The sequence below is a fragment of the Sphingomonas flavalba genome (assembly GCF_004796535.1).
GTDB lineage: Bacteria > Pseudomonadota > Alphaproteobacteria > Sphingomonadales > Sphingomonadaceae > Sphingomonas_L > Sphingomonas_L flavalba.
On the sequence record NZ_SPHY01000008.1, the window covers coordinates 57,672 to 163,429 of the forward strand.

The 105,758-nt window shown below is 69.6% G+C and carries 98 protein-coding genes, 2 tRNA genes and 1 riboswitch (1 of these 101 only partly in view); of the genes, 49 read left to right on the forward strand and 51 right to left on the reverse strand.

Translation table 11 applies throughout. The features are described from left to right. Together E4A53_RS09145 and ykgO are read right to left on the reverse strand one after the other, a co-directional pair. Positions 1–459 carry the 5' portion of an HAD family hydrolase gene (locus tag E4A53_RS09145; RefSeq protein WP_206366287.1) on the reverse strand. The gene continues 159 nt to the left of window position 1, outside the view, so only the first 459 of its 618 coding nucleotides appear in the window; the start codon lies at positions 457–459; the stop codon falls past the left edge of the window. A gap of 2 nt (positions 460–461) precedes the next feature. Continuing rightward, positions 462–587: a type B 50S ribosomal protein L36 gene (ykgO, locus tag E4A53_RS09150; protein WP_003046794.1), complete on the reverse strand. Its 126-nt coding sequence runs from the start codon at positions 585–587 to the stop codon at positions 462–464. Positions 588–747: 160 nt separating this feature from the next. On the opposite strand from ykgO, the gene E4A53_RS09155 reads away from it, so the two are divergent. Genes E4A53_RS09155 through gpmA form a run of 3 tightly spaced genes read left to right on the forward strand, consistent with a single transcriptional unit; the run spans position 748 to position 3,181 of the window. Continuing rightward, positions 748–1,341, forward strand: a complete 594-nt coding sequence (locus E4A53_RS09155) for a DUF4136 domain-containing protein (protein WP_136162800.1) — start codon at positions 748–750, stop codon at positions 1,339–1,341. Further along, positions 1,338–2,456, forward strand: a complete 1,119-nt coding sequence (locus E4A53_RS09160) for a M14 family metallopeptidase (protein ID WP_136162801.1) — start codon at positions 1,338–1,340, stop codon at positions 2,454–2,456. Before E4A53_RS09155 ends, E4A53_RS09160 begins: the two co-directional genes overlap by 4 nt. A 35-nt stretch (positions 2,457–2,491) precedes the next feature. Further along, positions 2,492–3,181 (forward strand): 2,3-diphosphoglycerate-dependent phosphoglycerate mutase, encoded by a 690-nt coding sequence (gene gpmA, locus E4A53_RS09165; protein ID WP_136162802.1) that lies wholly within the window; start codon positions 2,492–2,494, stop codon positions 3,179–3,181. On the opposite strand, the gene E4A53_RS09170 is transcribed toward gpmA, so the two are convergent. Next, positions 3,165–3,755 carry a diguanylate cyclase gene (locus E4A53_RS09170; RefSeq protein WP_136162803.1) on the reverse strand — a complete coding sequence of 197 codons (591 nt, stop codon included), beginning with the start codon at positions 3,753–3,755 and terminating at the stop codon, positions 3,165–3,167. The genes gpmA and E4A53_RS09170 overlap by 17 nt on opposite strands. Positions 3,756–3,949: 194 nt before the next feature. Here E4A53_RS09170 and purE point away from each other — a divergent pair, with 194 nt between their 5' ends. After that, complete coding sequence (gene purE, locus E4A53_RS09175; RefSeq protein ID WP_136162804.1) at positions 3,950–4,438, forward strand: 5-(carboxyamino)imidazole ribonucleotide mutase; 489 nt, start codon at positions 3,950–3,952, stop codon at positions 4,436–4,438. Further along, complete coding sequence (locus E4A53_RS09180; protein ID WP_136162805.1) at positions 4,435–5,505, forward strand: 5-(carboxyamino)imidazole ribonucleotide synthase; 1,071 nt, start codon at positions 4,435–4,437, stop codon at positions 5,503–5,505. The genes purE and E4A53_RS09180 overlap by 4 nt, the downstream gene beginning before the upstream one ends. A gap of 64 nt (positions 5,506–5,569) precedes the next feature. Here E4A53_RS09180 and E4A53_RS09185 read toward each other — a convergent pair whose 3' ends face one another. After that, complete coding sequence (locus E4A53_RS09185; protein WP_136162806.1) at positions 5,570–5,875, reverse strand: hypothetical protein; 306 nt, start codon at positions 5,873–5,875, stop codon at positions 5,570–5,572. Between the two features lie 23 nt (positions 5,876–5,898). Then, a complete protein-coding gene (locus tag E4A53_RS09190) occupies positions 5,899–8,718 on the reverse strand; it encodes a M16 family metallopeptidase (protein ID WP_136162807.1) in 2,820 nt (939 codons plus the stop codon). Between the two features lie 190 nt (positions 8,719–8,908). Here E4A53_RS09190 and E4A53_RS09195 point away from each other — a divergent pair, with 190 nt between their 5' ends. The 3 genes from E4A53_RS09195 to clpB are packed head-to-tail and all read left to right on the forward strand — an operon-like array spanning position 8,909 to position 13,863. Further along, complete coding sequence (locus tag E4A53_RS09195; RefSeq protein WP_136162808.1) at positions 8,909–10,573, forward strand: M28 family metallopeptidase; 1,665 nt, start codon at positions 8,909–8,911, stop codon at positions 10,571–10,573. A gap of 47 nt (positions 10,574–10,620) precedes the next feature. Beyond that, on the forward strand, positions 10,621–11,229 hold the full coding sequence (locus E4A53_RS09200) for a TetR/AcrR family transcriptional regulator (protein WP_136162809.1): 609 nt from the start codon (positions 10,621–10,623) through the stop codon (positions 11,227–11,229). 54 nt (positions 11,230–11,283) lie between these two features. Further along, positions 11,284–13,863, forward strand: coding sequence for an ATP-dependent chaperone ClpB (gene clpB, locus E4A53_RS09205; RefSeq protein WP_136162810.1), 2,580 nt, complete (start codon positions 11,284–11,286; stop codon positions 13,861–13,863). Here the strand turns inward: clpB and E4A53_RS09210 are convergent. After that, entirely contained in the window at positions 13,850–14,407 is a 558-nt protein-coding gene (locus E4A53_RS09210; RefSeq protein WP_168694344.1) for a thiamine phosphate synthase, read from the reverse strand. The two genes, clpB and E4A53_RS09210, sit on opposite strands and share 14 nt — an antisense overlap. 21 nt (positions 14,408–14,428) lie before the next feature. On the opposite strand from E4A53_RS09210, the gene E4A53_RS09215 reads away from it, so the two are divergent. From E4A53_RS09215 to E4A53_RS09235, 5 genes are all read left to right on the forward strand, one after another. Next, positions 14,429–15,094 carry a YggS family pyridoxal phosphate-dependent enzyme gene (locus E4A53_RS09215; protein ID WP_136162811.1) on the forward strand — a complete coding sequence of 222 codons (666 nt, stop codon included), beginning with the start codon at positions 14,429–14,431 and terminating at the stop codon, positions 15,092–15,094. After that, entirely contained in the window at positions 15,094–15,765 is a 672-nt protein-coding gene (locus E4A53_RS09220; RefSeq protein WP_136162812.1) for an HAD family hydrolase, read from the forward strand. The genes E4A53_RS09215 and E4A53_RS09220 overlap by 1 nt, the downstream gene beginning before the upstream one ends. A 203-nt stretch (positions 15,766–15,968) precedes the next feature. Then, positions 15,969–16,502, forward strand: coding sequence for a translation initiation factor IF-3 (gene infC, locus E4A53_RS09225; RefSeq protein ID WP_136162813.1), 534 nt, complete (start codon positions 15,969–15,971; stop codon positions 16,500–16,502). A gap of 331 nt (positions 16,503–16,833) precedes the next feature. Further along, on the forward strand, positions 16,834–19,590 hold the full coding sequence (locus tag E4A53_RS09230; RefSeq protein ID WP_136162814.1) for a TonB-dependent receptor: 2,757 nt from the start codon (positions 16,834–16,836) through the stop codon (positions 19,588–19,590). A gap of 91 nt (positions 19,591–19,681) precedes the next feature. Continuing rightward, positions 19,682–21,484 carry a cation:proton antiporter gene (locus E4A53_RS09235; protein ID WP_239018224.1) on the forward strand — a complete coding sequence of 601 codons (1,803 nt, stop codon included), beginning with the start codon at positions 19,682–19,684 and terminating at the stop codon, positions 21,482–21,484. 9 nt (positions 21,485–21,493) lie between these two features. Here the strand turns inward: E4A53_RS09235 and E4A53_RS09240 are convergent, their stop codons facing one another. Then, positions 21,494–24,253 (reverse strand): [protein-PII] uridylyltransferase, encoded by a 2,760-nt coding sequence (locus E4A53_RS09240; protein WP_136162815.1) that lies wholly within the window; start codon positions 24,251–24,253, stop codon positions 21,494–21,496. A gap of 53 nt (positions 24,254–24,306) precedes the next feature. Here E4A53_RS09240 and cutA point away from each other — a divergent pair, with 53 nt between their 5' ends. Then, the gene (cutA, locus tag E4A53_RS09245) at positions 24,307–24,621 is read left to right on the forward strand and encodes a divalent-cation tolerance protein CutA (protein ID WP_239018237.1); all 315 of its coding nucleotides are present in this window, start codon (positions 24,307–24,309) and stop codon (positions 24,619–24,621) included. On the opposite strand, the gene mutS is transcribed toward cutA, so the two are convergent. Beyond that, on the reverse strand, positions 24,612–27,182 hold the full coding sequence (gene mutS, locus E4A53_RS09250) for a DNA mismatch repair protein MutS (RefSeq protein WP_136162886.1): 2,571 nt from the start codon (positions 27,180–27,182) through the stop codon (positions 24,612–24,614). The two genes, cutA and mutS, sit on opposite strands and share 10 nt — an antisense overlap. Before the next feature lie 284 nt (positions 27,183–27,466). Between mutS and E4A53_RS09255 the strand changes: the two genes are divergently transcribed. Beyond that, a complete protein-coding gene (locus E4A53_RS09255; RefSeq protein ID WP_136162817.1) occupies positions 27,467–29,728 on the forward strand; it encodes an NADP-dependent malic enzyme in 2,262 nt (753 codons plus the stop codon). A gap of 12 nt (positions 29,729–29,740) precedes the next feature. On the opposite strand, the gene E4A53_RS09260 is transcribed toward E4A53_RS09255, so the two are convergent. The 5 genes from E4A53_RS09260 to E4A53_RS09280 all read right to left on the reverse strand — a co-directional run bounded on the left by E4A53_RS09260 (position 29,741) and on the right by E4A53_RS09280 (position 34,213). After that, positions 29,741–31,030, reverse strand: a complete 1,290-nt coding sequence (locus tag E4A53_RS09260; RefSeq protein ID WP_136162818.1) for a methyltransferase family protein — start codon at positions 31,028–31,030, stop codon at positions 29,741–29,743. Between the two features lie 42 nt (positions 31,031–31,072). Then, the gene (locus E4A53_RS09265; protein ID WP_136162819.1) at positions 31,073–32,428 is read right to left on the reverse strand and encodes a sensor histidine kinase; all 1,356 of its coding nucleotides are present in this window, start codon (positions 32,426–32,428) and stop codon (positions 31,073–31,075) included. Beyond that, complete coding sequence (locus tag E4A53_RS09270) at positions 32,425–33,144, reverse strand: response regulator (protein ID WP_136162820.1); 720 nt, start codon at positions 33,142–33,144, stop codon at positions 32,425–32,427. The genes E4A53_RS09265 and E4A53_RS09270 overlap by 4 nt, the downstream gene beginning before the upstream one ends. Positions 33,145–33,550: 406 nt before the next feature. Continuing rightward, positions 33,551–33,624: transfer RNA gene (locus E4A53_RS09275), tRNA-Gly, on the reverse strand. Positions 33,625–33,715: 91 nt separating this feature from the next. Next, positions 33,716–34,213 carry a RidA family protein gene (locus E4A53_RS09280; protein WP_136162821.1) on the reverse strand — a complete coding sequence of 166 codons (498 nt, stop codon included), beginning with the start codon at positions 34,211–34,213 and terminating at the stop codon, positions 33,716–33,718. Positions 34,214–34,551: 338 nt separating this feature from the next. Between E4A53_RS09280 and E4A53_RS09285 the strand changes: the two genes are divergently transcribed. After that, a complete protein-coding gene (locus E4A53_RS09285) occupies positions 34,552–35,499 on the forward strand; it encodes a glucokinase (RefSeq protein ID WP_136162822.1) in 948 nt (315 codons plus the stop codon). Then, positions 35,496–36,551 (forward strand): YeiH family protein, encoded by a 1,056-nt coding sequence (locus E4A53_RS09290; RefSeq protein WP_206366288.1) that lies wholly within the window; start codon positions 35,496–35,498, stop codon positions 36,549–36,551. Before E4A53_RS09285 ends, E4A53_RS09290 begins: the two co-directional genes overlap by 4 nt. A gap of 147 nt (positions 36,552–36,698) precedes the next feature. Here the strand turns inward: E4A53_RS09290 and E4A53_RS09295 are convergent, their stop codons facing one another. From E4A53_RS09295 to E4A53_RS09310, 4 genes are read right to left on the reverse strand one after another with little or no spacing between them, the layout of a single operon-like run. After that, positions 36,699–37,910, reverse strand: a complete 1,212-nt coding sequence (locus E4A53_RS09295; protein ID WP_136162823.1) for an ABC transporter permease — start codon at positions 37,908–37,910, stop codon at positions 36,699–36,701. Continuing rightward, the gene (locus tag E4A53_RS09300; protein ID WP_136162824.1) at positions 37,910–38,626 is read right to left on the reverse strand and encodes an ABC transporter ATP-binding protein; all 717 of its coding nucleotides are present in this window, start codon (positions 38,624–38,626) and stop codon (positions 37,910–37,912) included. Before E4A53_RS09300 ends, E4A53_RS09295 begins: the two co-directional genes overlap by 1 nt. After that, entirely contained in the window at positions 38,619–39,965 is a 1,347-nt protein-coding gene (locus tag E4A53_RS09305; RefSeq protein ID WP_239018225.1) for an efflux RND transporter periplasmic adaptor subunit, read from the reverse strand. Before E4A53_RS09305 ends, E4A53_RS09300 begins: the two co-directional genes overlap by 8 nt. Beyond that, positions 39,962–41,353: an efflux transporter outer membrane subunit gene (locus E4A53_RS09310; RefSeq protein ID WP_136162825.1), complete on the reverse strand. Its 1,392-nt coding sequence runs from the start codon at positions 41,351–41,353 to the stop codon at positions 39,962–39,964. The genes E4A53_RS09305 and E4A53_RS09310 overlap by 4 nt, the downstream gene beginning before the upstream one ends. A 227-nt stretch (positions 41,354–41,580) precedes the next feature. On the opposite strand from E4A53_RS09310, the gene E4A53_RS09315 reads away from it, so the two are divergent. From E4A53_RS09315 to E4A53_RS09325, 3 genes are read left to right on the forward strand one after another with little or no spacing between them, the layout of a single operon-like run. Next, positions 41,581–42,981 (forward strand): cytochrome ubiquinol oxidase subunit I, encoded by a 1,401-nt coding sequence (locus tag E4A53_RS09315; RefSeq protein WP_136162826.1) that lies wholly within the window; start codon positions 41,581–41,583, stop codon positions 42,979–42,981. Then, a complete protein-coding gene (gene cydB / locus E4A53_RS09320) occupies positions 42,981–43,976 on the forward strand; it encodes a cytochrome d ubiquinol oxidase subunit II (RefSeq protein ID WP_136162827.1) in 996 nt (331 codons plus the stop codon). The genes E4A53_RS09315 and cydB overlap by 1 nt, the downstream gene beginning before the upstream one ends. Further along, positions 43,976–44,101 (forward strand): DUF2474 family protein, encoded by a 126-nt coding sequence (locus E4A53_RS09325; protein ID WP_136162828.1) that lies wholly within the window; start codon positions 43,976–43,978, stop codon positions 44,099–44,101. Before cydB ends, E4A53_RS09325 begins: the two co-directional genes overlap by 1 nt. Positions 44,102–44,165: 64 nt before the next feature. Here E4A53_RS09325 and E4A53_RS09330 read toward each other — a convergent pair whose 3' ends face one another. The 8 genes from E4A53_RS09330 to E4A53_RS09365 form a co-directional block, all read right to left on the reverse strand. Next, on the reverse strand, positions 44,166–44,429 hold the full coding sequence (locus E4A53_RS09330; RefSeq protein ID WP_136162829.1) for a hypothetical protein: 264 nt from the start codon (positions 44,427–44,429) through the stop codon (positions 44,166–44,168). 256 nt (positions 44,430–44,685) lie between these two features. After that, complete coding sequence (locus E4A53_RS09335; RefSeq protein ID WP_136162830.1) at positions 44,686–46,743, reverse strand: acetyl-CoA carboxylase biotin carboxylase subunit; 2,058 nt, start codon at positions 46,741–46,743, stop codon at positions 44,686–44,688. Positions 46,744–46,745: 2 nt separating this feature from the next. Beyond that, positions 46,746–47,744: a biotin synthase BioB gene (gene bioB, locus E4A53_RS09340; RefSeq protein WP_136162831.1), complete on the reverse strand. Its 999-nt coding sequence runs from the start codon at positions 47,742–47,744 to the stop codon at positions 46,746–46,748. Further along, entirely contained in the window at positions 47,741–49,888 is a 2,148-nt protein-coding gene (gene scpA / locus E4A53_RS09345; protein WP_136162832.1) for a methylmalonyl-CoA mutase, read from the reverse strand. Before scpA ends, bioB begins: the two co-directional genes overlap by 4 nt. Before the next feature lies 1 nt (position 49,889). Continuing rightward, positions 49,890–50,678 (reverse strand): enoyl-CoA hydratase-related protein, encoded by a 789-nt coding sequence (locus E4A53_RS09350; RefSeq protein ID WP_136162833.1) that lies wholly within the window; start codon positions 50,676–50,678, stop codon positions 49,890–49,892. 73 nt (positions 50,679–50,751) lie between these two features. Further along, a complete protein-coding gene (gene mce / locus E4A53_RS09355) occupies positions 50,752–51,165 on the reverse strand; it encodes a methylmalonyl-CoA epimerase (protein ID WP_136162834.1) in 414 nt (137 codons plus the stop codon). A 102-nt stretch (positions 51,166–51,267) separates the two neighbouring features. Further along, a complete protein-coding gene (locus E4A53_RS09360) occupies positions 51,268–51,537 on the reverse strand; it encodes a GIY-YIG nuclease family protein (protein ID WP_239018226.1) in 270 nt (89 codons plus the stop codon). 302 nt (positions 51,538–51,839) lie between these two features. Continuing rightward, complete coding sequence (locus tag E4A53_RS09365) at positions 51,840–53,372, reverse strand: acyl-CoA carboxylase subunit beta (RefSeq protein ID WP_136162836.1); 1,533 nt, start codon at positions 53,370–53,372, stop codon at positions 51,840–51,842. Between the two features lie 99 nt (positions 53,373–53,471). Here E4A53_RS09365 and E4A53_RS09370 point away from each other — a divergent pair, with 99 nt between their 5' ends. The 5 genes from E4A53_RS09370 (at position 53,472) to E4A53_RS09390 (ending at position 59,523) form a co-directional block, all read left to right on the forward strand. Next, entirely contained in the window at positions 53,472–54,887 is a 1,416-nt protein-coding gene (locus E4A53_RS09370) for a helix-turn-helix domain-containing protein (RefSeq protein ID WP_239018227.1), read from the forward strand. A 71-nt stretch (positions 54,888–54,958) separates the two neighbouring features. After that, positions 54,959–56,899, forward strand: a complete 1,941-nt coding sequence (gene acs / locus E4A53_RS09375) for an acetate--CoA ligase (RefSeq protein ID WP_136162837.1) — start codon at positions 54,959–54,961, stop codon at positions 56,897–56,899. Positions 56,900–56,901: 2 nt separating this feature from the next. Beyond that, positions 56,902–57,993 (forward strand): AI-2E family transporter, encoded by a 1,092-nt coding sequence (locus E4A53_RS09380; RefSeq protein ID WP_136162838.1) that lies wholly within the window; start codon positions 56,902–56,904, stop codon positions 57,991–57,993. Between the two features lie 79 nt (positions 57,994–58,072). Continuing rightward, positions 58,073–58,873: a PEPxxWA-CTERM sorting domain-containing protein gene (locus E4A53_RS14900; protein WP_239018228.1), complete on the forward strand. Its 801-nt coding sequence runs from the start codon at positions 58,073–58,075 to the stop codon at positions 58,871–58,873. Between the two features lie 98 nt (positions 58,874–58,971). Then, positions 58,972–59,523 (forward strand): hypothetical protein, encoded by a 552-nt coding sequence (locus E4A53_RS09390; protein ID WP_136162890.1) that lies wholly within the window; start codon positions 58,972–58,974, stop codon positions 59,521–59,523. A 77-nt stretch (positions 59,524–59,600) separates the two neighbouring features. On the opposite strand, the gene E4A53_RS09395 is transcribed toward E4A53_RS09390, so the two are convergent. The 4 genes from E4A53_RS09395 to mnmA form a co-directional block, all read right to left on the reverse strand. Next, complete coding sequence (locus E4A53_RS09395; protein ID WP_136162839.1) at positions 59,601–60,359, reverse strand: NUDIX hydrolase; 759 nt, start codon at positions 60,357–60,359, stop codon at positions 59,601–59,603. A gap of 44 nt (positions 60,360–60,403) precedes the next feature. Beyond that, positions 60,404–62,020, reverse strand: coding sequence for a phytoene desaturase family protein (locus tag E4A53_RS09400; RefSeq protein ID WP_420822618.1), 1,617 nt, complete (start codon positions 62,018–62,020; stop codon positions 60,404–60,406). A 96-nt stretch (positions 62,021–62,116) separates the two neighbouring features. Then, positions 62,117–62,192: transfer RNA gene (locus E4A53_RS09405), tRNA-Ala, on the reverse strand. Positions 62,193–62,271: 79 nt separating this feature from the next. After that, the gene (gene mnmA / locus E4A53_RS09410) at positions 62,272–63,378 is read right to left on the reverse strand and encodes a tRNA 2-thiouridine(34) synthase MnmA (RefSeq protein WP_136162841.1); all 1,107 of its coding nucleotides are present in this window, start codon (positions 63,376–63,378) and stop codon (positions 62,272–62,274) included. A gap of 245 nt (positions 63,379–63,623) precedes the next feature. Here mnmA and E4A53_RS09415 point away from each other — a divergent pair, with 245 nt between their 5' ends. The 3 genes from E4A53_RS09415 (at position 63,624) to E4A53_RS09425 (ending at position 64,717) form a co-directional block, all read left to right on the forward strand. After that, positions 63,624–63,887, forward strand: coding sequence for a hypothetical protein (locus E4A53_RS09415; RefSeq protein WP_136162842.1), 264 nt, complete (start codon positions 63,624–63,626; stop codon positions 63,885–63,887). Between the two features lie 106 nt (positions 63,888–63,993). Continuing rightward, positions 63,994–64,293, forward strand: coding sequence for a CtrA inhibitor SciP (gene sciP / locus E4A53_RS09420; protein WP_136162891.1), 300 nt, complete (start codon positions 63,994–63,996; stop codon positions 64,291–64,293). A 166-nt stretch (positions 64,294–64,459) separates the two neighbouring features. Next, on the forward strand, positions 64,460–64,717 hold the full coding sequence (locus tag E4A53_RS09425) for a GlsB/YeaQ/YmgE family stress response membrane protein (protein ID WP_136162843.1): 258 nt from the start codon (positions 64,460–64,462) through the stop codon (positions 64,715–64,717). Positions 64,718–64,774: 57 nt separating this feature from the next. Here the strand turns inward: E4A53_RS09425 and E4A53_RS09430 are convergent, their stop codons facing one another. After that, complete coding sequence (locus E4A53_RS09430) at positions 64,775–65,485, reverse strand: SIMPL domain-containing protein (RefSeq protein ID WP_136162844.1); 711 nt, start codon at positions 65,483–65,485, stop codon at positions 64,775–64,777. Between the two features lie 76 nt (positions 65,486–65,561). Continuing rightward, the gene (locus tag E4A53_RS09435) at positions 65,562–65,816 is read right to left on the reverse strand and encodes a GlsB/YeaQ/YmgE family stress response membrane protein (RefSeq protein ID WP_136162845.1); all 255 of its coding nucleotides are present in this window, start codon (positions 65,814–65,816) and stop codon (positions 65,562–65,564) included. A 265-nt stretch (positions 65,817–66,081) separates the two neighbouring features. On the opposite strand from E4A53_RS09435, the gene E4A53_RS09440 reads away from it, so the two are divergent. The 3 genes from E4A53_RS09440 to E4A53_RS09450 all read left to right on the forward strand — a co-directional run bounded on the left by E4A53_RS09440 (position 66,082) and on the right by E4A53_RS09450 (position 71,701). Continuing rightward, on the forward strand, positions 66,082–67,257 hold the full coding sequence (locus tag E4A53_RS09440) for an efflux RND transporter periplasmic adaptor subunit (protein WP_136162846.1): 1,176 nt from the start codon (positions 66,082–66,084) through the stop codon (positions 67,255–67,257). A gap of 12 nt (positions 67,258–67,269) precedes the next feature. Next, positions 67,270–70,353 (forward strand): efflux RND transporter permease subunit, encoded by a 3,084-nt coding sequence (locus E4A53_RS09445; RefSeq protein ID WP_136162847.1) that lies wholly within the window; start codon positions 67,270–67,272, stop codon positions 70,351–70,353. A 79-nt stretch (positions 70,354–70,432) separates the two neighbouring features. Further along, positions 70,433–71,701, forward strand: a complete 1,269-nt coding sequence (locus tag E4A53_RS09450; RefSeq protein ID WP_136162848.1) for a DUF445 domain-containing protein — start codon at positions 70,433–70,435, stop codon at positions 71,699–71,701. 67 nt (positions 71,702–71,768) lie between these two features. Here E4A53_RS09450 and murA read toward each other — a convergent pair whose 3' ends face one another. Together murA and clpS are read right to left on the reverse strand one after the other, a co-directional pair. Beyond that, a complete protein-coding gene (gene murA, locus E4A53_RS09455) occupies positions 71,769–73,052 on the reverse strand; it encodes a UDP-N-acetylglucosamine 1-carboxyvinyltransferase (RefSeq protein ID WP_136162849.1) in 1,284 nt (427 codons plus the stop codon). A 163-nt stretch (positions 73,053–73,215) separates the two neighbouring features. Beyond that, positions 73,216–73,572, reverse strand: a complete 357-nt coding sequence (gene clpS / locus E4A53_RS09460; protein WP_420822619.1) for an ATP-dependent Clp protease adapter ClpS — start codon at positions 73,570–73,572, stop codon at positions 73,216–73,218. Between the two features lie 164 nt (positions 73,573–73,736). Here clpS and uvrA point away from each other — a divergent pair, with 164 nt between their 5' ends. Together uvrA and E4A53_RS09470 are read left to right on the forward strand one after the other, a co-directional pair. Next, positions 73,737–76,706 (forward strand): excinuclease ABC subunit UvrA, encoded by a 2,970-nt coding sequence (uvrA, locus tag E4A53_RS09465; protein ID WP_136162850.1) that lies wholly within the window; start codon positions 73,737–73,739, stop codon positions 76,704–76,706. Positions 76,707–76,942: 236 nt separating this feature from the next. Further along, on the forward strand, positions 76,943–77,338 hold the full coding sequence (locus E4A53_RS09470; RefSeq protein WP_239018229.1) for a hypothetical protein: 396 nt from the start codon (positions 76,943–76,945) through the stop codon (positions 77,336–77,338). Between the two features lie 137 nt (positions 77,339–77,475). On the opposite strand, the gene thiC is transcribed toward E4A53_RS09470, so the two are convergent. The 8 genes from thiC to E4A53_RS09510 all read right to left on the reverse strand — a co-directional run bounded on the left by thiC (position 77,476) and on the right by E4A53_RS09510 (position 86,427). Next, positions 77,476–79,335: a phosphomethylpyrimidine synthase ThiC gene (gene thiC / locus E4A53_RS09475; RefSeq protein ID WP_136162852.1), complete on the reverse strand. Its 1,860-nt coding sequence runs from the start codon at positions 79,333–79,335 to the stop codon at positions 77,476–77,478. A 40-nt stretch (positions 79,336–79,375) separates the two neighbouring features. Continuing rightward, positions 79,376–79,484: riboswitch (TPP riboswitch) on the reverse strand. A gap of 35 nt (positions 79,485–79,519) precedes the next feature. Continuing rightward, a complete protein-coding gene (locus E4A53_RS09480) occupies positions 79,520–80,368 on the reverse strand; it encodes a MipA/OmpV family protein (protein WP_136162893.1) in 849 nt (282 codons plus the stop codon). 300 nt (positions 80,369–80,668) lie between these two features. Further along, positions 80,669–81,577, reverse strand: coding sequence for a ParB/RepB/Spo0J family partition protein (locus tag E4A53_RS09485; RefSeq protein ID WP_136162853.1), 909 nt, complete (start codon positions 81,575–81,577; stop codon positions 80,669–80,671). Further along, the gene (locus tag E4A53_RS09490; RefSeq protein ID WP_136162854.1) at positions 81,574–82,359 is read right to left on the reverse strand and encodes a ParA family protein; all 786 of its coding nucleotides are present in this window, start codon (positions 82,357–82,359) and stop codon (positions 81,574–81,576) included. The genes E4A53_RS09485 and E4A53_RS09490 overlap by 4 nt, the downstream gene beginning before the upstream one ends. Further along, positions 82,356–82,988 carry a 16S rRNA (guanine(527)-N(7))-methyltransferase RsmG gene (gene rsmG / locus E4A53_RS09495; RefSeq protein ID WP_136162855.1) on the reverse strand — a complete coding sequence of 211 codons (633 nt, stop codon included), beginning with the start codon at positions 82,986–82,988 and terminating at the stop codon, positions 82,356–82,358. Before rsmG ends, E4A53_RS09490 begins: the two co-directional genes overlap by 4 nt. Then, on the reverse strand, positions 82,985–84,817 hold the full coding sequence (mnmG, locus tag E4A53_RS09500; RefSeq protein WP_136162856.1) for a tRNA uridine-5-carboxymethylaminomethyl(34) synthesis enzyme MnmG: 1,833 nt from the start codon (positions 84,815–84,817) through the stop codon (positions 82,985–82,987). Before mnmG ends, rsmG begins: the two co-directional genes overlap by 4 nt. A 58-nt stretch (positions 84,818–84,875) precedes the next feature. Beyond that, positions 84,876–86,177, reverse strand: a complete 1,302-nt coding sequence (mnmE, locus tag E4A53_RS09505; RefSeq protein WP_239018230.1) for a tRNA uridine-5-carboxymethylaminomethyl(34) synthesis GTPase MnmE — start codon at positions 86,175–86,177, stop codon at positions 84,876–84,878. Positions 86,178–86,187: 10 nt separating this feature from the next. Continuing rightward, a complete protein-coding gene (locus E4A53_RS09510; RefSeq protein WP_136162858.1) occupies positions 86,188–86,427 on the reverse strand; it encodes a DUF6489 family protein in 240 nt (79 codons plus the stop codon). A 53-nt stretch (positions 86,428–86,480) separates the two neighbouring features. Here E4A53_RS09510 and E4A53_RS09515 point away from each other — a divergent pair, with 53 nt between their 5' ends. Next, positions 86,481–86,969: a methylated-DNA--[protein]-cysteine S-methyltransferase gene (locus E4A53_RS09515; RefSeq protein ID WP_136162859.1), complete on the forward strand. Its 489-nt coding sequence runs from the start codon at positions 86,481–86,483 to the stop codon at positions 86,967–86,969. Continuing rightward, positions 86,966–87,664, forward strand: a complete 699-nt coding sequence (locus E4A53_RS09520; RefSeq protein ID WP_136162860.1) for a dienelactone hydrolase family protein — start codon at positions 86,966–86,968, stop codon at positions 87,662–87,664. Before E4A53_RS09515 ends, E4A53_RS09520 begins: the two co-directional genes overlap by 4 nt. A gap of 106 nt (positions 87,665–87,770) precedes the next feature. Here the strand turns inward: E4A53_RS09520 and E4A53_RS09525 are convergent, their stop codons facing one another. The 5 genes from E4A53_RS09525 to hemE form a co-directional block, all read right to left on the reverse strand. After that, on the reverse strand, positions 87,771–88,445 hold the full coding sequence (locus tag E4A53_RS09525) for a TerC family protein (RefSeq protein ID WP_136162861.1): 675 nt from the start codon (positions 88,443–88,445) through the stop codon (positions 87,771–87,773). Positions 88,446–88,469: 24 nt separating this feature from the next. After that, positions 88,470–89,726: a transcription termination factor Rho gene (rho, locus tag E4A53_RS09530; RefSeq protein ID WP_136162862.1), complete on the reverse strand. Its 1,257-nt coding sequence runs from the start codon at positions 89,724–89,726 to the stop codon at positions 88,470–88,472. A 151-nt stretch (positions 89,727–89,877) separates the two neighbouring features. Next, the gene (locus E4A53_RS09535) at positions 89,878–90,234 is read right to left on the reverse strand and encodes a hypothetical protein (protein WP_136162863.1); all 357 of its coding nucleotides are present in this window, start codon (positions 90,232–90,234) and stop codon (positions 89,878–89,880) included. Beyond that, positions 90,234–90,692, reverse strand: coding sequence for a CopD family protein (locus tag E4A53_RS09540; protein WP_239018231.1), 459 nt, complete (start codon positions 90,690–90,692; stop codon positions 90,234–90,236). Before E4A53_RS09540 ends, E4A53_RS09535 begins: the two co-directional genes overlap by 1 nt. Then, on the reverse strand, positions 90,689–91,741 hold the full coding sequence (gene hemE / locus E4A53_RS09545) for a uroporphyrinogen decarboxylase (protein ID WP_136162895.1): 1,053 nt from the start codon (positions 91,739–91,741) through the stop codon (positions 90,689–90,691). Before hemE ends, E4A53_RS09540 begins: the two co-directional genes overlap by 4 nt. A gap of 296 nt (positions 91,742–92,037) precedes the next feature. Here hemE and E4A53_RS09550 point away from each other — a divergent pair, with 296 nt between their 5' ends. The 11 genes from E4A53_RS09550 (at position 92,038) to E4A53_RS09600 (ending at position 99,121) form a co-directional block, all read left to right on the forward strand. Then, on the forward strand, positions 92,038–92,844 hold the full coding sequence (locus E4A53_RS09550; RefSeq protein WP_136162896.1) for a pyruvate, water dikinase regulatory protein: 807 nt from the start codon (positions 92,038–92,040) through the stop codon (positions 92,842–92,844). 41 nt (positions 92,845–92,885) lie between these two features. Further along, a complete protein-coding gene (locus E4A53_RS09555) occupies positions 92,886–93,434 on the forward strand; it encodes a Maf family protein (RefSeq protein WP_239018238.1) in 549 nt (182 codons plus the stop codon). Next, on the forward strand, positions 93,431–94,273 hold the full coding sequence (gene aroE, locus E4A53_RS09560; protein ID WP_136162865.1) for a shikimate dehydrogenase: 843 nt from the start codon (positions 93,431–93,433) through the stop codon (positions 94,271–94,273). The genes E4A53_RS09555 and aroE overlap by 4 nt, the downstream gene beginning before the upstream one ends. Next, positions 94,270–94,944 (forward strand): dephospho-CoA kinase, encoded by a 675-nt coding sequence (coaE, locus tag E4A53_RS09565; protein WP_136162866.1) that lies wholly within the window; start codon positions 94,270–94,272, stop codon positions 94,942–94,944. The genes aroE and coaE overlap by 4 nt, the downstream gene beginning before the upstream one ends. Next, a complete protein-coding gene (gene dnaQ, locus E4A53_RS09570) occupies positions 94,872–95,597 on the forward strand; it encodes a DNA polymerase III subunit epsilon (RefSeq protein WP_136162867.1) in 726 nt (241 codons plus the stop codon). The genes coaE and dnaQ overlap by 73 nt, the downstream gene beginning before the upstream one ends. Before the next feature lie 51 nt (positions 95,598–95,648). Then, on the forward strand, positions 95,649–96,224 hold the full coding sequence (gene hpf, locus E4A53_RS09575; protein WP_136162868.1) for a ribosome hibernation-promoting factor, HPF/YfiA family: 576 nt from the start codon (positions 95,649–95,651) through the stop codon (positions 96,222–96,224). A gap of 70 nt (positions 96,225–96,294) precedes the next feature. Further along, on the forward strand, positions 96,295–96,741 hold the full coding sequence (locus tag E4A53_RS09580; protein ID WP_136162869.1) for a PTS sugar transporter subunit IIA: 447 nt from the start codon (positions 96,295–96,297) through the stop codon (positions 96,739–96,741). Positions 96,742–96,752: 11 nt separating this feature from the next. Then, positions 96,753–97,226, forward strand: coding sequence for a PaaI family thioesterase (locus tag E4A53_RS09585; protein ID WP_136162870.1), 474 nt, complete (start codon positions 96,753–96,755; stop codon positions 97,224–97,226). Continuing rightward, on the forward strand, positions 97,223–97,567 hold the full coding sequence (locus tag E4A53_RS09590; protein ID WP_239018232.1) for a DUF1491 family protein: 345 nt from the start codon (positions 97,223–97,225) through the stop codon (positions 97,565–97,567). The genes E4A53_RS09585 and E4A53_RS09590 overlap by 4 nt, the downstream gene beginning before the upstream one ends. Positions 97,568–97,771: 204 nt before the next feature. Beyond that, positions 97,772–98,401: a cell wall hydrolase gene (locus tag E4A53_RS09595; protein ID WP_239018233.1), complete on the forward strand. Its 630-nt coding sequence runs from the start codon at positions 97,772–97,774 to the stop codon at positions 98,399–98,401. A 222-nt stretch (positions 98,402–98,623) separates the two neighbouring features. Beyond that, positions 98,624–99,121 (forward strand): MmcB family DNA repair protein, encoded by a 498-nt coding sequence (locus tag E4A53_RS09600; RefSeq protein WP_239018234.1) that lies wholly within the window; start codon positions 98,624–98,626, stop codon positions 99,119–99,121. Between the two features lie 7 nt (positions 99,122–99,128). Here the strand turns inward: E4A53_RS09600 and E4A53_RS09605 are convergent, their stop codons facing one another. After that, positions 99,129–99,719 carry an ankyrin repeat domain-containing protein gene (locus E4A53_RS09605; RefSeq protein ID WP_239018235.1) on the reverse strand — a complete coding sequence of 197 codons (591 nt, stop codon included), beginning with the start codon at positions 99,717–99,719 and terminating at the stop codon, positions 99,129–99,131. A 99-nt stretch (positions 99,720–99,818) separates the two neighbouring features. Between E4A53_RS09605 and E4A53_RS09610 the strand changes: the two genes are divergently transcribed. From E4A53_RS09610 to E4A53_RS09620, 3 genes are read left to right on the forward strand one after another with little or no spacing between them, the layout of a single operon-like run. After that, the gene (locus tag E4A53_RS09610; protein ID WP_206366289.1) at positions 99,819–100,433 is read left to right on the forward strand and encodes an SCO family protein; all 615 of its coding nucleotides are present in this window, start codon (positions 99,819–99,821) and stop codon (positions 100,431–100,433) included. Further along, positions 100,430–100,867 (forward strand): YcgN family cysteine cluster protein, encoded by a 438-nt coding sequence (locus E4A53_RS09615; protein WP_136162873.1) that lies wholly within the window; start codon positions 100,430–100,432, stop codon positions 100,865–100,867. Before E4A53_RS09610 ends, E4A53_RS09615 begins: the two co-directional genes overlap by 4 nt. Next, on the forward strand, positions 100,854–101,552 hold the full coding sequence (locus E4A53_RS09620) for a M48 family metallopeptidase (RefSeq protein WP_136162874.1): 699 nt from the start codon (positions 100,854–100,856) through the stop codon (positions 101,550–101,552). The genes E4A53_RS09615 and E4A53_RS09620 overlap by 14 nt, the downstream gene beginning before the upstream one ends. Before the next feature lie 115 nt (positions 101,553–101,667). On the opposite strand, the gene E4A53_RS09625 is transcribed toward E4A53_RS09620, so the two are convergent. The 4 genes from E4A53_RS09625 to E4A53_RS14640 all read right to left on the reverse strand — a co-directional run. Beyond that, positions 101,668–103,779, reverse strand: a complete 2,112-nt coding sequence (locus tag E4A53_RS09625) for a transglycosylase domain-containing protein (protein ID WP_136162875.1) — start codon at positions 103,777–103,779, stop codon at positions 101,668–101,670. 72 nt (positions 103,780–103,851) lie between these two features. Further along, on the reverse strand, positions 103,852–104,700 hold the full coding sequence (locus E4A53_RS09630) for a type II secretion system minor pseudopilin (RefSeq protein ID WP_136162876.1): 849 nt from the start codon (positions 104,698–104,700) through the stop codon (positions 103,852–103,854). Further along, on the reverse strand, positions 104,697–105,248 hold the full coding sequence (locus E4A53_RS09635) for a type II secretion system protein GspJ (protein ID WP_136162877.1): 552 nt from the start codon (positions 105,246–105,248) through the stop codon (positions 104,697–104,699). The genes E4A53_RS09630 and E4A53_RS09635 overlap by 4 nt, the downstream gene beginning before the upstream one ends. Continuing rightward, positions 105,245–105,758: type 1 periplasmic-binding domain-containing protein (locus E4A53_RS14640; RefSeq protein WP_476712824.1), on the reverse strand; the 514-nt coding region annotated here is incomplete at its 5' end. The genes E4A53_RS14640 and E4A53_RS09635, both read right to left, overlap by 4 nt.

The following is a 105,758-nucleotide window of genomic DNA, read 5'->3' on the forward strand; positions in this document are numbered from 1 at the left end:
GCGATAGATCGCCGGATCGGGCTTCACCAGCTTCTCGTCGCCGGAAACGACTATGCCGCGGAACCGGTCGAACAGCGCCGCCTCGCGCTGGCGAAACGGTATCCAGAATTCGCCGGAGAAATTGGTGATCGCGAACAGAGGCACGCGGCGCGCATCCAGTTCCTCGACCAGCGCGATCATCCCGGGCACGGGCGGCCCGAGGCTGTCGTTGAAGCGCGGGCCCCATAGCGCGATCAGCGCGGCATGTTCGGGAAAGCGCGCGGTCAGCTCCGCCCGCGTTTCGGCGAACGGGCGGCCGGCGTCGTGCTGGAAATGCCATTCCGGGGTGACGACGTCGCGCAGAAACGCGGCGAGCGCCCGATCGTCGGCGATCAGGCGCTCGTAGAGAAACCGTGGGTCCCAGGTGAACAGGACGTTGCCGACATCGAGGATGACGGCCAGGCTGCCCTGCCCGGACAAATTCAGCCCTGGCGGGCCTTGAACCGCCGGTTGGTCTTGTTGATGACGTAGGTGCGCCCGCGCCGGCGAATGACGCGGTTGTCGCGGTGCCGGTCCTTCAAGGACTTGAGCGAGTTGCGGATCTTCATTTTCGGCTCGAATCTGGCTGGAAATTTGAGCGGCCCGCCTATCGGTCGGGGCACGCCAAGTCAAGGTCGCGCCGCCGGGCGGACAAACGAATCCTTGCGCCCTGTTCCGGCTACGATACGTTGCGCTCAGTGTACCACCGTATCGTAGTCGGAGTTCGCCATGCGCTCGTTCCGCTCGCTCCTTCCGCTTTTCCCGCTCCTGGCGCTCGGCGCCTGCGCGACCGGGCCTTCCCCGGTCGAAGCCACCCGCTTCCACCTGAACCAGGCGCTCGAACGCGGTAGCGCGATGGTCGAGCCGGTCGCCGGCGGCGACGCCAACAGCCTTGAGTTCCGCACCTATGCGGGCGCGGTGCAGCGCGAATTGCAGCGGGTCGGCTATGTCCCGGCCGAACGGCTGGGCACCAGCCTGTTCGTCGCCGTCCTCTCCATAGAGCGCGACAGCCGCGAAGGCCCGCCGCGCCGCTCGCCAGTGTCGATCGGCCTGGGCGGCGGCACCGGCGGCTATCGGGGCGGCGTTGGCGGCGGGATCAGCTTCGGCCTCGGCAAGAAAGGCGGCGGCGTCATCGTCGGCACCCGCCTGTCGGTGCAGCTGAAGCGCCGGGCCGACCAGACCGTGGTCTGGGAAGGCCGCGCCGAGACCGATGCACAGGAAGGCTCGGCGGGCGCCCAGCCGGCGACCACCGCGGCGCGTCTGGCCGAGGCACTGTTCAGGGACTTTCCGGGAGAGTCGGGGCGCACTATCAGGGTGAAATGACTCTCAGCATCACCAGCCGCTTCGACAGCGGCAATATTCGCGTCCTCACCCTTACCGACAGCGGCGCCGACCTGGAAATCGTCACCGACCATCAGTCCGATTTCTACCAGTGGTTCCATTTCCGCGTCGCCGGGGCGGCAGGGCGGCCGATCACACTGCGCATCGTCAACTGCGCCGGTTCCGCCTATCCGCTCGGCTGGCCCGGCTATCGGGCGCGGGTCAGCGAGGATCGAGAGACTTGGACGCTCGCCGAAACAACCTATGCCGACGATGTCCTGACCATCCGCCACACCCCCGCCGGCAACGCGCTGTGGATCGCCTATTTCGCACCCTATTCGATGGAGCGCCATTACGATCTGGTCGCACGGATGGCGGCGCTGCCCGGCGTCCGTCAGCGCGAGCTGGCCCGCACCCTCGACGGCCGGCCGCTCGATTGCCTGACGCTGGGCGACGGGCCGAAACCGGTCTGGCTCTATGCCCGCCAACACCCCGGCGAATCGATGGCGGAATGGTGGATGGAAGGCGCGCTGGAAAAGCTGACCGACCCGGCCGACGCCACCGCGCGATTGTTGCGTGAGAAGGCGACGTTTCACATCGTCCCCAACATGAACCCGGACGGCAGTGCCCGCGGCCATCTGCGCACCAACGCCGCCGGGGTGAACCTGAACCGCGAATGGCACGCGCCGACGGCGGAGTGCAGCCCGGAAGTGCTGGCGGTCCGCAACGCGATGGACGAAACCGGCGTCGCCTTCGCGATCGACGTGCATGGCGACGAGGCGATCGCCGCCAATTTCGTCGCCGGTTTCGAGGGGATACCGTCGTTCGACCCGACCAAGGCCGCGCTCTACGCCCGGTTCCGCGAGACGCTAGCCGCCCGCACCCCCGATTTCCAGCTGGAGAAGGGCTATGTCGTCGCGGCCGCCGGCCAGGCCAATCTGTCGATGTCGACCAACCAGCTCGCCGAGCGCTTCGGCGCGGTGTCGATGACGCTGGAAATGCCGTTCAAGGACCATGACGACAATGCGGATCCGGTCCATGGCTGGTCGCCGGCGCGCTGCAAGACGCTGGCCCATGCCTGCCTCGACAATCTCGCGGCGATGATCGACGCGCTCTGACTGTTTTCAACAACGACGAAGGATCTCGACCGTTCATGCCCACCCTCGTGCTCATCCGCCACGGTCAGTCCGCCTGGAATTTGGAGAATCGCTTCACCGGCTGGTGGGACGTCGACCTGACCGACCAGGGCGTGGCGGAAGCGCGCGCGGCCGGCGAGCTGCTGGCGGCGCGCGGGCTGGATTTCGACCAGTGCTTCACCAGCGTCCAGACCCGGGCGATCAAGACGCTGAACCTGGCGCTGGAGGCGATGGGCCGGCTGTGGCTGCCGGTGGAGAAGGACTGGCGGCTGAACGAACGGCACTATGGCGGGCTGACCGGCCTCGACAAGGCGGAGACGGCGGCGAAGCACGGTGACGAGCAGGTCAGGATCTGGCGGCGCAGCTTCGACGTGCCGCCGCCGCCGATGGAAGCGGGCGGCCGGTGGGATCTGAGCAGCGACCGTCGCTATGCGGGCGTCGCGGTGCCGGCGACCGAAAGCCTGAAGGACACGATCGCGCGGGTGCTGCCCTATTGGGACAGCCGCGTCGCGCCGGCGCTGAAGGCCGGGCAGCGGGTGCTGATCTCCGCCCACGGCAATTCGCTGCGCGCGCTGGTCAAGCATCTGTCGGCGATTCCGGACGCGGAGATCACCGGCCTCGAAATCCCCACCGGCCAGCCGATCGTCTACGAGCTGGACGACGCGCTCACCGCCGTCGACCGCTATTATCTCAACGAGAGAGCCTGACCTCGCGACGGCTGCCGTACATGTCGCAATCGGCGCGGGCGAGGGCCGACGTCGCCTCGTCATGGTCCTCCGGCAGGATCGGCGCCATGCCGATCGACACCGCGACGGCGATCGAATCGAGCGGGTTTCCGGCGATCGCGGCGCAAAGCGCCAGCGCCTTCTCGCGCGCCGCTTCCGCGTCCACCCGCTCCAGCAGCACGCCGAACTCGTCGCCGCCGATCCGCGCGACCATGTCGGTGGCGCGGACGCGCTCGCGCAGGATCCGCGCGACATGGACGAGAACCCGGTCGCCGGTCGAATGGCCGTAGGTGTCGTTGATCGCCTTCAGCCCGTCGACATCGATGAACAGCACCGCCGCGCTGTGGCCGTAGCGGGATACCTGCCGCGCCACCCGCTGCAATTCGCGCAGGAAGCAGCGGCGGTTGGCGAGCGGAGTCAGCGTGTCGGTGTCGGCGATCTGCTCAAGCTCGGCGACTCGCTCGACCAGCTGGGCGACCGCCATGCGCAAGGTGGTGTTCTCCGCCTCCAGCGCTTCGGCGTCCGTGGTCCGGTTGTCATTCACGCTGCGCGCCATGCCTGATGCTCCCTGGACCCCCCTTTCGTGGCGAGGCTTATAAGCGGCCGCCGGGGATTTCTATAGTATAAGAGCGACATTGTTGCGCCGGCACCGCGCCAAACCGGGACTCGCCATTGCCAGCGCGGCGGAGCGACAGTAAAACGCGCCGCTTCGCCGCCCGGCGTGCCGCCGGGCCGCTAAGAGGGGCAGCAATGGCAGACGCGGCGCCGGTGGTCGGCATCATCATGGGCAGCCGATCCGACTGGGAAACCATGCGGCACGCCGCCGACATCCTGGCCGCGCTCGGCATTCCGCACGAAACCCGGGTGGTATCCGCCCACCGCACCCCCGACCGCCTCTACGCTTACGCGAAGGGCGCGGCCGGGCGCGGGCTGCAAGCGATCATCGCCGGTGCCGGCGGCGCCGCCCATCTGCCCGGCATGGCGGCGGCGATGACGCGGCTGCCGGTGCTTGGCGTGCCGGTCGAATCGAAGGCGCTGAGCGGCCTCGACAGCCTGTTGTCGATCGTCCAGATGCCCGGCGGCGTGCCGGTTGCGACATTCGCCATCGGCCGGCCCGGCGCGATCAACGCCGCGCTGTTCGCCGCCGCGCTGCTCGCCAATGCCGACCCGGCGCTCGCCGGCCGGCTGGACGCATGGCGCGCGCGCCAGACGGCTGATGTCGCGGAGTCGCCCGAATGAGCCCGATCCCACCGGGTGCGACGATCGGCATATTGGGGGGCGGGCAACTGGGGCGGATGCTGGCGATGGCGGCGGCCGACCTCGGCTATCGCAGCCACATCTACGCACCGGAGGCCAGCGGCCCGGCCGGCGACGTGTCGGCGCGCTGGACCCAGGGTGCCTGGGACGACGAAGACGCGCTCGTCGCCTTCGCCCGCACGGTCGATGTCGTCACCTACGAATTCGAGAACGTGCCGGTCGGCGCGGTGACCGCGATTGCGCCGCACTGCCCGGTCAGGCCCGGCGCGCAGGCGCTGGAGGTGGCGCAGGACCGGCTGGCGGAAAAGCGGTTCGCCCGCGACCATGACGCACTGACCGCGCCGTTCGCGCCGGTCGACAGCCGCGCCGCGCTGGACGAGGCGCTCGTCGCGATCGGCGCACCGGCGATCCTCAAGACCCGCCGCTTCGGCTATGACGGCAAGGGGCAGGCGCGGCTCGCCAGCGCCGGCGACGCCGCGGCGGCGTGGCAGGCGATCGGCAACCGCCCGGCGATCCTCGAAGGCTTCGTCCGCTTCGACCAGGAATTCTCGGTGCTGGTCGCGCGCGGCACCGACGGCGCAACTTGCTCGTGGGACGTACCGCAGAACCGGCACGAAGCCGGGATACTGGCGCAGTCGACGGTGCCGGCCGACGGCCACATAGCCGAACAGGCGGAGGCGGCGATCGCCATCGCCACCCGCCTTGCCGCGGCGCTCGACTATGTTGGGGTGCTGGCGGTCGAGTTCTTCGCCGGGCCGGACGGGCCGGTGTTCAACGAAATGGCGCCGCGCGTCCACAACAGCGGCCACTGGACGATCGAGGGCGCGATCACCTCGCAGTTCGAGAACCACATCCGCGCGGTCTGCGGCCTGCCGCTCGGCAGCACCGCCCTCGCCGCCCGCCGGGTGGAGATGCGCAACCTGCTCGGCGACGAGGCGGCCGACTGGCCAGCGCTGCTCGCCGATCCGGCGCTCCACCTCCACCTCTACGGCAAGGGCGCGGCCCGCCCCGGCCGCAAGATGGGCCACACCACCCGGCTGTTCTTCTGAAAAGCTGAAGAAGCGTTCGGTCCGGGAGGCGGCGCCTGGCTTTGAAGGCGCCGCCGAACCCGGCCTACGCCTTGCGGGTTCCGCTCATCGGCGACGTGCCGAACGCGCCGGCGGTGACGCCGCCGGTCAGCGTATCGCCGTCGATCGTCGCCGTGCATTCCAGCGTCATCGGCAGCGGCACCTTCATGTCCATCTTCCAGGTCAGGGTGTTGCCCTCATATGTGCCGTCGAGCACCGCCAGCGCACCGAGCGCGCCGGCATTGTCGCCGGTCCAGGTGCCGTCCGGCGCAGTCTTGACCGTCAGCACCGACTTCTGGTCGCCAAGCGGCGATTTCGTAACGCAATCCCATTCGCCATCCAGTCCGGCCATGCCTGTAACTCCCTTGGTGCTTGCTACTTTGCCGCCAACACCTCGACGGGCAGGCCGAGGCTGTCAAGCTGCGGCCTGACCGTCTTGGCGTCACCGACGACCAGCCAGACGAAATGCCGCGGATCGATCGCCGCCCGGATCGCCTTGTCCATCGCCGCCGCGTCGAGCGCGCGGTAGCGCCCGGCCAGCGTCGAATAATAATCGTCCGGGCGCTTGAACAACGCATTATACTGCATGCCCGCCAGCACCGCCGCGCCGGTTTCGAAGCTGCTCGGCAACTGGCGGACCAGCCCTTCGATGGTGCGGTCGCGCTCGGTCGTGGTCACCCCCTTGTCGGTCAGGAAGGCGGCGATGTTCTGGCGCAGCGCGGCGATCGCCGGCCCGGTCTTGTCCGCCTGCACCGGCGCCGACACCCGGTAGGGCACCGGCCCGGCCAGCCGGTCGAACCGGCCGGACACGCCGTAGGACCAGCCCTTCGTCTCGCGCAGGTCCATGTTGAGCCGCGACAGAAAATTGTCGCCCAGCACCGCGCTCGCCGCCTGCACAGCGACGATGTCGTCGCTGCCGGTCAGCGCGGTTACCTCACCGCCGACGATATAGGATTGCGGCGAATCAGGCCGATCGATCAGCACGATGCGCTCGCGTGGCGCCGGCACCGGCACCGCGAAATTCTTGGTGCCGGGCGCCCCTTCGCCGTGCCAGTCGGCGAATTGCGCGTCGAGCGCCGCGCGCACCTCGTCGAGCGGCCGGTCGCTGACCACGAACAGCGTCGCCTTGTCCGGGCGGATCCAGGCGCGGTGGAACCCGACCAACTCGGCGCGGGTCAGCGTTTTGACCGCCGCCGGGTCGCCGCTGCCGCCCGGCTTGCCATAGGGATGGTCGGCGCCGAACAGCAACGGCGGCAGCGCGCGCGCCGCCAGCCCGGCCGGGCTGGTCATCTCAGCCGCGATCGCAGCCAGTTGCTGGTCGCGCAGCCGGTCCACCTCGGCCGGGCGGAAGGCGGGGTTGCGGACGACGTCGGCGAACAGCGCGACCGCCGGCGCCAGGTTGGCCGACAGCGTGCTGAGGGTGACGGCGGTGTTGTCCAGCGACGCGCCGGTGTCGATGCTGGCGCCCAGCCGCTCCTGCGCCTCGGCGATCGCGATCGAATCACGGCTGGTCGTGCCTTCCTCCATCAGCGCCAGCGCCAGCGTCTGGGTCCCGCGCCGGCCGGCCGGGTCGGCGGCGGCGCCGGCGTCGAAGCTCAGCACCATGCGGGTCACCGGCACCGCGTCGCGCTGGGCATAGACGATCGGGATGCCGTTGGAGAGTCGGGCGCGGCTGACCGTCGGAAAGGTGAAGTCGGTCACCGGCGCCACCGGCGGCAAGGTCGATCGGTCGACGGCGGTGGCGGCGGTGGCGGGGCCGCCGACACCGTCCGGCCCGCGATAGAAGCGCGGCCCCGGCCCGGTGGCCGCGCCCGCCTCCTGATAGGCGTCGCGCGGGCCGGGGACGACGCTCAGCGCATAGACCGGCCGGTTCAGCCAGCGGCCGAGCGCGGCGCGCACCTGTTCGGGTGTCGCTGCGGCATAGGCGGCCAGATCGCGCTGATACTGGTCGGCCGTGCCGGAATAGAGCAGCCCCTCGGCCAGCGTCGCGCCCTTGCCGGAAAAGCCGCCGACATTTTCCAGCCCGGCGACGCTGCCGGCGACCGCGCGCATCGCGGTGCGCTGCACCTCGTCGGCGCTCGGCCCGTTGGCGACCAGATCGGCGATCAGCGCGTCGAGCCGCCGGCCGACCAGCGCCGGGTCGACCCCGGGCTTGACGTCGGCCTGGACGGTAAACCAGCCCATCTGCGCGAATTGCTCAACATAAGCGCTGACCGCGACCGCCAGCTTCTCCTCGCGGACCAGCGCGTTGTCGAGCCGCGAGCTGGCCAGCCCGCCCAGCACCGTCGCGCCGATACCAAGCGGCACCGCGTCGGGGTCGTTCAGCCCCGGCACCGTCCATACCCGGTACAGCCGGGTGTTGGCGACGCGGTCCTTCATCGTCTCGGCGACCGGCTTCGGCAGGGTCGGCACCGTCACCGCGATCGGCCCCTGCTGCGGCCCACGTGGGATGTCGCCGAAATATTTCTCGACCAGCGGCCGCGCCGTCGCGGCGTCGATATCGCCGGCGAGCACCAGTATCGCGTTGTTCGGCCCGTAATGCTGACGGAACCAGCCCTTCACATCGTCGAGGCTGGCGGCGTCCAGGTCCGCCATCGATCCGATCGTCGAATGGCCATAGGGGTGGCCGGCCGGCACGGTGCCGGCGATCTTGGCATATTCGACCAGCCCGAACGGCTGGTTGTCGCCCTGCCGCTTCTCGTTCTGGACGACGCCGCGCTGGGCGTCGAGCTTCTCCTGGCTGACCGCGCCGAGCAGGTGGCCCATTCGGTCGGATTCCATGAACAGCGCCAGATCGAGCGCGCCGGTCGGCACCGTCTCGACGTAATTGGTGCGATCGAACCAGGTCGATCCGTTGGTCGGGGTCGATCCGGCTGCGACCAACGGCTCGTCGAAATTCGGCACATTCTCCGACCCGCCGAACATCAGATGCTCGAACAGATGGGCGAAGCCGGTGCGCCCGCTCGGCTCGTGCTTCGACCCGACGTCGTAATAGACGGTGACGCCGACGATCGGCGCCTTGCGATCGGTATGGACCAGCACCCGCAACCCGTTGGCCAGGGTGAACTGCTCGTGCGGAATGGCGACATCGCCGATCAGCGCGGCCAGCGGCGCCGGCCTGTCGGCCTGGGTAAAGGCCGGGGTTGCGGCGGTGCCGAGCGTCAGCGCGGCCAGCAGCAGGGTGAAACGGCGCATTCGGACAACCTCTCGAACGATCAAGCCGCTACTCTTAGCCAAGGCACCGGGCGGCGCAATCGAGTGGCGGTAGCCGGCCCGCTTTTACCCCGCGCCGGCGATGGATCGACGAACCCGCTTGCCGCGCGCTATCGTCGTCGCCAATGTCGAGGCTTCCCGCCCGACGGGCGGAAAAAGAGGATATATATTCATGGGATACAGCCGTTCGCTGGCCGCCGGCCTGCTGGCCTGCGCTGCCGTCGCTGCTACCGCGCAGACCCCGCCGCCAGCCGCGGCGCCGTTCTCCGCGGAAGGGGTGCGCGCCCATGTCGCCTTCCTGTCCGACGACCTGCTGGAGGGGCGCGACCTCGGCAGCGCCGGGCACGAGATCGCCGCGCGCTACGTCGCCACCCGGTTCGAGGCGATGGGCCTGAAGCCGGCGGGCGACAACGGCGACTGGTATCAGCGCATCACCTTTCAGCGCAGCGTCCCCGGCGCCACCCCCGGCACGGTCACGATCACCGGGCCGGCCGGCGAAAGGCAGTGGACGCACGCGACCGACGTGCTGGTCAGCGTCGACGTGCCCGACCCCAACTACGCCATTTCGGCGCCGCTGGTGTTCGTCGGCTACGGCATCGAGGACAAGGTCGCCGGGATCGACGATTATCGCGGCCTCGACGTGAAGGGGAAGATCGTCGTCACCCTGTCCGGCTACCCCAAGGGCATGCCGAGCGAGATCGGCGCCCATCTGTCCGCCAGCAAGACCGAAGCCGCCGCCCGCCATGGCGCGATCGGCTGGCTCAGCATCGCGACCCTGCAGGCGGCGAAGACCCGGCCCTGGGCGCAGCGCGTCCGCTTCGCCAGCAACCCGAGCGTCACCTGGGTCGGCCCGGACGGCAAGCCGTTCGACAGCAGCTACGGCATGAAGGGCGGCGCCCTGCTCAACGCGCCGGTGGCCGAAGCGGTGTTCGCCGGCGCCCCGAAAAGCCTGAAGGCCGTATTGGCCGAGGCCGACAAGGCCGGCGGCCGGCCGAAAGGTTTCGCACTGAAAACCAGCGCGCGGGTCACCCAGAGCGCGACGGTGACACGGGTCACCAGTCCCAATGTCGCGGCAGTCCTGCCGGGGTCCGATCCGGCACTCGCCGGGCAGTATGTCGTGCTGTCGGCGCATCTCGATCATATCGGCGTCTCCCCGGCCAAACCGGGCGACACGGCGGAAACCGACAGGATCAACAACGGCGCGCTCGACAACGCCGCCGGCATCGCGACGATGCTGGAAGTCGCCCGCGCCGCCGCCGAAGCGCAGGACGAGCCCCGCCGCTCGATCCTGTTCCTCGCCTCGACCGGCGAGGAGAAGGGGCTGCTCGGCGCCGACTATTTCGCCCGCCACCCGACGGTGCCGGCGGCGAGCATCGTCGGCAATGTCGACCTCGACATGCCGCTGCTGCTCTATCCGTTCACCGACGTCGTCGCCTTCGGTGCCGATCATTCGACGCTGGGGCCGCTCGTCGCCGGGGCGGTCGCGCCGATGGGCCTCGCCCTCGCCCCCGATCCGATGCCGGAGGAGAGCATCTTCGTGCGCTCCGACCACTATATGTTCGTCAAGCAGGGGGTGCCGGCGGTGTTCCTCGCCACCGGCTTCGCCAATGGCGGCGGCGAGCAATGGCGCAAGTTCCTGTCCGGCAACTACCACAATCGCGGCGACGACATGCAGCAGCCGATCGACTGGGAAGCCGGCGCCCGCTTCGCCGAGGCCAATTACCGAATCACCCGCGCGATGGCCGATGCCGACACGGTGCCGCTCTGGTACCAGGGCGATTATTTCGGCGCGGTGTTCGCGCCGGGCCAGCCCAAGGCGCCGCCGGCGGCCAAGTAGGCGGGCGGTCCTTGCCGGTGTAGTCTGAACAATGTATAGATGAAGCGATGGACGGAGAGGACAAAGCCGTTGGGGATCGGGATGCCGATGCGCTGGCGCGGGACCGCTACCACCATGGTGACCTGCACGCGGCGCTGATCCGCGCGACCGAGGAGATCATCGCCGAGCGCGGGGTCGAGGGTTTTTCCCTGCGCGAGGCAGCGCGCCGCGCCGGCGTGTCGGCGGCGGCGCCGGCCCATCACTTCGGCGACGCGCGCGGCCTGCTTACCGCGGTCGCCGTCCATGCCTTCAACGCCCTTGCCGATGTCACGCGGGCGGCGACGGCCGGAATCGCCGACCCGGTCGAGAAGCGGTTGGCGATGGGCCAGGCCTATATCCGCTACGCCCTGACCCAGCGCGCCCGCTTCGACCTGATGTTCCGCAAGAATCTGCTCGACCGCGACGACCCGGCGCTGAAGGAGGCGGGCGAACGCTGCTTCGCCGTCGTCGTCGAGGCGATCGGCGGCGACCCCGAGACCGATCCGCGGACGGAAGCGCGGGTCATAGCCTGCTGGGCGCTGGCGCATGGCCTCGCCCGGCTGAAGCTCGACGGCGCACTGATCGAGAATGGCGACCCGGATTTCGTGCCGATGGTCCTTAAAACCCTTTCAGTCTAATCTTGTGTTGCGTTTAGGCAACACCATATCGCTGGCCTGTCGAAGGGGAGTTGCATGAACCTCGAGAAATTCACCGACCGCGCCAAGGGTTTTCTCCAGTCGGCGCAGACCGTCGCGATCCGCATGAACCATCAGCGGATCAGCCCCGAGCATCTGCTGAAGGCGTTGCTTGAGGACAAGGAGGGCATGGCCTCCGGCCTGATCCGCGCCGCTGGCGGCGTGCCAGACACCGCGCTGCGCGACACCGATGCCGCGCTGGCCAAGGTGCCGGCGGTGTCCGGCGGCGGCGCGCAACAGACGCCAGGGCTGGACAATGACGCGGTCCGCGTTCTCGACCAGGCCGAACAGGTCGCCGACAAGGCGGGCGATTCCTACGTCACCGTCGAACGCCTGCTGCTCGCGCTGGTGTTGGCGACGACGACCGCCGCCGGCAAGGCGCTGGCGGCGGCGGGGGTCAAGGCGGACGGGCTGAACGCCGCGATCAACAGCCTGCGCGGCGGCCGCACCGCCGACACCCAGTCGGCCGAGGACCGTTACGACGCCCTGAAGAAATTCGCCCGCGACCTGACCGAGGCGGCGCGCGACGGCAAGCTCGACCCGGTTATTGGCCGCGACGAGGAAATCCGCCGTACCGTCCAGATCCTGGCGCGGCGGACCAAGAACAACCCGGTGCTGATCGGCGAGCCCGGCGTCGGCAAGACCGCGATCGCCGAGGGGCTGGCGCTGCGCATCGTCAACGGCGACGTGCCCGACACGCTGAAGGACCGGCGGCTGATGGCGCTCGACATGGGCGCGCTGATCGCCGGCGCCAAATATCGCGGCGAGTTCGAGGAACGGCTGAAAGGCGTGCTCGACGAGGTCAAGGCCGCCGAGGGCGAAGTCATCCTGTTCATCGACGAGATGCACACGCTGATCGGCGCCGGCAAGTCGGAAGGGGCGATGGATGCGTCCAACCTGCTGAAGCCAGCGCTGGCGCGCGGCGAGCTGCACTGCATCGGCGCAACGACGCTCGACGAATACCGAAAGCATGTCGAAAAGGACGCCGCTCTCCAGCGCCGCTTTCAGCCGGTGTTCGTCGGCGAACCGACGGTGGAGGATACGATTTCCATCCTGCGCGGGCTGAAGGAAAAATACGAGCTTCACCACGGCGTCCGCATCACCGACGGCGCGATCGTCGCCGCGGCGACGCTGTCCAACCGCTACATCACCGACCGCTTCCTGCCCGACAAGGCGATCGACCTGATGGACGAGGCCGCGTCGCGGCTGCGCATGGAAGTGGAATCGAAGCCGGAGGAGATCGAGGGGCTCGACCGCCGGATCATCCAGCTGAAGATCGAGCGCGAGGCGCTGAAGAAGGAAAGCGACGCCGCCTCGAAGGACCGGCTGGCGAAGCTGGAGCAGGAACTGGCCGGGCTGGAGGAACAGTCGGCCGCGCTCACCACCCGCTGGCAGGCGGAAAAGGAGAAGATCGCTGGCGAGGCCAAGATCAAGGAACAGCTCGACGGCGCCCGCCAACAGCTTGAGCAGGCCCAGCGTTCCGGCGACCTCGCCAGGGCGGGGGAGCTATCCTACGGCGTCATCCCGGCGCTGGAAAAGCAGATCGCCGACGCCGCTCAGGCGACCGCTGGCGCGATGCTGCGCGAGGAAGTAACCGGCGACGACATCGCCTCGGTCGTCAGCCGCTGGACCGGCATTCCGGTCGACCGGATGCTGGAGGGCGAGCGCGAGAAGCTGCTGCAGATGGAACAGCAGATCGGCAGGCGGGTGATCGGGCAGGAAGATGCGGTCAAGGCGGTCTCCGCCGCCGTCCGCCGCGCCCGCGCCGGCCTGCAGGACCCGAACCGGCCGCTCGGCAGCTTCCTGTTTTTGGGCCCGACCGGCGTCGGCAAGACCGAGCTGACCAAGGCGCTCGCCGAATTCCTGTTCGACGACCCGAACGCGATGGTCCGCATCGACATGAGCGAGTTCATGGAGAAGCACAGCGTCGCCCGGCTGATCGGTGCCCCGCCCGGCTATGTCGGTTACGAGGAAGGCGGCGTGCTGACCGAGGCGGTCCGCCGCCGTCCTTATCAGGTCATCCTGTTCGACGAGGTGGAGAAAGCGCACGGCGATGTGTTCAACATCCTGCTCCAGGTGCTCGACGACGGGCGGCTGACCGACGGGCAGGGCCGCACCGTCGACTTCGCCAACACGCTGATCATCCTGACCTCCAACCTTGGCAGCCAGGTGCTGGCGGCGATGCCGGACGATCAGCCGCTAAGCGAGGTGGAACCGCAGGTGATGGACATCGTCCGCGCCCATTTCCGCCCGGAATTCCTGAACCGGCTGGACGAGATCATCCTGTTCCACCGGCTAGCGCAGGCGCATATGGGGCCGATCGTCGACATTCAGGTGGCGCGCGTCCAGAAACTTCTGGCCGACCGCAAGGTGACGCTGGCGCTGACCGACGGCGCCCGCGCCTGGCTCGGCCGCGTCGGCTACGATCCGGTCTACGGCGCCCGGCCGCTGAAGCGGGCGGTGCAGAAATATCTGCAGGACCCGCTCGCCGACCTGATCCTGAAGGGCGAGGTCAAGGACGGGGCAACCGTCCATGTCGACGAAGGCGACGGCAAGCTGCTGCTCAGCGCCGGCTGACGCCCGCGGCATCCGCCGCCGCCCAGGCGTCGATCGCCGCCCAGCCATGGATGCCGAGCGGCGCTAGCGCCCGCGCGCGGCGGGCGTCCATGCCGCCCAGCGCGACGACCGGCACCGGCAGGTCGCGGATCATCAGGCCCAGCCGCGCCGGGCCGAGCGCTCGCGCACCGGGATGCGACCGGGTCGGGTGGACCGGTGAGGCGAACAGCAGCACCGCGCCGGCGCGGATCGCGGCGATCGCCTCGCGCCGGCTGTGGGCGGGGGCGGTGTGCGGCCGCCCGGCCTTGCCGCCGCCATGGACCAGCCCGCGCCAGCCCGGCGGCACCGCCCCGCCGGCGACCAGCACCAGGCCCCGGCGCCGGGCAATTGCCGCCAGCCGGGCGAACAACGCCCGCCGTTCCGCCGCCGGCGTACGGTAATGGCGGAACACGATGCCGGCGCCGCGCGGCAGCCGGGCGATCGCCGTCCACAGCCGGTCGCCCAGCCGTTCGTCGGTCATCAGCCACAGGCGGGGCAGGGCGGCGGCGGGCTGGCGGGGACGCATCCGCCTTCCTATAGCACCGCCATGACCGCAGACGACCCCGCCGCCAGGCTTGCCGAAACCCACGCGCGCATCGCCCGCGCCGCCGCCACCGCCAACCGCCCCACCGACACGGTGACGCTGGTCGCCGTGTCGAAAACCCATGCCGCCGCCGCGATCCGCCCGCTGATCGCCGCCGGCCAGCGCGTATTCGGCGAGAACCGGGTGCAGGAAGCGCGGGCGAAATGGCCGGAACTGCGCGAAGAGACGCCGGACATCGCTCTCCATCTCGTCGGCCAGTTGCAATCTAACAAGGCGGAGGACGCGGTCGCGCTGTTCGACGCGATCCATTCGCTCGACCGCCCGTCGCTGGTGACCGCGCTGGCGAAGGCGATGGACCGCGCCGGCCGCCGGCCGCCCCTGTTCGTCCAGGTCAATATAGGCGCTGAGGATCAGAAGGGCGGCTGCGCTATAGCCGAGCTGCCCGCCTTGCTCGCCAGCGCGAAAGCGGCGGCGCTGCCGGTCGTCGGGCTGATGTGCGTGCCGCCGCTGAAGCTTGAGCCGGCCCCGTATTTCGCGCTGCTCGCCAAGCTGGCGCGCGACAATGGCCTGGCCGGGCTCAGCATGGGCATGTCCAGCGACTATGAGACGGCGGTGACGCTGGGTGCCACCCACGTCCGCGTCGGCACCGCCCTGTTCGGCGCGCGCTGATGGCCGCTGCCGGACTGATCCTCGATTTCGACGGGGTGCTGGTCGAAAGCGAATATGAGGGCAACCGCCATCTCGCCGAACTGCTGACGGCGCTCGGCCATCCGACCGGCGTCGATCAGGCGATGACCCGCTTCATGGGGCTGAGCGGCACCGCCTTCCATGCCGCGATCGAGACATGGATCGGCGGGCCGATCCCGCCGCGCTTCCACGCGCTGCGCGATGCGGAGGATGCGCGGGTGCTGGCACGAGGCGTGCCGCCGGTCGCTGGCGCCGCTGCGTTCGTGCGCGGCCTGCCGCCCGGTCTGCCGCGCGCGATCGCGTCGTCGAGCTCCACGGCATGGATTACCGCCCATCTCGCTCATGTCGGGCTGGCCGACGCGTTCGACCCGGCGCTGATCTTCAGCGGGCGCGAACATGTCGCGCGCGGCAAGCCGGCCCCCGACATCTACCTGCTGGCGGCGCGGGCACTGGGCGTGCCAATCGCGCGGACGGTGATCGTCGAGGATTCGCCGGTCGGCGTCACCGGCGCCGCCGCTTCCGGGGGGATCGTCGTCGGTCTCACCGCCGGCCGGCATTGCGGGCCGGGGCATGCCGATCTGCTGCGCGGACTCGGCGCCCGGCATGTCGCGGCCGATTTCGCCGCCGTCGCGCGGATCGTCGCGGATGCCTAGCCTCGCGCAGCCCCGTCCCGCTCCCGCGCGAGCAGCAGCCCGAAACGCAGGCGCTCCAGTCCCAGCTCACCGGGAATGGCTCGGCGAGCGTGTAGAATTGCCGCACCTTGCGACAAAGATGTCGCGCCGCCTTCCCATTCGGCGCCGGAGGCATTAGATTGCGCGCCGCTCACCACTAGGGAGATCAGGTTATACGTCCTCCAATGACGCGGCGCCCCCTGGCGCCGATGCCGGCCAACGGGCCGCGCTTCAACGAATTCATCACCGTGCCCAAGGTACGCGTGATCGACGAGAATGGCGAAAATCTGGGCGTGATGTTCACGCGCGAGGCGATCGAGCAGGCAGCCGAAGTCGGGCTTGACCTGGTGGAAGTGTCGCCCAACGCCGACCCGCCCGTCGCCAAGTTCCTCGATGTCGGCAAATTCAAGTACGAGGCGCAGAAAAAGGCGAACCTCGCCCGCAAGTCGCAGAAGACGCAGGAGATCAAGGAGATCAAGATGCGTCCGAACATCGACGATCACGATTACGACACCAAGATGAAGAAGATCATCGAGTTCATCACCGACGGCGACAAGGTGAAGGTGACGCTGCGCTTTCGCGGCCGCGAACTGAGCCACGGCCAGCTCGGCATGCAACTGCTCCAGCGCGTTCAGGGCGACACCGACGAAATCGCCAAGGTCGAGGCCCACCCGCGCATGGAAGGGCGCCAGATGCTGATGGTGCTGGCACCGCGATAGGGCGGGCCGCCAGCCGTCCAATTCCGGGTTGACAGCGGCGACGCACACCGGCCCTTTTCATATCCTGCCGCCGTGGTGCGTTGAAATGCGTAGGGAAAACCGGTTCCCGCTGGCCGCGCCGACAGTCACGGATGAAACTGCGCAAGCATAGGTTGTTGATCGTGTCGAAACCGCGATCCGTGGATGCCGTAGCGTCAATCCGCTTTACTGTGGCAATAACAGCGCACTTTCGCGCAAACCCCGGATTCCCGCCGTTTGGCGGATGTTTCTTTGGCAACAGCGCGCTATTCTGAAGGCACAGACACGAATGTGCGGTTGGATGGAGAGTGCTATGCCCAAATCTGGTTGGATGCTCACGGTCGCCTGCGCAGCACTCGCCGCGCCGGCCCTCGCGCAACAGCCCGCGCCGGAGCCGGATAGCGGTGCCGACATCATCGTCACCGCTCAGGGCCGCGCCCAGCAGCTTCAGGACGTGCCCGTAGCGATCTCCGCGGTCTCCGCCGAAACGCTGCAGAACAGCGGCGCCAACGATATCCGCCAGTTGAACCAGGTGGCGCCGTCGCTGCTGGTGTCGTCGACGGGCAGCGAGGCCAACGGCTCCGCCCGCATCCGCGGCATCGGCACGGTCGGCGACAATCCCGGCCTTGAAAGCTCGGTCGCGGTGTTCATCGACGGCGTCTACCGCTCCCGCTCCGGCATCGGCCTGAATGAGTTGGGTGAGATCGAGCGGGTCGAGGTGCTGCGCGGGCCGCAGGGCACGCTCGGCGGCCGCAACGCATCGGCGGGCATGCTCAGCATCGTCAGCAAGAAGCCCAGCTTCTCGTTCGGCGCCACCGCCGAGGCGACCTACGGCAATTACGACTATTACCGCCTGGGCGGCAGCGTTACCGGCCCGCTCGGCGAAACGATCGCCGCGCGGCTGGACGGCGTCTACGTGAAGCGCGACGGTTTCTACAAGGATGTCGTCAACGACACCCGGGTCAACAACCGCGACCGCTACTTCCTGCGCGGCCAGTTGCTGTTCGAACCGTCCAGCGACATCAGCTTCCGGCTGATCGGCGACTATTCGAAGCGCGACGAGGCCTGTTGCGCCGCCGCCTTCGTCCGTTCGGCGGAACAGCCGTCGGTCGGCGGGCTGCTTGACCCGGCGCAGAACAACATCATTCGCGTGATGCATGATCTCGGCCAGAACATGGCCGCCTTCACCGCCAATCCCTACGACCGCAACATCTACGTGTCGCAGGGTCGCAGCTACGCCGGCAAGACGCAGGACTGGGGCGTGTCGGGCGAGTTGAACTGGGATTTCGGCGGCGCCCGGCTGGTGTCGATCACCGGCTATCGCAACTACGCGTCCGACCAGGGGTCCGATACCGACTACAGCCAGGTCGACATTCTGTACCGCGATCCGGGCAAGGACGCGTATAATCGCGAGTTCAAGACATTCAGCCAGGAATTGCGACTGCAGGGTTCGGCGTTCAACGACCGGCTCGACTGGCTGGTCGGCGGCTATTATGCCAACGAGACGCTCGACCTGACCGAAAATATGAAGTTTGGCCGCGACTATGGGCGCTTCGCCACCTGCCGCGTCGTTACCGGCAGCCCGCTCGCCGCCTTCTACGATCCGACGGCGACCGGCTGCATCAGCGCCACCGGCCGCGGCTTCCTGGTCTCGGCCCTGCCCGGCGCGCTCGGCCCGGTGGCCGGGCCAGCGGTGCTGGCCGGCTTCGACCGGCTCGACGCGGTGCGCGAAGTCGGCGGGAACAACGACCTTTATCGGCAGAAGAGCAACAACTTCGCCATCTTCACCCACAACATCATCCACCTGTCCGACCGCATCGATCTGACCCTCGGCGCGCGCTGGACGACGGAAAAGAAGCGGTTCAACGCCACCTTCAACAACAACAACACCTTTTGCCCGGCGCAGCAGGCGGCGATGGGGCCGTTCCTCGCCAACGCCGCGCTGGCGCCGATCGCCGGCGCGCTGATCGCGCTGACCTGCCAGGGCAATTCGAGCAGCGAGATCAACGGCGTTACCGTCAACGACAAGCGCAGCGAGGACCAGTTGACCGGCACCGCGATCCTGTCGTGGAAGGTAACCGACAACGCCCTCGTCTACGCAAGCTATGCGCGCGGCTACAAGGCGGGCGGTTTCAACCTCGATCGCTCGGCGATGAAGGATCCGCTGCTGCCGTTCGGCGGCGCCGCCGGGGCCCAGGCGCTGGTCGGCAACCTCCAGTTCGATGCGGAAAAGGTCAACGCCTACGAAATCGGCGGAAAATTCTCGTTCGGCCGGTTCACCTTCAACCTCGCCGCCTTCCGCCAGCAATTCTCGAACTTCCAGCTGAACACGTTCAACGGCTCGGTGTTCATCGTCCAGAACGTCAACGGCTGCGGTGCCGACCTGGCCGGCGGCGACCGCGACCAGAACAAATTCAGTAATGCACCCAATTATATCGCGCCGACGGCGACCGACCGCAGCCCTGCCAATACCACCGGCGCCTGCGCGGCCGGCGATGTCGGCTACGGCGTCGTCTCGCAGGGCGTCGAGCTGGAAGCGGTGATGAGCCCGTCGCCCTATCTGCAGGTCGCGGCCGGCCTGACCTATGCCGACACCCACTACCGCAACAACCTGGTCGGCAACGGCAGCGGTGCGCCGCTGGATCAGGCGCTGCGAATGCTGCCGGGCGAGCGGCTGTCGAACGCGCCGGCGGTGGTCGCCACCGGCTCCTTCACCTGGACCCCGCCGATCGGCAATTCCGGCCTGTCGGGCCTGGTCTATTTCGACACCCGCATGACCAGCGACTACAATACCGGGTCGGACCTGTTCCCGCAAAAGGGGCAGGACGGCTACGCGCTGGTCAACGGCCGCATCGGCATCCGCGGCCCGAACGAGGGCTGGGCGATCGAGGTCTGGGGCCAGAACCTGTTCAACAAGAACTATGCCCAGGTGGCGTTCAACGCGCCGTTCCAGGAAGGCGCGACAGGCGCGCCTTATACCGATCCGGGCTATCCGGGCGGGCGGCAGATATTCTCTGCCTTCCTGGCGGAACCGCGCACCTATGGCGTTACCGTCCGCGGCAAATTCTGACCGGATGCACACAGCGCCGGCCCGCTTCGTGATCGCGAAGTGGGCCGGTTTCGTTTGTGCCCGGCCGCCTGCCTTGCCATAGCGCCGGGCCATGCTGTTCGAGTCCCTGATCGTGAAGATCGCGCTGATCGGCGTGCTCGGCATCGGCGCGCAATGGCTGGCGTGGCGGATCGGCAAGCCGGCGATCGGGCTGATGCTGATCGCCGGCTTCCTGGCCGGGCCGGTCAGCGCGCTCGTCGTGCCGGGCGGTATCATCAACCCCAACCGCGATTTCGGCCTCCTGATGGGGCCGATCATCAAGCTGGCGGTCGCCGTGATTCTGTTCGAAGGCGGGCTGAGCCTCAATTTCCGCGATTTGCGGCTGGCCGGCGGCCCGGTGCTGCGCCTGACCATCCTCGGCGTGCCGATCGGCTGGGCGCTGGGCACGGCGGCGGCCTATTACGGCGCCGGGCTGTCGCTGCCGGTCTCGGCGCTGTTCGGCGGGATCATGGTGGTCACCGGGCCGACGGTGATCGGGCCGCTGCTCCGCACGCTGCGGGTGCCGGCGCGGGTCCGCAACACGCTGAAATGGGAAGGGATCGTCAACGACCCGATCGGCGCGCTGCTCGCCGTCGCGATCTACGCCTATGTTACCTATCAGGGGCCGGACGTTGGCATCCTGCCGATCACCGCGGACGTCGCGGCGGCCAGCCTCGTCGCCGGCTTCACCGGCGCGGGGCTTGGCTTCGGGCTGACCTGGCTGTTCCGCCACGGGCTGATCCCGGAATATCTGAAGGTGCCGGTGGTGCTGGTCACCGTCATCGCCGGCTTCGTCGCGATGGACGTGATGAAGCACGAGACCGGGCTGATCACCGTCACCATCATGGGCGTCGTCATCGCCAACCAGCCGCTGCTCTCCGGCCACGCCCTGCGCCGGTTCAAGGAGGATCTGGCGGTCCTGCTCGTCTCCGGCGTGTTCATCCTGATGCCGGCGACGCTGGACTGGGGCGTGGTCAGCGCGTTCAAGGCGCGCTTCCTGGTGTTCCTCATCCTGCTGCTGTTCGTCGTCCGGCCGCTGACCGTGCTGATCAGCCTGCTCGGTTCGTCGATGCCGTGGCGAGAGCGGCTGTTCATCGCCTGGATCGCGCCGCGCGGCGTCGTCGCGGTGGCGATCACCGGCCTGTTCGCGATCCGGATGACCGAATTCGGCGTGCCGGATGCCAACGCGCTGATACCGCTCAGCTTCGGCGTCGTTGTCGCGACGATCATCGCCCACGGCTTTTCCGCCAAATGGGTGGCGCAGCGGCTGGGCATCTGGTCGTCGGAGCGCGACGGGGTGATGATCGTCGGCGCCAATGACTGGACGATAGAACTCGGCGCGACGCTGCAGGCCGCCGGCATCCCGGTGACCATCGCCGATCCCAGCAAATTCGCGCTGCGCGCCGCCCGCAAGCGCGACCTCGCCGTCTATCGCGGCGACATTCTGGACGAGGTGACGCAGGATCATCTCGACCTCGGCCAGTATCAGCTATTGATCGCCGCAACCGACAACGACGCCTACAATGCACTGATCTCGGCCGATCTCGGCCCGGAACTGGGGCCGGACAAGATCGTCCGCGTCGCCCCCAACCCGGACGCGGCGATCAAGGGCCGGGGCCGGGCGCTGCTCGAAAGCGGCGCGCCGATCGACGAACTGCTCAACCGCCAGGCCGCCGGCTGGGGCTTCACCCGCACCAAGCTGACCGAGAAATTCGGCTACGCCGCCTATCGCAAGAATCTGGCTGGCGGCGGCGAGCCGGTGCTGCTGCTGAAGGACGAGCAGCGCCTGCTGCCCTTCGCCTCGAACACCGGGGTAACGGCGGAGGCCGGTGACACCGTCATTGCCTATCTCGCCCCGGCATCTGCATCGACATAGCCCCCCGGGTCAGGCGGCCGCCTCGCGCGGCTGCGGCGCGGCGCCGGCCGCCGCCTCGACCAGCCGCTTCTCCAGCGCCTTCAGCCGCGCCGGCGCGGTGATCTTGTCGCCGATCAGGTCGGTCAGGTAGAATGTATCGACCGCGCGCTCGCCATAGGTGGCGACATGGGCGGAATGGATCGTCGCCTTCGACTGGAACAGCGCGTGGGCGAGGCCGTTGAGCAGCGCCGGCCGGTCGGCGGCGTTGACCTCGACCACGGTGTAGCGGTTCGACGCCTTGTTATCGATGAACACACTCGGCTCGATGCGGAACGCCTCGGCGCGGGTGCGGGCAAGCGGCTTGGCCGCCAGCCGGTCGGCCAGCCGGTGGCGGTTGGCCAGCGCGTCCTCGATGCCGGCGCGCAGCCGCTCCAGCCGGTCGGTATCGTCGAACGGCCGGCCAAGCGGATCCTGGACCAGGAAATTGTCGAGCGCCATGCCGTCGCGGGTGGTGTGGATGCGCGCATCGATGACGCTGCCGCCGGCCAGATGGATCGCCCCGGCGATCCGGTAGAACAGCCCGGGATGGTCGCTGGCGTATACGGTGACCAGCGTCGCCCCGCGCTCCGGGTAGACCTGGGCCGAAATCGACAGTGGCCGCTCGCCCGCCTCGGCGATGTGGTGGGCGTTGCGGGCGAGCACGTCGATCGGTTCGGCGATCCAGTAGCTTTCGGGCAGCCGCTCGACCAGTTCGGCGAAGGCCGCCGCGTCCCAGCCGAGCAGCGCCTGCAGGTCGGCCTGTTTGGCGGCCACCCGTTCCTTGCGCCCGGTCTGCTTGTGGCCGAGGCGCAGCACCTCCTCCGCCGCTTCGTACAGGTCGGTCAGCAACTGGCGCTTCCAGCCGTTCCACACGCCGGGGCCGACGGCACGGATGTCAACGACGGTCAGCACCAGCAGCAGGCGAAGCCGTTCCGGGCTCTTCACCACCTCGGCGAAGTCGAGGATCGTCTTGAAATCGGCGAGGTCGCGCTTGAACGCCGTCGCCGACATCAGCAGGTGGTGGCGGACCAGCCAGGCGACCATCTCGGTTTCCGCCGCGGTCAGGCCGAAGCGCGGGCACAGCCGCATCGCCACCTCGGCACCCAGCACGCTGTGGTCGCCGCCCCGGCCCTTGGCGATGTCGTGGAGCAGCACCGCGACATACAGCGCGCGGCGCGACACCAACTGGCGCATGATCGCCTGCGAATGCGGGTGGTCGGCGCTCAACCGGCCATGCTCGATCTGCGACAGCAGGCCGATCGCCCGGATCGAATGCTCGTCGACGGTGTAGTGGTGATACATGTCGAACTGCATCTGCGCGATGACGCGGCCGAAATCGGGCACGAAGCGGCCGAACACCCCGGCCTCGTTCATCCAGCGCAATACCGTTTCAGGGTCGCGCGGAGAGGTCAGCACGTCGAGGAACAGCACGTTGGCACGCGGGTCGCGACGGACGGCGCCGTCGATCAGCCCGGCATCGCGGCCGGCGGCGCGCATCGCCAGCGGGTGGATTTCCAGCCCGTGCTTGTCGGCCAGCGCGAACATCTCGATCAGGCGGACCGGGTCGGCGGCGAAGAAATCGTCGGCCGGCAGCGCCAGCCGGCCGCGGTCGAGCTTGAAGCCTTTCAACCGGCTCGGCCGCCGGCTGATCGACGGCAAGCCGAACCGCCGGCCCCGCGCCGCGAAACTGTCGTCGAGATGGGCGAGGAACAGCCCGGTCAGGTCACCGACCTTCTTCGCCTCCAGGAAATAATGGCGCATGAAGCGCTCGACCGGGGTCGCGCCAGGGCGGTTGGCATAGCGCATCCGCTCGGCGATCTCGCGCTGAACGTCGAAGGTCAGACGCTCCTCGGCCCGTCCGGTGATCAGGTGCAGGTGGCAGCGCACCGCCCACAGGAAATTCTCGGCGGTCTGGAACTGGCGCAGTTCGGTTTGGGTCAGCAGCCCCTTGTCGACCAGCTCGGCGACAGTGCGGACGCGGTAGACATATTTGCCGATCCAGAACAGCGTATGCAGGTCGCGCAGCCCGCCCTTGCCCTCCTTGATGTTCGGCTCGACGACATAGCGGCTGTCGCCCAGCCGCTTGTGGCGCGCGTTGCGCTCGGCCAGCTTCTCGGTGATGAAGGCGCGGGCGGTGCCCGCCGTCACCTCCTGGTCGAAACGGGCGGACGCCTCGTCGTACAGCGCCTCGTCGCCCCACACATACCGCCCTTCGAGCAGGGCGGTGCGGATCGTCAGGTCACTATTGGCCATCCGCACCATCTCATCCAGCGAACGGCTGGAATGGCCGACCTTCAGTCCCAGGTCCCACAGCGTGTAGAGCATCGCCTCGATGACCTGCTCGGTCCATCCGGTCTGCTTCCACGGCGTCAGGAAGGCGATGTCGACGTCGGAAAACGGCGCCATCTCGCCCCGGCCATAGCCGCCGACCGCGACCAGCGTCAGCCGCTCGGCAGCGGTCGGGTTGTTGATCGGATAAAGCCGGCCGGTGGTGAAATCATAGATCAGGCGCAGCAACTGGTCGATCAGGAAGGCCTGGCCCGCCGCCGCCTCGCTGCCGCGCGACGGGTGCTCGGCCAGCCGGCCGGCGATTTCGGCCCGTCCGGCGTCGAGCGCACCGCGCAGGACCGCCACCGCCTGCGCGCGCAGCCGCGCCGTGTTGTCGCCGTCGAGCGCGGCCAGCGCATCGGCTACCGCCCGACGGTCGACGATCGCGCGGCGATTGGGCAGGGTGTCGATGCGGGCGGCCATGCCGCCGATGTAAGCGGCCGGGCGGGAGATAGGAAGCAATGGATGCACAGGTGATGATCTGGTCGACTGCGGCCAACCCGGCGGAAGCGGACGCAATCGCGCGGGCGCTGGTCGCGGAACGGCTCGCCGCCTGCGTCCACACCCACCCGGTCGCCAGCACCTATCGCTGGCAGGGCGCGGTCGAAACCGCGGCGGAGGTTGCGTTGGTCGCCAAGACCACGGCGGCGCTGGCGGACGCAGTGGCCGCCCGCATCGCCGCGCTGCACAGCTATGCCGTCCCGGAAATCCTCGTCACGCCTATCACCGGCGGTTCGCCCGCCTATCGCGCCTGGCTGGCCGAATCGGTCGCCGATCCCGCTCAGGGCTGATCGGCGGCCAGCGCCTTCAGCCGATAGAGCGCGTCCAGCGCCTCGCGCGGGGTCAGCGCGTCCGGGTCGATCGCCGCCAGCGCCTCGGCCAGCGGGTCGGCCGCCGGCTCCGGCGGCGGCGCGGCGGCGAACAGCGGCAGGTCGTCCAGCCCGGCGGCGATCCCGCCGGTCGCCTCGCGCCCCGCCTCCAGCTTCTTCAGCACCGCGCCGGCGCGGGCCAGCACCGCCGGGGGCAGGCCGGCCAGCCGGGCAACGGCCAGGCCATAGCTGCGGTCGGCCGGCCCCTCGCCCAGCTCGTGCAGCAGCACCAGCTCGCCCTTCCACTCGCGCGCGCGAACATGGTGCAGCGACAGCGCGTCGAGCCGGTCGGCCAGCCGGGTCAGCTCGTGATAATGGGTGGCGAACAGGCAGCGGCAGCAGTTGTCCTCATGCACCGCCTCCACCACCGCCCAGGCGATCGCCAGCCCGTCATAGGTGCTGGTCCCGCGCCCGACCTCGTCGAGGATGACAAAGCTGCGCGGCGTCGCCTGCGCCAGAATCGCTGCGGTCTCGACCATCTCGACCATGAAGGTCGACCGCCCGCGCGCCAGGTTGTCCGACGCGCCGACCCGGCTGAACAGCCGGTCGATCAGCCCCAGCCGCGCGCGCGTCGCCGGGACGAAGCTGCCCGCCTGCGCCAGCACCGCGATCAGCGCGTTCTGGCGCAGGAAGGTCGATTTGCCGCCCATGTTCGGCCCGGTCACCAGCCATAGCCGGGCCTGTTCGGTCAGCGTGCAGTCATTGGCGACGAAGCGTTCGCCGGCCCTGCTTACCGCCGCCTCGACCACCGGGTGGCGGCCGCCGGCGATGTCCAGGCAAGGCGCGTCGACGAGCAGCGGCCGGCACCAGTTTTGGGTCACCGCCAGCTCGGCCAGCGCGCTTGCCACGTCGAGCCGGGCGAGCGCATCGGCAGTGGCGGCGATCGCGTCGCGCCGGACAACCGCCAGCGCGATCAACTCCTCCAGATGCGCCGCCTCGGCCGCCAGCGCATGCGCCCCGGCCTGGCCGACGCGCAGCGCCTGTTCGTGCAGGTCGGGCGCGTTGAAACGGACGACACCGGCCAGGGTCTGGCGGTGGGTGAAGCCCGAATCCGCCCGCATCAGCGGCTCGGCATGGCGGGCCGGCACCTCGACATGGTAGCCGAGCACCGCATTATGGCGGATCTTCAGCGCGGCAATGCCGGTCTCGCCGCGGTAGCGCGCCTCCAGCTCGGCGATCGCGCGCCGCCCCTCGCCGCCCTGCCCGCGCAGCGCGTCGAGCGCGGCATCATACCCCTCGGCGATATACCCGCCCTGCGCCGCGTCGAGCGGCGGGCTGGGCACCAGCGCCCGCGCCAGCCGGTCGACCAGCGCGCCATGCCCGTCAAAGGCGGGGAGCAGCGCCTTCAACAGCGGCGGCATGGCGTCATCATGCGCCAGCCGCTCGCGCATCAGCCGCGCCTCGCCCAGCCCGTCGCGCAACTGCGCCAGGTCGCGCGGTCCGCCCCGCCCGGCGACCAGCCGGCCGAGCGCCCGGCCGATGTCGGGCAGCGCCCGCAGCGCGGCGCGCATGCCGTCGCGGGCGCCGCCGTCGCGCACATAATGGTCGACCAGGTCGAGCCGCTCGTCGATCGCCTGCCGGTCCATCAGCGGCGCGCCGATATCGGCGGCGAGCAGCCGCGCCCCCGCCCCGGTTACCGTGCGGTCGATGCAGTCGAGCAGGCTGCCCGCCCGCCCGCCGCCGCTCGCCCGCGTCAGCTCCAGGCTCTCGCGGGTCGCGGCGTCGATCGTCATATGCGCCGCCATGCCGCGCGAAACCGGGCGCTGGAGGAAGGGCAGCGCGCCCTTGCCGGCATGGTCGAGATAGGCGACCAGCCCGCCCGCCGCCGCCAGTTCGGCCCGACCGAACTGGCCCAGCCCGTCCAGCGTCGCCACGCCGAACAGCGCCTTCAGCCGCGCGGCGCCGCCGGCGCTGTCGAAATCGGGCTTCGGCCGCGCGACCGCGCCGGGCAGCGCGAAGCCCTCCGGCACGATGACTTCCGCCGCGCCGTAGCGGGCCAGCTCCGCGTCCAGCGCTGCCCGGTCGATCGCGGCGATCTCGAACCGGCCGGTGGAGATGTCGGCGGCGGCCAGCCCCAGCATGCCGCCCGCTTCGCCCAGCGCGACCAGCCAGTTGGCGGCGCGCGCGTCGAGCAACGCCTCCTCGGTCAGCGTGCCGGCGGTGACGAAGCGGACGATCGCCCGCGCCACCAGCGCCTTGCCGCCGCGCGCCTTGGCGGCGGCCGGGCTTTCCGTCTGCTCGGCAATGGCGACGCGGTGGCCGGCGCGGATCAGCCGGGCAAGATAGGCTTCGGCGGCGTGGACCGGCACGCCGCACATCGGCACCGGCCGCCCGTCATGCTCGCCGCGCGCGGTCAGCGCGATGTCGAGCGTTGCCGCCGCCGCCTTCGCGTCGTCGAAGAACAGCTCGAAGAAATCGCCCATCCGGTAGAACAGCAGGCAGTCGCCGGCCTCGGCCTTCAGCGCCAGATACTGCGCCATCATCGGAGTCGGGGCGGTCGGCTTGGCGGCGGGCATTGCCGGGGGCATAGCCCCCCGCCGCCCGCCCGTCATCCCTCGGCCGCATGTTTTCCGTATCATCCGCTTGCGGCGACACCCGCCCGCCGCCTAGAGTTTGCCCGCCTTAGGCGGCACCAGCCCGCTCCCCCACCCGGCCTCCCAACGGCAGTATCATGTGGGAGGCCGGGTGGGGGAGCGGGCTGGTGCCGATTCCGCTTGAAGCGGACAAACTCTAGACCGATGGCATAGACAGCAGGAGAGGGGAGCGCATGACCGAAGGGGCCAATGTCGAGTTTTCGGAACGCGAAGCGCTGCTGTTCCATTCGGAGGGGCGGCCGGGCAAGATCAAGATCGTCGCGACCAAGCCGATGGCGACCCAGCGCGACCTGAGCCTTGCCTATTCGCCCGGCGTCGCGGTGCCGGTGCGCGCGATCGCCGCGGACCCGGCAACCGCCTATGACTATACCGCCAAAGGCAATCTGGTCGCGGTGGTCAGCAACGGCACCGCCATCCTCGGCCTCGGCAATCTCGGCGCGCTCGCCTCCAAGCCGGTGATGGAAGGCAAGGCGGTGCTGTTCAAGCGCTTCGCCGACGTCGACGCGATCGACATCGAGCTGGCGACCGAGGATGTCGGCCGGCTGATCGACGCGATCGAGCTGATGGAGCCAAGCTTCGGCGGCATCAACCTCGAGGACATCAAGGCGCCCGAATGCTTCATCATCGAGCAGACCCTGCGCGAGCGGATGAACATCCCGGTGTTCCACGACGATCAGCACGGCACCGCGATCATCGCCGCCGCCGGCATGATCAACGCGCTGCGCATCACCGGCCGGGCGATGAAGGACGTGCGGGTCGTCGTCAACGGCGCCGGCGCCGCCGCCGTCGCCTGCACCGAGCTGGTCAAGGCGATGGGCGTGCCGTCCGGCAACGTCACGATGTGCGATTCGAAGGGGGTGATCTGGCAAGGCCGGACCGACGGCATGAACCAGTGGAAATCCGCCCATGCCGTCGAAACCGATGCGCGCAGCCTCGCCGACGCGATGCAGGGCGCCGACGTGTTCCTCGGCCTGTCCGTCGCCGGCGCGGTGACGGCGGACATGGTGCGCGCGATGGCGGACAAGCCGATCATCTTCGCGATGGCCAATCCGGACCCGGAGATCAGCCCCGACGAGGTCCACCGCATCCGCCAGGACGCGATCGTCGCGACCGGCCGGTCGGACTATCCGAACCAGGTCAACAATGTCCTCGGCTTCCCGTTCATCTTCCGCGGCGCGCTCGACGTGCGGGCGACGACGATCAACGACGAGATGAAGATCGCCGCCGCCCACGCCCTTGCCGACCTCGCCCGTCAGCAGGTGCCGGAGGAAGTGGCGCTCGCCTATGGCCGCGCCCACAGTTTCGGCCCGGACTATATCATCCCGGCGCCGTTCGACCCGCGGCTAATGGAGGTGGTGCCCGCCGCCGTCGCCCGCGCGGCGATGGATTCCGGCGTCGCCACCCGGCCGATTCTCGACATGCCGGCCTATCGCCAGGCACTGAAGGCGCGGCTGTCGCCGACCACCTCGGTGCTGTCGCTCGCCTATGAAGGCGCCCGCGCCCGGCCGAAGCGTGTGCTGTTCGCGGAAGGCGAGGAGGAAGTGGTGCTGCGCGCCGCGATCCAGTTCGCCGACGGCGGCTACGGCGTGCCGGTCCTCGTCGGCCGCGACGACGTCCACGACCGGCTTCGCGCCCTCGGCATCGACGATCCGGGCCGGTTCGAGGTCCATAACAGCGTCAACTCGCCGCTGGTCCCGGCGATGGTCGACCGGCTGTACGAGCGGCTCCAGCGGCGCGGCTATCTGCGTCGCGAATGCCAGCGCATGGTCAACCGCGATCGCGACATCTTCGGCGCGCTGATGCTGCAGATGGGCGAAGCGGACGCGATGGTGACCGGCGTCACCCGCACCTACGCCCAGTCGATGCGAGAGGTGAAGCGGGTGCTCGACCCGGCCGAGGGCAAGGTGCCGTTCGGCCTGCACATCATGGTCGGCCGCGCCCATACCGTGTTCATCGCCGACACCACGGTCAACGAGCGGCCGACCGCCGAACAGCTCGCGGACATCGCCGAGCGCACCGCCGCCGTCGCCCGCCGTCTCGGGCAGGAGCCGCGCGTCGCCTTCCTCAGCTATTCCAGCTTCGGCAATCCGCCGGGCAAGTGGCTGGACAACATGCGCGACGCCGTCGCCCTGCTCGACCAGCGCCGGGTCAGCTTCGAATATGAAGGCGAAATGGCGCCCGACGTCGCGCTCAATCCGGAGGTGATGAAAAGCTACCCGTTCAGCCGCTTGTCCGGCCCGGCCAACGTGCTGGTCATGCCCGGCCTGCAATCGGCCAACCTGTCGGCGAAGCTGCTGCGCGAGCTGGGCGGCGATTCGGTGATCGGACCGATGCTGATCGGCATGGAACGCCCGGTGCAGATCGCGCCGATGGGCGCCAGCGCGTCGGACCTGATCACCCTGGGCGTCCTCGCCGCCGCCGGCATCGCGCGGTAGAGTTTGTCCGCTTCAGGCGGAATCGGCACCTACCCGCTCCCCACCCGGTCGCCCGCCGATCCACCGGATCAGGCGCGGCACCGGCGCATTGCGCTCCATCCACGCCGAATAGGCGCGATAGGCCGGGTCGGCGCCCAGATGCGCCTCCTCGGTCCTGGCCCGCCACCAGTAGACCCCGGCGACGACGGCGAGCAGCGCGGTGTTGCGGGCCGCGTCGACCAGGCTGCCGGTCGTCGCCAGGAACGGCAGGGTCGACAGCCACCAGAAGAGATTCTTCGACAGATAGGCCGGGTGGCGGCTCCAGCGGTACGGCCCATGGGTCAATATGCCGCGATGGGTCAGGTTGGAGAAACGCAGCCCGAACGCCACCGTCGCCCAGGCGTAGACGGCGGTCAGCAGCACCAGCACCGCGCCCAGGACGGCTGCTGGCAGCGGGTGGCCGGCCAGCCAGTCGGCCCAGTCGCCGGTGCCGCTGTGGTAGTCGAGCGGCCCGCCATTCGCCATCAGCACGAACGGCGGATAGCAGATCAGCGCCGCCACCCAGCCGGCCATCGTCGGCTCGGCCGAGCGGATATGCGCGTCGAGCGGCCGCAGCGTCAGCACATAGCCGACGGTCGCGACCTGCACGTCGATGACGAACATCGCGGTGATCAGGTAGCGCGCCAGCGCCACCGGGTCGGCGAACGCGTCGCGCCACGGCGTCCGCACCACCTCGCCGAACCCGCCCGGCACGATCGACAGCATGAACGCCAGGAAAAAGCCCTTGACCGCCCATTGGCGCAGATGCGCCCGGATCGCCGGCCCGTCGCGCCCCGCGCCGATCAGCCAGGCGCCGAACGCATAGGTGCCGTCGCGCGGCTCGACCAGACGCCGGTCGAGCCATAGCAGGTAGGGGACGGAGAACAGGACAAGGAACGGCACCGCCGCGCCCAGTACCCGCATCGCAAAGGCATAGTTGCCGTCCCAGTACCAGCGCGCGACCATGTAGACGACGGCAATGCCGCCCCATGTCGCCCACAGCCCGGCCAGCTTGACCAGGCTGATGTCGATCGCCTCCCGCCACGGCCGGGGCGGCGCGTCCCAGGCGATGCCGGTCGACGCGCGGCGGTGGACCTTGTCGACAGCCAGCGACCAGACGACCATCGGCGCGCCGCAGCACAGCAGCGCGACCAGCGCCGAATAGGGTCCGTCCATGCCGAACAGGCGCGCGACCGCGATCCAGGCGGCGAGGCCCGCCAGCCCGGCGATGCCGACCGCGCCGCTGACGGCGGACGGCGGACAGGGATCGCCCGCGCGGCTCATCGCTCCGCCGATAGAGCGGATAGGTAAGCAAGCGGTGAAGGGTCAGCCGGCGGCCGGCAGCCACAATGTCGCGCGCAGCCCGCCTTCCGGCCGGTTGGCCAGACTCAGCCGACCGCCATGGCCGGTGGCGATCGCCCGCGCCAGCGCCAGGCCCAGCCCGGCACCGCCGGTGTCGCGGCTGCGCGATCCTTCCGCGCGGGTGAACGGCTCGAACATCCGCTCGATGTCGTCCGGCGGGATGCCGGGGCCGTCGTCGTCAATCTCGACGATCGCGCCGCCGCTTTCGGCCCGCACCCGCACCCGCACCCCGCCGCCATATTTGATTCCGTTCTCGATCAGGTTGCGCACCGCGCGGCGGATCAGTGTCGGCCGCATCGGCACGGTCAGCCGGTCGCTGTCCTCCGCCGTCACCGGCGCGCCCAGGTCGAGGAAATCGTCGACGACACTGTCGACCAGCGCCGGCAGGTCGACCAGCGCCGGCGGCTCGCTCGGCCGACCGAGCCGCGCCAGCGACAATATGTCGTCCAGCGTCCGGTTCATCTCGTCGATCGTCGCCGCCATCCGGTCGCGCTCGGCCTCGTCGTCGACCAACTCGGTGCGGACGCGCAGCGAGGCGAGCGGAGTGCGCAGGTCATGGCCGATCGCACCGAGCATCCGGTCCTTCTCGTCCAGCATCGCCGCCAGCCGCTCGCGCATCAGGTTGAACGCATGGACAAGCTGGCGGATGTCGGCGGGCCCGCGCTCCCTCACCGGCGGCGCGGGCGCGGCGCTGGTGAAACTGTCGGCGGCAATACGCAGGTCGCGCAGCGGCCGCGACAGTCGCCAGACGAACCACAGGACCGGGAGCAGGATGAAGCCGTAAAGCAGGATGGTCTGGAACAGCAGCCACAGCACCACGCGATAATCGTGCGGCGGGAATTGCGAGACGGCGGTAACCCAGCGCCCTTCGGCCAGTTCGGCCGACAGGATCAGCGCGTTGCGGCGCGGCCCCTCCACCCGGCGCAGCGTCGCCGTCGCGGGATCGCGGATATAGCGATATTCGCGGCCCATCGCCTCGGCCGCCTGCATCCGCTCGACGCCAAGGCCAAGCTCGGTCAGCGTCTGGCCGGCGCGGGCGACGACGTCGGGGCGCTTGGGCATCGCCGGCAGGATCGGGCTTCGCGCGGTCACCACGACCATCGGTTCGAACCCCGGCGGCCGCGGCGCCTCGGCGCGGGCGACCAGCTCGGCCAGCCGGGCGATGGCGACGGCGGTGGTCTGCTGGGTGCGCTGGCGCTCGCTGGCGCGCAGTTGCAATCCGAAATTGACCGCCTGGGCGACGAGCAGCGCCGCCGCCAGCAGCAGCGCCATCTGCCGGGCCAGGCTGCGCGGCCACAGCCGCTGAGCCAGCCGCCTCAAAGCCGGGTCACGTCGGCGGCCAGCGTATAGCCGCCGCCCCATACGGTCTTGATCAGCGCCGGGGCCTTCGGGTCCTCCTCGATCTTGCGGCGCAGCCGGCTGATATGGTTGTCGATCGCCCGGTCGAACGCATTGGCCTCGCGCCCCTGCGCCAGGTCGAGAAGCTGGTCGCGGCTCAGCACCTGGCGCGGGTGGGTGGCAAAGGCGAGCATCAGGTTGAACTCGCCGGTCGACAGCGGCACCGTCACCCCGTCGCGGTCGACCAGCGCGCGCTCACCGGCCTTCAGCACCCAGCCGGCAAAGACATAGCTCTGGGTCTCCGGCGCCTGCTGGCGCACGCCGCCGCGCGCCGCCCGGCGCAGGATCACCTTGATCCGCGCGACCAGCTCGCGCGGGGAAAACGGCTTCACGACATAATCGTCGGCGCCCATCTCCAGCCCGACGATACGGTCGGTCTCCTCCGCCATCGCGGTCAGCAGCACCACCGGCAGGTCGCTGGTCTCGCGGATATGGCGGCACAGGCTGAGGCCGTCCTCGCCGGGCATCATGATGTCGAGGATGACGAGGTCGATCGCATAACCGGCCAGCCGGTCGCGCGCCGCCGCCGCATCGGCCGCCTGGGTCACACGAAAGCCGTTGCGCGCCAGATAGGCGGCGAGCGGCTCGCGGATCGAGCGCTCGTCGTCGACCAGCAGCAGGTGGGGCCTTTCGTCCATCGCCTTTCCTTACCCGCCCCGAAGCGAAAACGCGACGGCGGCCGAATACGACGAGGGCTCCGCCCCCGGGGTGGAGGGGCGAAGCCCTGATCGGGTCCATGTCGTGTCCGCTGCCGGGGCGGGGTGGATCCCGGCGGCGGGGCGCCGGCGGCCGCGACACAGGGGGAAGTCGCGAACCGCCGGCTGTGGAAGGCTCGGCAGGGGTCAACCACCGGGCTTCCGACACCGCGACCCGAGCCTGCTCACGCTCTGCCGCGGTGAAACGCTACGTCCGGGTCGGGGCGGAGAGGGGAGGCTCCGTCGAGACCCGCTGTCTCGATGGCACCGTTATCGCCCTGCCCTGTCGCGCGAGTATGTCGGCACGGCAGAAAATTGTCGCAATTTGTCGCAAAGCGGACGGCGGGGCTGGAGCGGGTAGCGGGGATCGAACCCGCATCACAAGCTTGGAAGGCTAGTGCTCTACCATTGAGCTATACCCGCATGCCCGCGCCCGCGCGAAGGCGCACGCCCCATGCCATCCCGGCGGCGGTCGCGTCAACGCCGCGCGAACGCCGACGGCAGCGGCCCCGCTTCAGCGCACGCGCGCGGCGGTCGCCTCGATTTCGACCAGATACTCCGGCCCGGCGAGGGCGGCGACCTGCACGGTCGACCGGGCAACGCTGTTCGGATTGTCGGCGGAGCCGAAGAACTGGCGGAAACCCTCGTTCATCCCGTCGAAGTCCATCCGCCCGCCCAGCTTCGGATCGCCGACCAGATAGACGGTCAGCCGAACGATGTCGGCCATCTCATACCCGCGCGCGGCAAGCACCGCCTTGATCCGGTTCAGCACGCTGATCGTCTGGGTCCTGGTGTCGCCGAAACGGGCCGCGCCGCTGGCGGCCGGGTCGGCCGGCGTCGCCACCTGGCCGCTCAGGTAGAGCATCTCCGCCTGCGCCGGCACGGTGACCGCGTCGAGGATCAGGCTGGGCGCCGGCTTGGCATGGCGTTCGATCGCCTGAGCCTGGGCGCCGCCGGCTGCTAGGCTTGCCGTGGTCGCCGCGAGCAGGGCGGTAAGCAGATATCGGGGCATGGCCTTCTCCTCCGGGTGGGCGGGGCGCCTGTTTGCGCCGGCGCCCGTTGCGATGCTGTCGGTCGGATCGATAACGGAACGAAACGGTGTGGAACGACCTGGCGCGCCCCGGCGGACCGGGACCCTCGCGATCGGCCACCACGCTACCGGGCCGCCCGGCCGTCGTCAACGCGACGACGGTTGCCCCGCCGCGGCGCGGTGGCTAGAGTCCGTTCGCTTTAGGCGGCACCAGCCCGCTCCCTCGCCCGGCCTCCCACAAGATACTGCCGTTGGGAGGCCGGGCGAGGGAGCGGGCTGGTGCCGATTCCACTTGAAGCAGACAGACTCTAGGCAACCGCATGGATATCGTCGCCGTCGACATCGGGGGCACCAATGCCCGCTTCGCGCGCGCCGTGCTCATCGCCGGCGCAGCGCCGGTGCTCGACCCGCCGTTTCGCTACGACACCGCCGCCTATCCCGACCTTGCCGCCGCATGGTCCGCCTTCCTGCGCGATTCGGGGATGGCGCCGCCGCAGGGGGCGGCGCTCGCGCTCGCCGGGCCGGTCGGCGGCGACACCATCGCGCTGACCAACGGCAACTGGCGGATGCGGCGGGACGCGCTGGCCGGCGCACTCGGTGTCGACCGCCTCGTCCTGCTCAACGATTTCGGGGCGATGGCCCATGCCGTGCCGTGGATCGACGCCGCGCACAGCCGCCACCTTGCCGGGCCGAACGATGCGGCCGTCGGGGTGACGACGGTCATCGGCCCCGGCACCGGTCTCGGCGTCGCGATCAGCCTGCGCCGGGGCGGCACCCACCAGGTGATCGAGACGGAGGGCGGCCACATCGCCTTCGCCCCGCTCGACGCGGTCGAACAGCGGATCGCCGACGCGCTCGCCGAGCGCCACGGCCGTGTCTCGGTCGAACGGCTGGTCTCCGGCCCCGGCCTGGTCGCGATCCACGAGGCGCTGGGCGGCGCCCCGGCCGAGGCGCCAGCGCTCTGGGCCGCGGCGATCGACGGCGGCGATCCGCTCGCCGCCACCGCGCTCGACCGGCTGGTGCTGGCGTTCGGCGCGGTCGCCGGCGACCTCGCGCTGGCGCAGGGCGCCGATGCGGTGCTGATCGTCGGCACCCTCGCCAACCGCATCGCCGATCGGCTGGCCAGCCCGGCCTTCCTCGACCGCTTCGCCGCCAAGGGCCGGCACGAGGGCCTGATGCGGCGCATCGCCATCCGGCTGTGCACCCACCCCGAACCCGGCCTGCTCGGCGCCGCCGCCGCGTGGCAGGCCGCCCACCCGCTGCCTTGACCCGCCCGCCGCGCCCTCTGCCCGCCGCCGCCGACCTTTACGGCGACCTGCTCGATGTCGAGCCGCCGAGCCGGCCACAACGCCTCTCCGCCTATCTGCCGGGGCTGGCGATCACCGGCGTCGCGGCGCTGGCGGCGGCCTGGCTGTCGGAACATTACCACGCGCCGCTGATGCTGATGGGCCTGCTGATCGGCCTCGCGTTCAACTTCGTCAACGGCGACAGCCGGCTGCACCCCGGCCTCGGCTTCGCCTCGCGCACCCTGCTGCGCTGGGGGATCGTGCTGGTCGGCGCGCAGGTGACGCTGTGGCAGATCGGCGCGCTCGGCTGGGCCGGATTCGCGGCGATCGCGGCGATGGTCGCGCTGGTCACCGCCGCCGGCGCGCTCGCCGCCCGGCTGCTCGGCCTAGGCGCCGCCTTCGGCACGCTCGCCGGCGGCGCGGTCGGCATCTGCGGCGCATCGGCGGCGCTGGCGCTGGCGACGGTGCTCGGCGAAAAACGGATCAACCAGGCACAGCTGACGCTGGTGCTGGTCGCTGTCTCGGCGGCAAGCGCGCTCGCCATGTCGCTCTATCCGGCGCTGGCCGGGCTGGTCGGCCTCGACAACCATGCCGCCGGCTTCCTGATCGGCGCCTCGATCCACGATGTCGCCCAGGCGCTCGGCGCCGGCTATTCGATCTCCGACAGCGCCGGCCAGACCGCCGCGATCGTCAAGCTGACCCGCGTCGCCATGCTCGCCCCGGTACTGGTCGTGGTGGCGATGCTGTTCCGGGGGGAAGGCGGGCGGGTGTCGGCGGGCATCGCCATGCCGTGGTTCGTCGTCGGCTTCCTGCTGCTCGCCGTCATCAACTCGTTCGTCGCGCTGCCCGCCGCCACCGCCGGCCTGGCGCGGAAGGGCACGGCGGCGCTGTTGCTGATGGCGGTCGTCGCCACCGGCATCCGCTCGCCGATGCAACTGCTTCTCGCCCAGGGCTGGCGCGGTTCCGCCCCGGTCATCGCCGCGACGCTGGTGTCGCTGGCACTGGCGATGACGGTGGCGCTGACTTTGTTGTAAAGAGGCGGCGCCAGCCCGCGCTCCCACCCGGCCTCCCATCGACGATACACTGAGTGGGAGGCCAGGTGGGAGCGCGGGCGGAAGCGCTCAAGGTTCCGGCGATGCGCAGCATCGTTGGAATGGCGCTGGAGGGTGGCGCCGCCTCACCTATTCGTGCCGCAGCGCCTCGATCGGGTTCAGCGCCGCCGCCCGCCGCGCCGGGAAATAGCCGAACACCACGCCGATCAGCGCCGAAAAGACGAAGGCGACGATATTGATCGCCGGGTCGAAGACGAACGGCACGCCCAGCACTGGCGCCAGCGATATCGTCGCGACGAAGGCGATGATGATGCCGATCACCCCGCCCAGGCAGGCCAGCGCCACCGCCTCGACCAGGAACTGCAACAGCACTTCGTGGCCCAGCGCGCCGATCGCCAGGCGGATGCCGATCTCGCGGGTCCGCTCGGTCACCGACACCAGCATGATGTTCATGATGCCGATGCCGCCGACGATCAGGCTGACCGCCGCCACCGCGCCGAGCAGCCCGGTCAGCACCTTGGTCGATCCGGACACCGCGTCGGAAATCTGCTTGGTGTCGAGCACGTTGAAATTGGCGGGGGTGCCCGGCGTCAGGTGCCGCCGCTCGCGCAGCAGCGATTCGAGCGATGCCTGCACGCTGGCGGTGTCGTAGCCGTCGTCGACCGCGACCATGATCGCGCGGATGTCGCGGTTGCCGGTGAAGCGGCGCTGCACCGTCTTGATCGGCATCACCACGACATCGTCCTGGTCGTTGCCGAAGCCGCCCTGTCCCCGCGTCGCCAGCACGCCGATCACCTCGCAGCTGATGTCCTTGACGCGGAAACGCTGGCCGATCGGGTCGACGCCCTGGAATAGGTTGGCGACGATGGTGTTGCCGATGACGCACACCGCCTTGCCGGCGCTTTCCTCCGCCGCGCTGAACAGCCGGCCGGAGGCCAGCGTCCAGTTCTGGGCGACGAAATAGTCGTTGGTCGTGCCGTTGATGCTGGTCGACCAGTTCTGGGCGTTGCGAACGGCGACGGCCGTGGCCTGCGCCTGCCCGGCAACCGCCTTCACCCCGCCGATCTGGTCGCGGATCGCGTCGAGGTCGGCCATCACGAACGGCGGCGGCGCCTCGCCGGAGCCGCCGCCCCGGCCGAAGCCCTGGCCCGGCCGCACCATCAGGATGTTGGAGCCGAGCGAGGATATCTGCTCCTTCACCGCCGCGGTCGCGCCGTTGCCCAGCGTCACCATCGTCACCACCGCCGCCACGCCGATGACGATGCCGAGGATGGTCAGGAACGACCGCAGCAGGTGGCGGCGGATCTCACGCAGCGCCAGGATCAGCGTGGTGCCCAGCATCAGGCGGGCACCCCGCTGCCGGCGACATGGCGCTGATCGATCCGCTCGACCAGCCCGTCCTTGAAATGGACGATGGTGTGGGCGAAATCGGCCATCTCCGGCTCATGGGTGACCATGATGACGGTGATCCCGCGCTTGACGTTCAGTTCGGTCAGCAATTCCATGATCTCGATCGATCTTTCGCTGTCCAGGTTGCCGGTCGGTTCGTCCGCCAGCAGCACGTCGGGGCTGGTGACGATCGCGCGGGCGATCGCGACGCGCTGCTGCTGCCCGCCGGACAGCTCCGCCGGGCTGTGCCCGGCCCACGGTGCCAGCCCGACCTGGTCGAGCGCGGCCATCGCGATCGCGTGGCGCGCCTGCTTGTCCTCGCCGCGGTAGAGCAGCGGCAGCTCGACATTCTCCAGAGCCGAGGTCCGCGCCAGCAGGTTGAACCCCTGGAACACGAAGCCGAGATAGCGGCGGCGCAGCAGCGCGCGCTGGTCGCGATCGAGGCTTTCGACGCGGACGTCGCGAAACCAGAACCGCCCGCTGGTCGGCACGTCGAGGCAGCCGAGGATGTTCATCGTCGTCGACTTGCCGGAACCGGACGCGCCCATCACCGCGACGAAATCGCCGCGCTCGACGGTCAGGTCGACGCCCTTCAGCGCCTGGAACGCGGTCGGCCCGCTGCCGAAAGTCTTGGTGATCCGGTCCAGGCGGATGATCGGCTCAGCCATCCGCGCGCGCCCGCTGGCCGACGATCACCTTGCTGCCCGGCTTCAGCCCACCGCCGGTCACTTCGGTGCGGCTGCCGTCGGTCGCGCCGACCACCACCTCCACCGCCTGCGGCTTGCCGTCGGCGCCGACGACATAGAGCGCCCGGCGGCTGCCGGCGCCGATCGTCACCTCGCGGCTGTTGCCGCCGCCGCGCCGCATCCGCGGGCCGGGGGTGATCGACTTGACCAGGCTGCTCTGCCCGCCCTGCTGCCCGCGCCCCGCCTGCTCGGGCGAGAAGCGCAGCGCCGCGTTCGGCACCAGCAGCACATTCTCGCGCTTCTGCACCGCGATGTCGGCGGTCGCGGTCATCCCCGGGCGCAGCGCCTCGTCCGGGTTGGCGACACTCAATATCGCGTTGTAGGCGACGACGGAGGACGCCGACGCGGCGGTGCTGCTCGCGCTGGAGGAGGACGACACCGTCGCCGAATTATTGGCGCCGACGTCGACGCGGGTGATCCGCGCCGGGAAGCTGCGGCCCGGATAGGCGTCGACGGTGAAGCTCGCCTCCTGCCCGGCCTTCACCTGGCCGACATCGGCCTCGTCGATCGCCACCTGCAGCTTCATCGACGTCAGGTCCTGCGCGATGACGAACAGCGTCGGGGTGTTGAACGACGACGCGACCGTCTGCCCCGGCTCGATCTGGCGGGCGAGCACGACGCCCGACACCGGCGAGACGATCGTCGCGCGGCGCCGCTGGGTGGTGTCGGAACTGACCTGGGCGCGCGCCGACACGACATTGGCCTCGGCGGCGCGCAGATTGGCCAACGCGCGCTGCACCGTCGCCTGCTGGGTCGCCATCTCGGTCTTGGCCGGCACCCGCCCGCCCGACAGGCGGGACACTTCCTCAAGCCGGGCAAGCTGCGCCTTCGCCTCGGCCACGCTCGCCTGGTTCTGGGCGACGGTCGCCTGCGCGGCGCTGAGCGCCGCCTGCGACCGGACGATCGCGTCGTTGAACGTCGCCGGGTCGATCTCGGCCAGCCGCTGGCCGGCGGTCACGCGGGCGTTGACGTCGACATAGACCTTGATGACCTGGCCGGAAAGCTGGGCGCCGACGTCGACCTGGTTCTGCGGCTGCAGCTTGCCGGTCGCCGATACGGTCACCGCCAGCGTGCCCTTGCGCGCCTCCTGCGTCGCATATTCCGTCTTGGTCTCGCCGCCGAACCGCCAGACGAGCAGCAGCACCAGCAGCAGGATGCCGCCGCCGGCGATCCATTTCAGCCAGCGTTTCCAAGGTGCCGGCTCCGGCGTGCCGAGAAACTCGTCGAGGTTGGTCTGGGGTTCGGCTGCGGATGCCATCATGATCCCTCATTGGACAGGTCGGTCGGCTGCCATCCGCCGCCGAGCGCCAGGTAAAGCTGAACCAGCGCGTTCGCCGCGTCGGCCTTCGCCTGATTGTAACCGTCACGGGCGCCGAGCAGCGAACGCTCGGCATCGAGCAGCGTCTGGAAATCGGTCAGCCCGGCCCGGTACTGGCTACGCGCCAGCAGCGCGGCGTTGGTCGACGCGTCGAGCGAGATCGCGATCTGCGCCGCCCGCTCGCGCGCCGCCCGCAACGCGACCAGCCCGTTCTCGACATCCTCCAGCGCGGTCAGCACCGTCGCCTTGTAGGCGGCGAAGGCGCCGTCGGCCGCCTCCTCCTGCGCCCGCGCCGCCGCCTGCCGGCGGCCGCCGTCGAACAGGATCTGCGACAGGCTGGTGAACAGCCCGCCGGTGACCACGTCACCCAGCCCGCCGAAGCGCAGCGCCGACGTGCCGACATTGCCGCTGATGCCGAGGCCGGGGAGCAGCGCCGCCCGCGCCACGCCGATCCGCGCGGTCGCGGCGGCCAGGGCGCGTTCGGCGCCGCGCACGTCCGGGCGCTGGCGCAGCGTATCGGCGGGGATGCCGGCGGCAACCGCCTCCGGCCCCTCGGGTATCGCGCCGGGCGGCGTCAGCCGGTCGGTCACCGCGCCGGGCGCCTGCCCGGTCAGCACCGCCAGCCGGTTGGCGGCGGCGGCAAGGCTCTGCTCCAGCCCGGGGATCGACGCGGCGGTCGACGCCCGCTGCTGACGCGCCTGCTCCTGGTCGAGCGAGGAGACCAGCCCCGCCTGCACCCGGAAGCCGGCGATCTCCAGATTGTCGTCCTGGGTGACCAGCGTGTCGCGGGCGATGGCGAGGCTCGCCTGCGCCTGCCGCGCCAGCACATAATTGCGCGCCACCTCGCCGGCGATCGCGGTCCGCACCGCCGCAAGGTCGTAGGCGCTGGCTTCGCTGTCCGCCCGCGCCGCCTCGACCGATCGCCGCACGCCGCCGAACAGGTCGACCTGCCACGCCGCATCGGCGCCCAGCGACAGGCGGTTGCTGTTCGGCCCGCTATTGTCGAAATTGCGCCCCGCCCCGGCCGAGGCGTCGAGCGACGGCAGCAGGCCGGCGCGGGTCTGGACCAGCGCCTCGCGCGCCTGCCGCAGCCGCGCCTCGCCCTGCGCGATGTCCAGGTTGCCGGCCAGCGCCTGGTCGACCAGCCCGGTCAGGACGGGGTCGCCGAACACCGCCCACCATTGCGTCAGGTCGGCGGGCGCGCCGGCCGGTGCCGGTGCCTGATAGGCATCGGGCACGCCCAGCGCCGCCGGCTGTGGTCGCGCATAATCCGGCCCGGCCGCGCAACCGGCCAGCAGCACCGGAAGCAGCAGCCAGCACGGTTTCGGCATCGATCGTTTTGGCAAGGGCATCGGGCCTCGTGACGTGAAAGCGGCTTCTGCCGGGCGGCGGCTGCACGCAGCATGAACGCCTGCGTTATGATCCGGTTGCGCGGCGCGGCGCGGTGCATGCCGAGATTGCAACCGCCCGCCACTGGAGTCCGCCGCCCGATCGGCCTATGAAGACGGGCCAAGTCGATCGCCCTCGAACCACCCGGCCGTGCCGGAGGAGCGCAGGAATGACAGACGCGGACATGGCCCTGCTGCTGGCGCGCGCGCAATTCGCGTTCACCGTCAGCTTTCACTTCATCTTCCCCAGCTTCACCATCGGCCTGGCGAGCTATCTCGCGGTGCTGGAGGGGCTGTGGCTGAAAACCGGCAAGGGCGTCTACGCCAACCTCTACCGCTACTGGGTGAAGATCTTCTCGATCGTCTTCGCGATGGGCGTCGTCTCCGGCATCGTCATGTCCTACCAGTTCGGCACCAACTGGTCGGTGTTCTCGGACAAGGCGGGGGCGGTGATCGGCCCGCTAATGGCCTATGAGGTGCTGACCGCCTTCTTCCTGGAGGCGGGGTTTCTCGGCGTCATGCTGTTCGGCATCAACAAGGTCGGCAAGGGCCTGCACTTCACCGCCACCTGCATGGTGGCGATCGGCACCTTCTTCTCCGCCTTCTGGATCCTGTCGGCGAATAGCTGGATGCAGACGCCGACCGGCTACGCGGTCAATGCCGCCGGCCAGTTCGTGCCCGGCGGAAGCTGGGCGGCGATCGTCTTCAACCCCAGCTTCCCCTACCGCCTCGCCCACACCGTCATCGCATCCTACCTGACGACGGCGCTGGCGGTCGGCGCGGTCGGCGCCTGGCACCTGCTCAAGGATCGCACCAACCCCGGCGCCCGCAAAATGTTCTCGATGGCGATGTGGATGGCGGCGCTGGTCACCCCGGTGCAGATCTTCGCCGGCGACCTGCACGGCCTCAACACGCTGGAGCATCAGCCGCAGAAGGTGATGGCGATGGAGGGCCATTACCAAAGCCACCCGCATGGCGCGCCGCTGATCCTGTTCGGCATTCCCGACAGCGCCGAACAGCGCGTCGATTACGCCGTCTCGGTGCCGAAACTGTCGTCGCTGATCCTGAAGCACGATCCCGATGCGCCGCTCGCCGGGCTGGATACGGTGCCGCCGGACGAGCAGCCGCCGGTCGGCATCGTGTTCTGGTCATTCCGGATCATGGTCGGCCTCGGCATGCTGATGCTGGCGCTCGGGCTGTTCAGCCTCGTCGCCCGCGCCCGGCGCGGCCTCTACGACTGGCCGCTGCTCCACCGCTTCGCGCTGCTGATGGGTCCCAGCGGCTTCGTCGCGGTCATCGCCGGCTGGGTGACGACGGAGGTCGGGCGCCAGCCCTACACCGTCTATGGCCTGCTGCGTACCGCCGACTCGGTGGCGCCGCTCGGCGCCCCGGCGGTCGCCGCCTCGCTCGCCGCCTTCGTCGTCGTCTATTTCGCGGTGTTCGGCTTCGGCATCTGGTACATATTGAAGCTGATGGCCAGGCCGCCGCATCCGGGCGAGCCAGTGCCCGGCCACGCGCCGATCCGTTCCGCCGGCATCACCCCGGCGCAGGCGCTGGAAGGAGGCCGCTGATGGACCTGACCGTCATCTGGGCGTTCGTCATCGCCTTTGCCGTCGGCTTCTACGTCATCGCCGACGGCTTCGACCTCGGCATCGGCCTGCTGTTCCCGCGCTTCCCGGTCGGGCCGGAACGCGACGCGGCGATGAACGCGATCGCGCCGGTGTGGGACGGCAACGAAACCTGGCTGGTGCTCGGCGGCGGCGGCCTGATGGCGGCGTTCCCGCTCGCCTACGCCATCGTCCTGCCCGCGCTCTACGCGCCGATCGTCGCGATGCTGCTCGGTCTGATCTTCCGGGGCGTCGCCTTCGAATTCCGCTGGCGCGACCCGGCTCACCGCCGGGCGTGGGATTTCGGCTTCACCGCCGGCTCATTCGTCGCCGCCTTCGCGCAAGGGGTGACGCTCGGCGCGCTGCTCCAGGGCATCGCCGTCGCCGACCGCGCCTATGCCGGCGGCTGGTGGGACTGGCTGACCCCGTTCAGCCTGCTGACCGGCGCCAGCCTGTGCGTCGGCTACGCGCTGCTCGGCGCCGGCTGGCTGATCGCCAAGACCGAAGGGGAAACGCGCGCCATCGCCCGCCGTGCCGGCCGGCCGCTGCTCGCCCTGTTCCTCCTCGCCCTCGCCACGGTCAGCCTGGCGACGCCGTTCCTGGAGGGGCAATACTGGCAGCGCTGGTTCGTCTCGCCGGGCCTGTTCGTCACTGTCCCGATGCCGCTTCTCGTCGCCGCCCTCGCCGCGCTGCTCTGGCGCAGCCTCGGCCACGATAATGATGCCCACCCGTTCTTCTACGCGCTCGGCCTGTTCGGGCTGACCCTTGTCGGCCTCGGCATCTCGATCTGGCCGGACGTCATCCCCGGCCGGGTGACAATCTGGGAAGCGGCGGCGCCGCACAGCAGCCAGAGCTTCATGTTGATAGGCGCGATCATCACCGTGCCGCTGATCCTCGCCTACACCGGCTGGTCCTACTGGGTGTTTCGCGGCAAGGTCGGCGGCGAGGGCTATCATTGATGCTGGAGCAGACCGGCAACCCCGGCCCGTGGTGGAAACGCCTGCTGTGGCTGGCGGCACTGTGGTTGGCCGGCGTCGCCGCGGTCGGCGCGCTCGCCTGGCTGCTGCGCCTGTGGATTACGTGAAACAAAGCCGCGCCGGTCCGCTTCCACCCCGAAGCGGACCGGCGCGGTACCGTCGGCGCGCCCGTCAGTAGCAGACGCGCACCCGATGGCGGTGGCGCCATTCCCAGCGGCAATGCGGCCGGTAATAGGCGCCGCGATGGCGATAGTATTTCCGCTTCTTGTGCCATTTGCGCGGGCGGTCGTAACGCGGCCGGTATCGGTCGCGATAGCCGTCGTAATACCCGTTGTAATGGTTGCTGTAATAGCCACGGGGGCGGGCCTCGGCGGGTGCCGAAATGGCAAGCGACGCGACGACACCGGCCGCGGCCAGCGCGGCGAGCAGTTTCATGACATCCTCCTGTCGACTCTGACTGCGAGGATGATGCTAACCCGCCGAAGCTGAACCGCCTCTGTGCCCGCCGTTCATCTGTGGTCAGGCAAAAACCGCCCCCGTCATTGCGAGCCGCGCGGCGGCGCGGCGTTCCTCGTAGGCGGCGCCCGCCCACGTCCCCAACCCGGCCTCCCATTTCAGGATACGATCGTTGGGTGGCCGGGTGCGGGCGTGGCCAGGCGCCGGACCTGATCCAGCAAAGCTGGATCCGACCCTACGCCATCTCCAGGATCACCGCGTCCACCGCCAGGCTGTCGCCGGGGGCGGCGTTGACCGCCTTCACCACCCCGGCCTTCCCGGCGCGCAGGATGTTCTCCATCTTCATCGCCTCGACCACCGCCAGCGGCTGCCCGGCCTCGACCGAATCGCCGGCCTCGACGTGCAGCGCGATCAGCAGGCCCGGCATCGGGCACAGCAGGAACTTCGACAGGTCGGGCGGGATCTTCTCGATCATGTGGCGGGCGAGCGGCGCGACATGGCCGGGCAGCACCCGCGCGCCGTGGCTGGCGCCGCGCGTCGTCAGCCGCCAGCCGCCACGCGTCGGGGCGATCCGCACCGCCAGCGGCACACCGTCGATCTCCGCCTCGACGATGCGGTCGCCCGGCGTATATTCCATCGCCAGCGCCAGCGGGGCGCCGTCAACGGTGATCGCGTCGCCGGCGATTTCAACCGTCCGGGTCACGCCGCCGATCGTCACCGCCCAGCTGCCCGGCGGCGGCAGGCGGCGGCCGAGCTGGCCGTCGATCCGCCGCGCCCGGTCGGCCTCGGCGGTGGCGACGAAGGCGGCGATCGCGGACAGCCGGCCCAGCAACGCGGCGTCGGCCGGCGCCCCGGCGAAGCCGTCGGGATATTCCTCGGCGATGAAACCGGTGGTCAGTTGCCCGGCGCGGAAGCGCGGATGCTGCATCAGCGCCGACAGGAAATCGATATTATGCCCCGGCCCGTCGATCTCGAAGCGGTCGAGCGCGGCGACCTGAAGGTCGGCCGCCTCATCGCGGGTCGCGCCGTGGGTAATCAGCTTGGCGATCATCGGGTCGTACCAGATCGACACTTCGCCGCCCTCGGCGACGCCGTCGTCGACCCGCACATACCCCCCGCTGCCGCCGTCGTCGTTTCCGGTCTCACCCCCATCCCCGTCCGTGTCGAGCGAAGGCGAGACACCCGCCTGCGACACCACCGGCGGCACATAGCGCACCAGCCGGCCGGTTGACGGCAGGAAACCACGATACGGGTCCTCGGCATAGACCCGGCTTTCGATCGCCCAGCCGTCGATGCCGACATCGTCCTGGGTGAAGCCCAGCTTTTCGCCCGCCGCGACCCGGATCATCTGCTCGACCAGGTCGAGGCCGGTGATCGCCTCGGTCACCGGGTGCTCGACCTGCAGCCGGGTGTTCATCTCCAGGAAGTAGAAGCTCTCGCCGGTCGGGTCGGCGCCGGACACGATCAGCTCGACGGTGCCGGCGCTGTAATAGCCGACCGCCCTGGCCAGCGCGACGCACTGCTCGCCCATCGCCTGGCGCATCTTCGGGGTGACGAACGGCGACGGCGCTTCCTCGACCACTTTCTGGTGCCGGCGCTGGATCGAACATTCGCGCTCGTTCAGATAGACGATATTGCCGTGCTGGTCGCCGAGGATCTGGATCTCGATATGGCGCGGGCTCTCGATGAATTTCTCGATGAACACCCGGTCGTCGCCAAAGCTGGCCAGCCCCTCGCGCTTGGTCGCCTCGAAGCCCTCGCGCACGTCCTGCTCGGACCAGGCGAGCCGCATGCCCTTGCCGCCGCCGCCGGCCGACGCTTTCATCATCACCGGATAGCCGATCTCGCCGGCGATGCGGACCGCCGCCTCGGTATCGGCGATATCGCCCAGATAGCCGGGGACGACGTTGACCCCCGCCGCCTTGGCCAGTTTCTTCGACTCGATCTTGTCGCCCATCGCCGCGATCGCGTTCGGCGGCGGCCCGATGAAGGCGATGCCTGCCGCGGCGAGCGCCTCGGCAAAGCTGGTCCGTTCCGACAGGAAGCCGTAGCCGGGGTGGACGGCATCCGCGCCCGTCGCCTTGCACGCGGCGATGATCGCATCGGCGAGCAGATAACTCTCCGCTGCCGCCGGCGGGCCCAGCCGGACGCTCTCGTCGGCCAGCAACACGTGCGGGCTGCGCGCATCGGCATCGGAATAGACCGCGACGGTCGCGATCCCCATCCGCTTCGCGGTGCGGATCACCCGGCAGGCGATCTCACCCCGGTTTGCAATCAGGACTTTCTTGAACATTCTCACTCCGCCGCCTCGCACACTCGCGCCGGCTCCTCGCCGGCCAGCGGCGCCAGCCCCAGCTTCTCGAACAGCGCGGCGTCGGCGCTGTCGCCGCGGTTGCCGGTGGTCAGCAGCTTGTCGCCGGTGAAGATGCTGTTCGCCCCCGCCATGAAGCACAAAGCCTGCACCGCCTCGGACATGCTCTCGCGCCCGGCGGACAGCCGCACCATGCTTTTCGGCATGGTGATCCGCGCCGCCGCCACGGTGCGGACGAACTCGATGTCATCGATCCGGGCGAGCGGTGTGTCGGCCAGCATGTCGCCCAGCACCGTGCCCTTGACCGGCACCAGCGCGTTCACCGGCACACTTTCCGGATGGCGCGGCAGCGTCGCCAGCGCGTGGACGAAGCCGACCCGGTCGGCCCGCGTCTCGCCCATGCCGACGATGCCGCCGCAGCACACGTTGATCCCCGCCGCGCGCACCTGCTCCAGCGTGTCGAGCCGGTCCTGAAAGGTCCGCGTGGTGATGACGTTGCCGTAATTCTCCGGCGAGGTGTCGATATTGTGGTTGTAATAATCCAGCCCGGCGTCAGCCAGCCGCCGCGCCTGATCGCCGCTCAGCATGCCCAGCGTCATGCAGGTTTCCATGCCCATGCCCCGCACGCCCTCGACCATCCGGACGATCGCATCCATGTCGCGGTCCTTGGGGTTGCGCCACGCCGCGCCCATGCAGAAGCGCTGCGATCCTGCCGCCTTGGCCTCGGCGGCGCTGGCCAGCACCGCGTCGACGTCCATCAGCTTTTCCGCCTTCAGCCCGGTTTCGGCATGCGCGGATTGCGAGCAATAGCCGCAATCCTCCGGGCAGCCACCAGTCTTGATCGACAGCAAGGTGCACAGCTGCACCTCCCCCGGCGCATGCCATTCGCGGTGCACCGCCTGCGCCCGCCACATCAGCTCGCCGAACGGCAAAACGAACAGCGCGGCGACCTCGTCGCGGCTCCAGTCGGTACGAACGGTCATTCGGTGGATTCTCCCTGCCCTTCCGGCGGCATGTTGTGGCCGAGCAGGCGCAGCACATCCTCCGCGCTCTCGATCACATTCGTGCCTGGCCCATATATACCCGCGACGCCGGCGTTGCGCAGGAATTCATAGTCCTGCGGGGGGATGACGCCGCCCGCCACCACGCGGATGTCCGGACGCCCGGCCTCGCGCAGCAGGCGGATCAGTTCGGGGATCAGCGTCTTGTGCCCGGCGGCCAGGCTGGACGCGCCGACGACGTCGACATCGCGCTCCAGCGCCAGCACCAGCGTCTCCTTCGGCGTCTGGAACAGCGGCCCGCTGACAATGTCGAACCCCATGTCGGCATAGGCGGATGCAATGACGTTGGCGCCGCGGTCGTGCCCGTCCTGGCCCATCTTGGCGATCAGCATCCTGGGCTTGCGCCCGTGCCGCCGTTCGAACGCGTCGATCGCGTCGACAATGCGCGCCCAGCGCCCGTCGCCCTGATAGGCGCCGCCATAGACGCCCTTGACCGGGGTCGGCACGGTCGCGTGGCGGCCGAATACATCTTCCATCGCCTGCGAAATCTCGCCCAGCGTCGCCCGCACCCGCGCCGCCGCCACCGCCAGCGCCAGCAGGTTGCCGTCGCCCGCCGCCCCGGCGCGCAGCGCGTCGAGCGCCGCCGCGCACGCCGCCGCGTCGCGCATCGCCCGCACCTGTTCGATCCGGGCGATCTGGCCGGCGCGCACCGCGACATTGTCGACGTCGAGGATGTCGATGGTATCCTCGTCGGCCAGCCGGTACTTGTTGACGCCGACGATCACCGCCTCGCCCCGGTCGACGCGGGCCTGGCTGGCGGCGGCGGCCTCCTCGATCATCGCCTTGGGCCAGCCGGCGGCGACCGCCCTGGCCATGCCGCCTTCCGCCTCGACCCGTTCGATGATCGCCCAAGCCTCGTCATACAGGGCCTGGGTCAGCGCCTCGACGTAATAGGAGCCGCCGAGCGGATCGACGACCCTGGTGATGCCGGTTTCCTCCTGCAGCACGATCTGGGTGTTGCGGGCGATGCGGGCGGAAAAATCGGTCGGCAGCGCGATCGCCTCGTCGAGCGCGTTGGTGTGGAGCGACTGGGTGCCGCCCAGCGCCGCCGCCATCGCCTCCACCGTGGTGCGGATGACGTTGTTGTACGGGTCCTGCTCGGTCAGCGACACGCCCGATGTCTGGCAATGGGTGCGCAGCATCTTCGATCGCTCGCTCTGCGCGCCTAGGTCGGTCATCACCCGGTGCCACAGCTTGCGCGCGGCGCGCAGCTTGGCCACCTCCATGAAGAAATTCATGCCGATCGCGAAGAAGAAGGACAGCCGGCCGGCAAACGCGTCGATGTCCAGCCCGGACGTCATCGCCGCCTGCGCATATTCGCGCCCGTCGGCAATGGTGAAGGCCAGCTCCTGCACCTGCGTCGCCCCGGCTTCCTGCATATGGTAGCCGGAAATCGATATGCTGTTGAATTTCGGCATGTTCGCGGACGTGTAGGCAATGATGTCGGATATGATCCGCATCGACGGCCCCGGCGGGTAGATATAGGTGTTGCGGACCATGAACTCCTTCAGGATGTCGTTCTGGATGGTCCCGTCCAGCCGGTCCTGCGCAACCCCCTGCTCCTCGCCGGCGACAATGAAGAAGGCGAGGATCGGGATCACCGCGCCGTTCATCGTCATCGATACCGACATCTCGCCAAGCGGAATGCCGTCGAACAGGATCTTCATGTCCTCGACGCTGTCGATGGCGACGCCGGCCTTGCCGACATCGCCGACAACGCGGGGATGGTCGCTGTCGTAGCCGCGGTGGGTCGCCAGGTCGAAGGCGACGGACAGCCCCTTCTGCCCGGCCGCCAGGTTGCGGCGGTAGAAGGCGTTGGATTCCTCGGCGGTCGAGAAACCGGCGTATTGGCGGATCGTCCACGGCCGCCCGGCGTACATCGACGCGCGCACCCCGCGGGTGAACGGCGCGAAGCCGGGCAGGCCGGGGTCGATACCGGCGATGTCCTCGGCGGTGTAGAGCGGCTTGACCGCAATCCCCTCCGGCGTCTGCCAGGTCAGGGCGCGGCCCTTGACCTCCTTGTCGGCCAGCGCGCGCCAGTCGGCCACCGTCGGCTTGCCGCTCATCTCACTGCCCCTTGAACGCCGCCGGACGCCGGCCGAGGAAGGCGGTGATCCCCTCGACCGCGTCGGCGCTCGTCCCGGCGATGCGCTGGCTGTCGGCCTCGCCGGCCAGCGCGCTCGCATAATCGCCCTCCAGCGCCGCCGCCAGCCCGCGCCGCATCAGCCCCAGCGCCAGCGTCGGCCCCGCCGCCAGCCGCGCCGCCAGCGTCAGCGCCTCCTGCGCCAGCGCCGCGTCGTCGACCGCCTTGTAGATCAGGCCCCAGCTTTCCGCCTGCTCCGCGCCGATCCGCTCGCCGAGCAGCATCATCTGCGCCGCCCGCGCCTTGCCGACCAGCCGGGCGAGCATCCACGACGCGCCGCCGTCCGGCACCAGCCCGACGTTGACGAAGGCCTGCAGGAAATAGGCGGAACGCGCGGCGATCGCGAAATCGGCGGCCAGCGCCAGGCTGCAGCCGATGCCGGCGGCCGGGCCGTTGACCGCCGTCACCACCGGCACCCCCAGCCGCGCGATCTTCAGCAGCGCGGGGTTATAGCTGCGGGTCAGCGCGCGATAGGCGCCCTCGCCGCCGCTGATCGACTGGCTGCCCTCGCGCCCGGTCAGGTCGGCGCCGGAGCAAAAGGCCCGCCCTTCGCCGGTGATCAGCACTGCCCGCGCCCCGTCCAGCCGGTCGAGCGCGTCGCCGATCTCGTCGAACATCGCCGGCGGCGCCGCGTTCAGCCGGTCGGGCCGGTTCAGGGTGATGACCAGCGTGTCGCCCTCGCGGCGGGTCACGATCGTTTCGAAACTCGACATTCGCTTTCCTGCCTTTTCCCGTTCGTCATGCCGGGCCTGACCCGGCATCGCGCGCACTCGCGTGCCTGTCGGCTCAATGCGCCGGCGTCTCCATGATCTCGGTCAGCACCCCGCCCATGTCCTTCGGGTGGACGAAGAACACCGGCGTGCCGTGCGCGCCGATCCGCGGCGCCCCCAGCACCCGCGCGCCCTTGTCCTCGAACCACGCTTTCGCCGCCTGAATGTCGGGCACCTCGAAGCAGACATGATGCTGCCCGCCGAGCGGGTTCTTCTCCAGGAATTTCGCGATCGGCGAATCGGCGCCCAGCGGCTCGATCAGCTCGATCTGGCTGTTCGGCGTGTCGATGAAACACACCTTCACCCCCTGCGCCGGCAGGTCGAACGCCTCGCGCACCACCTCCGCCCCCATCACGGCGCGATAGCGCGCGACACTCTCCACGATCGACGGCGTCGCCACTCCGACATGGTTCAGACGGCCCAGTTTCACCACAATCCTCCCGTCACCGCCACGACCCCGCCTTTCCCGTCATTGCGAGACGCCGCAGGCGACGAAGCAATCCATCCTCAAGCATCCGACACCTCACCAGCCTTAACCGTGGACGATATCCTCATACAAATCTTTCCACCCCGGATTGAGCGCCGCGATCAACGCCAGCTTGCGCGCTCGCGACCCGCCCTTGATCTGCTTCTCGCGCCGGATCGCCGATTCCATGTCCGGCGCCATGTCGTACCAGACCAGCATCTTGCATCCGTACCGCCGGGTGAACCCGCCAGTCACGCCTTCCCGGTGCTGCCAGGCACGCTGCGGCAGGTTCGACGTCACGCCGGTATACAGCACTCCGCCCGGCCGGTTCGCCATGATATACACCGCCGGCCACCGCTCCCGCCCGCCCATCACGCCCCCTATTCCCCCGCGCCCCATCCTTGCGAGGCGTCGCGGGCGACGGAGCATCCGTGCCGGTCGCCCCCCCGCCAGATTGCTTCGCTACGCTCGCAATGACGGAAAAGGGCTGCCGCGGACGCTCAACCGTCACGCGCCTCCATCCCTCAACTCCCGTCATTGCGAGCGTAGCGAAGCAATCCAGAGCGCCGGCGGACATGGGCCGCCCCGCTTGCCCTCGACTCCTCGCAACATCTGCCCGGCACCCGCCGCCCCACCCCTCACAGCGGAATATTGTCGTGCTTCTTCCACGGATTCTCCAGCGCCTTGTTGCGCAGTTTCCGCAGGCCGAGCGCGATGCGGCGGCGGGTCGAATGCGGCATGATCACCTCGTCGATGAAGCCTTTCGACGCGGCGACGAACGGGTTGGCGAAGCGCGCCTCATACTCGTGGGTCCGCTCGGCGATCTTGTCGGCATCGCCGATGTCCTGGCGAAAGATGATCTCGACCGCGCCCTTGGCGCCCATCACCGCGATCTCGGCGGTCGGCCAGGCATAGTTCAGGTCGCCGCGCAGGTGCTTCGACGCCATGACGTCGTAGGCGCCGCCATAGGCCTTGCGGGTGATGACGGTGATCTTCGGCACCGTCGCCTCGGCATAGGCGAACAGCAGCTTGGCGCCGTTCTTGATGATGCCGTTATGCTCCTGGGCGACGCCGGGCAGGAATCCGGGCACGTCGACGAAGGTGACGATCGGGATGTTGAACGCGTCGCAGAAGCGGACGAAGCGCCCCGCCTTCTTCGACGCGGCGATGTCGAGGCAGCCGGCGAGCACCATCGGCTGATTGGCGACGATGCCGACGCTGCGCCCCTCGATCCGGCCGAATCCGGTCAGGATATTGGCGGCGTGGGCGGGCTGGACCTCGAAGAAATCGCCTTCGTCGACGACCTTGCGGATCAGCTCGCCCATGTCATAGGGCTGGTTGGCGCTGGCCGGGATCAGCGTGTCCAGGCTGTCTTCGATCCGGTCCCAGGCGTCCGCAGTCGGCCGCTCCGGCACCGCCTCGCGGTTGGACGCGGGCAGGAAGCCGACGAAGGCGCGGGTGGCGAGCAGCGCCTCGATGTCGTTCTCGAACGCGACGTCGGCGACCCCCGACCGGGTGGTGTGGGTGACGGCGCCGCCTAGCTCCTCTTGCGTCACGACTTCGTTGGTAACCGTCTTGACCACGTCCGGCCCGGTGACGAACATGTAGGAACTGTCCTTCACCATGAAGATGAAGTCGGTCATCGCCGGCGAATAGACCGCGCCGCCGGCGCACGGCCCCATGATCACGCTGATCTGCGGCACCACGCCGGATGCCAGCACGTTCCTCTGGAACACCTCGGCATAGCCGCCGAGCGAGGCCACGCCTTCCTGGATGCGGGCACCGCCCGAATCGTTCAGGCCGATGACCGGGGCGCCGACCTTCATCGCCATGTCCATGATCTTGCAGATCTTCTGCGCGTGCCGCTCGCTCAGCGAGCCGCCGAACACGGTGAAATCCTGCGAGAACACATAGACCAGCCGGCCGTCGATCGTGCCCGATCCGGTGACGACGCCGTCGCCGGGGACGACCTGCGCCGGCATGCCGAAATCGACGCAGTTATGCTCGACATACATGTCGAGCTCCTCGAAGCTGCCTTCGTCGAGCAGCACCTGCACCCGTTCGCGCGCCGTCAGCTTGCCCTTGGCGTGCTGGGCGTCGATGCGTTTCTGCCCGCCGCCGAGCAGCGCCTGCGCACGGCGTTCGGCCAACTGGTCGATAATCGTCTGCATGGCTTCTCCACCCTTCGCCAGCGTGCCTCTTTCCAGCGAAAGCACGGCGTTGCAAATGTGAACTTGCAAAGTTGCGAAGGGTCGATTTGCAAACTATCCTTGCCGGGTTTCGACAGTGAGTTCACCCTGATAACCAAGCAGAGACTCTTCGCCGGCGAACGCCTCCGCGCCATCCGCCGCCGCGCCGGCCTCGGCCAGGCTGCGATGGCCGCCCGCCTCGGCATCTCGGTCAGCTATCTGAGCCAGATCGAGAATGACGATCGCCCGCTGACCTCCGCCGTCCTCGCCGCCCTCGCCCGCCATCATCCGTTCGACCTCGCCGCGATCGAGGCGGACCAGCCGACCCGCCGCTTCGCCGCCGCCCGCGCCGCGCTTGATGATCCGGTGTTCGCCGGCTCCGCCCTCGCTCCCGACGCGCTCGCCCGCATCGTCGAGCAGCAGCCCGCCTTCGCCGACCGCTTCATCGCCCTCCACGCCGCCTACCGCCGCGCCGAGGAACGGCTGCAGATGGTCGACGAGGGGCTGGAGAGCGGCGGCGGCCGCCTGCCGTGGGAAGAGGTGCGCGACTGGTTTCACGAAGCCGGCAACTATGTCGACCTGCTCGACCGGGGCGCCGAGGCACTGGCCGCCCGCCTCGGCGACGGCGACCACGCGCTGCGCGACGCGCTCGCCGAACGCGGCATCGCGGTCGCCGCGACCGACGATCCGGCAACGCTGCGCCGGCTCGACCGCGCCGGCGGCCGTCTCGCCGTCTCCGCCGCGCTGCCGGCGGAGAGCCGCCGCTTCATGCTCGCCCATCAACTGGCGGCGATCGCCTTTGCCGAGCCGATCGCGGCAATCGCCGAAAGCGCGGCGCTGCGCTCGGCAGAGGCCCGGCGGCTGCTCGCCGTCGGCCTCGCCAACTATGCCGCCGGCGCGCTGCTGATGCCCTATGAACGGTTCCGCGCCGCCGCCCGCGCCTTCCGCCACGACATCGACCGGCTGCGCCAGCGTTTCGCGGTCAGCTTCGAACAGGCATGCCACCGCCTGTCGACCCTCCAGCGCCCCGGCGCGCGCGGGGTGCCGATGTTCTTCTGCCGGGTCGACATGGCCGGCAACATCACCAAGCGGCACAGCGCCACCCGCCTGCAGTTCGCCCGTTTCGGCGGCGCCTGCCCGCTCTGGGCGGTGCACGAGGCGGTCGCCATCCCAGACCGGATCATGACCCAGCTTGTCGAAACGCCGGACGGGGTGCGCTACGTCTCAATGGCCAAAGGGCTGGTCAAGGCATCGGGCAGCTTCGCCCGCGCCCCGCGCCGCTACGCCGTCGCGCTGGGCTGCGAGGCGGCGCATGCCCGCGATTTCGTCTATGCCGACGCGATCGATGTCGACGGGCCGGGCGCCGCGACGCCGATCGGCATCTCCTGCCGCCTCTGCCCGCGCCCCGACTGCGACCAGCGCGCCTTCCCGCCCGCCGACCGCGCGATCGCGGTCGATCCGGACATCCGGCGGATCGTGCCCTACCGGCTCGGCTGAAATCCCGGATCGGGCTTGCGTTTCCCTATCGCCGCCGCGCAATATCCGCGGCGATCCGATCGGGGGAAGGCATGACTGAGCAGGAAAGTTACCCAGTTCCGGCCGAGTGGGCGGCGAAGGCGCGGGTCGACGCGGCCGGCTACGCCTCGCTTTACGGGCGCGCGTTGGGCGATCCGGGGCGCTTCTGGCTCGAGCAGGCGAAGCGACTCGACTGGATCAAGCGGCCGGAGATCGCTGGCGACTGGAGCTTCAACGAAGACGATTTCCGCATCGCCTGGTTCCCGGACGGGCGGCTGAACGTCGCCGCCAACTGCGTCGACCGCCATCTGAAGACCCGCGGCGACCAGACCGCGATCATCTGGGAGCCGGACGACCCCGCCGAGGCGCCGCGCCGTTTCACCTACGCCGAGCTGCACGCCGAGATGTGCTGCTTCGCCAACGTGCTGAAGGCCGCCGGCGTCGTTAAGGGCGACCGGGTGACGATCTACATGCCGATGATCCCGGAAGCGGCATTCGCGATGCTCGCCTGCGCGCGGATCGGGGCGATCCATTCGGTAGTGTTCGGCGGCTTCTCGCCGGAGGCGCTGGCCGGCCGCATCCGCGATTGCGACAGCAGCATCGTCATCACCGCCGACGAAGGGCGGCGCGGCGGGCGGCCCGTGCCATTGAAAGCGAATGTCGACGCCGCCGCCGGCCACGCCCCGTCGCTGAAGACGGTGATCGTCGTCAAGGCGACCGGCGCGAAGGTGGCGATGCAGGACGGCCGCGACCATTGGTACGAGGACCTGGCAAGCCGCGTCGGAACCGATTGCCCGGTGGAGCCGATGGGCGCGGAAGACCCGCTGTTCGTGCTCTACACCTCCGGCTCGACCGGCAAGCCGAAGGGGGTTCTGCACACCTCCGGCGGCTATCTGCTATGGTCCGCGCTGACTCACGAACTGACCTTCGACTATCGCGCGCCCAGCATCTACTGGTGCGCCGCCGACATCGGCTGGGTCACCGGCCACAGCTATATCCTTTACGGTCCGCTCGCCAACGGCGCGACGACGCTGATGTACGAAGGCGTCCCCAACTGGCCGACGCCGAGCCGGATCTGGGAAGTGGTCGACCGGCACCAAGTCGAAATCCTCTACACCGCCCCCACCGCGCTGCGCGCGCTGATGCGGGAAGGCGATGGGCCGGTTAAGCGGACCAGCCGCGCCTCGCTGAAGCTGCTCGGCTCGGTCGGCGAGCCGATCAACCCTGAAGCGTGGCGCTGGTACCACCATGTCGTCGGCGAGGATCGCTGCCCGATTATCGACACCTGGTGGCAGACGGAAACCGGCGGCACGCTGATCGCGCCGCTGCCCGGCGCCACCGCCCTGAAACCGGGGTCCGCCACCCTGCCGCTGCCCGGCGTCGACCCGCAGATCGTCGACGCGCACGGCAACCTGCTGACCGGGGAAGCGGAGGGCAACCTCGTCATCGCCCGCTCCTGGCCCGGCCAGATGCGGACGGTGTGGGGCGACCACGACCGGTTCTTCCAGACCTATTTCAGCACCTACAAGGGCAAGTATTTCAGCGGCGACGGCTGCCGCCGCGATGCCGACGGCTATTACTGGATCACCGGCCGGGTCGACGACGTCATCAACGTCTCCGGCCACCGCATGGGCACCGCTGAGGTCGAAAGCGCGCTGGTTCTGCACCCAAAGGTGGCGGAGGCGGCGGTCGTCGGCTTCCCGCACGACATCAAGGGCCAAGGCATCTACGCCTATGTGACCCTGAACGCCAACGAGGAGCCGTCCGACGCGCTGCGCAAGGAGCTGGTCGCCTGGGTCCGCACCGAGATCGGGCCGATCGCCAGCCCCGACGCGATCCAGTTCGCCCCGGCGCTGCCCAAGACGCGCAGCGGCAAGATCATGCGCCGCATCCTGCGCAAGATCGCGGAAGGCGACACGTCGAACCTGGGCGACGTGTCGACGCTTGCCGATCCGGCGGTGGTCGAGCACCTCGTCACCAACCGCGCCGCCTAGCGATGGCGGGCGGCGCGGGCGAAGTCCGGCGCCAGCGCATCGCCCGGCTCGCCCTTGCCGGGGCCCTCCTCCTGCTCGGCCTGTGGGTCGCCCGCGCTTTCCTGCCGGCGCTGCTCTGGGCGCTGGTCATCGCCATCGCGATCGACCCGCTCTATGCGCGAGCGGAGGCGCGCTGGCCGCGCTGGCGCCGCCATGCCCTGCCGGCGCTCGCCACCGTCGCGCTGGCGCTGGCCGTGCTGCTGCCGCTCGCCTTCGGCCTGCTCCGCGCCGCGCATGAGGCGCACGAGCTGGCGACATGGCTGGCCGCCGCCCGCGCCAATGGCATCGCGCCGCCCGACTGGCTGGCCCAGTTGCCGTTCGGCCGCCACGCCGCCGCCGACTGGTGGGCCGCGAACCTCGCCACGCCGGAGGCCGCGCAGCGCCAGTTCGGCCATCTGAGCGATAGCGTGATGATCGAGCGAAGCCGGCTGCTCGGCACCCGCATCCTCCACCACGCGACCATCTTCGCCTTCACGCTCGTCGCGCTATTCTTCATGCTGCGCGACAAGGCGGCGATCGCGGAACAGGCCAGGCTGGCCGGCGACCGCATCTTCGGCCCTTCGGGCGAGCGGGTCGGCCTGCAGATCATCCGCTCGGTCCGCGGCACGATCGACGGACTGGTGCTGGTCGGCATCGGCGAAGGCGTGGTGATGGCGGTCGGGTATGTCGTCGCCGGGGTGCCGCACCCGATCCTGCTCGGCGCGCTGACCGCGGTCGCCGCGATGATCCCGTTCGGCGCCGCGCTGCTGATCGGGGCGGCGGCGGTGCTGCTGCTGATGCAGGGGGCGATGGGCGCAGCGATCGCGATCATGCTGCTCGGCCTGGTCGTCGTCGCCATCGCCGACCACGCCGTCCGCCCACTCCTGATCGGCGGCGCGACGCGGCTGCCCTTTCTCTGGGTGCTGATCGGCATATTGGGCGGGGTCGAGGCGTTCGGCCTGATCGGCCTGTTCATCGGCCCGGCGGTGATGGCGGCGCTGATCATGCTGTGGCGCGAACTGGTCGGCGCCGCCCAGCCGCAACCGTCCCCCGCCGGAACAGGCGATCAGCCGTAACCGGGCTGTAACCGACGCGTCACGCCGCTTACTTTCGCGGCGGATAGCCGACCCTTCCAGTCAACGAGGGGTTAAGCATATGATGAAGCCACTGCTCGCCGCGGGCGCCGCCCTGCTGGCACTCGCGCCCGCCCATGCCGGGACGCTGATCCTCGCCGGCGATGCGACGATCGCCTTCCGCATCAACACCGGTGTTACCACCGGTGCGGCCAGCCTGGCCGGCAACGTCACCTTCGCCAAGACCATCCTGGGCGCCGGCAAGACCGTAGCCGTGCTCGGCGACAGCGAGAACTACAATGGCCCGGGGCAGTTGACCGCCGCCTATAACAGCTTCGCCGGCGTCACCGCGACCAGCTTCTACGGTGCGGTCACCGACGCCCGGCTGGAGAATGTCGACCTGCTGTTCGCCTTCTTCCCATCCCGCGCGTTCAGCATGGCGGAGACCGAAGCGCTCACCGCCTTCCTCGATCGCGGCGGCACGCTGTTCCTTGCCGGCGAATCCGCGCACGATCCGTTCGGCAACCCGCTTGGCTTGGCCTCGAACACTCGCATCAACGATCTGCTCGCCGGGCTGGGATCGACGATGCGGCTCGACCAGGTCTCGCTTGACATCAGCGACCAGTTCGCCGTCGGCAACGAGGTCGTCGCCCATCCGCTGACTGCCGGCGTCGCCAGCTTCGGCTACGGCCTGACCACCACCGTCAACGGCGGTGCCGCCTTGTTCCTGACCAACGACCTCAAGCCGTTCGTCGCGGTCGAGACGATCGGCACCGCCGCAGTGCCCGAACCGGCAACCTGGGCGATGCTGATCGCTGGGTTCGGCCTGGTCGGCGGCGCCGTCCGCGCGCGGCGGCGACGCCTGGAGTCCTTTGCCGCCTGATCGGGCAAGGCAAAGCTGTCGCGCCGACAACATCAGGTTAAGGCGTGGGAAACCGTTTGCGGCCCATCATCGTTGCACCAACATCGGGAGGCAGGATGATGGGCAGGCAAACGCAGCACGCAACCGGGGCGATGGCTCTCGCGGAGATGCGCGAATTCGCCGGGTTCAGCGCTGGCGCACAGCGCTATATCCGCCGCTCGCTCGACATCGGCCTGAAGCGGGCCGACGCGGCGAAGCTGTGGTCGCGCGACCCGATCGAATCAGCCAGCATTGGCGCGCAGGCTCGGCTCTATGTCCGGCTCGACGAACTGCGCGGGCTGGTCCCCGACGACAGCGGCATCGCGGCGATCGAGCCGTTCATCGCGCCGCTGATCTCGCTGTCCGCTTTCGACCTGGGGCAGGGGCGGCTCGACAGCTTCGCCGCCTACCGCTTCCTCTACGAACGGCTGGTCGGCGCCGGTGCGCGGCCGTGGCTGCCCGGCGCCTTCTGCGCGGCGGCGGCGTTGCCCCACCTCCACCCGGACCGGCGGCGCGCGCTGCTCCAGTCGATCAGCGAGGCGGCGGCGACCGCCCCTGGCTGGTCCAGCCGCTCGCCCGGCTTCTTTCCCGCCTGGGTCGACAAGGTCGAGGCGGACGCGCTGCCCAACTGAGCGCACCGGGGCATTTTATTTTCCGCATTTTCCGAGCCGTCGGGTGATTCCGCCAGGCTTGAAAATGCCCTGGCCGCCTACATCCGCATCGCCGTCGCCACCGGCTCGCGCGCGACCGGGTAGCCGCGTCCTTCGGGGATGCGCAGATAGCGTTCGCCGTCGACCTCCTCGATCCACGGCGTGATCGTGCTGATCGGGTGGCGGCCGGCATCGGCGACGGCGTCGGCGAAGCTGGCGAACTGGGCCAGCCGCTCCAGGTTGCGGCGGGTGGGGAAGATCACCTTGTCCTCGCCCCGGTCGCAGGCGGCGAGCACGGCGGTGGCGCTGCCCCAGAACAGCCGGACATTTTCCGTCGCGTCGACCCGCGCCGCCGGGCCGCCGGCCGGCGCCCGCGCCAGATAGAAGCGGGTGTCGAAGATCCGCGCATGCGGCAGCTTCGGGCACCAGCGCGCGAACGGCACCAGCGTGTCGGTCTTCAGCCGCAACCCGGCGGCGGCGAGCAATGGGCCGAACGGCTGCCCGGCATGCAGCCCGGCGCGCAACGCGGCGAGGGCGGCGGTGTCCGGCGCCGGGTCCAGCCCGATGGCGAGGCCGCTTTCCTCGATCGTCTCGCGGATTGCGGCGACGCGGGCGGCCGCGTCCTCCGCCGCCAGCCCCCCGCCGATGGCGGCGGCGAGCGCATGGTCGCCAGGATCGACCCGGCCGCCGGGAAAGACCAGCGCCCCGGCGGCGAACGCCATCTCGCCGGACCGCTGGACGACCAGCAGCTCCGGCGGCGCGGCGATGCGGTCGCGCAGCAGGATCAGGGTCGCGGCGGGAATGGGGGAACTATCCATTGCGCCGATATGCGCCTTGCGCGGTGGCGATCCAAGGGCGGCGGCTATTCCCGCGGCCAGCGGCGGAACAGGCGGCCGGCGAGCCCCCGGTCGCCAAGGATGGCGTGGGCGGCGTTGTGGCCGGGGGCGCCGGTGACGCCGCCGCCGGGGTGGGTGCCGGCGCCGCACATGTAGAGCCCGGCGATCGGTCCGCGATAGGCGCCATAGCCCAGGATCGGCCGCGCCGCCCACAACTGGTCCAGACTCATATGGCCGTGGAAGATATCGCCGCCGATCAGCCCGAACTTGCGCTCCAGGTCGAGCGGCGAATGGATCTGGCGGGCAATGACCGACACCTTGAAATTCGGCGCATGCTCGGTGACCGTCGCGATGACATGGTCGGCCGCCGCCTCGCGCGCGTCGTCCCAACTCCGCCCGTCGGGCAGTTCCGGCGCGAATTGCTGGCAGAACAGGCTGGCGACATGGGCGCCGGGCGGCGCCAGGCTGTCGTCGACGGTCGACGGGATCGTCATCTCGACGATCGGCCGGCGCGACCAGCCGGCGCGCTTCGCATCGTCGAACGCCGCATCCATATAGTCGAGGGTCGGGGCGATGATGATCCCGGCGCGGTGGTGTTCGGCGCATTCGCGGCCGGGCAGCACGGTGAAGTCGGGCAGTTCGGACAGCGCGACGTTCATCCGGAAGGTGCCGGAGCCGGTACGGTAGCCGGCGATGCGGCGGCGGAATTCCGGCGTCAGATCCGCCGGGTCGACGAGTCGGCGGTAGAGCAACGCCGGGCCAACATTGGCGGCGACGATCGGCGCGGCGACCTCGACACCGCCGGCCAGCGCGACGCCGGCGACCTTGCCGCCGTCGACCAGCAACCTTTCCACCTGGGTTTCCAGGCTGATCTCAACCCCCTGGCCCCGGCAGGCTGCGGCCATCGCCTGGGTGATCGCGCCCATGCCGCCGATCGTGTGGCCCCAGGCGCCCTTGTGGCCGTTGACCTCTCCAAACACGTGATGGAGCAGGACATAGGCCGAGCCGGGGGTCGAGGCGCCGGCGAAATTGCCGACCACCGCGTCGAAGCCGAAGGCGGCCTTGACCGCGTCGCTTTCGAACCAGCCGTCGAGGAAATCGCGCGCGCTCTGCACGAACAGGGCGAGCAGGTCGCGCTGGGCGGCGAGCGGCAGGGTGGCGAGCCGCCTACCCTGCGCCGCGGCGGCGACCAGCGCTCGGAGCCCGCCGCCGGCGTTGGGCGGCACGGTCAGCGCCATCGCGCGCAGCAGTTCGGCGATCCGTTCCAGCGCGTCGGAATAGGCGGGGAAAGCGGCGGCGTCGCGGGCGGAGAAGCGAGTGAATTCCGCCTGGGTGCGGGCCATGCCGCCGCCCAGCTTCAGATAACCGTCGCCGCGCGGGAAGAAATTGGCGATCGGCCGCTCGACGACGCGAAAGCCGTGGTCGGCCAGCTTCATGTCGGCGATCACCTTCGGCCGCAGCAGGCTGACCGTGTAGCTGGCGGTCGAGTTGCGGAAGCCGGGGTGGAATTCCTCGGTCACCGCCGCGCCGCCGACTACCGCGCGCCTTTCCAGCACCCGGACCTTCAGGCCGGCGCGGGCGAGGTAGAAGGCGCAGACCAGCCCGTTATGGCCGCCGCCGACGATCAGCGCGTCATAGCGCATGGGCAAGGCCCCCTTGCCGCCATTTCTACAGCAAAGCGGGCGGGCGGCAATCGGCCCCGGCGGAACGGATGGCGGTGGGGAGTGCTGTGCCTGGCTTGGTGGAGCCGAAGGGAATCGAACCCTTGACCTCGTCATTGCGAACGACGCGCTCTCCCAACTGAGCTACGGCCCCTCGCCAGTGCGCGGGGCGGCGCCCGCGAGGCGCCCCTGTAGCGGCAGGCCCGGCGCGATGCAACAACCTGTTTTGCCGGTCAGGCCGCTTCGCGCAACGCGGATTCGGTTTCGGCGATCCAGCCGCCGCCGAGCACCCGATCGCCGGCGTAGAGCACCGCCGCCTGCCCCGGCGCGACGCCATATTCCGGCGCGGCGAAACGCAGCCGGTCGCCGTCGAGCCGCGCCGCCACCGGCTTCGCCATCGACCGCACCTTGGCAAACAGCGGCCCGGCGTGGTCGCCGCCGATCCAGCTCAGGTCGGTCAGCCGCGCCGAGTCGACCGCCAACGCCCGGCGCGGGCCGACGACGACGCGGCGGGTCGCGGCGTCGAGGCGGATCACGTAGAGCGGTTCGGCCTGCCCGCCGATCTCGATGCCGCGCCGCTGGCCGACGGTGTAATGGATCAGCCCGCGATGGCGGCCGAGCACCCGGCCGGCGAGGTCGACGATCTCGCCCGCCGTCTCCGCCTCCGGCCGGACCTTGCGGACGACGCCGGCATAATCGCCGTCGGGGACGAAGCAGATGTCCTGGCTGTCCGGCTTGGCGGCGACGCCGAGGCCAAGCTCGGCGGCGAGCGCGCGCACCGCCGGCTTCGGCATGCCGCCGAGCGGGAAGCGCAGGAAATCGAGCTGCTCCGCCGTTGTCGCGAACAGGAAATAGCTCTGGTCGCGGGCCGGATCGGCGGCGCGGTGCAGTTCGGGCCCGGCCGGGCCGACGACGCGGCGGACATAATGGCCGGTCGCCAGGCAATCGGCGCCAAGCTCGCGCGCCAGGCCGAGCAGGTCGGTGAACTTCACCCCCATGTTGCACTGGACGCAGGGAATGGGGGTGCGGCCGGCGAGATATTCGTCGGCGAACGCCTCGATCACCGATTCCCGGAACCGGCTTTCATGGTCGAACACGTAATGGGCGATGCCGAGCCGGTCGCAGACCTGGCGCGCGTCGCGGATGTCCTGCCCGGCGCAGCAGGCGCCCTTGCGCCCGGTCGCCGCGCCATGGTCGTAAAGCTGCAGCGTCACGCCGATCGCCTCCGCCCCGGAACGCGCGGCGAGCGCCGCGACCACCGACGAATCGACGCCGCCGGACATCGCGACGACGATGCGGCGGGCGGCAAGCGGCTGGGGTAGCTGGAAATCGGCGGACATACCAAACGGGCCTGACGTGTTTCTGGTGGCGTGGCAGCCTCATAGCGCCGTTCGGCGGCGCGCGGAACCGTGTTGCCGGACCGCGCTGGCCTTAATCCTTTCGCCACATTTTTGCGGCGAGCGGACGGAAGGCGGCGACGACCTGCCGCCGAGTCACCGAAAAGGCACAGCCGGCTTTACGCCCTCTTCAGCCTTCGTCCCTAGAACAAGGGGCCGGGGCGACGGTTGAAGGACAGCGACACGGCATGGATCTGGGTTTCGCACGACTGGATCGACAAGGCGCGGTGCCACGGCCCGCGCGCGATCTGCCGGTGCTGCTCGCCGGCCTCGCCAGCCGTCAGATGACCAGTCCGACCGCCCTGGCCCAGGCCGCGCTGGCCGCGCCGGTGCGCGTTTCGGATCCGACGCTGGACGGCATGGTCGCCCTGTTCGGGCGTGGTGTTCAACGGGTTTCAGGCAGCTTCAACCCCGCGGTCGCGACGCTGCTAACCCGAACTACACCAACATGACCGGGGTTTTTACCTTGCCGTTTCAGCGTTCCTAAAACGGCGGAGGCATATGAGCGTCGGCGCAGTGAAGATCGGGGTGCGTACTGCCCCGCGTACAGAGGTAAGAATGATCGAGAACCAGAAAATCCGTCCCGCCCAGGTTATCGGCCCGCTCGGCGAGCCGCTGACGTTGGAGACGCTGCCGCCGGCCGACACCACCCGCTGGGTGGTGCGACGCAAGGCGGAAGTCGTCGCGGCGGTGAACGGCGGCCTGCTCTCGGTCGACGAGGTGTGCGACCGCTACAACCTGACGGTCGAGGAATTCGCCGGCTGGCAGCGCGCGGTCGACCGGTCCGGCATGCCGGGCCTGCGCGTCACCCGCATCCAGCACTACAAGTCGCTGTACGAGCGCCAGCAGAAATACTGAGCCGGCCCGGCAACCGGCGGCAGGAACCCGCGCCTGCCCCGGGCCCCGGCGGCGCCCCATGGGACGCCGCCGAAACAATCTGGCCTTTTAGCCGGAACAAGATCATCCTCTCACGCGTCTTTGCGGACACCATCCTGGCGGATGGGGCAAAAGCAGGAGGGATGCTATGGGTATCATCATCTGGTTGGTTGTCGGTGGCGTCATCGGGTGGTTGGCCAGCCTGGTCATGCGGACCGACGCCCAGCAGGGCGTTCTGCTCAACATCGTCGTCGGCATCATCGGCGCGTTCATCGGCGGGCTGATCTTTTCGGGGGGTTCGATCAACAACGCCCCGCTGACCGTCTATTCTTTCCTGGTATCCCTGGTCGGCGCGATCATCCTGCTGGCCATCGTCAACCTGATCCGGCGCGGCAGCGTCCGCTGACGCTGACCGTTGCGGCCGGCGCCCTCGCCAGGGCGCCGGCCGCAGCCTTGTTCACCGTCATTGCAGCTCGAAGCGGACGCTGAGCGTGATGCCGACCTGCTGCTCGCCGGCGACGAGCTTGCTCTGCGGCGCGGCGGCCATATCGAAGTTGCGCGCCATCATCACCGGCCGGGGCTGGGCGACACCGCCGCTTTCGCTGATCGAGACGATGCGCTTGACCTGCAGCCCCGCCGCCTTGGCATAAAGCTCGGCTCGGGCGCGGGCGATCTTCACCGCCGCCAGCCGCGCCTCGTCCAGCGCCTCTTCCGGCTTGTCCAGCGTCAGTTCCGGCCCCGAGATTTCGTTCGCGCCCTCCTTGACCAGCGCGTCGAGGATCGGGCCGGCCCGGTCGATTTCGCGAAAGCGGATCCTGACCTGGTTCGACGCCTGGTAGCCGGTCAGCACCGGTGGCGTGTTCTGTTCGTAGCGATATTGCGGGCTGAGCGCGATCCGCGCCGTCTGCATGTCGCGGTCGGCGATGCCGGCGCGTTTCAGCGCCGCGACGACCCGGTCGACCCGCGCCGCATTGTCGCGCATCGCCGTCGCCGCATCGGCGGCGGTGGTGGTGACGCCGGCGGTGATCAACGCGACATCGGGCACCCGCGTCGTCTCCCCCGTCGCCTCGATGTCGAGCAGCGTGCCGGTGACGGGCGTGACCGGCACCGCCGTCTGCGCGGCCAGCGGGGCGGCAGCGGCGGCCAGCGCCAGCGGAACGAGAGCGGTCTTCATGCGAATAATCCTCCACACGCAACGGGATGGCGATGCTTTCAGCACGCCCGGCCTGCATCGCCGATGAACGGCCGGCTCAGCGGGTGCGCGACCACATGACCAGGCGGTAGAGGATCAGCAGCAGCGCCGCGCCGAGCGCCGCCGCCACGTGGATCGTCCCCCCGCCCGCACCGATCGCGGCGGCGCGGCAGACGAAACCGCCAAGCAGCGCGCCGGCGATGCCGAGCAGGATGGTGACGACGAAGCCGCCGGGGTCGCGCCCGGGCATGGCCAGCTTGCCGACGACCCCGATGACGAGGCCGATCGCGATCCAGACCGGCACATGTTCCATGCCGCCTCCCTTGTCTGACTGTATCGCCGCTGCAACGACACGGGAAAAACGTCTGCCCATATGGCAAGGAAATCAAGCGTCATGCGGCGGATCGACACCATTCCCGCTTGGGTACGGCGCCGGTTTCGGTTATAAACGCCGCCCGCGTCCGGCGGCGGCGCATCCCCGACCAGAAACAACAGCCTTTCAAAACGTGCCTTGAGCCGGGTGACTTATTGATATAATACAGTCCCGCGCCAGTCGTTCAAGGCGGAAAGTGAGAGACATGAATTACGAGGGTGGCTTTTCCCACGACGCCGACGTGATCGCGCAGGATTCGCCGCCCCGGCGCTGGACCCGCAGGCGGATCGCCATCGTAGCGGCCATCGCCGTCGTGCTCATCGCCGCGCTGGCCTTCTACCTGCGCGGCAAGAGCGCGACGCCGGCGGCAAGCGGCGGCGCGCAGCAGCAGCAGCCGACGGTCACCGTGTTCGTCCCCGGCCGCCAGTCGGTCGACCATGAGATCAGCGCGACCGGCTCGCTCGCCGCGCAGGTCGACATGCCGGTCGCCGTCGTCGGCGAAGGCGGCATGGTGACGCGGGTGCTGGTCCAGCCCGGCCAATGGGTCGGCGCCGGCGCGGTGCTGGCGACGATCGAACGTTCGGTGCAGACCCAGCAGATCGCCCAGCAGCAGGCGGCGCTGAACGTCGCGCGCGCCGACGCCCGCATCGCCCAGGCCAACCTCGATCGCGCGGTGCAGCTGGTCGATCGCGGCTTCATCTCCAAGGCGCAGGTCGAACAGTTGCAGGCGACCCGCGACGCCGCCAACGCCCGCGTCGGCCTGGCCCAGGCGCAGTTGGGCGAGATGCGGGCGCGCACCGGGCGGCTCGACATCCGCGCCCCCGCCGCCGGGCTGGTCCTGACCCGCACGGTCGAGCCGGGCCAGGTGGTCGGCGCCGGCACCGGCACGCTGTTCCGCATGGCCAGGGGCGGCGAGCTGGAACTGCGCGCGCAGTTGAGCGAGGACGACATGACCCGGCTGAAGGTCGGCGCCTCCGCCACCGTCATCCCGGTCGGTTCCGACAAGAGCTTCGCCGGCCGCATCTGGCAGCTGTCGCCGGTGATCAACCCCGATACGCGCCAGGGCATCGCCCGCATCGCCCTGCCCTACGACCCGGCACTGCGCCCCGGCGGCTTTGCCCAGGCGTCGATCCTCGCCGGCACCGATTCGGTGCCGCTGGTCCCCGATTCGGCGGTGCAGAGCGACGACAAGGGCAGCTTCGTCTACATCGTCGGCAAGGACAATGTCGCGACGCGCCGCGCGATCACCGTCGGCCAGGTGACCGACCGCGGCGTGTCGGTCACCAGCGGGCTGGACGGCAGCGAGCAAGTCGTCATGTCGGCCGGCGGCTTTCTCAGCCCGGGGCAGAAGGTGCGCCCGGTCCCCCGCAAGGCCGGCTGAGGACGTCCCGGCATGAACTTCCGCAACATCTCCGCCTGGTCGATCCGCAACCCGGTTCCGCCGCTGGTCATCTTCATCGCGCTGACCCTGGCGGGGATCGTCGCGTTCATGCGGATGGACGTGCAGAACGATCCGGACATCGACTTCCCCGGCGCGATGGTCATCATCACCCAGCCGGGCGCCGCGCCGACCGAGCTGGAAACCCAGGTCACCCAGCGGGTCGAGGCGGCGGTGCGGACGATCGAGGGGATCGACGAGATCAACTCGACCGTCACCGAAGGCCAGTCGCAGACCTTTATCCAGTTCGCGATCGGCACCCCGATCGACCGCGCCGTCACCGACGTGCGCGACAAGCTGTCGCAGATCCGCAGCAACCTGCCCGACGGCATCCTGGAACCGCAGGTCATCCGCCTGTCCACATCCGGCAACACGCTGGCCTATTACGCCGCCGAAGCCGACGACATGACGCTGGAGGAGCTGAGCTGGTACGTCGACAACACCGTCGCAAAGGCGCTGCTGGCGGTGCCGGGGATGGGCGACGTCTACCGCCGCGGCGGCGTCGACCGCGAAATCCGCATCATCCTCGACCCCGCCCGGATGCAGTCCTACGGCCTGACCGCGACGGCGGTGAACAGCCAGCTGCGCCAGGTCAACCTGAACGCCGCCGGCGGCAGGGCCGAGATCGCCGGGTCCGAACAGTCGGTCCGCATCCTCGGCAACGCCCGCAACGCCTATACCCTCGGCCAGACCCAGATCGCGATCGGCAACGGCCGCACCGTCAAGCTGTCCGACATCGCCGACGTGCGCGACCTCTACGCCGAACAGCGCTCGATCTCGCGCACCGGCGGCAAGCAGGTGCTGAGCTTCGGCTTCGAACGCGCCAAGGGCACGTCCGACGTCACCGTCTACGACGGCGCGGTCGACGTGCTGAAAAAGCTGAACAAGCAGAACCCGAAGGTCACCTTCACCGAGCTGTTCACCAACGTCGACTACACCAAGGAACAATATCATTCGGCGATGAACGCCATGGTCGAAGGCGCCGTGCTCGCGGTCATCGTCGTCTTCCTGTTCCTGCGCGACTGGCGGGCGACGATCATCTCGGCGCTGGCGATCCCGCTGTCGGCGATCCCGACCTTCTGGTTCATGGATCTGATGGGCTTCACGCTGAACAGCCTGACCCTGCTCGGCCTAAGCCTCGTCGCCGGCGTGCTGGTCGACGACGCGATCGTCGAGATCGAGAATATCGTGCGCCATATGCGGATGGGCAAATCCGCCTATCAGGCGGCGATCGACGCCGCCGACGAAATCGGCCTCGCCGTGCTCGCCACCACTTCCACCATCGTCGCGGTGTTCCTGCCGGTCGGGATGATGCCCGGCGTGTCCGGCCAGTTCTTCAAGAATTTCGGCCTGACCGTGGTGGCCGCGGTGCTGATGAGCCTTGCGGTCGCGCGGATGATAACGCCGATGCTGGCCGCCTATTTCCTCCACGCCCACGGCCAGCAGAAACACGGCGAAGGCCGGCTGATGGACCTGTACATGGCGGTCCTGCGCTGGACGCTGCGCCACCGCTGGTGGACGGTCGGCGCCGGGGGCTTCGCCTTCGCGATGACGATCCTGGTGTTCAGCCAGCTACCGATGACCTTCCAGCCGTCGATCAATTCCGACACCAGCCGGATTGCGATCAAGATGGTGCCGGGCACCACGCTGGAGCAGACGACGGCGATGGCCGACCGCGTCGCGGCGATGATGGAAAAGCGCACCGACGTGGTCGCGGGCACGTTCGAACGCATCGACGTCGGCAGCGCCACCGTCTATCTGCGCCTGCGCAAGGACCGGCCGATGTCGAGCGTCGAGTTCGAACGCTCGGTCGCGCCTGAGCTGGCGCGCATCCCCGACGCGCGGGTCAATTTCCAGTCGCAGTTCGGCGGCGGCGGCGGCAGCAACCGCGACATCTCGATCACGCTGGGCGGCGACGACCCGGAAAAGCTGAACGAGACCGCGCGCCGCATCCTCGACGAGATGAGCCACCTGCGCGAAATCGTCGCGCCGCGCATCGAGGGCAATCTGCAGCGCCCCGAAATCGTGCTGACCCCGCGCCTCGACCTCGCCGCGCAGCTCGGCGTCACCACCCAGGCGCTGAGCCAGGCGATCCGCATCGCGACGCTCGGCGAGATCGACCAGAACAGCGCCAAATTCTCGCTGTCCGATCGCCAGATCCCGATCCGCGTCGCGCTGAACGAGGATTCGCGCCAGCGGCTGGCGACGATCCGCAACCTGCCGGTGCAGACGCTGACCGGCGGATCGGTGCCGCTGTCGGTCGTCGCCGATATCGGCTTCGGCGCCGGGCCGACCCAGATCGACCGCAACAACCAGGTCCGCCGCCTGACCATCGGCGCCGATCTGGCGCCGGGGCTGGTCAGCGGCCAGGCGATGGAGAAGATCAACAAGCTGCCGTCGCTGCAGAACCTGCCGATGGGGGTCAGCCGCCTGATCCTGGGCGATTCGAAGTGGCAGCAGGAAATGCTGGTCAATTTCGCGATCGCCGTCGTCGCCGGCGTGCTGCTGGTGTTCGGCGTACTGGTCCTGCTCTACCGCAGCATGATGGCGCCGCTGGTCAACATGGGCTCGCTGCTGCTCGCCCCGCTCGGCGGCGGGCTGGCGCTGCTGTTGACCGGCAACCCCCTGTCGCTGCCGGTGTTCATCGGCGTGCTGATGCTGCTCGGCATCGTCGGCAAGAACTCGATCCTGCTCGTCGACTTCGCGCTGGAGGAGATTCACAAGGGGGTGCCCAAATACGAGGCGATCGTCGACGCCGGCCACAAGCGCGCCCAGCCGATCGTGATGACCACGGTGGCGATGGTCGCCGGCATGGTGCCGACGGCGATCGCGCTGACCGGCGACGGCGCCTGGCGCGCGCCGATGGGCATCACCGTGATCGGCGGCCTGATCCTGTCGACGCTGCTGACCCTGCTGATCGTCCCCGCCGCGTTCAGCCTGGCGGTCGGCTTCGAACGGTGGATCGGGCCGAAGCTGTCGAAGCACCTGACCAACGGCGGCGCAGCCGCCCCGCCGCCGGCGGCGCAGCCGGCCGAATGACCCCGCCGTCCGCCCGCCCTTTCCGGGCCGGGCGGACGAAAGGGGTTGAACCATTCCACCCCCGGTTCATTCTGAACGCATGAGCTTCTTTGCCCGTACCCGGCTCGACCGCCTGCACACGCCGCAAAGCTATGCCGGCATGCGGGTGACCGCGACCGGCCTGCTGCTGGCGATGGCGGCGGTCTACCTCGCCGCCCGCCATTTCGAGCCGATCCACCCGGCCGCCGGATTCGTCCGCGCGTTCGCCGAGGCGGCGATGGTCGGCGGGCTGGCCGACTGGTTCGCGGTCACCGCGCTGTTCCGCCACCCGCTGCGCCTGCCGATCCCGCACACCGCGATCATCCCGCGCAACAAGGACCGGATCGGCGATACGCTGGCGCTGTTCCTGCGCGACAATTTCCTGACCCCGTCGGTGGTCGCGCGGCGGATGCGGGGCGTCGACGTCGCCGGCGCCGCCGGCCGTTTCCTGACCGCGCCGACGGTGGGCGGCGAGGGGCGGCTGCGCGACGGCGCCTCGCGCCTGGTCGCCGACATACTGGGCGCGCTCGACCAGGAACGGCTGGGCGGCATGGTCAAGGGCGCGATCGTCCAGCGCATCGCCGCGATCGATTTCGCGCCGATCCTCGGCCAGGCGCTGAGCGCCGCGATCAAGGAGGACCGCCACGTCCCCCTGCTCGACGGCGCGATTCGCTGGGCCGGCCGCGCGCTCGAGGCGAACGAACATCTGATCCGCGCGATGATCCACGAACGTGCCGGCGCGGTGATGCGCTGGACCGGGCTGGACGAGACGCTGGCCAACAAGATCATCGACGGCCTGCTGCGCCTGCTCGACGAGATGAGCATCGACCCGGCACACCCGTTGCGCGTCCGCGCCGAGGACGGGCTGAACGCGCTGGCCGACGACCTGCAGAGCGAGGAAAGGCTGCGCCGCCGCGTCGCCGATCTGCGCGACGCATTGCTCGACAACCCGGCGATGCGTCACTGGATCGACGGGCTGTGGGAACAGGCGCGCGCCGCGCTGCTCGGCGCGGTCAACGACCCCGGCTCGGCAATGAGCGGGCGACTGGGAGAGATGGCGAAGCAATTGGGCGAGGCGTTGCAGCAGGACGAACGGCTGCGCCTGACGATCAACCGCTTCGTCCGCCGCGCCGCCGTCGGCGGGGCCGCGCGCTACGGCGACGGCATCGTCACGCTGGTGTCGGACACCATTCGCGGCTGGGACGCGCGCACCGTCACCGACCGGCTGGAAGCCGCCGTCGGCCGCGACCTGCAATATATCCGGGTCAACGGCACGCTGGTCGGCGGCCTCGTCGGCCTGACCATCCACACGCTGAACCACGTCGGCTAGGCCGGACCGTCATTGCGAGGAGCGCAGCGACGCGGCAATCCAGGGCGCCCGTCGATCGCCGCGGGGCTCAGTCGCCGCCGTCGCGCTCGATCGCGGCGCCGACCGCCTGCAGCTTTTCCTCCAGCCGCTCGTAACCGCGGTCGAGATGGTAGACGCGGGCGACATGGGTCTCGCCCTCGGCCGCAAGCCCGGCGATGATCAGGCTCATCGACGCGCGCAGGTCGGTCGCCATCACTTGGGCGCCGTGCAGCCGCTCGACCCCGGCGACGACGGCAGTACGGCCGGACACGCGGATATCGGCGCCCATACGCGCCAGTTCCGGCACGTGCATGTAGCGGTTCTCGAAGATCGTCTCGGTCAGCACGCTCGACCCCTCAGCCAGCGCGAGCAGCGCCATGAACTGCGCCTGCATGTCGGTGGCGAAACCGGGGTAGGGCGCGGTCGACAGGGTCAGCGGGCGGATCGGCCCGTCGGCGGCGACGCGCAGCCCGTCGGCCAGTTCCTCGACATGGATGCCGGCCTCGACCAGCGCGGCGATCGTCGCGCGCATCTCGTCGGCGCAGGCGCCGATCAGGTCGAGCGCGCCGCCGGTGATCGCCGCCGCGCAGGCATAGCTGCCCGCCTCGATCCGGTCGGCCATCACCTTGTAGGTGGCGCCGTACAGCTCCTTCACCCCGTCGATGACCAGCCGGCTGTCGCCGATGCCGTCGATCTTCGCGCCCATCGCCACCAGGCAGCGGCACAGGTCGACGATTTCCGGCTCGCGCGCGGCATTGTCGAGGACGGAGCGCCCGCTCGCCAGCACCGCCGCCATGACGGCATTTTCGGTGGCGCCGACCGAGACGACCGGGAAGGTGAAGTCGCCGCCGGGCAGCCGCCCGCCCGGCGCCACCGCCTTCACATAGCCGGCGGCCAGCTCGATCTCCGCGCCCAGCGCCTCCAGCGCCTTCAGGTGCAGGTCGATCGGCCGATTGCCGATGGCGCAGCCGCCGGGCAGCGACACCGTCGCCTCGCCCGCCCGCGCGACCAGTGGGCCGAGCACCAGGATCGACGCGCGCATCTTGCGGACGATGTCGTAGGGCGCGACCGTCGAAGTGACCCGGTTGGCGCGCAGCGTCATCACCCGGCCGAAATCCTCCGGGCTGGCGCCCTCGATCGTCGTCGACACGCCCATCTGGTTGAGCAGGTGGCCGAACGCGTCGACATCGGCCAGCCGCGGCAGGTTGCGCAGGGTCAGCGGCTCGTCGGTCAGCAGCGCGCAAGGGAGCAGGGTCAGCGCCGCGTTCTTGGCGCCCGAAATCGGCAGCCGGCCCTCAAGCCGCCTGCCGCCGGTGATGATGATGCGATCCATGAATGCGATCTAGAGCATCCGGTGGAAATGTGGGAACCGGTTTTTCGTGGGGGGTGGTGCGTCCCTCGACTGCGCTCGGGATGGACGGGTTGGGACCAGGGCTTCGGCGCTTCCGTCATCGCGAGCCGCGAAGCGGCGCGGCGATCCCAGCCATTCTAACCGCCTACGCCTTCTCCAGCGTGCATTGCAGCGGGTGCTGGTTCTGGCGGGCGAAGTCGATGACCTGGTTGACCTTCGCTTCCGCCACTTCGTAGCTGAACACGCCGCAGACGCCGACGCCCTTCTGGTGGACGTGGAGCATCACCCGCGTCGCCGCCTCCATATCCATGCGGAAAAAGCGCTGGAGGACGAGGACGACGAACTCCATCGGCGTATAGTCGTCGTTCAGCATCAGCACCTTGTAAGGTGCCGGCTTCTTGGTCCGCGTGCGCGTGCGGGTGGCGACGCCGAGGCCGGTGCCCTCGTCGTCCCCCTCGCCGGTCTTGCGGGTTGCCATGGTCGTGCCGCGCGGTTCGTGCATGGGCCGAGAATATGGCATCGCCCGCCCCGAGGGCAAGGGCGGGAATGGCTTAACCCTTTCCGTACCGGATCGGCGCCGGCGCTTGTCATCCACCGGCCGACCGCCCATTTCAGGCCCCGAAAGCGCCCTTGCCTCGCGCGAACAAATCTGGAACAAAGCCGGCCATGCTCACCCATATCTCCGTGCGCGGCGCGCGCGAGCACAACCTGAAGGGCGTCGACGTCGACCTGCCCCGCGACTCGCTGATCGTCATCACCGGCCTGTCGGGCAGCGGCAAGTCCAGCCTGGCGTTCGACACCATCTATGCCGAGGGGCAGCGCCGCTATGTCGAGTCGCTATCGGCCTATGCCCGCCAGTTCCTCGAGATGATGCAGAAGCCGGACGTCGATTATATCGAGGGCCTGTCGCCAGCGATCTCGATCGAGCAGAAGACGACCAGCCGCAACCCGCGCTCGACCGTCGCCACCGTCACCGAGATCTACGACTATATGCGCCTGCTGTGGGCGCGCGTCGGCATCCCCTATTCCCCGGCGACCGGAGAGCCGATCGCCGCGCAGACGGTGACCCAGATGGTCGACCGGGTGATGGCCCTGCCGGAAGGCAGCCGCCTCTACCTGCTCGCGCCGGTCGTGCGCGGCCGCAAGGGCGAATACCGCAAGGAACTGGCCGAATGGCAGAAGGCCGGCTTCACCCGCGTCCGCATCGACGGCCAGTTCTACGACATCGAGGAGGCGCCCGCCCTCGACAAGAAATACAAGCACGACATCGAGATCGTCGTCGACCGCATCGTCGTGCGCGGCGACATCGCCACCCGGCTGGCCGATTCGTTCGAAACCGCGCTGAAGCTGGCCGACGGCCTCGCCTATGTCGACCCGGCCGACGCCGGCGGCGGCACGGCGGAGGAGGCGGAGCAGGACGGGCAGAAAGGCGGCATGAAGCTCGACTATGCGCCGCCCGGCCGCATCGTCTTTTCGGAGAAATTCGCCTGTCCCGTCTCCGGCTTCACCATCGCCGAGATCGAGCCGCGCCTGTTCAGCTTCAACGCGCCGCAGGGCGCCTGCCCCGCCTGCGACGGGCTGGGCGAGAAGCTGATCTTCGACGAGGATCTCGTCGTCCCCAACCACGCGCTGTCGATCAAGAAGGGGGCGATCGTCCCCTGGGCCAAGTCCAACCCGCCAAGCCCCTATTACATGCAGGTGCTGGCCAGCCTGGCCGCCGAGTTCGGCTTCGCGCTCGACACGCCGTGGCAGGCGCTGCCGGCCGAGATCCACGACACGATCCTCTACGGCACCAAGGGCAAACCGGTCACCCTGCGCTTTCAGGACGGGCGCAAATCCTATGAGGTGAAGAAGCCGTTCGAGGGGGTGATCGGCAACCTCAACCGCCGCCTGCTCCAGACCGAGAGCGCGTGGATGCAGGAGGAGCTGGGCAAATACCAGTCCTCCGCGCCGTGCGAGGTCTGCCACGGCGCCCGGCTGAAGCCGGAGGCGCTGGCGGTCAAGCTGGCGATGACCGACATCAGCGCGGCGACCCGGCTGTCGGTGGTCGACGCGCTCGCCTGGTTCACCGCCCTGCCGGACAAGCTTTCCGACCAGCAGCGCCGGATCGCCGAACGCATATTGAAGGAGATCGTCGAGCGGCTCGGCTTCCTCAACAATGTCGGGCTCGATTACCTGAACCTGGACCGGACCAGCGGCACCCTGTCCGGCGGGGAAAGCCAGCGCATCCGCCTCGCCAGCCAGATCGGCAGCGGCCTTTCCGGCGTGCTCTACGTGCTCGACGAACCGTCGATCGGCCTGCATCAGCGTGACAACGACATGCTGCTCGTCACGCTGCGCCGGCTGCGCGACCTGGGCAACACCGTCATCGTCGTCGAGCATGACGAGGATGCGATCCGCCAGGCCGATTACATCGTCGACATGGGGCCGGGCGCCGGCGCCCATGGCGGCCGGGTGGTGGCGAGCGGCACGCTGCCGGAATTGCTTGCCCACCAAGGCAGCGTCACCGCCGACTATCTCGCCGGGCGGCGGGCGATCGCGGTGCCGGCGAAGCGGCGCAAGGGCAGCGGCAAGACGCTGACCGTGCGCGGCGCCACCGCCAACAACCTGAAATCGGTGACCGCCAGCATCCCGCTCGGCACCTTCACCTGCGTCACCGGCGTGTCCGGCTCCGGCAAGTCGAGCCTGACGATCGACACGCTCTACGCCACCGCCGCGCGCCAACTGAACGGCGCCCGGCTGCTCGCCGGCCAGCATGCCGGGATCGACGGGCTGCAGCACCTCGACAAGGTCATCGACATCGACCAGTCGCCGATCGGCCGCACCCCGCGCAGCAACCCGGCGACCTACACCGGTGCCTTCACCACCATCCGCGACTGGTTCGCCGGCCTGCCGGAAAGCGAGGCGCGCGGCTACAAGCCCGGCCGGTTCAGCTTCAACGTCAAGGGCGGCCGCTGCGAGGCGTGCAAGGGCGACGGGGTGCTGAAGATCGAGATGCACTTCCTGCCCGACGTCTACGTCACCTGCGACGTGTGCAAGGGCGCCCGCTACAACCGCGAGACGCTGGAGGTGAAGTTCAAGGGCCACAGCATCGCCGACGTGCTCGACATGACGGTCGAGGACGCGGCGGAATTCTTCAAGGCGGTGCCGCCGATCCGCGACAAGATGGCGACGCTGGTCGAAGTCGGCCTGGGCTATATCAAGGTCGGCCAGCAGGCGACGACGCTGTCCGGCGGCGAGGCGCAGCGCGTCAAGCTGGCCAAGGAGCTGAGCCGCCGGGCGACCGGCAACACCCTCTACATCCTCGACGAGCCGACCACCGGCCTGCATTTCGAGGATGTCCGCAAATTGCTGGAAGTGCTGCATGCGCTGGTCGACCACGGCAACAGCGTCGTCGTCATCGAGCATAATCTCGACGTGATCAAGACCGCCGACTGGATCGTCGACCTCGGGCCGGAAGGCGGCGTCAAGGGCGGCGAGGTGATCGTCAGCGGCACGCCGGAAGCGGTGGCCAGGGAACCGCGCAGCTTCACCGGCCGCTACCTGGCCCCCATGCTTGCCAGCGCCGCGCCGGCGGTGAAAGCGGACGCGGCACCGGCACGCAGCAAACCCCGACGCAAGGCCGCCGCGCGCTAGGCTCCGTCCCCACCCCCGCACCGGGGCTGCGGTGATCCGTTCCCCCGCCGTCGTTCCAGCCGAACCAACTGGCGCCGTCGCCCGCTGCCGTACCCTGCACAGATGTTGCCCAATTACCCTGACAATCGGCCTTTGGTCGGATATGGCCGGGGCACCCCCCATGCTAGGCTTGCCCTGTCTGTGGGGAGACAGCGAATGGGCGGTATATGATCGCGGGCCGGCCCTGGCACCTGTGGATGATCGGCCTTCTGGGCGTTGCCTGGAACGGTTTCGGCGCCTTCGACTATATCATGACCGAAACCCGCAACGCCGCCTATATGGCCGCCTTTCCACCCGAACAGCTCGCCTATTTCTACGGCTTCCCGCTGTGGGCGACGGCGGGCTGGGCGCTCGGCGTCTGGGGCGGGGTGGCGGGCGCGCTGCTGCTGTTGCTGCGCAGCCACTGGGCGGTGCTCGCCTTCGCCATATCGCTGTTCGGCCTGGCGATCGCGACGCTCTACCAGATGGCCGCGCCGGTCCCCGCCAGCCTGCGCACCGCCGAAGCCCTTGCGATGACCGGCGCGATCTGGCTCATCGCCCTGCTGCTGCTCTGGTACGCCCTCGGCATGCGCGGGCGCGGGGTGCTGCGGTAGGGGAAGCGGGGGAGCGGCCGCTCCCCCGCCTGAAATCTCCGTCATCGCGAGGCGCCCTTCCGGGCGCCGCCGCGATCCGGCGCAGCGTGCGGATTGCCGCGCCGCTATGCGGCTCGCAATGACGGCCGGCGCTCTCCTCAGTCGTGCTCGCGCCCGCCGGCGCCCATATACAGTTCCGATCCAGTTTCCCGGAACTTCTCGCTCATCTGCTTCATGCCCGCCTCCGCTTCCTCGGCGGCGAGGAAGGCGGTGCTGTCCTGGTTCTGCTTCGCGGCGAACTCCCGGACCTCCTGGGTGATCTTCATCGAGCAGAATTTGGGGCCGCACATCGAGCAGAAATGCGCGGTCTTGGCGCCTTCGGCGGGCAGCGTCTGGTCGTGGTACTGCTCCGCCGTGTCGGGATCGAGCGACAGGTTGAACTGGTCGCGCCAGCGGAATTCGAAACGGGCGCGGCTGAGCGCGTCGTCGCGCAGCTTGGCCGCCGGGTGGCCCTTGGCCAGATCGGCGGCATGGGCGGCCAGCTTGTAGGTGACGACGCCGACCTTCACGTCGTCGCGGTCGGGCAGGCCGAGATGCTCCTTCGGCGTCACGTAGCAGAGCATCGCGGTGCCGAACCAGCCGATCATCGCCGCGCCGATCGCCGAGGTGATGTGGTCGTAGCCCGGCGCAATATCGGTGGTCAGCGGCCCGAGCGTGTAGAACGGCGCCTCACCGCACGCCTCAAGCTGCTTGTCCATATTGGCCTTGATCTTGTGCATCGGCACATGGCCCGGCCCCTCGATCATCACCTGGACGTCATGACGCCAGGCGATCTGGGTCAGTTCGCCCAGCGTCGCCAGTTCGGCGAACTGGGCCTCGTCATTGGCATCGGCGATCGAGCCGGGGCGCAGGCCGTCGCCCAGGCTGAAGGCGATGTCATAGGCCTTCATGATCTCGCAAATGTCCTCGAATCGGGTGTAGAGGAAGCTCTCCTTGTGGTGGGCGAGGCACCATTTCGCCATGATCGAGCCGCCGCGGCTGACAATGCCGGTCACCCGCTTCGCGGTCATCGGCACGAACGGCAGGCGCACGCCGGCGTGGATGGTGAAATAGTCGACGCCCTGTTCCGCCTGCTCGATCAGCGTGTCGCGGAAGATGTCCCAGGTCAGGTCCTCGGCAATGCCGCCGACCTTTTCCAGCGCCTGGTAGATCGGCACGGTGCCGATCGGCACCGGCGAGTTGCGGACGATCCATTCGCGGGTGTCGTGGATGTTGCGGCCGGTCGACAGGTCCATCACCGTGTCGGCGCCCCAGCGGATCGACCAGACCAGCTTGTCGACTTCGCTCGCCACGTCCGACGCGACGGCGCTGTTGCCGATATTGGCGTTGATCTTGACCAGGAAGTTGCGGCCGATCGCCATCGGCTCGGTTTCCGGGTGGTTGACGTTGGCGGGGATGATCGCGCGGCCGCGCGCCACCTCGTCCCGCACGAATTCCGGCGTCACATAGTCGGGGATGGCGGCGCCGAAATCCTGGCCGTCGCGAATATGGTTCGCGATCCGCTCGCGCCCCAGATTCTCGCGGATCGCGACATATTCCATTTCCGGGGTGATGATGCCCCGCCGTGCATAATGCATCTGGGTGACATTGCCGCCCGGTTTGGCGCGCAGCGGCTTGCGCCCCGTCGCCGGGAATTGCGGCACCCCGCCGGAGCGGTCCGGGCCGAGCTGGCCGTTGTCTTCCGGCCGGATTTCGCGCCCGGCATAGCGCTCGACGTCGCCGCGTCCTTCGATCCAGGCCCGCCGCCGCTCCGGCAGGCCGGCCATGATGTCGATCGCCGCGTCCGGGTCGGTATAGGGGCCGCTGGTGTCGTAGACGTTCAGCGGCGGCTCGCCGGAGGTGGGCTCCAGCGCGATCTCGCGCATCGCCACGCCCAGTGGGCCAACATGCACCTTGCGGCTGCCACGAATGGCGCCGGTCGTCACCTTCAGCTCGGTACGCGCGGGAATGTCGGCCATCTTCACTCTCCATCAGGCCGGAGAGCGGGCGCGGTTTTCCGGTGAAAAGCCGCTCCCTCCCTCCGCCGGTATCAACCGGATCAGGTTCAGCGGGTCGCGGCCGTCACAGCCGCCTCTCAGCCGCTCGCGCGGCCCCCCGGGGATGAGAAGGGACCCTAGGCCATCGCGCCGTATAAGGGAAGCGTCAGAAGGTGTAGCCGACGCCGAGCGCGCCAACCCACTGGTCGGCGTCGCCGGCGACGGAGACCAGCGGCGATCGCTTGAAATCGCCGAGCAACCGCGCATAGCCGCCGACCGCGAACAGGTTCCAGCCGCGCCTGAGGTCGCCGGACAACGACTGGCCAAACAAGACCTTGAAATTGATATCCTTTATGCCCCCGTCAAGGGTGTAGGCCGGCAGGCCGCTCGCCGCCGCCCCCGCGGGGGTCACGCCGAAATAATAGCGGGCGTAATCGCCGCCGACGATGTTCGCCGCCGCCGCCAGCCCAACATAGGTCGTGCGGCTGAGCGGCGTGCCGTAGCTGAGCGTTGGCGAGACGACGAAGCTGCCATGCGCCCCGGCGACGTCATGCTGCCATGACACCGACAGCGACAGCGTGTCGTAGGCGCTGGTGACGACGCCGGTCTTGCCGATGCCGGCATAGCCGCCCAGCTCGACTGCGACGGATCGCTTGCCGAGCGCCGACACCCGCGCATCGCCCAGCTTGCGCGTGGTGCGGTTCAGGTTGAGCCCGGCGACCGGCCCGAACTGGATGTCCAGCGCATCGGCCGGCTCACGGACCAGGTCGACATAGAGCGTGGTTCCAACGGTCGAGAAAGCGAAGCCGGACAGTTTGCCGCGGATCACCCCGCCCGGCACGAAGCGGGTCGAATCGGCGCCATCGTAGCGCGGCACCAGCGCGCCGCCGATGCCGATCGTCACCGTGTCGCGATCCGGATCGAGCCCGTCCTCCGCCTGCGCAATCGCCGGCGCCCCGCCGCTCAGCAGCCACAGCACCAACCCGGTTGCGGCTCCGCCGCGCGCGCCCGTCATCCTCACGCATGATCCCTTTTATGTTTCGTGTGGTGCCAACGTCCTGAAACTGCGGAAGTTGCGCCGCGTGACGCGCCGCCCGCCCAAACCCGTCATTGCGAGCCCCGCGGGGGGCGCGGCAATCCCCATGGCCATGTCACCATTTGGTGGAGAGATTGCTTCGCTGCGATCGCAATCACGGAAAGCGGATCGCCGCGCCCTAGCATTTTCAAGTCAGGTGGACACACCTGACGACTCGGAAAATGCGGAAAACAAAAGAAAATGAGAGCATGTTCGGATTCAATCTAATCGGAACATGCTCTAGATCCGCTCGCCGGTCAGCCGCTGGCAGATCAGGTCGAGCTGGTCGAGCGTGCCATAGGCGATGGTGACCGTGCCGCTGGCGCCGCCATGGGCGATCCTGACCTTCAGGCCCAATATGTCGGCCAACTGCCGTTCCAGCGCGGCGACGTCGGCGTTGCCTTCGCCGGGCGCGCGCGGCGGCTTCGTGGTGCCGCCCTGCTTCGCGGCGCGGGCGAGCCGTTCGGTTTCGCGCACCGACAGGCCGCGCGCGATCACCTCGGCGGCCAACCTCTCCGGATCGGCGGCGGTCACCAGCGCGCGGGCGTGGCCCATGTCCAGCCCGCCATTGGCGACCATCGTCTGCACCGCCGGCGGCAGGTCGAGCAGCCGCATCATGTTGGCGACGTGGCTGCGCGACTTGTGGACCAGCCGGCCGAGCGCCTCCTGGCTATGGCCGAACCGGTCGATCAGCTTGCGGTAGGCGATCGCTTCCTCGATCGCGTTCAGGTCCTCGCGCTGGATATTCTCAACCAGCGCGATCTCCAGCGTCTCCGCCTCGTCGAAATCCCGAACGATTACAGGAACTTCATGGAGCTGCGCGCGCTGTGCCGCCCGCCAGCGCCGCTCGCCGGCAACGATCTGGTAGCCGCCGCCCAGCGGCCGCACCACGATCGGCTGGATCAACCCGCGCGCCGCGATCGACCGGGCCAGTTCGTCCAGCGCATCCTCGTCGAAATGGCGGCGCGGCTGTTCCGGGTGCGGCGCGATCGCCGCCACCGCGACAAGCTGGACGCCGGGCGAGCGCCCCTCGGCCGCCGCCACCGGTTCCTCGCGCGCCGTCTCGCCGAGCAGCGACGACAGGCCGCGCCCCAGCCCGCTGGGCCGGCGCTTGCCGGACAGGAACGGATTGCCGGCCGCGTCGCTCATGCCGCCTGCGCGATCCGCGGCAGCCGGCCGATCACCTCGCGGGCCAGCGCGATATAGGCTTCCGAGCCGGGGCAGCGATGGTCGTAGATCAGCGCCGGTACGCCATAGCTCGGCGCCTCCGACAGGCGGACGTTGCGCGGGATGACGGTGCGGAACACCACCTCGCCCAGCACGGCGCGCACGTCCTGCGCCACCTGCTCGGTCAGGTTGTTGCGCCGATCGTACATGGTCAGCACGACGCCGAGCATCTTCAGCCCCGGATTGAAGCGCGAGCGGATGCGCTCGATCGTCTGGAGCAGCTGGCTCAACCCCTCCAGCGCGAAGAATTCGCATTGCAGCGGCACCAGCAGCGAGTCCGCCGCGACCATCGCGTTGACGGTGAGCAGACCCAGCGACGGCGGGCAGTCGATCAGGCAGATGTCCCAGCGCCCGGCCGGCGCCTCGGCCAGCGCCGTGGCCAGCCGGTGAGTACGGTCGGCCAGTTCGATCATCTCGATCTCGGCGCCGGACAGGTCGACCGTCGCGGCAATCAGGTCGAGCCGCGGCACCTTGGTCGCCACCGCGGCCTCGACGATCGACGCGTCGCCGGTCACCACCACCTCATAGCTGGTCCGCACCCGCTCCGCGTGGGGAATACCCAAGCCGGTCGAGCAATTGCCCTGCGGGTCGAGGTCGATCAGCAGCACGCGCGATCCGGTGGCGGCGAGCGCGGTCGCCAGGTTGATCGCCGATGTCGTCTTGCCGACACCCCCCTTCTGGTTCGCCACCGCTACGCAGATCATCGCGCTTTCCTCCGCCGGACGGCCCGCGCCACGACGATCGCCGCATCGCGATCGGTGACGCTTCGTTCCACGTGGAACGTACCTTGCCACGTTCGCCGCGCGCTTTCCAGTTCGTCGGCGGCCCCGCGCCCCTTGGGCAGCACATAAATCGTCTCCGGCCCGGCAAAGCGCTGGCAAACCGCGAATATCCGGTCGAGTGGCGCGTAGGCCCGTGCGGTCACCGTGCGCGGCGGTGCCGGAATTGCCGCTGCCTCGATCTTCTCCGCAAAGACTTTGACGCGCTCTTCCAGGCCGAGCGCCCTGGACGCCCGCGACAGAAACGCAGCGCGCAACCGGCGTGGTTCGACCAGCCAGACCGGCGCATCGGTCATCAGGGCGATGACAATGCCCGGAAAGCCAGGCCCGGCACCGATATCGAGCCAAGGCCCGCCCGGAACGTCCGCTAACCCGGCCAATTGGGCGGAGTCGACGACATGCCGTCCCCAGATCGCCGCCTCGGTCGACCGCGCGATCAGATTCTGCTGCTGGTTCTCGGCTAGTACCAGCGCGACGAAAGCCTCCAGTCGCGCGACTGTTTCACGTGGAACAGCCAACGCCGCCAACCAGGCCCTCGCCTCTTCTTCGGTCATGCCGCGCGGCGGGCGGTGGCGAGGATCGCGGCCAGCGCCGCCGGCGTGACGCCGCGCACACGCTGCGCTGCCGCCAGCGTCTCTGGCCGCGCCCGTTCGAGCCGCTCCGCCATCTCGATCGATAGTCCCGGAATTGCGCGATAGTCGAAATCGTCGCGCAGCTTCAACCCATCGGCATGGGCGACCGCGGCGATTTCCGACGCCTGTCGCTCCAGATAGGGCGCGTAGCGGACATCCTCGACCAGTTCGCCGAGCGCATCGCCATCAAGCGCCGCCAACCGGGGGTCGAGCGCCCGCAGCAGCGCCGGATCGGCAGCGCCGACCGTCAACCAGGCCGCTATCGTCCTCGGCTCCAGATCGGCGCGCTCGGGCAGGATCGCCTCGGCGACCGCTACCCGATCAAGTACCGCCGCCGCCTCGGCCAGCGCCGCCGCCCGGTCCTCGAACCACCGCCGCCGTTCCTCCCCGACGCAACCCAGCGCGATCGCCTTGGGCGTCAGCCGGCTGGCGGCGTTGTCGGCGCGCAACCGCAGCCGGTACTCGGCGCGAGCGGTCAGCATCCGGTAGGGTTCGGTCACCCCCTGCAAGGTCAGGTCGTCGATCAGCACGCCGATATAGCTGTCTGCCCGGTCGAACCGCACCGGCGCCCGGCCGAGCGCAGCGGCGGCGGCATTCAGCCCTGCGACCAGCCCCTGCGCCGCCGCTTCCTCGTAGCCGGTGGTGCCGTTGATCTGCCCGGCGCAGAACAGCCCGCCGACACCGCGCACCGCCAGCCCGCCGTCCAGCGCGCGCGGGTCGATATAGTCATACTCGACCGCATAGCCCGGCTGGACGATCCGCGCCCGTTCGAGCCCGTCGATCGTCTCGACCATTGCCTGCTGGATGTCGGCGGGCAGCGAGCTGGATATGCCGTTCGGATAAACCAGCGGATCGTCAAGGCCTTCCGGTTCAAGGAAAATCTGATGGCCATCGCGGTCGCCGAAACGGTGGATCTTGTCCTCGATCGAGGGGCAGTAGCGCGGCCCCAGCCCCTCGATCGCGCCGGAAAACAGCGGTGAGCGGTCGAGCGCCCCGCGAATGACCGCGTGAGTCTGCGCGTTGGTGCGGGTGATCGCACAGGCCAGTTGCGGCAGGCGCGGGTCGTCCGGCAACGCGCCCATCGTCCAGTGTTCGGCATCCGATTCCTGCCGCCGCAACCGGCTCCAGTCGATCGTCCGTCCGTCCAGCCGGGGCGGCGTGCCGGTCTTGAGCCGGGCGATCGGCAGGCCAAGACCCCCGATCTGCTCGCCAAGCCGGGTCGCCGCCCGCTCACCGACCCGGCCGCCGGTGCTCCGCTCCTCACCGCAGAACATCCGGCCGCACAGGAAGGTGCCGGTTGCCAGCACTACGGCCGGCGCGGTGAGCGGAACGCCGTCGGCCAGCGTCACGCCGGTCACATTTCCGCCGGTCAGGACCAGCGCCGCCGCCTCGCCCTCGACCACCGTCAGGCCGGGCTGCGTCGCGATCAGCCGGTGAATCGCCTGCCGGAACAGCCGCCGGTCGGCCTGGACGCGTGGCCCGCGCACCGCCGCACCCTTGCTGGCGTTCAGCATCCGGTGGTGGATCGCCGCGCTGTCGGCGGCGCGGGCGATGATCCCGTCGAACGCGTCGACCTCACGGACCAGATGCCCCTTGCCGAGCCCGCCGATCGCCGGGTTGCACGACATCGCGCCGATCGTCGCGGCGGAAAAGCTGACCAGCGCCACCCGCGCGCCGAGCCGGGCAGCGGCGCAGGCGGCCTCGCAGCCGGCATGGCCGCCGCCGATCACGATGACGTCGAAGCTGTCCACGGCCGCCCCGCTACACGATTCGGCCGGGCCGGGCAAAATGTTCCACGTGGAACGGCGGCTATTTGCCGATACAGAATGTCCCGAACAGCGCGTCGAGCATATCCTCGGTCCCCGCCCGCCCGGTTAGCGCGTCGAAACAGGCCCGGGCCAGCCGCAGATGCTCCGCGCGCAGCAGGTCGTCGTCCAGGGTCAGCGCCGCCACGACATGCTCCGCTACCGTCGCGACCGCCTCGCGCTGGCGGCGGCTCAGCGCCAGTTCGTCGGCGCGGGGCAGCAACGTCGTGGCGACCTCGCCCATCGCCGCGATCAACTCGGCGATGCCCCCGCCGGTCGCGGCAGACAGTGCCAGCCGCCCGGGCGGCGCCTCCGCCCGCCCCGGCAGGTCCGCGCGCGGATGCAGGTGCAGCAGCGCCTGCCCCTGCTCGCCATCCGCCGGCGGCCCGTCGCCCAGCCACAGCACAATGTCCGCATCGGCGATCGCCGCCGCCGCGCGGTCGATGCCGATCCGCTCGATCGGGTCGTCGCCCCCGGCGCGGAGCCCGGCGGTGTCGGTCAGCCGGTAGGCGACGCCGCCGAGTACGACCGGCACTTCGATCAGGTCCCGCGTTGTCCCGGCAATGGCGGAGACGATTGCCGCTTCGCGCTCGACCAGCCGGTTGAGCAACGTCGACTTGCCGGCATTTGGCGGCCCGGCGATGACGACGCTGAGCCCGTCGCGCAGCCGCTCCGCCGGCGGCCGGGCGAGCTGCGCCGCCAGTGCCGCCTGCAACGCGCTCAGCCGGGCGTGGACCATCGGCTCGGTATCGACCGCGTCGACATCGTCCTCGTCGGAGAAATCGAGGCGGGATTCGATCAGCGCCCCGGCGATCAGTATCTCCTTCTGCCAGCCATCGATCCGCGCGGTCAGCCCGCCCTCGGCCACCGCCAGCGCCCGGCGCCTTTGCGCCTCCGTCTCGGCACGCAGCAGATCGGACAATCCTTCGACCGCGATCAGGTCGGTCTTGCCGTTCTGAAACGCCCTCCACGTGAATTCCCCAGCGCGGGCTGGGCGCAGGCCGGGCAGCGTCGCAAGCGCCCGTTCGACGGCGGCGATCACCGCCCGCCCGCCGTGCAGGTGGAATTCGACCAGGTCCTCGCCGGTCACCGATCGCGGGCCGGGAAAGAACAGCAGCAATCCCCGGTCGATCGGCAGGCCGCTGTCCGGGTCGGCGATCCGCGCCAGCCGGGCACGGCGCGGTTCCGGGCGCTGGCCGGTCAGCGCCACCGCAGCCGCGACGGCGCCCGGCCCGCTGACCCGCACCACCGCGATCGCCGCCGGCGGCGCCCCGCTCGACAGGGCGAAGATCGTCTGACGCGGCACGCCGGTTCGATCAGGCCTTGGTGGCGCCCTTGCCCATCTGTTCGAACATCTGGGTCCACATCTTGAACCCGGCATCGCCCATCGGCGCCCAGCTTTTCAGCATCGATTCCAGCAGTTCCGGGCTCGGCCCTTTCTGCATCGTGTCCAGCAGGCTCTTCACATAGGCATCATGGACCGGCGACAGGTCCGGCAGGCCCAGGAAACGGCGCGCCTCCTCCGGCGTGCAATCCACTTCGACATTCATCTTCATCGCCCGTCCCCTCGTGCTTGAGCCGATGCGGTCGGCACTCTAGGCTGCCCGCCATGGCTTATGCGCCCGTCACCGCCTCGATCGCAACGCCTGTCGGCACCGTCCATATCACCGGCGACAACGATGTCGTGCGCGCGATCCGCATCGCTGACGCGGTGGAGGCGGCAACGCCGGTTTCCGCCGCCCTGCCGTGCGCGGTGGCGGAGGCGGTACGGCAGATCGCCGCCTATTTCACCGACCCCCGGTTGCGCTTCGCCCTGCCGCTCGCCCCGGCGGCGACCGCGCGCGGCATGGCGCTGCGCGAAGCGATCGCCGCCATCCGCCCCGGCGAGACGCAAAGCTATGGCGAGGTCGCCGCCGCCATCGCCTCCTCCCCCCGCGCCGTCGGCCAGGCCTGCGCGCGCAACCCGTTCCCGATCGTCATTCCCTGCCACCGGGTGCTGGCCGGCGGCGGGCGCCTCGGCGCCTATTCCGCCGGCGGCGGCACCCGCACCAAATCCTGGCTCCTCCATCACGAAGGCATGAAAGGCCCGTTGCTATGACCCGCACCGTCCAGATCGACAGCCCCGCCGGTAACGGCCGCTTCGCCGCCTATGTCGCCGCCCCCGCGGGTGACGCCAAGGCGGCAATCGTCGTCATCCAGGAGATTTTCGGGGTCAACGCCGGCATCCGGGCGAAATGCGACGATTGGGCGAAGGCGGGCTATCTGGCGGTCGCGCCGGACCTGTTCTGGCGGCTGGAGCCGGGGGTGGAGCTCGATCCCGACGTGCAGGAGCAGTTCCAGCAGGCGCTGGCGCTGATGGGCCGATTCGACCAGGACCAGGGCATCGCCGACATCGAGGCGACGATCCGCTGGGCGCGGGCCGAGATCGGCGGCGGCAAGGTCGGCGCTGTCGGCTACTGCCTCGGCGGGCGGCTGGCCTATATGGTCGCCGCGCGCACCGACGTCGACGCGACCGTCGGCTATTATGGCGTCGGCATCGACGGACTGCTGGGGGAAAAGCACGCGATCGGGCGGCCGCTGATGCTCCATATCCCCACCGACGACCATTTCGTGCCGGCGGAGGCGCAGGCGAAGATGCACGCCGGACTGGACGATCATCCGAAAGTCGTGCTGCACGACTATCCCGGCCTCGACCACGGCTTCGCCGCCCAGTCGGGCAAGCGCCGCGACGAGGCGGCCGCCACCCTCGCCGACGGCCGCACCGCCCGGTTCTTCGCCGAGCATCTGAAATAGCCGCTACCCGTCATTGCGAGCCCCGCAGGGGCGCGGCAATCCATCAGAGTTTGTCCGCTTCAGGCGGAATCGGCACGACGAGGGAAGAACGAAGAATTCGGCGCTTTTAGCCGAACAGGGTGACGACGCCGACGCCGGGGTCGACCCAGCCCTCATAGATCATCTTGACCGCAACGTAGAGAATCACCGCCAGCCCGACATAGGCGATCCAGCGGAACCGCTCGATATATTTGGCGATGATGTTGGCGGCGATGCCCATCAGCGCCACCGACAGGATCAGCCCGATGATCAGGATGCCGGGGTGCTCGCGCGCCGCCCCGGCAACCGCCAGCACATTGTCCAGGCTCATGCTGACATCGGCGATGGCGACGGCCCAGGCGGCGCCGAGGAAGCTCTTGGCCGGCCGGACGTTGCTGTATTCGTCGCCATGGACCTCCGGCGACCCGCCCGCCACCGCCGGCCTCGGGTGCAGCTCGCGGTACATCTTCCACGACACCCAGAGCAGCAGCAGCCCGCCGGCGAAGATCAGCCCGACGATCTGCATCAACTGGGTGACGACCAACGCGAAGGCGATGCGCAGCACCAGCGCGGCGACGATGCCGATCATGATGACCTTGCGCCGCTGCGCGTCCGGCAGCCCGGCGGCCAGCGCGCCGACGACGATCGCGTTGTCGCCGGCCAGCATGATGTCGATCATCAGCACCTGGCCGAACGCGGCCAGCGCGGCCGGGTCGCCCAGGTTGGAGAAATCGTTGACGATATGCTGCCAGAGCTCAAGCATCGGCGGTCGAACGCTCCGTGCGCGCTACTGGTTCATCGATTCGAAGAAATCCTCGTTGGTCTTCGAATCCTTCATCTTGTCGAGCAGGAACTCCATCGCGTCGATCGTGCCCATCTGCATCAGGATGCGGCGCAGCACCCACATCTTGCTGAGCTTGCCCTTGTCGACCAGCAGCTCCTCCTTGCGGGTGCCGGACTTGCCGACGTCCATCGCCGGGAAGATGCGCTTGTCGGCGACCTTGCGGTCGAGGACGATCTCCGAATTGCCGGTACCCTTGAATTCCTCGAAGATCACCTCGTCCATCCGGCTGCCGGTATCGATCAGCGCGGTGGCGATGATCGACAGCGATCCGCCTTCCTCGATGTTGCGGGCAGCACCAAAGAAGCGCTTCGGCCGCTGCAGCGCGTTGGCGTCGACGCCGCCGGTCAGCACCTTGCCCGACGACGGCACGACCGTGTTGTAGGCGCGGCCGAGCCGGGTGATCGAGTCGAGCAGGATGACGACATCCTTCTTGTGCTCGACCAGCCGCTTGGCCTTCTCGATCACCATCTCGGCGACCTGGACGTGGCGCTGCGCCGGCTCGTCGAAGGTGGAGGAGATCACCTCGCCCTTCACGCTGCGCTGCATGTCGGTCACTTCCTCCGGCCGCTCGTCGATCAGCAGCACGATCAGGAACACTTCCGGATGGTTGTCGGTGATCGCCTTGGCGATGTTCTGGAGCAGCACCGTCTTGCCGACGCGCGGCGGCGCGACGATCAGCGCGCGCTGGCCCTTGCCCTGCGGGCTGACGATGTCGATCACCCGCGCCGACTTGTCCTTGACCGTCGGGTCGGCGGGGTCGAGCGTCAGCTTCTCGTCGGGGTAGAGCGGGGTCAGGTTGTCGAAATTGACCCGGTGGCGGACCGCGTCGGGATCGTCGAAATTGACCGAGACCAGCTTGGTCAGCGCGAAATAGCGTTCGCCGTCCTTCGGCGCGCGGATCTCGCCCTCGACGGTGTCGCCGGTGCGCAGGCCGAAACGGCGGACCTGGTTGGGCGACACGTAGATGTCGTCGGGCCCGGCGAGGTAGTTCGCCTCCGGGCTGCGCAGGAAGCCGAATCCGTCCTGCAGCACCTCGATCGTGCCTTCGCCCATGATCTGGGCGCCGCCCTCGGCCTCGGCCTTCAGGATCGCGAACATCAGGTCCTGCTTGCGCAGTGTCGACGCGCCCTCGACGCCCAGCGCCTCGGCCATCGTCACCAGCTCGGCCGGCGATTTTTTCTTGAGTTCTTTCAAATGCATCGTTGGTTTCCGATGGGACGCGAACGCGATACGCCGCGTGGAGCAGAATAAGGAGACCCGGCACCGGCAGGACGCCACGGTGCTTCCGGTCGAATCGACTAAGCGGCGGGCCGAACCAAGTCAAGCGAGCCCGGTCAGCGGCCGACCGCTCCTACTTGCCGGCCTCCGCCCGCATCTCGGCGCCCAGCGCCTGCATCGCCTGGCCGTAAGCGGTCATCTCGGCGCTGCACCTTTGCGCCTCGGCCTGGATGCTGGCGCTGTCCTGTTCCATCCGCTTCGCCTCCGCCTTGATCGCGTCGGCGATTCCGGCCGCGGGCAGTTGGGCGCTCAGCCGGCCGTACCAGAGCAGCGCGCCCATCATCCCGGCCTGCTTGGCCTTGGCGTCGGTCGCGCTGGCGGCAAACGCCATCACCGTGAAGCAGCGGGCGTCCGCCGCGATGTCCGGCGCAGCCGTCGGCGCGGCCGCCCCCTGCAGCAGCAACGCGGCGAGCAGCGCGGCGCCGGCCATCAGAACGGTCTGACGACGACGAGGATGACGACGATCGCCACCGCAATGCCGGGAATCTCGTTCATCATCCGCAGCGTCCTTCCGCTGTAGCGCCGCTCGCCCTTCGCCAGCTTGCGGCCGTAGCCGACGATCCAGCCGTGATAGGCGGACAGCAGCAGCACCACCGCGAACTTGGCATGGAACCACGGTTCGGCAAAAGCGCCGATGTTAAACGCCAGCGCCAGCCCGAACAGCCAGACGAGGATCATCGACGGCGTGATGATGATGTGGCGCAGCTTGCGCTCGCGCGTCACCCAGCGCGCCTCCTCCTCCGACCCGACCGGCGCTTCCTGATGGTAGACGAAGAAACGCGGCAGCATGAACAGGCCGGCGATCCAGAAGATCACGAAAATCACATGGGCGGCCTTCACCCACAGATAGGCTGCGCCCAGAAAGCCGATCATGCCGTCGAAGCTCATCCGCGCCCCCGCAACTGGGCGACCAGCGCCTCGACATGCGCGATCGGCGTGTCGGGCTGGATGCCGTGGCCCAGGTTGAAGATATGGGGCCGATCGGCGAAGGCCGCAAGCACCCGATCGACCGCCGCGCGGAGCGGCGCGCCGCCGGCGATCAGCGCCAGCGGATCCAGGTTGCCCTGCACCGGCAGCCCGGCGGGCAACTGCGCGTCGGCCCAGCCGGGATCGACCGTCTCGTCCAGCCCAAGCGCGTCGACCCCGGTTTCGCGCGCATAGGCGGCCAGCTTTCCGCCGGCGCCCTTGGGAAAGCCGATGATCGGCGTATCGGGGTGACGCGCCTTCAGCCGGGCGACGATCTCGGCGGTCGGTGCGATCACCCAGCGCTCGAACGGTTCCGGCGCCAGGCTGCCGGCCCAGCTGTCGAACAACTGCACCGCGTCGACCCCGGCATCGATCTGGCCGGACAGATAGTCGACGCTCCAGTCGACGATCGCGGCGATGATCGCGCCGAACTCCTGCGGATCGCGATAGGCGTAGCGCCGCGTCTCCGCCTGCTCGCGGCTGCCTTCCCCGGCGATCATGTAGGTGGCGACGGTCCACGGCGATCCGGCGAAGCCAAGGAAGCTCGTCTCCGGCGCCAGCGCCGCCTTCACCCGGCGCACCGTCTCGTAGACCGGGGCGAGCCGTTCCGGCCGGGGGGCAAGCGCCGCCAGCGCGCTGTCGGCCAGCTTCGGGCTCAGCCGCGGCCCTTCGCCGGCGACGAAGCGCAGGTCCTGGCCCATCGCGTGGGGGATGACGAGGATGTCGGAAAACAGGATCGCGCCGTCGAAGCCGAACCGGCGGATCGGCTGCAGCGTCACCTCCGCCGCCGCCGCGCTGTCGTTGACCAGATCGAGGAAACCGCCCTTCTCCGCCCGGAGCGCGCGGTATTCGGGCAGGTAGCGCCCGGCCTGGCGCATCAGCCACAGCGGCGGGCGCTCCTGCCGGGCGCCGCGCAGCACGGCGAGCAACGGCTTGTCGGTGGCGGCCAGGGCGGCGGGGACGGAACCCATCTTCATCTTTCTAAGATTCTTTATTGAAGGAAGTTGATGATTGTTGGTCGCTTGGTTGCGGGGCTTAGGCAGTTCACCGCCGATTGCCAACAGATTGACTCCAGCCGGCGGCGGCGATCGACCGGAGTCGATGCCGCTTTCCCCGTTATCCCCACGATGGGGATGAAATCATCCGCCTGTGGACGGTGCTGTCAGCGCTTGCGGAGAAGCGGGGATGAATCCGCCGCTTGCCGCCTGCCTGCATGATCAGCTAGCGCCATGCACAGGCTTTTCCACAGGGATGCTCCGGCTTGACGATACGGCTCCATCTCCACCTGCTGTCCGATTCGACCGGCGAGACGCTGGAGAACATCGCCAAGGCCGCGCTCGCCCAATATGACGGGGTCGAGACGATCAAGCATTTCTGGCCGATGATCCGTTCGGAAGCGAATCTGGAACGGATCCTGACGGAAATCGCGCAGAATCCCGGTCTTGTGCTGTTCACGCTGGTCAATAGCGACATTCGCCGCACGCTGGAGACGCGTTGCCGCGGCCTCGGCCTGCCGGCGGTCGCCGCGCTCGATCCGGTGACCGACGCGTTGTCGAACATGCTCGGTCAGACGGCGAAGGCGCGGCCGGGGCGCCAGCACATCCTCGACGCCGCCTATTTCGCGCGGGTCGACGCGATCCAGTTCACCATCGCCCATGACGACGGCATCGGCGCGGAGGATTGGGAGGAAGCGGACATATTGCTCGCCGGCATCTCGCGCACGTCGAAGACGCCGACCTCGATCTACCTCGCCAATCGCGGCTACAAGACCGCCAACATCCCGCTGGTCGTCGAAAGCCCGCCGCCGCCGTCGCTGTTCGCGCTGCGCAACCCGCTGGTTGTCGGGCTGACGACCAGCGCCGACCGGCTGGTCGCCGTCCGCCGCAACCGGCTGCTATCGCTCAATCAGGCGCCGGAAACCGCCTATGTCGACGAGGACGCAGTGAAGCGCGAAATCGCCTTCGCCCGCCGCATCTTCGCCGACAATGGCTGGCCGGTGCTCGACGTCACCCGCCGCTCGATCGAGGAAGCGGCGGCGGCGATCATCAACCTCTACAACGAGCGGATGAAGTGACCGAACTGCTCCTCGCCTCGCAGAGCGCCGCCCGCCAAGCGATGCTGGCGGCGGCCGGGGTGCCGTTCACCGCCCGCGCCGCCGGGCTGGACGAGGATGCGGCAAAGGCCGGGCTGGCCGATCTGCGCCCGCGCGAGCTGGCCGATGCGCTGGCCGAGATGAAGGCGATAAAGCTCTCCACCCGCCTGCCAGCCACCCTCGTCCTCGGCTGCGATCAGGTGCTGGAAACCGCCGAGGGCGCGACGCTGTCGAAGCCGGCTTCGCGCGACGACGCAGCCGCCCAGCTGCGCGCGCTGTCCGGCAAGCGCCACCACCTGCACAGCGCCGCGGTGATCGCGGAGGGCGGCCGCGCGAGTTGGCGGGCGGTCGAGCGCGCCAGCCTGACCGTCCGCCCGCTGACCGATGCATTCATAACCGCCTATCTCGACGCGGAATGGCCGGCGGTTGCCGGCTGCGTCGGCGGCTACCGGGTCGAGGGGCCCGGCGTCCAGCTGTTCAGCCGGATCGAGGGCAGCCATTTCACCATTCTTGGCCTGCCGCTGCTGCGCCTGCTCGATTATCTGCGGGTGCGCGGGGTGATCGCGGCATGAACCCCTATGCCGAGGTGATCGGCGATCCGATCGCCCAGTCGAAATCGCCGCTGATCCACAATTTCTGGCTCGACCGGCTCGGCATCGCCGCCGTTTACCGCAAGCAGTTGGTCCATCCCGACGGGCTCGCCGGCTATATCGCCTCCCGCCGCGATGATCCGGCCTGGCGCGGCTGCAACGTCACCATGCCGCACAAGACGCTGGTGATCCCGCTGATCGACGATCTCGACCCGCTCGCCGCCGCGATCGGCGCGGTCAACATCGTCGTCCCGCGCGACGGCCGGCTGTTCGGCTGCAACAGCGACGTGCCCGGATTCCTGGAGCCGCTTCAGGCGCGGATCGCCGCACCGGCTGGCGGTTCGCGGTCCAGAATCCTCGTCGTCGGCACCGGCGGCGCCGCCCGCGCGGTCGTCCATGCGCTGTGGGACGCGGGCTTCACCATCATCCTGGTCGGCCGCACCGCCACCCGCGCCGCCGCGCTGGCGGCAGAGGTCGCCGGCGCCGATGCCGCGGCGATCGGAACCGCCGCCCTGCCCGATAGCGACGCGTTGCTCGACGAATCGGTCGCCGCCGTCGTCAACGCCACCTCGCTCGGCATGACCGGCCAGTCGCCGCTGCCGCTCAGCCTCGACCGGCTCGGCCCCGACGCGATCGTCTACGACATCGTCTATTCGCCACTGGAAACGCCGCTGCTCGCCGCCGCCCGCCGCCGCGGCCTCCGGGTCATCGACGGGCTGGAAATGCTGGTCGGCCAGGCGGCGATGGGTTTTCGCCTGTTCTACGGCCAGCCGCCGCCGCGCGCCGACGACGCTGCGCTGCGCGCGCTGCTCCTCGCATGATCGTCCTCGGCCTCACCGGGTCGATCGGCATGGGCAAGTCGACGGTAGCGGCGATGTTCGGCGGCTTCGGCGTGCCGGTGTTCGATGCTGATGCGGAGGTCCACCGGCTGCAGGGGCCGGGCGGGGCGCTGGTCGCGGCGATCGAGTCGGCCTTTCCCGGCACCACCGGCCCCGGCGGCGTCGACCGCGCGCTGCTCGGCCACCGGGTGCTGCGCGACGATGCGGCGCTGGCCCGGCTGGAGGCGCTTGTCCACCCCGCCGTCGCCGCCGCGCGCGCCGCCTTCCTGCGCCGTCACCGCCGGCGGCGGCTGGTCGTGCTCGACATTCCTCTGCTGTTCGAGAAGGGCGGCTGGCGCGCGGTCGACGCGGTGCTGGTCGTCTCCGCGCCGCATCATGTCCAGCGCCGGCGGGTGCTCGGCCGCACCGGCATGACCGCGGACCGGCTCGACGCGATTCTCGCTCGCCAGACCCCGGATCGGGAAAAGCGCCGCCGCGCCGATTTCATCATCGACACCAGCGGCTCGCTGAATGCCACCCGGCGTCAGGTTCGGCGTCTGGTGGCTTGCCTCCGCACGCGCGGCGTCCGATACTGTCGCGAATGCGTGAGATCGTCTTCGACACAGAAACCACCGGCATCCACGTTTCCGAGGGCCATCGCCTCGTCGAGATAGGCTGTGTCGAGCTGATCAACCGGGTCGAGACCGGCCGGACCTACCATGCCTATTTCAACCCGGAACGCGCGATGCCGCCGGAGGCGCAGGCGGTGCACGGGCTGAGCGAGGCGTTTCTGGCCGACAAGCCGCTGTTCGCCGATCTGGTCGAGGACCTGCTCGACTTCCTGGAGGACAGCCCGCTCGTCGCCCATAACGCCGGCTTCGACTTCGCCTTCATGAACAACGAACTGGGCGAATGCGGCCGGCTGCACATTCCGCAGTCGCGGATGATCGATACGCTGGCGATGTCGCGCGCCCGCCACCCGGGTGCCAAGCACAGCCTGGATGCGCTGTGCACCCGCTACGGCATCGACCGCAGCCACCGGGTCAAGCACGGCGCGCTGCTCGACGCTCAGTTGCTCGCCCAGGTCTATGTCGAGCTGACCGGCGGCCGCCAGATCGGCCTGTTGCTCCCCGGCGAGGCGGAACCGGTCCGCGCGCCGACCGCGACGATGGCGACGCGCGGCCCGGCCTTCGCGCCCCGTCCGGCCCGCCCGGCCCGCCCGCACGCCGCCTCTGCGGACGAACTGGCCCGCCATGCCGCCTTTGTTGCCACCCTGACCGATCCGTTGTGGCAGGCCGCTGACATCCCGTCCGCCGCAACGGATTGATCTTGTCCGGGGCGGTGGCTGTCCACCGCCCCGTTTTTGAAGGAGGACCGAATGGAGATCCGCGTTTCGGGGCATCAGACCGACACTGGCGAGGCGCTGCGCACGCATGTCGAGGACCGCCTTCAGGCGATCGCCGACAAATATTTCTCGCGCGCGCTGTCGGCGCAGGTCACCTTCGGCAAAGGGCCGAAAGACTACCGGTTCCACTGCGACATCGTCGCCCATGTCAACCAGGGCGTGATCCTGAAGGGCGGCGGCAACGGCAACGAGGCGCATACCGCGTTCCAGGCGGCGCTCGACCGCATCGAAAAGCAGATCCGCCGCTATACCCGGCGCCTGAAATACCGCTATACCGACAACAGCGTCGCGGCGGCGGAGGCTGACGGCGCCGGCTATACCGTGTTCGAGGTGCCGGACGAGGATCACGAGCCCGCCGACAACCCGCCGATCATCGCCGAAACCCGCGTCGACGTGCCGGAAGCGAGCGTGTCGGACGCGGTGATGATGCTCGATCTGCGCAACACCAACGCGCTGCTGTTCAGGAATGCGGTGACGGGCGTGCACAACATGGTCTATCGCCGCGGTGACGGGACGATCGGCTGGGTGGAGCCCCAACGCGCCGCCTGACGCCGACGGTCGCGCCATTTCGCCCCGGCCCGCCTCCCGGCGGCCTGTTTTCACGCGTTTTGGACATGCAATGACCAATCTCTCGCACCTGATCGAGCCCGGCGCGATCGCCGCGGATCTGGCGGTGCCCAACAAGAAAAGCCTGTTCCAGCAGCTGGGGCAGATCGGCGCGCGTGTCGCCGGGGTGGACGCGCGGCTGGTCGTCGAGCGGCTGAGCGAGCGTGAGCGGCTCGGGTCGACCGGCTTCGGCGCCGGCGTCGCCATCCCGCATGGCAAGCTCGACGGGCTGGCGGCGGTGACCGGCGCGTTCGTCCGCCTCGAAAAGCCGGTCGACTATCAGGCGATCGACGACTTGCCGGTCGACCTGGTGTTCATGCTGCTGTCGCCGACCGGCGCCGGCGCCGATCATCTGAAGGCGCTGGCCCAGGTCAGCCGCTGGCTGCGCGACCAGGCGTTCGTCGCCAAGCTGCGCGGCGCCGGGTCGCCCGACGCGCTCTATGCGCTGTTCGCGGCCTAGGGACAGCCGGCATGCCGCCCGCCGCCCCGCCGCCTCCGCCCTCCGGCGAGCAGGCGCATTTCCGTGCGCTCGAATCGCTCTACGCGGCGGCGCCGATCAACCGGCTGTTCGATTCGCGGCTGGAAATCCTGTCGGCCGGGGTGGCGCGCATCGGCTTCACCGTCGATTCCCGCTACAACCACGCCGCCGGCGCCGCGCACGGCACGCTCTATTTCAAGATGCTCGACGATGTCGCCTTCTACGCGGCGAACAGCCTGGTCAGCGATCGCTTCCTGCTGACCACCGCGTTCAACCTGCTGTTCACCCGGCCGCTGCGCGACGGCCCGGTCGTCGCCGAGGGGCGGTGGATCAGCGGCCACCGCCGCGTCTTCGTCGCCGAGGCCCGGCTGGTCGATGCCGACGGCGAGGAAGCGGCGCGCGGCACCGGCACCTTCATGCGCTCGCGCTTCCCGCTCGCCACCCTGCCCGGCTACCACCCGGCGTGAGCGGCGCGCGGCTGCCCAGCCGGCTGATCGTCGACGCGCTGATCCGCGCTGCCCAGGCCGCCGGCGGCCATGCGACGGTGCTGGCGCGCGGCGACGACGGCGCTGGCACCGTGCTGATCGAATGTGCCGAAAAGGGACGGCCCGGGCCGCTGCTCGAGCGGATACTCGGGCTCGACGGCCGCTACGGCTGGGTCCGGTGTGGACCGCAAGATATTGAAAACAGGCATGAAATAACCGAGTATCTGGCGCGCCGCCGCGGCCGTGACCCCGATCTGTGGCTGATCGAACTGGATATCGTGGAAGCCGAACGCTTCGCCGCTGAAACGATCGTCCACGGTTGACTTGACCGGCCCGAGTCTCGAAAGGCCCCGTTCACCATTTCGGTGCGTCGGATCATCGCAGGCGAATGAGCGTCGCGGATGATAACGCAGTCGGGGGTGCGATCAGGGGTGCCGGAGTAAGGGGCACCTTCGTGTTTTGATCAATCCACCGCATTGTTTGATGTGTAGATGCATTTTGCCGTTCGCGCCGCGAGTCTCGCGGCCGTGACTTTTTGTGCTGGCGCCACCCTTGTCGCCACCGACCCGACCTTCGCGGGCAGCGGGGCGATGACCCCGATCGTGACCGCGCCGGCGCCGGTCCTCACCATCGAATCCCAGGGTTTGCTCGACGACTCGGCCGTCGCTTTCGCGCCACGGCAGGAAGTCGTCCAGAAGATCGCCCCGCAGCCGGCGGTGGCGACCGATGCTGCCGATCGGGCGCCGTCGTCGCTCGCGGCGCTGGTCTCCGCCCACACCATGCCCGGCACCGTCGACCCGGAACTGCGCTGCCTTGCCGGCGCCGTCTATTTCGAGGCGAAGAGCGAGCCGCTGGAAGGCCAGCTCGCGGTGGCGGAAGTGGTGATCAACCGCGCCGAATCCGGCCGTTTCCCGCGCGGCATCTGCCGGGTGGTGTTCCAGCCCAGCCAGTTCTCCTTCGTCCGCAACGGCGCGCTGCCGCCGATCAACACCAGCAGCCGCGACTGGAAGGAAGCGGTGGCGGTGGCGGAGATCGCGATGAACGACCAGTGGCAAAGCCGCGCCGCCGACGCGCTGTTCTTCCACGCCACCCATGTCTCGCCCAACTGGGGCAAGGACCGGGTCGTCCGCCTCGGCAACCACATCTTCTACCGCTAGGACGGATCGCCCCATAAGCCGGGGTCGTCATTGCGAGGAGCGCAGCGACGCGGCAATCCGGAAAATGCGCGTGAGACCGCCCTGGATTGCTTCGCTGCGCGTGCAATGACGAAGGTGGGCAATCAGAGTTTGGGAGCGGGCTGGCGCCGCTTGAACAAGACGGACTCCGCCGCGCCCGCGCGCGGCCTTCCCTCCGTTCCCCGGATGTTCTATCCGGGGCGGATGGCGACGCTTTCTCCCCTGCCGGCGGCCGACCCGCTGTTTCCGGCTGAAGCTGGCGCCGCCGCGGTGGCGCGCGGCGTCGCGCGCCTGCTGTACCGCCATGATCTGGTCGCGGTTGCGGAAGTCGCGCTCGGCAACGGCCGCCGCGCCGATCTGATGGCTGTCGATTCGCACGGCGCGATCGTCATCGTCGAAATCAAGGTGTCGCGCGCCGACCTGCTCGGCGACGGCAAATGGGGCGACTATCTGCCCTATTGCGACCGCTTTTTCTGGGCGGTGCCGGCGGGGTTCGACCTGGCGCCGTTTTCCGGCGCCGCGCTCGGGCCGGAGGTCAGCGGCCTGATCGTTGCCGACCGCTACGACGCGGCGATCGTCCGCGAAGCGCCGTTGCGGCCGATGGCCCCGGCCCGGCGCCGGTCCGAGACCCTGCGCCTCGCCCGCCGCGCCGCCCGCCGCCTGCTCGAACTGGCCGACCCGGACGCCGCCAGCAGCGTGTGAGTCGCGCCTACAGCTTCGGCCCGGCGATCGGCCGCGCCGGCGCCGCCGGCTTCGCCTCGTCCAGCACCTTCAGGATCACGCCCAGCCGCGGGTTGCCGGCGGCATAGTCGTGGGCGGACTTGCCGGCGACGCTGTCGGGCTTCTTCGGGTTGGCGCCGGCGGCGACGAGCAGCCGGACGACCTGCAGGTCGCCGGCCTGCACCGCCTTGATCAGCGGCGTCTCGCCCGATCGGTTGGGCAAGTCGACCCCGGCCTTGCGGGCAAGCAGCTGCTCCACCCCTTCGGCGAAGCCGATCTGCGCGGCGTAGATCAGCGGCGTGTTGCCGTCGACGTCGCGCGCGTTGGGGTTGGCGCCCTTGGCCAGCAGATAGCTGAGCCACTGGCTGTCGCGCCGCTTGACGACGATGTGCACCGCCGCCTCGCCGCTGGTCACGTCCTTGGTGTCCAGATAATTGGAATTCTTCCGCAGGATATCCTCGACCTTGCTGCCGTCGCGGTCGCGCACCGCCTTCAGGAAGGTGAAGCTGTCGGAAAACTGGGCATTCGCCGCCACCGGGGCGAGCAGTGCCGCCGCCAGGCCCAGGATCAGTACGCGCATTGTCGAAATCCCGCTCATCCGTCCATCCTAGAACAAGTGGCGGCGCGACTGAACCCTCCTTCTGTCGCCGCCGGCTTGCAACCGGCGCGATAGCGAAGCATGGCTGGCTCTGCCATGAACATCCTCATCCGCACCGCCGCCCTTGCCCTGTCGCTGCTGCTTGCCGCCTGCGGAGGCGGCGCCGGCAACAGCGCGGCTGAAGGCCCGCTCGCCGGCGCCAGCATCGGCGGCCCGTTCACCCTGACCGACCAGGACGGCAAGCGGGTCAGCGACACCGCCTTCGCCGGCAAGTATCGGCTGGTCTATTTCGGCTACACCTACTGCCCGGACGTGTGCCCGGTCGACCTGCAGAAGCTGATGGCCGGGCTGCGTGTTCTGGAAAAGAGCGACCCCGCCGTCGCCGCGCGGATCCAGCCGCTGTTCATCAGCATCGATCCGGACCGGGATACGCCGGCGGTGCTGAAAAGCTACGTCGCCGCCTTCCATCCCCGGCTGATCGGGCTGACCGGCACCCCGGCGGAGATCGCCGCCGTCGCCAAGAGCTTCGGCGTCTACTACCACAAGCAGCAGCAGGACGGCGCGGCCGAATATCTGGTCGACCACAGCCGCGCCACCTACCTGTTCGGGCCGGACGGCAAGCCGATCGCGCTGATCCCGGAAGACGGCACCCCGGCGGAGATCGCCGCCGAGCTGAAGCGCTGGGCCGGCGGGTGAGCCGTTTCTGGGAAGACAAGCCGCTCGAGGCGCTCGACCGCGCCGAGTGGGAGGCGCTGTGCGATGGCTGCGGCCTGTGCTGCCTGCACAAGCTGGAGGACGCCGACAGCGGCAACCTGTTCCCGACCAACGTCGCCTGCAAGCTGCTTGACCTGCACAGCGGCCGGTGCAGCGATTATCGCCACCGCCGTGCTCTGGTCCCCGATTGCCTGCGGCTGACGCCGAAGCTGGCGCGCAACATCACCTGGCTGCCGGAAAGCTGCGCCTACCGGCTGCGCGCCGCCGGGGAACCGCTGCCCGACTGGCATCCGCTCAACACCGGCGACCCGGAATCGGTCCACCGCGCCGGCATTTCGGTGCGTGGCTGGACGGTGTCGGAAACGGCCGTCGACGATCTGGAGATGCACATCCTCGACGGCGATGCCCGGCGCTGATCCGCGCTTCGGCCCCGATCGGCGGCCGCTCGCCGTCGTCCGCAGCCGCCGCGCCCGCCGCATGCGGCTGGCGGTCGATCCGCGCACCGGCACCATACGGCTCAGCCTGCCCTGGCGCGCCCGGCTCGCCCCGGCGCTCGCCTGGGTCGAGGATCATCGCGCGTGGATCGAACAGCAGATCGCCCGCCTGCCCGGCCCGCAGCCGCTTGGCGACGGCACCAGCTTCACGCTTGGCGACGACAGGCTGACCGTCGTCTGGCGCGCCGACGGCGGCCGCGCGGTGCGGCGCGACGGCGCCCTTCTCCATGTCGGCGGCCCGGCGGAGATGGTCGCGCCCCGCATCCTGCGCTGGCTGAAGAAGGAAGCGCTTGCCGTGCTGACCGCCGAAACGCTGGCCTGCGCCGCGCGCGCCGGCGTCTCCGTCAGCCGCGTCTCCGTCGCCGATCCGCGCAGCCGCTGGGGCAGTTGCGCCGTCGACGGCACGATCCGTTATAGCTGGCGGCTGATCCTGGCGCCCGCCTTCGTCCGCCACGCCACCGTCGCGCACGAGGTCGCCCACCGCGTCCACATGCACCACGGCCCGGCTTTCCACGCCCTTGTCGCCGAGCTGCTCGCCGCAAACCCGGCCCCGGCCCGCGCCTGGCTCCGCACCAACGGCGCCGCCCTGCATTGGTTCGGTCGCTAGCGGGGGAGCGCCTCTTGCGAGTCGAATCAATGCTCCTGCGAAAGCAGGAGCCCATTGACGCCAGCGGATTCCGTCCCGCGCGCTAAGCGCGGGCGCATCCAAGTACGGATCCCGCTCAGTTGGTGACGCGCGCCGCCGCCGCCGGGCTCGGGCTCGGCCGCGCGGGCGGTGTCGCGACAGGCGTCGGGCTGGCCGCCGGTGACGGGCTGGCGCGCGGCACCGGGCGCTGGGCGCGGCCGATCACCTCGTCGATCCAGCTCTGGTCCAGCCGCGGCGGCGCCTCAATGTCGACGGCGCCGTCGGGCGGCGTGCCGATCGGCAGGCCGTTCTCGTCGACCTGCTGACCGGGGTTGGGCGGCGGCGACGCGTCCGGGTCGCCGTAATAGGCTTCGTCGTCCGGCTCCAGCTGCCATTCGGGCAACGTCACCTCGGTGTCGAAATGCTCGACCGGACGCTTGGCGACCGCGACGCGCATGAACGCCGCGAACGCCGCCGCCGGCGCCCGCCCGCCCTGCAGCCCGGCGATCGGCCGGGCATTGTCGCGGCCCATCCACACGCCGGTGGTCAGCCCGCTGGAAAAGCCCAGGAACCAGCCGTCCTTGTTCGAACTGGTCGTGCCGGTCTTGCCCGCCACCGGCCGGCCGATCTGCGCCGCGCGGCCGGTACCGGTGTTGACCGCGGTCTGCAGCAGGTCGGTCATCTGCGCGGCGACGCCGGGGGCGACCAGCACCCGCGACATGTCGGCATGGTGCTCGTAGAGCAGCTGGCCGTTGGCCGTCGTCACCTTGACGATGCCGTAGGGGACGACGGCGACGCCCTTGGCGCCGACCGAGGCGAAGGCGCGGGTCATGTCGATCAGCCGCACGTCGGACGTGCCGAGCACCATCGACGGGTCGGTGAACACCGGCGTCGATATGCCGAAGCGCCGCGCCATGTCGGCAATCGTCGACGTGCCGACCTCCTGGCCGATCTTGGCAGCGATCGTGTTGATCGAATAGGCGAAGGCGGTACGCAGCGTGATCTTGCCGGAAAAGCGGCGGGAACTGTTGCGCGGGCTCCAGCCGTTGATCGTCACCGGCTCGTCGACCACCGCGTCCTCGGGCGTGTAGCCCGCTTCCAGCGCGGCGAGGTAGACGAACAGCTTGAACGCCGATCCCGACTGGCGGGTCGCCTGGGTCGCGCGGTTGTAGATCGAGGTGACGTAATCGGTGCCGCCGACCATCGCCCGCACCGCGCCGTCGCGGTCGAGCGAGACCAGCGCGCCCTGCACCCCGGCGGGGACGTTGGCGCTGATCGCGGCGTCGGCCGCCTTCTGCATCGCCGGGTCAAGCGTCGTCCACACCTCGATCGGCTCGATCGTCTCGTCGATCAGCGTGTCGAGCTGGGGCAGCGCCCAGTCGGTGAAGTAGCGCACGCTGTTCTGGCGCGGGGACGGGGCGAGCTTGACGTCGTCGGGGCCGATCGCGTCGATCTCCGCCTGGCTGATCCGCCCCTGCTCGCGCATCAGCCGCAGCACCACCTGCGACCGGCCGAGCGCCGCCTCGGCATCGGCGGTCGGCGAATAGTTGGACGGCGCCTTGACCAGCCCGGCGATGATCGCCGCCTCCGCCAGGTTCAGCCGCGTCGCCGGATGGCCGAAGAACCGGCGCGACGCCGCGTCGATGCCATAGGCGCCGCCGCCGAAATAGACGCGGTTCAGGTACAGCTCCAGGATGTCCTGCTTGCTGAACTTCCATTCCAGCGCCAGCGCCAGCAGCCCTTCGCGCACCTTGCGGGTCCACGACCGGTTGCTGCTCAGAAAGACGTTGCGGGCGAGCTGCTGGGTGATCGTCGACACGCCGCGCACCCGGTTGTCGCGCTGGAAGCTGACCCTGATGCCGCGCGCGATGCCGATCGGGTCGACGCCGGGGTGGCTCCAGTACCGCCGGTCCTCGACGGAAACCATCGCGTCCTTCATCACCTGCGGGATGTCGCGATAGGGGATCCACTCGCCATAGCTGGGGCCAAGCGACAGCAGCACCGATCCGTCGGCGGCGCGCACCCGGATCATCTGGCCGTTGGGCGACGATTTCAGCGCGTCATAGCTCGGCAGGGCGGATGCCTGGATATAGACGGTCACCGCCAGCGCGATCGCCGCGACCACCGCCGCGATCGCCCCGATCTTCAGCAATCTGCCGGCCAGGCGCCGGGCCGGGGATCGTTTCGGGGCGGATTTGCGCGCGACCATGGATGACCGAGCGATCTACGCGGCTTTGCCGGACGGGACAAGCACCGGTTGACCAGACGGCGCCAGGTCCCGTCACACCGGCGGCGTGCCCCACCAGCGGGCGATCACCTCGGCATGGGGGCGCTTGGCGTCGTCGGTCCGCCGCCTGACCAGAGAGGTCAGCACCTGCCCGGTGCCGCCGATGCGGACGCGGGTGACGACGTAGAACAGGTCGGACGTGAATCCGGTGCCCGGCGGGGTGATCGCGCCGGTCTGGGTCAGATCGGCCGGAGTCAGGAAGCCGGCGGCGGTCCGCCGCGCGATCAGCTGCTGCGCCTTGGTCGAATCGTGGAACAGCAGGCCGAGCACCGGCGCCCCGGCGGTGTTCAGGTTGATCGGCCCGTCGACCGGCAGCGCGTCGGCGATCGTCCGCAGCCGGGCGATCGTCTCGGCGTCGACCCCGCCCAGCGCCAGTTGGTCGAGGCTGGCGAGCGGGCCGGACGTCGCGATCAGCCGGGTGATCAGCGGGCCGTATTCGGGCGGGTAGCCGAGGGTCGCCAGCATGTCGGCCAGCATCGCCTGCGCCCCCGGCACGCCGCGCGCCAGCATGTTGACGTTGAACTTGGCGCGCGCGTCGACGACGTCCAGGCTGAACCGGCCGCCGGCGATCGGCGCGTCGGGCTGGATCACCGCTGCCCAGGCCTCGCGCATATGGTCGCTCTCCGGCGCCTCGGTCATGTCGCGGCGCAATGCGGCGACGGCGGATGCCTCGCCGCCCAGCGCTACCGCCCGGGCCCGCGCCGCCTCGCGCATCATCAGCGACCGGTCGATGCCGGTGTCGCGCGCCGACACCATCAGCACGACGACGCTCGCCGCCAGCGCGACGATCAGCAGCACGTTGACCAGGATCATGCCGCGCTCGCCGTCGCCTGCTGGCGTCATGGCTTCACCGGCAAGATGAAGACGCGGCGCAGCGTGCCGCCGGGCCGGCGCGGGCCGGGGGCGAGGCCGATGTCCAGCGCCACCGCCAGCGGCCACGGGTCGGTCGCGTCGCCGTCGGGTGGCCAGCGGTCGCGCCAGCCGCCGTCCGGCGCCAGCACGCTGATCCGCAGCGTGTCGACCCCGGTCAGCAGCCGCTGGTCGCGCGCGGTGCCCAGCCCGGTGTCGACCGCCCGCCGCAGCATCCCGTCGCTCAGCCGGTAGCGGACCGGCTGGACGCCCAGCGGCCCGCGGCTGTGGCGTTCCAGCTCAAGCTCGGCATCGGCCAGCACCAGCTTGCCGGAGAATTGCTCGATATCGTTGCGCGCCATGAACAGCGCACGCTGGACATCGCCCAGCCGCTCGATCCGCCCGGCGGTGCGCTCCTGCACGCCCATCACCGTGCGCAGCAGCGCGATGCCGGCAAGCGCGATCAGCGCGAACAGCGCCAGCGAGACGATCATCTCGATCAGCGTGAAGCCGCGCTCGCCGGCGCGGGGTGCGGCTGTCATCCGGCGGTGCCGTGGCCGACCATCCGGTTGCCGCCGGCCTCCGCGACCAGGATCGCCATCTGGCGCAGGCAACTACCGTCGCTGCGGAAGCGCAGCGCGCCGGACACCGCCTCGAACGGCCGGCCGAGCAGTCCGTCGCGGCTGACCGCGCCGTCGCCGGCGAGCGCGCGGGCGATCGTCGCCGCGTCGTAGCCGAGCGCCGCGATCATCCCCGGCTGGCCGCCATGCCGCGTCTGGTAGGCGCGGGCGAAATCGGCGAAGCGGTCGGGGTCGTAGCCGGCGAACCAGGCGCCGTCATAGGCGGCGATCTCGCCCGGCGGCCCGGCCAGCGTCTGCGCCGTCGCCAGCAGTTGCACGCCTTCGTCGCGCAGCATCCGGGCCAGCGCCGCGATCGCTTCGCCGCGCTCGGGCAGCAGCACCGCGTCGGGCAGCGCCCCGTCGACGCGCAGCGCTGCCAGCATCGCTGCCGCCGCGCCGCCGCCCGCCGCCGGGTTCAGCGCGATCCCGGCC

Bases quoted from the DNA above. Each gene is read 5' to 3' on its own strand.
- E4A53_RS09415 (WP_136162842.1), top strand. From the start codon at position 63,624: ATGGATCTGGGTTTCGCACGACTGGATCGACAAGGCGCGGTGCCACGG.
- E4A53_RS09630 (WP_136162876.1), bottom strand. From the start codon at position 104,700: ATGACGCCAGCAGGCGACGGCGAGCGCGGCATGATCCTGGTCAACGTG.
- E4A53_RS09230 (WP_136162814.1), top strand. From the start codon at position 16,834: ATGCCCAAATCTGGTTGGATGCTCACGGTCGCCTGCGCAGCACTCGCC.
- rho (WP_136162862.1), bottom strand. From the start codon at position 89,726: ATGCATTTGAAAGAACTCAAGAAAAAATCGCCGGCCGAGCTGGTGACG.
- E4A53_RS09280 (WP_136162821.1), bottom strand. From the start codon at position 34,213: ATGCCCCGATATCTGCTTACCGCCCTGCTCGCGGCGACCACGGCAAGC.
- E4A53_RS09305 (WP_239018225.1), bottom strand. From the start codon at position 39,965: ATGATGGCATCCGCAGCCGAACCCCAGACCAACCTCGACGAGTTTCTC.
- E4A53_RS09635 (WP_136162877.1), bottom strand. From the start codon at position 105,248: ATGACAGCCGCACCCCGCGCCGGCGAGCGCGGCTTCACGCTGATCGAG.
- mutS (WP_136162886.1), bottom strand. From the start codon at position 27,182: ATGATGGCGCAGTATCTGGCGCTGAAGGCCGAGGCCGGCGACTGCCTG.
- murA (WP_136162849.1), bottom strand. From the start codon at position 73,052: ATGGATCGCATCATCATCACCGGCGGCAGGCGGCTTGAGGGCCGGCTG.
- E4A53_RS09330 (WP_136162829.1), bottom strand. From the start codon at position 44,429: ATGAAACTGCTCGCCGCGCTGGCCGCGGCCGGTGTCGTCGCGTCGCTT.
- E4A53_RS09510 (WP_136162858.1), bottom strand. From the start codon at position 86,427: ATGAAGATGAATGTCGAAGTGGATTGCACGCCGGAGGAGGCGCGCCGT.
- E4A53_RS09580 (WP_136162869.1), top strand. From the start codon at position 96,295: ATGACCAATCTCTCGCACCTGATCGAGCCCGGCGCGATCGCCGCGGAT.
- thiC (WP_136162852.1), bottom strand. From the start codon at position 79,335: ATGGCCGACATTCCCGCGCGTACCGAGCTGAAGGTGACGACCGGCGCC.
- E4A53_RS09480 (WP_136162893.1), bottom strand. From the start codon at position 80,368: ATGACGGGCGCGCGCGGCGGAGCCGCAACCGGGTTGGTGCTGTGGCTG.
- E4A53_RS09155 (WP_136162800.1), top strand. From the start codon at position 748: ATGCGCTCGTTCCGCTCGCTCCTTCCGCTTTTCCCGCTCCTGGCGCTC.
- E4A53_RS09585 (WP_136162870.1), top strand. From the start codon at position 96,753: ATGCCGCCCGCCGCCCCGCCGCCTCCGCCCTCCGGCGAGCAGGCGCAT.
- E4A53_RS09445 (WP_136162847.1), top strand. From the start codon at position 67,270: ATGAACTTCCGCAACATCTCCGCCTGGTCGATCCGCAACCCGGTTCCG.
- E4A53_RS09365 (WP_136162836.1), bottom strand. From the start codon at position 53,372: ATGCAGACGATTATCGACCAGTTGGCCGAACGCCGTGCGCAGGCGCTG.
- E4A53_RS09170 (WP_136162803.1), bottom strand. From the start codon at position 3,755: ATGGCGCGCAGCGTGAATGACAACCGGACCACGGACGCCGAAGCGCTG.
- E4A53_RS09395 (WP_136162839.1), bottom strand. From the start codon at position 60,359: ATGGATAGTTCCCCCATTCCCGCCGCGACCCTGATCCTGCTGCGCGAC.
- E4A53_RS09430 (WP_136162844.1), bottom strand. From the start codon at position 65,485: ATGAAGACCGCTCTCGTTCCGCTGGCGCTGGCCGCCGCTGCCGCCCCG.
- E4A53_RS09490 (WP_136162854.1), bottom strand. From the start codon at position 82,359: ATGATCTGCGTAGCGGTGGCGAACCAGAAGGGGGGTGTCGGCAAGACG.
- E4A53_RS09380 (WP_136162838.1), top strand. From the start codon at position 56,902: ATGGCGGGCGGCGCGGGCGAAGTCCGGCGCCAGCGCATCGCCCGGCTC.
- E4A53_RS09180 (WP_136162805.1), top strand. From the start codon at position 4,435: ATGAGCCCGATCCCACCGGGTGCGACGATCGGCATATTGGGGGGCGGG.
- cydB (WP_136162827.1), top strand. From the start codon at position 42,981: ATGGACCTGACCGTCATCTGGGCGTTCGTCATCGCCTTTGCCGTCGGC.
- E4A53_RS09440 (WP_136162846.1), top strand. From the start codon at position 66,082: ATGAATTACGAGGGTGGCTTTTCCCACGACGCCGACGTGATCGCGCAG.
- E4A53_RS09300 (WP_136162824.1), bottom strand. From the start codon at position 38,626: ATGGCTGAGCCGATCATCCGCCTGGACCGGATCACCAAGACTTTCGGC.
- E4A53_RS09525 (WP_136162861.1), bottom strand. From the start codon at position 88,445: ATGCTTGAGCTCTGGCAGCATATCGTCAACGATTTCTCCAACCTGGGC.
- E4A53_RS09450 (WP_136162848.1), top strand. From the start codon at position 70,433: ATGAGCTTCTTTGCCCGTACCCGGCTCGACCGCCTGCACACGCCGCAA.
- hemE (WP_136162895.1), bottom strand. From the start codon at position 91,741: ATGGGTTCCGTCCCCGCCGCCCTGGCCGCCACCGACAAGCCGTTGCTC.
- E4A53_RS09350 (WP_136162833.1), bottom strand. From the start codon at position 50,678: ATGTCGAGTTTCGAAACGATCGTGACCCGCCGCGAGGGCGACACGCTG.
- gpmA (WP_136162802.1), top strand. From the start codon at position 2,492: ATGCCCACCCTCGTGCTCATCCGCCACGGTCAGTCCGCCTGGAATTTG.
- E4A53_RS09240 (WP_136162815.1), bottom strand. From the start codon at position 24,253: ATGGCCGCCCGCATCGACACCCTGCCCAATCGCCGCGCGATCGTCGAC.
- scpA (WP_136162832.1), bottom strand. From the start codon at position 49,888: ATGAGCGGCAAGCCGACGGTGGCCGACTGGCGCGCGCTGGCCGACAAG.
- E4A53_RS09470 (WP_239018229.1), top strand. From the start codon at position 76,943: ATGATCGGCCTTCTGGGCGTTGCCTGGAACGGTTTCGGCGCCTTCGAC.
- E4A53_RS09515 (WP_136162859.1), top strand. From the start codon at position 86,481: ATGGCTTATGCGCCCGTCACCGCCTCGATCGCAACGCCTGTCGGCACC.
- E4A53_RS09605 (WP_239018235.1), bottom strand. From the start codon at position 99,719: ATGCGCGTACTGATCCTGGGCCTGGCGGCGGCACTGCTCGCCCCGGTG.
- E4A53_RS09255 (WP_136162817.1), top strand. From the start codon at position 27,467: ATGACCGAAGGGGCCAATGTCGAGTTTTCGGAACGCGAAGCGCTGCTG.
- E4A53_RS09195 (WP_136162808.1), top strand. From the start codon at position 8,909: ATGGGATACAGCCGTTCGCTGGCCGCCGGCCTGCTGGCCTGCGCTGCC.
- E4A53_RS09295 (WP_136162823.1), bottom strand. From the start codon at position 37,910: ATGCTGGGCACCACGCTGATCCTGGCGCTGCGTGAGATCCGCCGCCAC.
- E4A53_RS09185 (WP_136162806.1), bottom strand. From the start codon at position 5,875: ATGGCCGGACTGGATGGCGAATGGGATTGCGTTACGAAATCGCCGCTT.
- ykgO (WP_003046794.1), bottom strand. From the start codon at position 587: ATGAAGATCCGCAACTCGCTCAAGTCCTTGAAGGACCGGCACCGCGAC.
- purE (WP_136162804.1), top strand. From the start codon at position 3,950: ATGGCAGACGCGGCGCCGGTGGTCGGCATCATCATGGGCAGCCGATCC.
- E4A53_RS09610 (WP_206366289.1), top strand. From the start codon at position 99,819: ATGGCTGGCTCTGCCATGAACATCCTCATCCGCACCGCCGCCCTTGCC.
- uvrA (WP_136162850.1), top strand. From the start codon at position 73,737: ATGCTCACCCATATCTCCGTGCGCGGCGCGCGCGAGCACAACCTGAAG.
- E4A53_RS09285 (WP_136162822.1), top strand. From the start codon at position 34,552: ATGGATATCGTCGCCGTCGACATCGGGGGCACCAATGCCCGCTTCGCG.
- E4A53_RS09520 (WP_136162860.1), top strand. From the start codon at position 86,966: ATGACCCGCACCGTCCAGATCGACAGCCCCGCCGGTAACGGCCGCTTC.
- sciP (WP_136162891.1), top strand. From the start codon at position 63,994: ATGATCGAGAACCAGAAAATCCGTCCCGCCCAGGTTATCGGCCCGCTC.
- E4A53_RS09210 (WP_168694344.1), bottom strand. From the start codon at position 14,407: ATGCGTCCCCGCCAGCCCGCCGCCGCCCTGCCCCGCCTGTGGCTGATG.
- E4A53_RS14900 (WP_239018228.1), top strand. From the start codon at position 58,073: ATGATGAAGCCACTGCTCGCCGCGGGCGCCGCCCTGCTGGCACTCGCG.
- clpS (WP_420822619.1), bottom strand. From the start codon at position 73,572: ATGCACGAACCGCGCGGCACGACCATGGCAACCCGCAAGACCGGCGAG.
- cutA (WP_239018237.1), top strand. From the start codon at position 24,307: ATGATCTGGTCGACTGCGGCCAACCCGGCGGAAGCGGACGCAATCGCG.
- E4A53_RS09315 (WP_136162826.1), top strand. From the start codon at position 41,581: ATGACAGACGCGGACATGGCCCTGCTGCTGGCGCGCGCGCAATTCGCG.
- infC (WP_136162813.1), top strand. From the start codon at position 15,969: ATGACGCGGCGCCCCCTGGCGCCGATGCCGGCCAACGGGCCGCGCTTC.
- E4A53_RS09620 (WP_136162874.1), top strand. From the start codon at position 100,854: ATGCCCGGCGCTGATCCGCGCTTCGGCCCCGATCGGCGGCCGCTCGCC.
- E4A53_RS09190 (WP_136162807.1), bottom strand. From the start codon at position 8,718: ATGCGCCGTTTCACCCTGCTGCTGGCCGCGCTGACGCTCGGCACCGCC.
- E4A53_RS09435 (WP_136162845.1), bottom strand. From the start codon at position 65,816: ATGGAACATGTGCCGGTCTGGATCGCGATCGGCCTCGTCATCGGGGTC.
- aroE (WP_136162865.1), top strand. From the start codon at position 93,431: ATGAACCCCTATGCCGAGGTGATCGGCGATCCGATCGCCCAGTCGAAA.
- rsmG (WP_136162855.1), bottom strand. From the start codon at position 82,988: ATGACCGAAGAAGAGGCGAGGGCCTGGTTGGCGGCGTTGGCTGTTCCA.
- E4A53_RS09270 (WP_136162820.1), bottom strand. From the start codon at position 33,144: ATGGACGAAAGGCCCCACCTGCTGCTGGTCGACGACGAGCGCTCGATC.
- clpB (WP_136162810.1), top strand. From the start codon at position 11,284: ATGAACCTCGAGAAATTCACCGACCGCGCCAAGGGTTTTCTCCAGTCG.
- mnmA (WP_136162841.1), bottom strand. From the start codon at position 63,378: ATGTCCGCCGATTTCCAGCTACCCCAGCCGCTTGCCGCCCGCCGCATC.
- E4A53_RS09335 (WP_136162830.1), bottom strand. From the start codon at position 46,743: ATGTTCAAGAAAGTCCTGATTGCAAACCGGGGTGAGATCGCCTGCCGG.
- coaE (WP_136162866.1), top strand. From the start codon at position 94,270: ATGATCGTCCTCGGCCTCACCGGGTCGATCGGCATGGGCAAGTCGACG.
- E4A53_RS09235 (WP_239018224.1), top strand. From the start codon at position 19,682: ATGCTGTTCGAGTCCCTGATCGTGAAGATCGCGCTGATCGGCGTGCTC.
- E4A53_RS09160 (WP_136162801.1), top strand. From the start codon at position 1,338: ATGACTCTCAGCATCACCAGCCGCTTCGACAGCGGCAATATTCGCGTC.
- hpf (WP_136162868.1), top strand. From the start codon at position 95,649: ATGGAGATCCGCGTTTCGGGGCATCAGACCGACACTGGCGAGGCGCTG.
- E4A53_RS09215 (WP_136162811.1), top strand. From the start codon at position 14,429: ATGACCGCAGACGACCCCGCCGCCAGGCTTGCCGAAACCCACGCGCGC.
- E4A53_RS09600 (WP_239018234.1), top strand. From the start codon at position 98,624: ATGGCGACGCTTTCTCCCCTGCCGGCGGCCGACCCGCTGTTTCCGGCT.
- E4A53_RS09360 (WP_239018226.1), bottom strand. From the start codon at position 51,537: ATGGCGAACCGGCCGGGCGGAGTGCTGTATACCGGCGTGACGTCGAAC.
- E4A53_RS09625 (WP_136162875.1), bottom strand. From the start codon at position 103,779: ATGGTCGCGCGCAAATCCGCCCCGAAACGATCCCCGGCCCGGCGCCTG.
- E4A53_RS09390 (WP_136162890.1), top strand. From the start codon at position 58,972: ATGGGCAGGCAAACGCAGCACGCAACCGGGGCGATGGCTCTCGCGGAG.
- E4A53_RS09220 (WP_136162812.1), top strand. From the start codon at position 15,094: ATGGCCGCTGCCGGACTGATCCTCGATTTCGACGGGGTGCTGGTCGAA.
- E4A53_RS09400 (WP_420822618.1), bottom strand. From the start codon at position 62,020: ATGCGCTATGACGCGCTGATCGTCGGCGGCGGCCATAACGGGCTGGTC.
- E4A53_RS09310 (WP_136162825.1), bottom strand. From the start codon at position 41,353: ATGCCGAAACCGTGCTGGCTGCTGCTTCCGGTGCTGCTGGCCGGTTGC.
- E4A53_RS09540 (WP_239018231.1), bottom strand. From the start codon at position 90,692: ATGAGCTTCGACGGCATGATCGGCTTTCTGGGCGCAGCCTATCTGTGG.
- E4A53_RS09425 (WP_136162843.1), top strand. From the start codon at position 64,460: ATGGGTATCATCATCTGGTTGGTTGTCGGTGGCGTCATCGGGTGGTTG.
- E4A53_RS09200 (WP_136162809.1), top strand. From the start codon at position 10,621: ATGGACGGAGAGGACAAAGCCGTTGGGGATCGGGATGCCGATGCGCTG.
- E4A53_RS09325 (WP_136162828.1), top strand. From the start codon at position 43,976: ATGCTGGAGCAGACCGGCAACCCCGGCCCGTGGTGGAAACGCCTGCTG.
- E4A53_RS09485 (WP_136162853.1), bottom strand. From the start codon at position 81,577: ATGAGCGACGCGGCCGGCAATCCGTTCCTGTCCGGCAAGCGCCGGCCC.
- E4A53_RS09555 (WP_239018238.1), top strand. From the start codon at position 92,886: ATGCTGGCGGCGGCCGGGGTGCCGTTCACCGCCCGCGCCGCCGGGCTG.
- dnaQ (WP_136162867.1), top strand. From the start codon at position 94,872: ATGCGTGAGATCGTCTTCGACACAGAAACCACCGGCATCCACGTTTCC.
- bioB (WP_136162831.1), bottom strand. From the start codon at position 47,744: ATGACCGTTCGTACCGACTGGAGCCGCGACGAGGTCGCCGCGCTGTTC.
- acs (WP_136162837.1), top strand. From the start codon at position 54,959: ATGACTGAGCAGGAAAGTTACCCAGTTCCGGCCGAGTGGGCGGCGAAG.
- E4A53_RS09535 (WP_136162863.1), bottom strand. From the start codon at position 90,234: ATGGCCGGCGCCGCGCTGCTCGCCGCGTTGCTGCTGCAGGGGGCGGCC.
- E4A53_RS09260 (WP_136162818.1), bottom strand. From the start codon at position 31,030: ATGAGCCGCGCGGGCGATCCCTGTCCGCCGTCCGCCGTCAGCGGCGCG.